This is a genomic window from Blautia sp. OF03-13, assembly GCF_003460685.1.
In the GTDB taxonomy this organism is placed as follows: domain Bacteria; phylum Bacillota; class Clostridia; order Lachnospirales; family Lachnospiraceae; genus Fusicatenibacter; species Fusicatenibacter saccharivorans.
The window spans coordinates 57,672-173,014 of sequence record NZ_QTVR01000006.1 but is presented as its reverse complement, the minus strand read 5'-3'; the positions used below and the strand labels follow the sequence as shown (position 1 = coordinate 173,014).

The window sequence follows — 115,343 nt, the reverse complement described above, 5'->3', positions numbered from 1 at the left end:
GGACTGTGCCCCAGGGCACAGTCCAAGGCGGCGCAGGTGCACTTCCGGGTGTCCGTTTTTTAAACAACCGCAACCCCCGCCATCCCCAGTACCGCCGCAATCGCAAACAGCACCAGCAGATGCACCGGATAAAACGCATAAAACGGATACTTCAGATTCAATCCTCGTTTTCCGTTATAAAAATGCACCGGGATCATCGCCAGAAAACAGGTGATTTCATTCAGGCTCAGCAGCGTAAGTACGGCGCAGCCAATTCCAATACAATACATCTTATTGTTACGCAGGTTATACATCAGAACAATCGTCAGAATTCCCATCGCACTGTAATCGGTTTTCAGCAGTGTAGCAACAGTGCATGCCGCTACGATCACCAGCAGTTTTCCAATGGAAACTTTCCAGTTGGCTCCCCGCCAGTTTGTACCGTCCTGATGCGTTTTTTCATCAATCTTCTGCAGGAAAATCATCATCACAAGGCCGATAAACAGAGTGAAAAATACATTCTGATAATTCAGATAAAACGGTTTTCCCGCAAATGCAAGGTCAAACGGAACTTCTGAAACCAGTGCGAAAATACCAAGATTCAGAGCATACTTTTTCACATCATGTGTATGTAGAAATCCCTCAATTAACAGAAAACAGAAAATTGGAAAACTGATTCGTCCGATGGCACGCATAATCATGTCTGCGTAATAAATCACAGCTGTGTTTCCTGTAGAGAGAAATGATGCGCCTCCGTCCGAAGCGTTCACCGCATTCAGAAGACCGCGGGAAATCAGGATTCGGTCGAAAAGTACAGCTGCAGTGTGGTCGATCAGCATACAGACCATCGCAATGATTTTCAAGGTACTGCCGGGAATTTTACCGGCGCTTTTTACGGGTTTCGCAGTAGTAGCTGCCATATAAAACATCCTTTCTGGAACGCAAACGAAAGGCAGACTGTGCAAGCCGTCTGCGGATCAGGTTCCTGTAACGACAAACAGCAGAAAATCCTGCTGTTTTGCCAGAGTTGTAATACTATGATTATACGTTCTGAGGAGGTTAATGTCAAAGAAAAAACAGTTCTGAAATAACGCAGAGTATGGCAGAATCTGCCAGTCGGGTAAATGAAAATAGAAAGCGTCTCCGGGCTCATCCCAAAACGAACGGGGCAGCGTACCAATTCGTAAACCAGAATTGGTACGCTGCCCCGTATTTTAAAATACATCCAGGTCTTTTCCGTTCACGACATATCCGTCATACCCTGCATCCCGGATTTCATCCAGTATCGCAGTATCGCGCCATGCCATCTCGGCGGCAAGGTTTTTGTGGTTATCCTGTACATTCATATGGTAAATCCGGTGATACGTAACGAGCAGTTTCGGATTTGCCTTTTTTGCAACACCGGCAAGATCCGTGCTTAACGTATGCACTTCCCGGTGGTATTTCTGCCATTTTGGTTCGCGGCAGGAGATTCCGGCGGCGTATTCCACTTCGTGCAGCAGGATATCACAGCCTTTCGCTTTTTCTGCCACGAGATCCAGCGGAGCGGTATCGCCGGTGATGACGATCGTGCGGTCCGGTGTGGTGAATTTATAGCCGTAGCATTCCAGTGTTCCGTGGCTGACCGGAAAAGCCTCCACCGTAACCAGGTCATCCCGGTAGATAATGCCGGATTCAATTTCTGTTACCTCAACGCGGTAGCCGGATTCGTTTGCTTTTTCGAAACCGTGAATTCGGAAATCAATGTCGGTTTCATAGGCCTGTAAGATATGATCGGTCATGTGCTGTAAGCCCTTTGGCCCGAAAACTTTCAATGGAACCGGGCGCTCCAGCACCCACGGAGTAAAAATCAGATCCGGGTATCCTGCGGTATGGTCTGTGTGAAGGTGCGTACAGAAGGCAACGGTCAGAAGATCCGGCCGCAGGGCATCTACGCCGTTAAAATAGGCGGCTGAGGCCTGGCGGACAACGCCAGGGCCAAAATCTACCAGATAAGCACGGTCACCGACCACGACAGCGGAGGAAGGTCCGTTGGCATTCGGACACGCATTTGGTGTGCCGGTTCCGAGAAGAACAAGTTTTGTCTGCATTCTTTCTCTTTTCCTTTTCTTTTTTTGTTTCTGTTTCTGTTTATGATTTTCTGTTACGATTTCTGCTTTTGCCTTATTTCTCTTCTTTTGATTCATTGTTTTGGGTTTCCGGAAGATGCTTAATGGAAATTCCGGTAAATCCATAGAAAATACTGAAAACCGGGGTCAGGTAAAGCAGGAATAAGTACGGGAAAAATGCCGACCATGCAACACCAAGTGTGCCGGCCATGTATACGCCGTAGCCATGCCATGGAATCATAGGACCAGCCATAGTTCCGGAGTCTTCGAGGCAGCGGGAAAGAATTTCCGGTGCAACCTTGCGCTCTTGAAAGACAGGTGCCATCAGACGGCCGGTCAGAACGTGTGCCATCGGCTGGGAGCAGCTGATGAGGCTGGTCACGTAACCGACAATCATCGTTGCCAGGATCATACTTCCATCGCTGTTGATTCTCTTTACAATCGCCTGAAGAATGTGATCCAGTACACCGAGTTTTTCCAGCATGCCGCCCATGCCGACAGCAAAGCAGATAATGGCTACGTACTGGAGCATGCTTCCCATGCCGCCGCGGTTTAAGATGGATTGTAATACCGGTTCTTCGATTGTGGTTGTGTAACCGTTGTAAGCTGTGCGGATGATGCCCTGCAGAGTATCGTGCTGCACAAAATAGGAAACAAATCCGGCAGCGAAGCTGGAAAGACCAAGTGCAGAGATCGCATTTACTTTGCAGAGGAGCAATACAATAATCAGGATGGCAGGGATCATGGTAATCCATCCGAGCTGGAATTCACCGTTTAAAGCATCGATGTAAACGGTAATGCTTCCCTCGGTATAGCTTCCGCTGGTCTGCTGGAAACCGAGAATAGTAAAAAGAATTAAGGTAATTACATACGTTGGAAGGGTGGTCCAGAGCATCGAGCGGATATGATCGCCAAGTTTGGCATCTGCAACGGCCGGAGCAAGGTTTGTGGTATCGGAAAGAGGACTTAATTTGTCACCGAACATGGCACCGCAGATGACAGCACCGGCTACCATGCCAGGATGGATACCCATGGCGTTTCCGATCGCCATCATGGCAACACCTGCGCTTCCGACGGAACCATAGGAAGTACCGGTTACAATACTCAAAATGGAGCAGAACAGCAGCGTCAGAGGCAGCAGCCAGGACGGGTTAATCATTTTTAAGCCCCAGGAAATGATGGTGGCAATGGTGCCACTCTGCAGCCAGGTGCCGATCATGACACCGATGGCCATCAGAAGGCAGAGCGTCGGGACGACCATACGGATGGCATCGTATGCGCCGGCAACAATGTTGGCGTAAGAAATACCGAAAATCTTACAAAACAGATAGATAAAAATCCAGCTTGCAAACAGGCCGATCATAGGACCGCCGGTTTTCAGGCGGATACAGACTGCGACGGATACGATGATCAGCAGCAGCAAAAGCAGTGACTGTGGCAGATTGAGTTTTTTTTCTTTCGTTCCACTCATAAAAAAATCCCCCATTCATAGGTAAAATGATTTGCCCATTCAACGCGTTAAAGTAGAAAAGACATGTAATATATTATAATGGTGAAATGCAGAAAAAGCAAGGGAAATTCTCTTGATTTTTTGTTCTATGGTTGCTATAATAAGCGTGAGTGTGGGGCGGAGGATAAACTTCGGCCCTTTTGCAGCTAACTATAAACGGAATCAACAAGATAAAGAGGTTAAATCAATGACAAGAATAGACATTATTTCAGGTTTCCTGGGCGCAGGAAAAACAACCCTGATCAAAAAACTCCTCGGAGACGCACTGAAAGGCCAGCAGGTTGTCCTGATCGAGAACGAATTCGGTGAAATCGGAATCGACGGAGGCTTCTTAAAAGATGCCGGTATCGAAATCCGTGAAATGAACTCCGGCTGCATCTGCTGCTCTCTTGTGGGAGACTTCGGCGCAGCATTAAAAGATGTTATCACCAAATATCACCCGGACCGCATCATCATCGAGCCGTCCGGCGTAGGTAAACTCTCCGACGTCATCAAGGCTGTAGACGGTGTAGAAAAAGAAGCAGGCGTAGCCCTGAATTCCGCAACAACCGTAGTCGACGTTATGAAATGCAAAATGTATCTCAGAAACTTCGGCGAATTCTTCGAGAATCAGGTAAAGAGCGCAGGAACCATCATCCTGAGCCGTACCGATAAAGCCGATACGGAAAAAGTAGAGGCAGCAGTAAAGATGCTCCGCGAACTGAATCCGGAAGCACACATTATTACCACACCGGTTGAAGTACTGGGTGGTAAGAAAGTACTCGATACGATGGAAGGTGCCATCATCAACCTTGCGCAGGTAGAAGAGGAAGAGCATCATCACCATCATCATGACCACGACGAGTGCTGCTGCGGCCATGACCACGATGAGGAGCATGAGCACCATCATCACGATCATGATGAGGACGAACATGAACATCATCACCACGACCATGACGGCGAGTGCTGCTGCGGCCACGATCACGACGAGGAGCATGAGCATCATCACCACGACCATGATGACGAGTGCTGTTGCGGCCATGATCACGACCATGAGCATCATCATCACCACGATGACGAGTGCGGCTGCGGTCATGATCATCATCACCATCATCACGCAGACGAAGTTTTCACAAGCTGGGGTCAGGAGACTGTGAAGACCTTCACCAAAGAGCAGATTGAAGGCATCTTAAAGAAACTTTCCGAGGATACCGCTTATGGTATGGTTCTTCGGGCCAAAGGTATGGTAGCAGGCGCCGATGGACAGTGGATCTATTTCGATATGGTTCCGGAAGAGTACGAAGTACGTGACGGAGCACCGGAATTCACCGGAAGAATCTGTGTCATCGGTTCCAAATTAGCAGAAGATAAGCTGGCAGAGCTGTTCGGACTGTAAAAATACAAAGTAGCTGCGAAAATTACGGTCCGCAGGGTACCTGTGAACTGTAGTGAAGCTGCCGCATCAGAAACAAAATCCGATGTGGCAGCTTTTTTCTTGATTTAGAGACAAAGCAAAAGGCACGTCCGGAATCTCAGCCGCAAAAGCAAGTGCAGAAAGATTCCGGGAGTACGTCAAAGACAACGGAGGTACAAAATGTACGAAGAAGACGAAGTAGAAATTCCGATTTATCTCATAACAGGATTTCTGGAGAGTGGAAAAACCTCTTTTATCAATTTTACCGTAGCACAGGACTATTTCCAGATCGACGGACCGACCCTTCTGATCACAACCGAAGAAGGTGAAGTAGAGTACGACGAAAAAGAACTGCTCAAACACAACACCGTCCTGGAAATCGTAGAAGGACCAGAGCAGTTTACCCTGGATTACCTGAAAAAACTGAACCGCAAATACCGCCCGGAACGTATTATTCTGGAATACAATCCGCTCTGGAGTGTAAAAAAACTGGAAGAAATGGAGCTGCCGCGCGGCTGGGGCATTGTACAGGAGATTGTGACGGTCGATGCAAGCTGCTTCCAGATTTATATGCAGAATATGAAATCTGTTTTCATGGAGATGGCAAAAAATGCGGATATGGTTATGTTCAACCGCTGTCGTCCGGAAGATCCACTTCCGGCATTCCGCCGCAGCATCAAAGTAGTCAATCAGGCATGCGACGTTCTGTTTGAGAATGAAGAAGGCGAAATTGACAACATTTTTGAGGATCAGATGCCGTTTGATACCGATGCCGATGTGATCGAGATCGACGATGCCGATTACGGAATCTGGTATGTCGATATGGGCGACAACCCGGAGCGTTACGAGGGCAAGACTGTTCATTTCCGCGGTATGGTATTAAAGAGCAAGGATGTCGGAGCCGATTTCTTTGTTCCGGGTCGTATGGCAATGACCTGCTGTGCAGATGATACTTCTTTTATCGGCTATGTCTGCAAATGCGCAAGCGCCAAATCTCTCGTAATGGGTTCCTGGGTTGACGTGACTGCAACGGTAAAATGGGGCTATATGAAGGTTTACGATGGCGAAGGCCCGGTTCTGTATGCAAAAGAAATCAAACCGGCCAAGAAACCGGAGAGCGAACTGGTATATTTTAACTAAAGAAAAGGAACAATCATACATCAGACAACAGAGGGCAGGGAAAGTTTTTTCTGCTCTCTGTTGTCTGCATTGCAGGAGGAAGTATGTTTATTATAGTAGGTTTGGGAAATCCGACGCGCCAGTATGAGGGCACGAAGCACAACGTCGGATTCGACACCATCGATTACCTGATCGACGAATATCAGATCCCGTCTTCCGGTGCAGGCCACAAGGCACTGTTCGGAAAGGGCATGATCGCAGGCCAGAAAGTCATTGTCGCAAAGCCGATGACATATATGAACCTGAGCGGCGAGTCCGTTCGGGAGCTGGTGAACTATTACAAAGTGGATCCGGAGAGCGAGCTGATCGTGGTTTACGATGATATCAGCCTGGCGCCGGGACAGATCCGTATCCGCAAAAAAGGAAGCGCGGGCGGCCACAATGGCATCAAAAACATCATCGCCAATCTTGGCACCGACCATTTTATGCGTGTGAAGGTCGGCGTCGGTGAGAAACCGAAAAACTGGGATCTGGCGGACTACGTGTTAAGTCCGTTTACGAAAGACGAACGTCCCCTTGTAAATCTGGCGATCGAGCATGCGGCAAAAGCAATTGAGCAGATGCTGAACGGGGATGTGGACGCAGCTATGAATGAGTATAACCGCAAATCTGCAAACCCGGCAGAGTAAGGAAAATGAAAGCGTTATTAGAACCGATCAAAGAAATTGCCCGTTTTGACGAGCTGTTCCGTGATCTGAAAAAAGGAACCGCAGGTGTGACGGTGATCTCGGGCTGTCTGGAAAGCCAGAAAGCCCACATGATTGCAGGTCTCTCCGAGGATGCCCCGGTGCGGCTTCTGATCGCGGAAAATGAATTAAAAGCAAAAGAATTATATGAGGATTACCGGCTGTACGATGCGGAGACGCTGTATTATCCGGCGAAGGACCTGATTTTCTATCAGGCAGACATTCACGGAAATCTACTGATCCGGCAGCGGCTTCAGGTGATCCAGGCACTTCTTGAGCGGAAGGAAGTTACCATCATCACCAGTGTAGGGGGATGTATGGACTTTCTTCTGCCTCTTGGCGTGTTCGAAAAACATTGCATCCATCTGCGCAATGACAGCGAACTCGATCTGGATAAAATAAGAAAAGAGCTGGTGCAGCTCGGCTATGAGAGTACCTTTCAGGTGGAGTCGACCGGCGAGTTTTCCGTCCGCGGCGGCATTCTCGATATTTATCCGCTGACGGAACAGAACCCGATCCGGATTGAGCTCTGGGGCGATGAGATAGATTCCATCCGAAGCTTCGATGCGGAGAGCCAGCGGTCGATTGAAAACCTCGAGGAAATCATAATCTATCCGGCATCGGAGCTGATTTTAACAGAGGATACGATTGCGCGCGGCGTAAAAGCTATAAAAAAAGAGGCGAAAGCGCAAAGCACAAAATTCCGCGACAAAATGATGACAGAGGAAGCGGCAAGGATCCGCCGTGCAGCAGAGGAAATCTGCGACCGGATCGGAGAAGGCGAAATTCTGCAGGGAGCGGAGCAGTATCTTCATTATTTTTATCCGGAGACCGTCTCGTTTCTTGAGTATCTGCCGGAGAACAGCCGCATTTTCCTCGATGAGCCGAACCGCATCATCGAGTGTGCCGATGCGCTGGAAGCAGAATTTCAGGAGAGCGTGAGCCACCGTCTTGAAAAGGGATACCTCCTGCCGGGACAGGCGAAGCTGATGTGCAGTACGGCGGAGCTTGTGGCAAAACTGAACCGCCGCGGCTGTGTTGCCGTATCGCTGATGGAGCCGCAGAAGGGCGAGTGGAACATCCGCGATGAGTTCAGTGTGACGGTGAAATCGGTCAATTCGTATAACAATCAGTTCCCGCTTCTGGTAAAAGATCTGAAATCCTGGAAAAAAGCGGGTTACCGTATTGTACTGGCGAGTCCGTCGCGGACGAGGGCGCAGCATCTGGCAGAGGACCTGCAGAATGAGGAGATTCCGGCCTTCTACAGCGAGAATGAGGAGCGTGTTCTGAAACCGGGCGAGGTCATGCTGATCCACGGCGCGGCCCGCAGAGGCTTTGAATATCCGATGCAGAAATTTGTGCTGATCACAGAGACGGATATTTTTGGAAAAGAGAAGAAGAAAAACCGGAAGAAATCGGAGTATTCCGGTCAGAAAATCCAGAATTTTGCAGATCTATCGATCGGTGACTATGTCGTGCATGAGAGCCACGGTCTTGGTATTTACCGCGGTATCGAAAAAATTGAGATGGACCGCGTAACGCGTGATTACATGAAAATCGAGTATGCGGGCGGATCGAACCTCTATGTGCTGGCCACCCAGCTCGATACGCTGCAGAAGTATGCGTCCGGCGAAGCTGCAAAGGTGCCGAAGCTGAATAAAATCGGCGGTCAGGAATGGAATAAGACGAAAACACGGGTTCGCCATGCGGTAAAAAATATCGCACAGGATCTCGTGAAGCTGTATGCCGAGCGGCAGGCGTCATCCGGCTATCAGTTCGGAAAGGATACGATCTGGCAGAAGGAATTTGAGGAACTGTTTCCGTTTGAGGAGACGGACGATCAGCTTGCGGCGATCGAGGCGACAAAGGCGGACATGGAGAGCAAAAAGATCATGGACCGCCTGATCTGCGGCGATGTCGGATACGGCAAAACCGAGGTTGCAATCCGTGCAGCGTTCAAGGCAGTACAGGAGAGCAAACAGGTCGTCTACCTCGTTCCGACCACCATTCTGGCACAGCAGCATTACAATACGTTCGTTGAGCGCATGAAGGACTTTCCGGTGCGCGTTGATCTTCTGTGCCGGTTCCGCACGCCGGCAGAGCAGAAAAAAACGCTGGAGGATCTGAAAAAAGGACTCGTGGATATTGTCATCGGAACACACCGCGTTCTGTCGAAGGACGTAAAGTTCAAAGATCTTGGCCTTCTGATTGTCGATGAGGAGCAGCGGTTCGGCGTGACGCATAAAGAAAAAATCAAACAGCTGCAAAAAAATGTGGATGTTCTGACACTGACGGCGACGCCGATTCCACGTACCATGCACATGAGCCTGATCGGCATCCGGGATATGAGTGTGCTCGAGGAAGCACCGCAGGATCGACAGCCGATCCAGACCTTTGTCTGTGAATACAATGAAGAAATGGTTCGCGAGGCGATTAACCGTGAACTTGCGCGGGGCGGGCAGGTTTACTATGTCTATAACCGTGTCCAGTCGATTGCGGATATGGCGAACACGATCCAGAAGCTCGTGCCGGATGCAAATGTGGGCTTTGCGCACGGGCAGATGAAGGAGCGCGAGCTCGAGAAGATCATGTACGGATTTATCAACGGAGAGATCGATGTGCTCGTGTCAACAACGATCATTGAGACAGGACTCGATATTTCGAATGTCAATACCATGATTATCCATGATTCTGACCAGATGGGACTGTCACAGCTCTATCAGTCGCGCCGCGTCGGACGGTCGAACCGGACTTCCTACGCATTTCTGATGTACCGCAGAAACAAGATGTTGAAGGAAGTGGCGGAGAAGCGTCTCCATGCGATCCGTGAATTTACGGAGATGGGAAGCGGCTTTAAAATTGCAATGCGTGATCTTGAGATCCGAGGCGCCGGAAATCTGCTGGGCGCAGAGCAGTCGGGCCATATGGAATCGGTTGGATACGATCTCTATTGTAAAATGCTCGCAGAGGCTGTCCAGGAGGCGAAGGGCATCGCACCGGCAGAAGCGTTCGAGACAACGATTGATCTGAATGTCAGTGCCTATATTCCGGACAGCTACATCAGCAACGAGTCTCTGAAGCTTGACACCTATAAGCGAATTGCGGCGATTGAAAATAAGGAAGAGTATGAGGACATGACGGAGGAGCTGACCGACCGCTTCGGGGAACCGCCGAAAAATGTACAGAATCTTCTGGCTGTTGCAGAACTGAAAGCGCTGGCGCACTGTGCGTATGTGACGGAGCTGAAACAGATGGGCGATTCGGTACGAGTCACCTTACAGCAGCATGCAAAAATCGATGTGGCGCGGATTCCGGAGCTGCTGCAGAAATACCGAGACGAACTGAAATTCCAGATGGAGTCGCTGGCGTTTGTCTACACGCCGCGGCGGAGAAATTCAAAGGAAAAGATCGATCTGCTGGAGAAGAGCCATGCACTGGTGGAAGATCTGCTGCAGATCACACAGGAGTGAAATACTCGCATAACCACAAAATCGTGTGAAAAAGGCGTGAACAGGGAAGAAAAAAGTTGCCCTGTATCAACAAAAAGGGTATAATAGGAAAAGCGTTTATAAAAATCGATGCAGGACCGGAAATTCGAACGTGTAAAAAGAAAAACTCTTTTTGAGCATACATTTCGCCCTGCATGAGGAGGAAGTAATGAAAAATTTAAAAGCAAAAGCAGTCTGCGTTATGCTGAGTGCTTCGATGGCAGCGATGGGACTGACTGGCTGCGGTTCCGACAATGTGGACGGAACAAAAACGGCAATTACTGTAAATGACGAGTCGATTACACTCGGACAGGCAAATTTCATGCTGAGATATCAGCAGGCAACCATGTACAATTATTATTCCAAGATGTACTCGATGTACGGAATGCAGATGCCGTCTGAGATGTACGACAAGGAAGGCGACGATGGAAAGACTACCGGGGAAACGTTCAAGGAGCAGTCTCTTGATACGATCGAAAAAGAGCTTCTGATGCGGCAGCACGCAGAGGAATACGGAATTTCCCTGACAGACGAGGAAAAACAGCAGGCGAAAGAGGCTGCACAGGCATTCGCAGATAAGAACGGTGACGATGTGATGAAAAAGTTGCACGCAACCGTTGAGGACATCCAGGATGCACTGGAGCTGTATGTTATTCAAACCAAAATTTATGATCCGATCATCGCAGATGTAGATACCGAGGTATCCGATGAAGAGGCAAAGCAGACCTCCATCAGCTACATCACGGTATCCACAGCAGGAACCGAGAAGGATGACGATGGAAAAACGATTGATTTGACGGACGAGGAAAAAGCGGCAAAGAAAGAAATCGCACAGAGATTCCTGGATCTCTTAAAAGAGTCTGAGGATCCTGCAGCCGCATCGTTTACCGATCTGCGCAAGGAGCTGAACGATCAGTTAAATGCGGAGAATACCGCAGATTCCACCGATTCTGCCGACAGCTCCGATGAGAGCAGCTCTTCTTCCGATGCTTCCGACACAAGCGCATCCGACGCTTCAAGCGCGAGCACATCGAGCAGTTCCGCCAGCGATTCCTCCTCTGAGGTTTCTTATCTGACCTCTTCCGAGACATCCTTTGGAACCGGATCGGAGAAAGACGATGACGATACCTGTTCTCTTGGAGATAAAGTAGCGGAAGAAGCAGCAAAGCTGAAGGATGGCGAGTATTATGACGGTGTCATCGAAGGCGACGATGCATATTATGTGATCCGTGTAGATAAAGCATTCGACGAGGACAAAACCGAGTCCAGAAGACAGACCATCATTTCCAACCGCAAATCGGATAAGTACAACGATACACTGGATGGATGGGTAAAGGAGAGCGATATCAAGGTCGCATCCAACTGGAAAAAACTTGAAGTAACCGACGCAGATCTGTATACGATGACAGTTGACAGCGCTTCTACAGATTCCACAGATGGAACCACAACCGACAGCACAACAACGGACAGTACCGCAACGGACAGTACAACGTCTGACAGCACGACATCAGGCAGTACCGAAACGACATCGACAAGCAGCACAGGCACTGCTTCAACGTCTTCAAGCACTGCAGAATAAAAGCATACGATACAGGACAAACGGCAGCCGGATCCGGGAGAGGGGTCCGGCTGCTTCGCGATTTTTCTTCCATTTCGCATGGCTCTGAATCGTTACAAAAAAAGAAAATAATAGGGAATTTGTAGAGTAAATTGACAATAGTAAGAAGTTCATTTAAAATGAAATTACAACCAGAGTGTATCTCGCAAATTGCGGAAATAATTTTTCAGACACGCTCTAATGTTCAGGCGAAAACGATGTACCAGGAAAGAAGGTGGAGAAATGAAGAAGGCAGTAATTTCCGTACTTGTCGGTACAGCAGTATTGGCTTTCGTTGCGTGTGGAAAAAATGCTGCAACGGAAAACAGTTCCGATTCGGGTGTTTCAACGGTATCGGCATCCTCGCAGGTGGAAAATGGACAGAAAGCAACCCGTGTGAACCAGGGAACAAATTTGTCTCCGGGGTCACCGAAAAATACCACATCCGGTGGAGGGAACAGCTCGGGCAGGACACATCATTCGGAGACGCATCATTCGGAGACACATCATTCAGACGCGCATCATGATTGAGAATGTCGGGGTTTGCTGAACATTCGTGAACAGAAACAGACGAAGGGGTATCCAAAACGGATACCTCTTTTCTACTTGTCGGGAAAACAATACAATGCTATACTGAACATGAATTTGACGCGAAAAGCGCGGCAGGTTCAGAAAAAAACAGCCGGGATTTGTCAGTATACGCGGACATGTGCTGCAGGGAACTCGGGCAGAATGGAGAAAAGAAAATGACAAGAGAAGAATTTGAACAGCTTGCCGGAGCAGGTGTCATTTTATTGGATGGCGCAACCGGATCAAATCTGACAAAAGCGGGAATGCCAAAAGGAGTCAGTACAGAACTTTGGGTTCTGGAGCATCCTGATATTCTGGCAAATTTACAGAAGGCTTACGTGGAGGCGGGAAGCCAGATTGTCTATGCGCCGACCTTTGGTGCAAACAGATTGAAATTAGCGGATTATGGAAGAGAAAACGAGGTGGAGGAGCTGAATGCACGCCTGGTGGACATTTCGAAAAAAGCGCTTGCCGGAACAGGTGCGCTGATTGCGGGAGATTTTTCCACACCGGGAAGAATGCTGCAGCCAAAAGGCGATCTCTCTTATGAAGAGCTGCTGGAATCCTACACAGAGCAGGTAACAGCGGTAGCAAATGCGGGCGTTGATCTTCTGGTAGCGGAGACGATGCTGAGCGTAGACGAAACGTGTGTCTTTATGGATGCTGCACTTTCTGTCTGCGATCTGCCGATTATGTGTTCTCTGACGCTGGAAGCAGACGGTTCTGCCCTGTTCGGCGGAAACGCTGTGGAAGCAGTTGAGACACTGCAGGAAATGGGAGCATCCGCCGTAGGACTGAACTGCTCGGTCGGACCGGATCAGCTTGAGGCAGTCGTAAATTCCATGAAAAAAGTGGCAAGAGTACCGGTTATCGTAAAACCGAATGCCGGCCTGCCGAAAATTACGCCGACCGGTGAGGCAATCTACAGCATGGATGCGCCGACGTTTGCAAGATATATGAACATTCTGGTAGACGCGGGTGCAGGCATTGTCGGCGGCTGCTGCGGAACAACACCGGAGTATATTCGTCTGGTGAAAGAAATGCTGGATGCGAGAAAGTAAATCAAAGATTACAATTCGCAGGAAACTGTGAGATGTAATGAATTCCCCTGTTGCGGACAAAATCTGTACGGGGGAATTTTTTTACGTTACCGGAAACTTCGTTGAATTTTCCGATAAAGTAAAAAGCCCTCCGGGCAGGATTCTTTCTTACAGAGAGCAAGACAAAACAGGTTTCAACGATCTGGTTTGATGGACAGTCTGGGTGGAGAAAAAAAGATAGGAAGTCTGGAAAAAAGACATGGAATTGTGGAGAAAAGTCTGGTAGAATACGTGTCGTGTGGAAAACTTTCCGTAAGAAAGGATGATGAAGGATGTATCAGAATTATATTTTTGATTTATATGGAACTCTGGTAGATATACATACGAATGAAAAGAAAGCGTATCTCTGGAAAAAAATGAGCCTGTTCTTCGGCATGAAAGGGGCCGCCTATGAGCCGAAAGAACTCCGGATGGCGTATGAGACAAAAATCAAAGAGCAGGAAGCTGCGCTTAAAATGGAATGCCGCGGCAGCCATGTACCGGAAATCGACATTGCGGATGTGTTCCGGCAACTGTTTGAGGATCAAGCTGTTTCGGTAACGGAAAAAGAAATTGCAGATCTGGCGAAAATGTTCCGTGCGATTTCGATAGAAGAACTGAAACTGTTCCCCGGCGTGCCGGAAATGCTGCAGCGTTTAAAAGACGCAGGAAAGAAGGTTTTTCTGCTGTCCAACGCACAGGCGCTTTTCACCGCGCCGGAAATTTCCCTGCTCGGCCTTACGAAATACTTTGATGGAATCCTGCTCTCATCGGATGCCGGTGTGAAAAAACCGGATCCGGCGTTTTATGAGATGCTGCTGAAGCAGTATCACCTCGATCCGGCAGAATGCCTGATGACAGGAAATGACGATATCGCTGACTGCCACGGTGCAGCCTCTGCCGGAATTGCAAGCCGTTACGTGGCAACGCGCCAGTCACCGAAAATAAACGACCCGCTGCCGGAAAACTGTGAGAAGATCGCGGCGATTGCGGAGTTATTTTAACTGAAGAGCATTCAGCAGCACTCCTGAAAAAATAATGCGAAAAAAGGGGCTGTCGCACTACGTTCATTTTCTTAGTGCAACAGCCCCTTTTGCTTATGTCAGGAAAGGAATCCTTCAGTTTTTCCGCATTCCTTTATCCCACCGGAATTTCCGATAGCAGGCATAAATCAGAACACTGCATACCAGCCATCCCGCCGGATAACCAAGTGCAATCGGAATGATGGAATCAAATATATGAGACATCGCAAACAGGTAAATCTGGCGGAACACGACGAAGCTTCCGAGCATTACGATCATTGGTGTTCTGGTGTCTCCTGCGCCACGCAGGACGTTGGAATAAACCTGGTTGACGCAGCAGAGAATGTAGAACGGGGAGAGCAGATACAGGAACAGGGTTCCGAAACGAATCACAGCTGCCTCCTGGTTAAACAGATAGACCATTTGCGGAGCGAAAATCAGCAGAGGAATCATCATCACAATGGTTACAAGCTCAGCAAGCAGGAATGCGGTTGTAGCACCCTTCTTTGCACGGTCAATGTAGCTGGCACCGACGTTCTGTCCGGTGAAGGTGGTCGAAGCAAGACCAACACTCATCATCGGCAGCATCATAAACTGGTCGATTTTCATGCAGGCACTCCAGCCCGCCATAACATCCGAGCCGAATACATTGATATAGGACTGCACGAAAACGTTGGAAACGGAAGTCACCATCTGCTGGATCGCTGCCGGCAGTCCGACGCAGACGATGCGGTACAGCAAAGACCAGTCCATGCAGAGCTTTTTCCAACAGATGCGGTATGGGCCGTCTGTTGTGGTCAGCACATACAGCGTCAGAACCGCCGAAAGGCACTGTGCAATAACGGTTGCAAGCGCCACACCCTCGATTCCCATGCCGAAGGAAACGACAAACAAAAGATCGAGCACGGTATTGACAACAGCGGAAAAAATCAGGAAATACAGCGGATGGCGGGAATCGCCGACAGCGCGGAGAACGCCGGAGCCCATGTTGTAGAACATCAGACCGGCAACACCGCCAAAGTAAATTTTAAGATACGTTGCCGACTCACGGATGACATCGTCCGGTGTGCTCATCATGCGGAGCATGTACGGCGTGATGAGAATGCCGAGAATGGTAAAGACAATGGAGAGAATAAACGTCATCACCAGTGTCGTGCTGACGGTGCGGCTGACCTTTTCATCCGCCTTTGCGCCATAATACTGAGAGATAATGACACCGGCACCGGTGGAAAGTCCCATGAAAAAGCCGATCAGAGAATTGATGATCGGACCGACGGAGCCGACGGCGGCGAGTGCTTCCTTGCCGACAAAGTTGCCGACAACGATGCTGTCAACGGTGTTGTAAAGCTGCTGGAAGAGATTTCCGGCCATCAGCGGAAGCGAGAAGAGAAGAAGCTGTTTCCAGATAGAGCCCTGGGTCATATCGCGGGCTTTGCTCTTTTGTACTGTTTTCGTCATAGTAGTCCCCTTTTTTACGTTGATTTTACCTTCTTTTTTATTGTAGCACTTTGAAGTTGTGATGGAAATATCCATTTTTGACGTGATTTTCGGACTTTGTTGATATAAACAGCCGAAAACGGAAGTGAAAAGAATTGTTTCCGAATAAATTGTCTGGTATAATAAGAAACAGATGCGTAAATGCAAAAACGACAGTTGTTTCGAAGCCTGATGAAACGGAAGGATCGTGAAGATTTTGCAGCAGTTTTTGAAAACTGCGCATCACAGAATAGGATTGGGCAGAAAGAGGGTAGCTGAAATATGGGAGATTATTTTGTATGTAGTAAAACAGATCCGGTAGTGGAGACAAAGGCGGGAAAGGTACGCGGCTTCCGCCTGAATACGACGTATGCGTTTCATGGAATCCATTACGCTGAGGCGGACCGTTTCCAGATGCCACAGCCGGTGAAACCATGGAAAGGAATCAAAAATGCGCTGGCGTACGGCTATGTATGTCCGCTTTTAAAGCAGGATGAGCCGAACATGGAGGTGCTGGTACCACATCGTTACTGGCCGCAGGACGAGCATTGCCAGAACCTGAATGTCTGGACACAGAGTCTTGATCCGGGTGCGAAAAAGCCGGTCATGGTATGGCTCCACGGCGGCGGCTTCAGCGCCGGCTCTGCGATTGAGCATGTGGCATATGAGGGGGATCACTTAAGCGAGTTCGGTGATGTCGTTGTTGTTTCCGTGAACCATCGGCTGAATATCCTCGGTTATCTCGATCTCTCGCCGTTTGGCGAAAAATACAAAAATTCTGCGAATGCAGGAAACGCAGATATGGTAGCTGCATTGCAGTGGGTACATGACAATATCGCGGCATTCGGCGGAGACCCGGAGAATGTTACGATTTTCGGTCAGTCCGGCGGCGGTATGAAGGTAGCAACGCTGATGAATACGCCGGCAGCAGACGGCCTGTTCCAGAAGGGTATCATCGAGAGCGGTGTTTATGAGGCAAAGGTTTATCAGAAAGAGGACGGAGACGGCACCGCGATTGTGAAGGCTCTGTTAAAAGAACTGAATCTGGACGAGTCCGAGGTGGAGAAGCTTGAGACGATCCCGTATTATGAGCTGTCAAATGCGTACAATAAAGTTGAGGCAGAGGTTGCTGCGAAAGGCTGCTATATCGGACAGGGACCGATGGAGAATGGCTGGTTCCGCGGAAATCCGATCAAGTGCGGATTTACGGATCACGCTAAAACGATTCCTGTGCTGGCAGGAACCAACATCGGTGAGTTTGATTTTGGACCGGTTGTGCCGGGAAAACATGAGATGAACCGTGAGGAACAGATTGCGTTCCTGACGAGAAAATATGGTGATGCAACGCCGGAGCTGATTTCTCTTTTTGAAAAAGCATATCCGGACAAAACAATTGTGGATCTGTGGTCTGTGGATACGTTCTTCCGTCCGGACACGATCGAATTCATTCGTCAGAAATCGGAGTTTACAGAAGCGCCGACCTATTCCTACCAGTTTACCTATGAATTCCCGATCGATGGCGGAAAAGCCGCATGGCATTGTGCCGAGATTCCGTTCGTATTCCATAACATCGACCGCATCGCCGTATGCAATGTCCCGGGCGAAACAGACCGTCTGCAGGAGCGTATGGCCACCGCCTGGATCAACTTTGCCCGCTACGGAAGTCCGGAAACCCCATCCCTCCCGAACTGGCCGGCATGCACCCCAGGGGATGAAGCAACCATGATTTTCGACAGAACCTGTGAAATCCGCCGCAACTTCGATCACGAGCTGGTGAAAAAATTGGTGGAAACCGAGTATAACCCGATGACACCGGTTGTGGAAGACGAGGAAGAGGACGCGTTCTTTATTCATTAATTAATTGACTCATAGCAATCCCAGAAAAAACAGCCAGAATGTTTTGCCTCAGTTAAAAACATTCTGGCATTTTTCAACTTATGCTAAATTGAACTTAAGGCAAGAATATCGTATGATAGAGGTAGAAAGAGAAAGGCGCAGGTGGAATATGGGAGTTTATCTGAATCCGGGAAATGAAAAATTTGCAAAAGCGGTTCAGTCCGAAATTTATGTGGATAAAACAGGGCTGATCGAGTATACCAATCAGGTGATTAATACTGTGCAGAGATATGTCTGTGTCAGCCGTCCGCGGCGCTTTGGAAAATCTATGACGGCGGATATGCTGACGGCTTATTATGGGAAGGAATGCGATTCCAGAGAACTTTTTTCTGGATTGAAAATTTCTCAAAATGCTGTATTTGCACAGCACTTAAATCAATATCCTACGATTTTTTTGAATATGCAGGAATTTCTGAGCCGGAGCAAGGAAATTGGCCAGGTGATTGACCGTGTTCGAAGAATGCTGCTGCGGGAACTGAAAAACAGTTATCCGGACGTGGACTACTTTGACGATACGGATCTGGTAGAATCGCTGCAGGATATTTATGCGGCAACAAAACAGTCGTTTGTCATTATCATTGATGAATGGGACTGTGTTTTCCGGGAATATCAGCAGGATAAAAAAGCACAGGAAGAGTATCTTGATTTCCTGCGGGATTTTCTGAAAGATAAGGTTTACGTAGCACTTGCCTATCTGACGGGTATTCTGCCGATCAAAAAATATGGAACCCATTCTGCACTGAATATGTTTGATGAATTTACAATGCTTGATCCAGGGCCGCTCGCAGAATATGTAGGATTTACGGAGCAGGAAGTAGAAGAACTCTGCGGCCGGTATCAGATGGATCTGGCAGAAATTAAAAACTGGTATGACGGCTATTCGTTCCCGGGAGAAAGTTCGGTTTACAGCCCGCGTTCGGTTGTCAATGCCATGCGATTCCGGAAAATCGGCAATTACTGGAATCAGACAGAAACATTTGAAGCACTACAGTGGTATATTGATCTGAATTTTGACGGCCTGCGGGATGACGTACTGCAGATGATGGCAGGGAAAAAGATTCCGGTGAACACGGGCAGTTTTACGAATGATATGACAACTTTCCGGACAGAGGATGATGTGCTGACACTGCTGATTCATCTTGGATATCTTGGTTATGAGGAACAGAATAAATATGTTTTTATTCCGAATGCCGAGGTACAGTCAGAATATGCCAGTGCGGTAACCGTTTCCCAATGGGGAGATATTTCAAAGGCACTGAAAAATTCCGCAGATCTTCTGCAGGCTGTGTGGGAAAAACAGGAAACACAGGTAGCAGAGGGAATTCGGCTGGCACATTTTGAAACGTCACAGCTTCAGTACAATGATGAAAATGCGTTGAGCTATACGATTTCACTGGCGCTGTATGCAGCACGGAATTTTTACACGGTTTACCGTGAACTGCCTGGGGGAAAAGGGTTTGCGGATCTTGTTTTCGTACCAAGAAAAAGATACCAGGACAAACCGGCGCTGGTTGTAGAACTGAAATGGGACAAAACAGCAGAGGGTGCGCTTGCGCAGATTAAGGACAAAGAATATTGCAGAAGTCTGGAAGAATATCAGGGAAACTTGCTTCTGGTAGGAATTAATTATAATAAAAAGACAAAAGAACATGTTTGCAGAATTGAGGAATATCAGAAGTAAAAGGGAGAGGAGGTATTATGAATATTGAAAATCGTAATATTCGTTTTACTTCAACGGTAATTTGCAGGATCTTTTTGGGGATTTACTTGAAGATTTGCTGGTGGGAGAGAATCAGATTCTTGAGGGAAAGACGACAAGGTGGGAAGATGAGCAGAAAAACAGTCTGATCCTGTCTTTCCCGGACACGGATACATCGGAAGAGCGCGTTATTTTTCTGGGCTTATACAGGACGAAGGCCTGATTCGGGACAGGATGAGTGGTGTCCTGAAATCATGTAATAGAAAAACCAGAGTCGGATGAGAATGTTTTCACCGGCTCTGGTTTTGCGTTTCCGGTAACGGTTTTGAGCGGTAAATGCTATGCAATTCTGCCGCGGGAATGGTATAATAAAACCAGTATGCGCCGCTTTAGGCAGGCTGCTTAGAAAGAGGATCGATGCATGTACACATATCTGATTGTAGATGATGAAATGATAGAGCGAAAGGGCATTCGGATGCTGCTTTCGCGGATGAATATCCGGGAGAATATTCTGGAGGCCTCCAATGGAGAGGAAGCGCTGGAGGTGTTTGAAAAAGAGAAAATTGACGTACTGCTGACCGACATCAATATGCCGTTCATGGATGGAATTGAGCTTCTTTCCCGGATTCATGAGGCGTATCCGGGGACGGAAACGGTGATTTTCAGCGGGTATGATGAGTTTTCCTACGCAAAAAAGGCAATTTCCTACGGTGTTTTCGCCTATATTTTAAAACCGGTCAACCCGGAAGAATTTGAAAAGGTGGTTGGTGAAATCACGGAAAAGCTTGCAAAGAGTGAGCGTGAGGAAAAACGGAAGGACGAAAGTATGGAGTTTCTGCGGGAGCATCTGCTGTATCTGATGGTCAATGGTCAGAGCCGCAGCGCAATGCAGGAGAAAACACAGACGCTTCTCGATATGAGCTTTGTCCGGGATTTTTGCCGTATGGTACTGTTGGAGTGTGCCAACAACTATTTTGAACAGGTAAACAGCGAACAGATTGAAAAGATGCAGAGCGATTTGCAGATGCCGTTTCACTATCTGAACCTGAACCCACAGCAGTCCATCCTGTTTTTTAGCGAGGAGCCGGATGGCGGCTGGGAAGCGTTCGGACGGAAGCTGTACCATTATATTCGTGAAATGTGGGACCAGGAATGCTTTCTGGCCGTGTCGGGCGAGATCACGCCGGACGGTGAGCTTTACGATGCATTTGCACAGACGGAGCAGCTCATGGAGCGGCGCTTTTATCACACGGGAAACCATGTTTTTCTTCCTTTTCAGGAGGAGCAGTCCGAGGTGCTGGTGCAGATTGATGCTGAAATCCTGATCCGCCAGATCCAGCAGGATATCCGCATGAAGGATCTGGAGAGCCTGCGTGAACACTTTGACCAGTTCTGCGAAAAGTATGAGCACCAGACGATTTTTTCTCAGATTTACATCAAATTTATGTTTTCCAACTTATTGAAAGAGATTTACGACAATCTCGAGAGAAAAGATGAGCGGGAGCTGGACCGTGAGATCGACGCCCTGTATCACAGCAGCAACATGGCCGGTGTGATTCAGGCGGTCCGTATGGGTATTGACCGGCTCGAAACGGTCTTCCGCGCAGACGGTGGTGTTGCGAAACGCAGAGAAGTCGAGCAGATTAAACAGTATATCTGTGAGAACTATTCTGACAGTGGCATGGGTGTTGACCAGCTTGCGCGCGAGGTTGGCATGACACCGAATTATCTGAGCAGCATTTTCAAGAAAAGTACAGGAGAAAACCTGAGCCGCTACTTAAAAGGTTTCCGTATGGAGCGCGCACGGGAAATGCTCGAAAATACAAACGAAAAAATCGGCGTAATCTGTGAAAAATGCGGTTTTGTGAATGTGTCCTATTTCTGTCAGAGCTTCCGCGAATATTTTGGAATCAGCCGCAGAAATACCGGGATCAGGGGGAGTAAGATGACATCATTTGCCGGCAGAATAAAAAAAGCATTTTCAGATATGAAGGTACACCGGAAGCTTATCGTGGCTTACGTTCTCACAGGCCTTTTCCCAATGTGCCTGATGTTCACACTGTTTTACACCCAGATGCGTCGTGTACTTGTCGAGCGTGAGATCAAAAATCTGCAAACCACCTTTGATCAGGCAGTGGACGATGTGAATACGGAGCTTGCGCTGCACCAGAGCATGTCGGACTATCTGGCATTCGACCAGACGATTGTTCAGATTGTAAAGGCAGAAGACAAAAACAGCTTCGAAGCATACGAGCGCATGGTGAAAGAGTTTGATCCGATGATGGATTCCTTAAGTTATTTTTACCCGGAAATCCGACAGTCTACGGTCTATGTGCGTGATTCCGTCATTCCGCACGGCATGTATCTGCGTCCGGCGCAGGAAATTGAAAATGATGAATGGACAGCACCGGCGGACAATGATGTTCACTGGTATGCCGATATGGATCAGGGAACGGTGACGCTGGTGCGCTCGATGCCGCTGATTGATGACGGAAAAGGCGGTTTTTTATACATTTCCATGGACTACAGTAAGATTTTTGGCTCCATGGAGCTTGCAGTCAATGAGGATTACGGTGTTTTCGTCTACAATGAGGGCAAAGAAGTGCTGTATGAAAATCAGAAGATGACCAGGAATGCAAAATACCAGATGGAATTTTCAGACTTTCAGAAGATACAAAAAAAAGAGAAGCAGAATACAGCGAACTACATTCTCCTGGAAAAGGAGATTGAGCAGAATGGATGGCATGCCGCGTGCTATCTGCCGAAAAAAGGCATCATCAGTCCGATGCAGCCGATTCTTCTGATGGTTCTTTTGATGTGGGCAGGCTGCGTTATTTTCTCTGCGGTCGTGATTATGAAATTCTCCGGAAACATGGCGCACCGCCTTGAAAAGATAAAAATGACAATGTCCGAGGTAGAAGAAGGAAATCTGGAAGTGGAACTGGTTTCTACAGAAAGGGATGAAATCGGTGATCTGACGCGCGGCTTTAACCAGATGCTGTCGCGTATCCGTCAGCTGATTCAGGAAGTCTATGAGAGCCGCATCTGCCAGAAGCAGTATGAAATGACGGCGCTCCGTGCGCAGATTAACCCGCATTTTCTGTATAATTCGTTGTCGCTGATCAACTGGAAAGCATTGGAAATCGGTTCGGATGATATCAGCAAGGCTACGCTGGCGCTTTCGCGGTACTACCGGACTTCTCTGAACAAAGGCAAAAATACGATGTCCATCCGCGAGGAGATCGACAATGTGCGTTCGTATCTGCAGATTCAGGAAATGTTTCACGACTACAGTTTTACGGTCAAAATGGATGTGGCGGAGGATATTCTGGATTACCGTACACTGAACCTGATTCTGCAGCCGCTTGCCGAAAATGCGATTGCACATGGAATTGACCGGCGGCGCGGCAGTGAGCCAGGCGTGATCACAATCAGCGGACGGCGCGACGGAGACTGTGTGGTGCTTTCCGTGGCGGATAATGGCGTTGGCATGGAACAGGAAAAAGCACAGACCATTCTGACGGAGAAGAGCAGCGGCTACGGTGTGCGGAATGTCAATTCCAGGATTCAGCTCGAATACGGAGAAGCGTATGGTCTTTCGATTGAGAGTGAGCCGGGAAAGGGAACGAAAGTGACGGTACGGATTCCGGGTGTGGAAAGGGAGGTACAGGCATGATGCAAAAAAAAATTGCGGCAGGCCTCGCTGTATTGCTGGCAGCGGGAACGATTCTGGGTGGCTGCGGAGAAAGTGGCGCAGCAGGGAATGATTCTGTTTCCGATGCTGCCGGAAATGAGGCTGCGGCTCTTACGGAAGCGAAAACAACGCCGTACGGACGTTACCCGGAAACCATCACGTACACGCTGGCAAAAATGACGGGTGTGAATAATTCCAATCTCCCGGAGGGAGAAACCTATGAGGACAATGCCTATACACGCCTGATCCGCGAAATCATTAATGTACAGAACGAGGATGTTTATGAAAACTACGGTGATACCTATAACGTTGGCATTTCTACCATGATTGCAACAGGAAACATTGCCGATATCATGGTTGTGGATCAGAAAACGATGAATGCCATGCAGAAAAACGATCAGCTTGCCGATCTTACAGAGGTTTATGCAAATTGTGCCAGCGACCGTATCAAGGATATTTATGCAAGCTACGGTGAGGAGATTCTGCAGGGCTGTACCTTTGACGGAAAGCTGATGGCATTCCCGGAAACCAACATTTCGGACGGTCCGAATCTTCTATGGGTGCGGAAGGACTGGATGGAAAAACTGGGACTTTCCGTACCGGAAACGATCGATGATGTGAAACATATTGCGTTGACGTTTGCAGAGGAGAATCCGGCAAACCAGGAGATGGGTAACATCGGTCTTGCAGTCAGCACAACTCTGTACGGCGGCACGGGCATTTCTTCGGAATACGGCATGAATCTTATTTTTGCCTCATTTGGTGCATATCCGGGAAGATGGCTGACGGATGCGGAAGGAATGCCGGTTTATGGTTCCGTTCAGCCCAATGTAAAAGACGCACTTGGCATGTTAGCAGACTGGTACCAGGAGGGCGTCCTTGACCGGGACTTTTTGATCCGCACACAGGATGACATTGCCGATCTCATTGCCCAGGGACGCTGCGGCATTTTCTTCGCACCGTGGTGGGCACCGAACAACCCGCTCTGGCGCTGTCATGAGACGGATCCGGAGGCCGACTGGCAGCCGTTTCTGATTCGGACCGGGAAGGATGGAAGTGTGCGGTACTGCAACGAAAAGCTGACCGGAAATTATGTGGTAGTGCGAAAAGGGTATGAATATCCGGAGATTGTGCCGAAGATCCTGTCGGTGATGTTTGATTATATGCGCTATTCCTACGATGATCCAAGGGGAGAATTTCAGCAATATTATACGGGAAATATCGATCCGACGGCACGCCCCTTAGCAATCAATCTCGACTATAATCAGGCACTGACGATCTGTTACGAAAATCTGCAGGCGGCACTGAACGGGGAAAAATCGGAGGATGAGCTGGAGATTCTGGAAAGATCGTTCGAAAAGGTATGCCGCGCCTATCTGGAGAACCCGAAAACAGCGAGTGCGGAGGAGTGGAGCGCTTATTTATCCCGTATCAAAGCCTGCTCGCTTTTGAGCGACGAAAAGATTCAAAGAGTGAATACGATTTATCCGACCCGGACGAAGACCACAGAAGCATATCGTTACACCTTAAAAGAACTGGAGTCGGAGACCTTTTTAAAAATTATCCGGGGCGAGTCTGAGCTTTCTTCTTTTGATGATTTTGTAAAAGAGTGGCAGGAGGAAGGCGGAGATGAAATCATTCAGGAGATGATTCAGGAAAGGAAAAGCCTGAGTTCACAGGAAGATCAGAAGGCGGAAGAAAAAACAGAAGAAAAAACAGAATAAAAAACAGAAGAGGAGGCAGGACGCACCGGAAAAACGGTGCGCTGCCTCTTTTTCTGCTGCGGAAAAGAATTCTGCAGATTGCGGAAATGATTTTCCGGATACGCTCCGGTGTAGAAATGTAACGTAGAAATCCAACATAGATCATAGATTCTTGATATTTCAGAAAAATCCGCCAACTGCTATAATAAAATCAACAAGAACGAGAGATACCAAGCAGCAAATGCGATATGACAGCAGACGTTCCAGAAAGAAAAATCATATAAGGAGGATTTTCAATATGAAAAAGAAAGTAGTATCTATTATGATGACCGCAGCACTTGCAGTTGGCATGCTGGCAGGATGCGGAAACAGCGACAGCGGTTCTTCAAATGCCGCTTCCGGAAACGATTCCAAGAGCACATCCGAGGCAGGAAGCACAAGCGCATCTGCTTCCAACGCAGCAGAGGAAGAGGAAATTACCACAACCCTTACCGTATGGTCTCCGTCAGAGGATCAGGCAAGCGACAGCGGTGAGTGGCTGCAGACCATGTGCAATCAGTTTGCAGAGGAGCATCCATCCTGGCACATTACCTTTGATTACGGTGTATGCGCAGAGAGCGATGCAAAAGATACCGTAACACAGGACGTTGAAGGAGCAGCAGATGTTTACATGTTTGCAAACGACAACCTGACATCCCTGATCGCTGCAAACGGAATTTCAAAACTCGGCGGACAGACAGTTGAGGAGGTAAAAGAGAACAACTCTCAGGCAATTGTAGATTCCGTATCCGTTGACGGCGATATCTACGGTGTACCATTCACCACAAACACCTGGTTTATGTACTATGATAAATCTGCATTCACTGAGGATGAAGTGAAAAACCTGGATACCATGATCGCAAAAGACAAGATTTCCTTCCCGATTACAAACTCCTGGTACATTGCTTCCTTCTACGTAGCAAACGGCTGTACGCTGTTCGGTGAGGACGGAACAGACGAGGCAGCAGGCGTTGACTTCGAAGGCGACAAAGCAAAAGCAGTAACCGATTACCTGGTTGACCTGGTAAACAATCCGAACTTCGTATCTGATGCAGACGGATCCGGTCTTTCCGGTCTGCGTGACGGTTCTGTAAAAGCAATGTTCTCCGGTTCCTGGGATGCATCCGCAGTTAAAGAGGCACTCGGTGATAATTACGGTGTTGTACAGCTTCCGACCATCACCATCAACGGCGAGGAGAAACAGATGAAATCCTTCTCCGGCTCTAAAGCAATCGGTGTGAATCCGAACTGTGAATATCCGCAGGTTGCAGTTGCTCTTGCAAGATATCTCGGAAGCGCAGATGCTCAGAAAGCACACTATGAAATGAGAAACGTAGTTCCGTGTAACGAAGAGCTGCTTTCCCAGATCACAGACGATGCACTGGTAACTGCTCAGAACGATACCTTCAACAATACTTCTATCATCCAGCCGTTCGTTAAGAATATGAGCAACTACTGGACTCCGGCAGAGAATTTTGGTAAATCTCTGGTCAACGGTGAAGTTACCCATGATAACGCTGCAGAAATGACAGAGAAACTGAACACAAGCATGAATACTTCTGCAGTCGAGTAAGTAAAACCGGCTCTGAAGCGTTCGAAAATCAACAGGATTGAAACCGCAGGCATTGTCAGACACCAGGATTGACAATGCCTGTCTTTCGGAAAGGATAGATTATGGCATCATTGAAAAAACGCGCCAAAGAGTTTGAGACTCCCTATCCGGTGACAAAAGCCATCACAAAGGGCGATGCGGTCACGAAACTTTCCATGCTTGTCATGGGACTGGGAAATCTGGCTCACAAACAGATCGTAAAGGGTATTTTATTTCTGGCAGTAGAAATTGCGTATCTCCTGTTTATGATCGAGGGCGGTATCAACAATCTCTATCATCTCATCACCCTGGGCGGCCGTGCGCAGGAAGAGGTGTGGAACGAGGCCAAGGGTATTTATGAATATACCGGCGGCGATATGACAATTCTGTTCCTGCTCTACGGAGTGGCAACGATTTTTATTACGGTTCTCTTCTTTATGATCTGGCGTGTCAATATGAAGAGCGCTTACGAGGTAGAGTGCCGTGCAAAGGAAGGGAAACATATCAACACCATCAAAGAGGATCTGGAAGCACTCGTTGACAAGAGACTGCACTGGACCCTGCTGACACTTCCGATTCTTGGTATTGTGATTTTCACAATCCTTCCACTGGTCTTTATGATCTGTATGGCTTTCACCAGCTACAGTAAAGTCGGCGATCATCTGACGATTTTCCACTGGGTTGGACTGAAAAATTTCAGTACGGTTCTTGGCATGGGCAACTCGATCGGCAAGACATTCTGGTCTGTTCTTGGATGGACACTGATCTGGGCTGTGCTCGCTACCTTCCTGAACTATATTTTTGGTATGATTCTTGCGATTGTCATCAACCGTAAAACGACCCGCATCAAGGGATTCTGGAGATTCTGCTTTATGCTCTCCGCTGCAATTCCGCAGTTCGTTTCTCTTCTTCTGATGCGTACGATGTTAAAGGACAACGGCCTGGTCAACAATCTTTTGATTCAGGCCGGGCTGATCAGCAGTCCGCTTCCGTTCCTGACAAATGCGACCTGGGCGAGAGCGACGGTTGTTATCATCAACCTCTGGGTTGGTATTCCGTTTACCATGATGCAGGTTACCGGTATCTTACAGAACATTCCGGGTGAGCTTTACGAGGCAGCCCGTGTGGACGGCGCAGGCCCTGTGACAATTTTCTTTAAAATTACGCTGCCGTATATGCTGTTTGTCACGACTCCGTATCTGATTACAACGTTTACGGGTAATATCAACAACTTCAACGTTATTTATCTGCTGACTGCAGGAGCACCGGTTCCGGTCGGAGCAACCGCCGGAAAGACGGACCTTCTGGTTACCTGGCTGTACAAGCTGACGGTTGACTTACAGTACTTTAACGTTGGTGCGGTTGTCGGTATTCTTACCTTTGTCATTCTGGCTGTGGTTTCACTGATCACGTACCGGAATACTGGTTCTTACAAGAACGAGGAGGGATTCCAATAATGAATAACAAAGAGAAAAAAACACACTCCATGAAAGCGCGCGGAATGATTTCCGATGTGGTTGTACATGTGGTTCTGGCACTGCTTGCGATTGTGTGGGTGATTCCGGTTCTGTGGATTGCACTCTTAAGCTTCAGTACACAGAAAGGATCTTATGTTACCAGCTTTTTCCCAAAGGGATATACGCTTCATAATTATGTGCGTCTGTTTACAGATACGCAGGTGTTAGACTTTCCGCAGATGTTTAAGAACACATTTATCATTGCGGTGTTCAGTTGTCTGATTTCTACAATATTTGTGCTTTCGGTTTCTTACTGCATGTCGAGAATGCGGTTTAAAATCCGTAAGACTTACATGAACATCGCGATGATCTTAGGTCTGTTCCCGGCATTTATGTCGATGGTTGCTGTCTACTATATTTTAAAGGCAGTTGGCCTTTCGGAGGGATCGATGATCCGTGTGGCATTGATTCTGGTGTACTCGGGCGGTTCCGGAGCGGGATTCCTGCTTGCAAAGGGATTTTTTGATACGGTTCCGAAGGCACTGGATGAGGCGGCTTATCTGGATGGAGCAACGAGATTCCAGGTATTTACGAAGGTGACAATTCCACTGAGTAAGCCGATTATTGTGTACACGACTTTGAGTGCATTTCTGGGACCGTGGCTGGACTTTATTTTCGCAAAGGTTATCTGCAGAGCGAATGCGAAGTATTATACGGTTGCACTGGGTCTGTGGAAGATGCTGGAGAAGGAGTATATCGACAGCTGGTATACTTGCTTTGCGGCGGGAGCGGTTTGCATTTCGGTGCCGATTGCGATTTTGTTTGTTGTAATGCAGAGATATTATACAGATGGGCTTTCAGGAGCCGTCAAAGGATGATGTGTGGAGTAGCCGATGAGGGGTCGGCTGCTCTATTTGTGTGTGGGGGGGAGGGACGGATCTGGCTCCGGCGCCGTGGCACCTGCCGCACAGACGGGCGCGGTGGCATCGGCGGGCGGATGATGCCAATGCGCCCGTCTGCGCGGCAGGTGCCACGACGCCGGAGCCAGATCCGTGGGGTTGGAGGACGGGAGGAGGGGCTGGATCTGCCCGGAGGCAGATCGGCGTGAAATTGTTGTGTGTGGAAGGGGAGAGTGTGTTGGAGGACGGGAGGATAGGCTGGATCTGTCCGGAGGGCAGATCGGCGTGAGTTTATTGACTGGTGCGAAGTTTGGAGATAGAATGAAAAAAATATTTCCGGAGTTTTTTGTGATTGATTTATGAGAACAGAAAAGTTCCGGGAACATATTGTGTAAAATTTGGAGGTTTTGCGGTATGGATAGGATTCGACTGAATGCTTCGGAGTGGATGGATTTCCGGAGTGGAGAAAAGAAGTGTTTTTTGCTGACGAACGGACTGGGAGGTTATTGTTCGCTGACGGTGATGGGGAATGCGGCGAGGAATGATCAGGCGCTGTTGATGGGGGCGCTGAAGGCGCCTACGGTGCGGGAGCATCTGATTTCGAATGTCTGGGAGACGTTGGAGGTGGATGGTGAGGAGACGGAGCTGTTTTCACAGGAGTTTGTGAATCGGACGCAGAATGTGGAGGGGTTTCGGTTTCTGGAAGGATTTGAGATGGGGAGTCTGCCGGTATGGTTTTACCGGGTGAAGGGGGTTGAGATTGAGAAGACGATTGGGATGGTTCAGGGGGAGAATACGGTTCTTGTCCGGTATCGGGTGAGAAGTGGGAAGAAGGGGAGTTTTTCGGTTCGGCCGGTGATGCGGTTTGCGGCGAAGGGGGAGCAGCTGCAGGAGGGGCAGGATTTTGCGGTGGATCGGAAGTGCATTGCGAGCAATGGTGTGATTCTTTCTTATGGGACAAATGGGGAGCTTCAGATGGAGAAGGAGAGGATCTGGAGGGATTTGTTTTTTGAGCAGGATGCACGGGATGGAAGAGATGGCATCGGAAGTGCTGTCGTGAATCACCGGATTCGGTTTGAGATGACGGGAGACGGCAGGGAGCAGGTCTTTTTTGTTGTGTATAGTCTCGCGGATGATGTGGATAAGTGGGATGAGGAAAGGATTGCGCTGTGGATAGAAGAGGAAGAAAAGCGGCAGGAGGCGATTGCGGAAAAGTCCGGGATTTCTGATCCGGTGGGAAAGCGGCTGGCGGTGAGTGCGAGTCAGTATATTACGGAACGGGCATCGACAGGCGGGAAGAGTATTATGGCTGGCTTTCCTTATTTTGCGGACTGGGGGCGGGATACGATGATTTCGCTTCCGGGATGCACGCTGGCAATTGGGGAGTATGAGGAGTGTAAGAGCATTCTTCGGACTTTTATGGCATATACAAAAGAAGGACTGATGCCGAACCTGTTTCCGGAGGGGGATGCGCTTCCGATGTATAATACGGTGGATGCGGCACTTTTGTTTCTGGATGTGGTGTATGAGTATTACCTTGAGACAGGAGATGTGGAGTTTGTACGTGAGGCGTTTCCGGTGATGGAGGATATTGTGTTCTGGTATCAGAAGGGAACGGATTTCCATATTAAAATGGACAGTGACGGGCTGATTATGGCCGGGGGCGGTCTGGAGCAGGTGACGTGGATGGATGTGCGGATTGACAAGGAGCTGCCGACACCGCGTCACGGGAAGCCGGTGGAGATTAATGCGTACTGGTATAATGGTCTGAGGATTCTGGAAGAGCTGGCGCCATTTGTCGGAAAGGATGGATCGGCGTATGGGAAGCTTGCGGAGCAGGTGAAGAAGAGTTTCCTCGAAAAGTTCTGGATGGAAGAGGAAGGATATCTGAAGGATGTGCTGAACGGCACGTATGAAGAGAAGCAGTTTCGATGCAATCAGGTCTTTGTGCTGGCGCTTCCGTTTCAGATGGTGAGTCAGAAGCAGGGGCAGCGGATCTTACAGGAGGTCAAAGAAAAGCTGTATACGACAGCAGGACTGCGGTCATTGGAGATGGAGGATCCGGCGTTTCATCCATGGATCGGCGGAAGTCAGCCGGAGCGTGACAGGGCATATCATCAGGGGACAGTCTGGGGATTTCCACTTGGGGCGTATTTCCGCGCGGTGCTGAACTATTTCCCGAAGGAGGGAAAACAGGAAGTGCATCGCGGACTGGAGCGTCTTGCGAGCTGGATGCAGGAAGGATGCCTGTTTCATCTGGCGGAGATTTATGATGGTGCGGCGCCGGTGATGTCGAAGGGCTGCTATGCGCAGGCGTGGAGTGTCGGAGAGATTCTGCGAGTTTACAAAGAAATAGAGGGAAAGAAGATGAATGCGGTGGTGAAAAGAACGCCGGCGGAGTGGAAAAGCTTTTTTGAATCGGAAGAATTTGTGGAAAACTTTACGTATGAAGGGGATGACCTCGGTGTCTCGGTGAAGAAGAGCAGGGAATGTGATGGAAACTGGCAGATGCCGAAAAAGGATGAACAGTTTGTGACAGAGTGGAAGCTCTGGGCGCCGACAGCAATGGAGGTTTCGCTGGAGCTGTTTTCACGTGGCAGCAGCCGGGAGCACGGGGACCGAAAAATAGCCTCGATTGCGATGACGCGCGGTGAAAAGGGTGTCTGGAGTTGTGCATTGCAGGGAGCGCGGTATGGAACGTATTATACGTATCACATTCTGCACTCAGATGGCGTTTTTGATACGGTCGATCCGTACGGCGTGGCTTCCGGTGTTGATTCGGAGCGGAGTATGGTAGTAAATCTTGCAGAGACGGACCCGGTGGGCTGGGAGCAGGATAAAAGACCGGAAATCCGGCCGGAGGACCGCTGTGTGTATGAGCTTCATGTGAAGGATTTTTCAAGCGATCCGAATTCCGGTGTTTCGGATAAGCACCGTGGAAAGTTTCTGGCATTTACGGAAGAAGGCACAACGCTGAATGGAGACGGAATTCATGCGACAGGGCTCGATTATCTGAAGTCGCTTGGCATTTCTCATGTGCATCTGCTTCCTGTTTTCGATTTCGGAAGTGTGCCGGAAGACGATGCGGAAGCGTTCAACTGGGGCTACGACCCGGTGCAGTACAATGTGCCGGAGGGATCCTATGCAACCGATCCTTTCCACGGAGAGGTACGTATCCGGGAAATGAAGGAAATGGTTCAGGCACTGCATAAAGCCGGCATCGGCGTGATTATGGATGTGGTATACAATCATACGTATAATCTCGATTCGCCGCTTCAGAAAACAGTTCCTTATTATTATTACCGTGAATGGGAGGATGGCACGATTTCCAATGGCTCCGACTGTGGAAACGAGACGGCAAGTGAGCGGGAGATGTTCCGCCGCTTTATGGTTCACTCGGTTTGTTACTGGGCGAAGGAATATCATATCGACGGTTTCCGCTTCGATCTGATGGCACTGCATGACACGGAGACCATGAATGCGATCCGCACAGCTCTGAACCGGATGCCGCGCGGCGAGGAGATTCTGGTTTACGGTGAACCGTGGAAAGCAGCGGCAAGCGCAATGCAGGAGGGATATTTTCCGTCGGATAAACAGAATATCGGAAAGCTGATGGATGGCATTTCCATGTTCTGTGACGATACGAGAGATTCCATCAAGGGAAGTGTTTTCATTGCCGCAGAGGGGGGCTATGTCAATGGAAAAGAGCGTCTTTCAGCAGGAATACTTTCCGCGACAGACGGCTGGCTGGACGGAAAAGGAGCCTATGAGCCGCGCAATGCGAGCCAGCTGATTCCGTATGTGTCGGCACATGATAATTATACACTGTGGGATAAATTAAAACTGTCCGATCCGAAGCGGAAGGAGGATGCGGAGCCGGATTTTGACAAGATGGATGAGCGGACGCTTTCGATGAACCGTCTGGCGGCGGGCATTGTGATGACCTGCAAGGGAATGCCGTTTTTCCAGGCGGGTGAGGAATTTGCGCGCACGAAGCATGGCGAAGAAAACAGCTTCAAATCGTCGTGGCAGCTCAACAAAATTGACTGGACACGCGCCTTAGAGCAGGAAGAGCTGGTGGACTATTACCGTGGTCTTCTCGCTCTGCGCCGAAAATTTCAGGCATACGGAACGTGCGAGCCGGACTGTAAAAAGACATTTTTCCGTGAAAACCAGATCGCAGGTTACGAACTGGAATACCCGGATGGCCGCGCAGTCTGCGTCTTCTACAATCCATGGGAAAAAGAAGCTTTTCAGAAACTCCCGGAAGGAAACTGGAAACTGCTCTGCGATGGAAAACGCTGTGCAGAGGATGGAGCAGAGATGAAAGAAAGCATGATGCTTCCAGCAAAATCGATGGTTCTGCTGGCGTGGGAGTAAAATTGTAAATTTTGTCCCTTTTTGTCGGAATGCCGTCTGTGGAAACGGGCATCGATCATTCTGCCAGGCAGCGAGCGGGAATCAATTGTTTTTCGTTTAAGATAAAAATGCACTGTGAAATTGTCCGACGACGTTCCACAGTGCATTTTTATGTTTATGTGAGCAATGAGTCAGGATCTGTGCTTACACGAGATCCTGGCGATATCTAAGAGTTCGGATCATTATTCGTCCACAACTTCCAGTACATCCATCGGACAGGCTTTTGCGCAGATACCGCAGGCAATACATTTGGAAGCCGGATTGCCCTCGGTTTTTACGATCAGGCCAAATGGACAGGCCTTCGCACAGGCTCCGCATCCCGTACATTTTTTCTTGTTGATCATGTAAACGCCCTTCGGGTTCTGGGTAATGGCGCCTTCCGGACAGGCCTCGGCACATTTACCGCACTGCGGACAGGCGATCGGGCGGACAGCCTTTTTCTCTACGATCTGCAGACATGCCTTGTCCGGATCAAATACCTTATAAAATGCCTCAGAACATGCTCCCACACAGGCAAGACAAGCCATACAGGTGCTGCCTTTTTTTACTTTCAGTTTTTTCATTTTGTTTTATCCTCCGCTTAAAGATGTTGTTTTTCCTATTTTACCATTTTTGAACTTTTTTCTCAATGATATTTCCGGAATTTGCCATCTTTTTCCTGCTTGCGGTTTTGCTTCCGTTTCGCATGGCTTTGCACAGATACAAAAAATCTTAAGAAAGCAGACGGAAAAAAAGCAGTTTTTCTTCGGAAAATATACAAAAAGAAAAATCGGAAATTTGTTATGATGAAAAGGAAGAATGTACTCTCAATCATCTCACAAAATCAGGCACAGAAAGATTTTGGGAGTACACCATAAGATCGGGAGGGGGATTTTTCATGATCCGTGAAAACAATACACTGGAATGGCAAGAGATAGCAGAACAAAAAAGAATGACACAAAGAAGGATAATACAAAGAAGAGAAAGAGCACGGAGACGAAAAAGAAAGGTATGGCGGATCCGCGGGCTGCTATTGCTGTTCGGCTGTCTTCTGTTTTTGGGCGGTGTGCGGCGCTTCCGGCAGAATCCGATCCAGCGGTATGCGAAAGCAAACGGCATTTCAATGGATCAGTACCCGGAGGAGCTGTTGTCGCTTTACGAGAGAAATAAAGAGACGGAGACGTTCGTCGAAGAATATCCGTTGAAAAAGGATGAGGAGCCGGAGATTGACCTGAGCGATCTGTCATCCGCATCGGAGGTTCCGCTTCTCTTGCAGTGGGATCAGAGATGGGGTTATCACCGGTATGCCGGTGAAATGATGGGTTTAAGCGGCTGCGGCCCGACAGCGCTTTCCATGGTTGCCATTTTCATGACCAGTGACATCACAAAAAATCCGCGCTGGGTCGCCGACTTTGCCTCACAGAACGGCTACGCCGTAGACGGCAGCGGAACAGCCTGGTCTCTGATGCTGGAAGGAGCCAGGCAGATCGGCCTTTCCAGCAAAGAAATCCCTGTGGAACGGGAACGGGTGGAAAACAACCTGCAGGCCGGAAACCCCATCATTGCCCTGATGGGACCCGGGGAGTTTACCAGCAACGGTCATTTTATCGTTCTTACCGGATTGCAGAATGGCAGACTGAAAATCAACGACCCAAACAGCAGAAAAAATTCCGAAAAAACCTGGGATATCGATCAGGTGCTGGAACAGACGAAAGCGGTATGGGTGTATTATAAATGAAATAGAAGACATACCTGTCATAGCCTCCGAATACACTGTAAAAACAGCGTCTTCGGAGGTTTTTTGTGAGGGACTATATCGAAGAGCGTGCTGTGGAGACAGCAATTTACATGATTGAGACGAAAGCGACCGTACGGCAGACGGCGAAAAAATTCGGAGTGAGCAAAAGTACCGTGCATAAGGATCTGACATCACGTCTGGTACAAGTGAATCCGGGTCTGGCGGCAGAGGCAAGGAAAATTCTGGATGTGAACAAGTCTGAACGCCACATTCGCGGCGGCATGGCAACGAGAGAAAAATATCTGCATCAGAAGCAGAAGTGAACGAAAGTGAACCAAAGAAGCTCTTTCCTAATTGCCTCAAATAGGGTATGATAGAGAAAGAAAATTACGAAAACAGAGGGAATTTTATGAACGATTATATCCTGGAAGTCTGTGTGGACTCGGCGGAGTCGGCGCTTGCGGCGGCAAAAGGCGGGGCAAGCCGGCTGGAGCTGTGTCAGAATCTGGTGATCGGCGGAACAACGCCGGGTTCGAAGCTGTTTGAGGTGATCCGCAGACAGACAACCATTCCGATTCATGCATTGATCCGCCCGCGGTTCGGGGATTTCTGCTACACCCCATATGAATTAGAAGAAATCCGCGAGGAAGTCGCGATGTACCGCGAACTTGGTGCAGAGGGCGTTGTGGTCGGTGTGCTGAAAGAGGATGGAACGATGAATATGGCGGCAATGGAACAGCTGATGGAGGCAGCCGACGGCATGTCCGTGACGCTGCACCGCGCGTTTGATGTCTGCCGCGATCCCAAAGAAGCGCTTGAGCAGGCGGTATCGCTTGGTATGAACACCATTCTTACCTCCGGTCAGCAGAACAGTGCGGTAAAAGGAGCAGAGCTTCTCGCCGAACTGCAGCGCCAGGCGGCGGGACGCATCCGTATTCAGGCGGGCGGCGGTATCTGCGCGGATGCGATCCGCGAGCTGTATCCGAAAACCGGCGTGACCGCCTACCATATGTCCGGAAAAATCGAACTGGCGAGCCCGATGCAGTACCGGAAAGAAAATGTGAACATGGGACTTCCATCCTTAAGCGAATACACCCTCTACCGCACGGACGTCAAAGCCGTACGCAGCGCGAGAGTGGTACTGGAAGAACTTTAAGAAAATAAAAAAAGAAAAGAAAAGGACATAACATTATTATGAAAGCAAATACCATCAGCGGCCAGCGGCAGTATGCGTTCGTCAGCCAGTTTAACTACATCCGCGAAGCCGGAACGGAAGGCGAAGAAAAAGCAGCCTGCCGGATCGAAAAAGAACTTTCTGAAATCGCAGAAAAATGGGGGCAGGGCGAATTGCAGATCCGCCGCGAGCCGTTCGAGATTGAGACATGGCAGGTTGACGAAGCTGTCTTTACGGTCACAGAGCCATATGAGAAAACATACACCGTCCGCGGCTGCTTCGCGGCAGCCAATACCGCTCCGGAAGGCGTGGAGGCACCATTCCTCTACGTAGAAAACGGCGACCCGGTCAGCCTTTCCCATGCAGAGGGGAAAATCGTCCTGATCAACGGCGGTGCCAATGCAGAAAACTATGAAAAACTGGAAAAAGCAGGAGCCGTCGGATTTCTGATCCTGACCGGAACGCCACTGGACAAAGATGAGGACCGTCTGCCGGACTACCGCACCCTGCGCGGCGTAAAAAATCCGAAACTGCCGTGCGCCGTCATTCATTATCTTGATGCGATGGAACTGGTAGAACGGGGAACGAGCCGTGCACGCCTCGTTTTACAGCAGAAAAAAATCAGGAGAACGTCGAAAAATATCATCCTGCGCATCCCGGGAACCGAGCAGCCAGAGGAAATCCTGACGCTGACGGCTCATTACGATTCCGTTCCGCAGGGACCTGGTGCATACGACAACATGGCGGGCGCAGCGATCATCATGGAGCTGGCACACTACTTCGCCGAAAACCGCCCGAAACGGACACTGGAATGCATCTGGTTCGGCGCGGAGGAGCTGGGTCTCTGCGGAAGCCGGGCGTATGTGAAAGCGCATGAAGCCGAGCTGGCGCAGCACCGCTTCAACATGAACGTCGACCTCGCCGGACAGGCCATCGGCGGAACCGTGCTTGGCGTGGCAGCAACGAAAGAGGCATGCGACGTGATCATGGAGCACTTAAAACAGGCGGACAAAGGCGTATCGCTCATCAACAACATCTGGAGCAGCGATTCCAACACCTTCGCATGGAAGGGCATCCCGGCGATGACGCTGAACCGCGATGGTTTCGGCATGCATACCTGCCACGATACGATCGACTGGATCTCCGCCTGGTCACTGAACCGGAGCGCCGGTGTCCTGGGCGAAATCGCCGAGTATCTGGCGGATGCAGAACCATTTCCATTTGAAAGAGAAATCCCGGCAGACTTTGCGGAGAGATTAAAAGTTTATTTTGGAGAATAAAAAGGAGAGAACATCATGAGCAAAAAACCAGTATTAGTCATCATGGCAGCAGGAATGGGAAGCCGTTACGGCGGATTAAAACAGATTGATCCGGTTGACCCGTACGGAAATATGATTATCGACTTTTCCATTTATGATGCAAAACAGGCAGGCTTTGAGAAAGTCATCTTTATCATCAAAAAAGCCATCGACGAGGCATTCCGCGAGGGCATCGGCAAGCGAATTGAGAAATACATGGATGTAGAGTATGTTTACCAGGAACTCGACGTTCTCCCGAAAGGCTACGAAGTGCCGGAAGGCCGCGTCAAACCGTGGGGAACCGGTCATGCGATTCTCTGTGCGGCAGAAGCCATCGACGGCGCACCGTTCGCCGTCATCAATTCCGATGATTATTATGGAAGAACGGCATTCGAGGAGATCTACCGCCAGCTGACAACCGAGCAGGACGGCGCGACCTATCAGTACGCGATGGTTGCCTACGACCTGTACAAAACCCTGACCGACAATGGCCACGTAGCCCGTGGCATCTGCACCGCAGACGACCAGAACCACCTTGTCGGCATTCATGAGCGCACAAGAATCGAGAACCACGGCGGACAGGCCGAATACACCGAGGATGACGGCGCAACCTGGACCGGACTGCCGCAGGGAACCATCGTTTCCATGAACCTCTGGGGCTTCACACCGAGCATTCTGATCGAGCTGAAACGCCGCTTCCTGCCGTTCCTCGAGAATGTATACAAAACCAACCCGTTAAAAGGCGAATACTTCCTGCCGTTCGTTGTCGATGAACTGCTGCAGGAGAAAAAAGCGGAAGTCACCGTACTCCGCTCCTATGATAACTGGTACGGCGTAACGTACAAAGAAGACAAAGAAAATGTCATGGCAGCACTGCAGAAATTAAAAGACGAGGGCCGTTATCCGCAGAAACTGTGGGAAGAATAACAAACGAACGGTACTGGGAAATTTTCTCCATGAGTGCATCTTTCGCAATGAAAAGAAATCCTGTATAATGGATGGAAGGAAATGCAAGGAGAATACCAATGGATACCTTATATATTGTAATACCAGCCTATAATGAGTCGGAAAATATCAAAAGAACGATCGAGGAATGGTGTCCCGTCGTGGAGAAGCATAACGGCGGCGGTGCGTCCCGTCTTGTGATCATCAACGACGGAAGCCGCGACGATACGTATGAAATTGCTTCAGCAGAGTGCGAAACCCACCCGTTGCTCACCGTGCTGACGAAGCCAAACGGCGGCCACGGTTCCACCGTTCTGTACGGCTACCGCTATGCACTTGAAAACGGTGCGGACTATATCTTCCAGACCGATTCCGACGGTCAGACCGATCCGGAGGAGTTCGAAAAGTTCTGGCAGATCCGCGAGGCTACGACGCCATTTTCGGAAACCGCACAAGCCGCGGCGACGGCTTTTCCCGCGCTGTCGTGGAAAAAGTGCTGTGCGCGGTGCTCTGGACCTATTTCCACGTATCCGTGCCGGATGCAAATGCCCCGTTCCGTCTGATGAAAACAGACTACGTGGCCGAGTATCTGCCGCTGATGCCGGAAAACTACAATCTGCCGAACGCACTGCTGACTGCCTTCGGAGCGTATTTTCACCGGAAAATCCGTTTCATCCCGATCAGCTTCAAGCCGCGTCAGGGAGGAACAAATTCCATCAACATCCGTAAAATTGTAAAAATCGGCCGTCAGGCGCTGCACGATTTCTGTGAGATTCAGAAAGCGGCTGCGAAAAAAAGAGGATAAAAAATAATATAAGAGAAGGAACGTATCCCATGTTTCATGAGATACGTTCCTTCTTTTTGTATGCTTATTTTTTATTATGGACCTTATTTTTAATAGAAGCGATGCGATCTTTTCTGATTCATGGAATCCTTTAGTGCCAGAAGTGATTCGATCAGGATCAGAAGCAGGATCACAGCGATCATGACTGCGAGGATCTGATTTGTTCGCTGATGGAACCAGGAGCCGATTCCTGTGTGTGCAGTCTGTGTATTCTCGGTCTGTGCGGCATTTTCAAGAGCTGCAGTTTCCGAAGTAATAATCTGTGCATCCGGGTCTGTTGTTCTGACAGATGGTACAATCTGCGTTGCGGCTGGAAGCTGGCTGGAAGAAGTAACAGCGGATGCGGTAACTTCCGGGTGATGGTGGAAAGATCAACTTCTTCGTCTTCTGTAACAACTGCGCTGGCAATCGGTTCTGCTGCGATCGGTTCGGATGCAGGAACCTGTTCCGGTGCGGTTTTGGATGCAGGAGCTGCGGTTTCCGGAAGAATATTTTCCTGTGCCGGCTGTTCCGAAGCAGATGGCTGTACCACGGTTGGGGTTTCTGCCGGTGCGGATGGCTGTTCCGGAACGGATGGTTCTGGAGCGGCCGGTTCTTCCGGAACTTCCGGTGCAGATGGCTCTTCTGGAAGAGATGGCTCCGGGTCAGTTGCCGGTGTTTCCGGGATTGCGGTACAGTAAACAAGAGAAGTCATCGCCGCCGAAGAATCCGTAATCACAACGGAACCGCCATTGGAAACGGCCTGTCCATTAACATAGAAGGAAATCTGATCCATATCCAGTGTGTAGCCAGGTTCCGTAACCATCGATACGGAGAACGTTCCGTTTACTTCCTCGACCGGTTCGCTGTTCTGATACAGGACATAGGAACCATCATCGGAAAGATATGACATGGTGACCGGCGCATCCATTGTGGAATCCTGAAATGTCAGGGCAGCATCGGTAAAAGCAAGGGCCGCCTGATCGGTGTTCAGATAGAATTCCAGGTCCTGTGCATCGTAATGGGTGAAGTGAATGGTAATTTCACCGGCGTCTGTATTTTCTGCACTTGGAACTGTCTCGGCTGCTGCCGAATACGGAGCGGAAAAAAATAATCCGGCCGCCAGGAGGCCTGCCATTCCGAATCTCAGAATCAAATTTCCTGTGTGTTTTTTCGTTGTCTGTGTGCTGTGTAACATATGACATCCTCCTTTCACCTGATCGGTTTCTAATGTCGGTCTGTTTTATTTTCCTGCGGTAAGTTTCACGTATAAATTGAAAGAAAAATAATTGATAAAATATAAATTTTCTTTCTTTTTAAAGATTATACCATATGTAGAAAGAAATATCATGTAAAAATAAAAAGTTAAAAGAAAATTTGAAAATGCGTCAAAAGTGGAAAAGGTTTGTAATGCATGTCGAAAAATAGAAAAAGAACTGTCACAATTTCTTAAAAAATATTTGCGGAAAAAGAGGGCAGAAAGGGCAGAATGTGAAACAAAAGCAAAATAAAAAGAAGGAAACAAGACACGGAAAAGTATTCCAGGCAGGCCGCATGCAGAAGAAAAAGTGGGAATAAAAACCGATCCAATTCGTCAAAAAAGCGGAAAAGTGGTGAAAAATTGTGGGTTCTATGAAAAAAACGATGGGAAAAGACAGGAATGTTGTCGAAATATTCTAGTTGACAAAAAGATGTAACACTGGTAGAATCGGTTTGTAACAAGATGTAACAAAAACGTAATAATTATTCAGGAGGTAAGTATGACATTCAAAAAAAGTTATGTGCCGGGCATCCTGGGGAGCGTGCTCACACTGACTGTCATCATGGCTGCACCCGTAAAAGCAGAGACAAAGGAAGAAACCATTTTAAATAAAACAGACTGGAGCACAATGGCTGCAGCAAACGTAGAAGGATATGTCAACATCCGCAGCGAGGCAAACGCAGATTCCGAGATCGTCGGAGTCTGATGCCGGGCTATGCGGTTACTGTAACAGAAAAAGGAGACGAGTGGAGCAAGATCTCTTCCAATGGTGTAGAAGGCTACATAAAGAATGAATATCTGGTATTTGGGGAAGAGGCAAAAGCACATTACCGCAATATGTGCGGTATCACCGGAGTTGTTCAGGCGGACAGCCTTCGTGTCCGTGAGGCAGCATCCACAGATTCCGCGCAGGTTGGAACACTGACACAGAATGGTGAAGTCAGCATATTCGGCGAAGAGGCTGACTGGTATCAGATCCAGTACAGCGGAAGCAGCGCATACGTTCATGGAGACTATGTGACACTTTCAGAGGAGTTAAAAGGTGCTGTTTCCATGGAGGAATACCAGGCATCACAGGCCTGTGCGGCAAGCAGCGCAGCAGCAGCCTCCACAGCAGGCAGTGCATCGGTAATTTCCGCAGACAGCAATGATGTGGCAATGCTTGCAGCACTGATCGAGTGCGAGGCAGGCGGCGAGAGCTACACAGGAATGGTGGCAGTCGGAGCGGTTGTAGTAAACCGTGTCAACAGCGGTTCCTTCCCGAACAGCATTTCCGGCGTTATTTATCAGAGTGGACAGTTTACACCGGTTGCGACCGGAACTTTCCAGAGTGTGCTCGCACGCGGAGCGAGAAGTGACTGTTACGCAGCTGCACAGGCTGCACTTGCAGGTGAGAGCCCGGTTGGCGGATGCCTGTATTTCAACAGCGGCTACGGCAGCGGAATTCAGATCGGATATCAGCATTTTTATTAAAAACAGGCGTGGAACCTTTGCAAGGGGATAGGCAGAGGGAAGACGCATTCCCATAGATTGACAGAACAGAAAAACGAGTAAGTGAACAGGGGAGACGTTCGCTTACTCGTTTTTCGTTTTATTGCAAATCGTTGTTGTCGAAGATTTTTAACAGCTTGGTCTTCCGGTTATCGGCCCGGAAGTCTGCCAGCGTCTGCCGCAGTGTCGTGTGGCGGATACGGTAGGTGTTGGACAGGAAACAGAAAAATGTGATGACCCAGAGAACCGGCCAGAGAAGTACGCATTTATGAAGCTTTGGGAACCGCAGCTTCATCTGAATATGGCCTTCGTGGAACCAGGCATGGATACCGGTGTGCTGGTAGGAACCGCTGCTGACAATTTTTCTCTGTGTATCACTGCCGAAATCGCCGTCTGCGAGAATTTTTTCCAGAAAAATGGCACAGTCAGAGGCAGAGCAGTGAACCTGCGGATCAATGGAGGCAGAAAGACCGAAATAAATACGGCAGGATTCCAGAATCAGCTCATACAGATGAAAAATTTTCGATTCCCGGCACCAGAAGTGGATTTTTTCAAAATTAACCTCGGAGGCATAACGTTCCAGATACAGAGTGAAATCGCAGAGCAGACGGCTGCCAAAACCGCTGTAGAGGTAATGCTTGAGCATGTGATGCAGCATGTAAAACACATTTTCCGTTGGCGGCAGTACCGGATAGGTCTGACCGTAGAGTTCCACGAAAGATGGTTTCAGATGACTGGCGGAAAAAATTTCGTCCACCAGTTCATTGGCCCGGGAAAACTGATAAATACCGACGATGCGGTAATGGAGTTCCAGCGTAAAGGAGCGGCCAGTCTCGGGAAAAGTGAAGCGGTAGGTGACATGGTGATCGCTCTCCTCCGGCTCCTCCGTGTAGCCATGAGCGTTAAGAATCCGGCAGGCACGGGAAAAAGCATCTTTTTCGGGAATATAAAGATCCAGATCTCCCAGCTTCCGATATTCGGGAATGGGATAATTGGCGGCGAGACTGATGCCCTTTAAGAGAAAGCAGGGAATCTTCTCCGCAAGGAGGAGCGAAAAAGTAAGGCGTGTAAAATGTTCCAGCTGATAATAGGAGAGCAGCATCTGCTTCGTCTGCTGTTTGAGAGCAGAAAACTGCGGCTGCTGTTCAAAATATGGCAGAAGAAACGGAAGCGAACAGTGTTTTTCGGCCAGACGGTATAAGGCGGACGGATCCACACCATCAAGCGGGACCGGTTCGGACAAATCCGTGCATAAATTTTTTAAAATCTGTAAATAAACGGCATCAAGCGGCTGCATAAGATACTCCTTTGGGGAAAAGATTTTTCAAATATGTTTTAGTATATCACAAAATGGAAAAAGAAAGTGCAGAGAAATAAAACTTTATTACAGATATCAATAAAAAGCAAAATAAAGTTTACAATGCAATTGGGTAGGGCTATAATAGAACTATTAGTATCCTTGTTTTTCTCTGAGGTAAGAAAGAAAAGCAAGACGCAGAAGAATGGAGATAAAAATGACCAGAAAAGGTGATTTTGTACTCAGACAGATTGCAGACGAATATGTTCTGATTCCATATGGGGCGACGGCGGAAAAGATGAATCAGGTACTCACACTGAGTGAAACAGCAGCTTTTATTTACGAGCAGACCGGCGATGCCGTATCTGCAAAAGAGATTGCAAAACGGCTCGGAAAAGCTTACGATATGCCGGCGGAGGAAGTGCAGGAGGACGTAAACGCAGTGCTGGAAACATTCCGAAACTATGGTATCCTGGAGCGTGTTTGAAAAATCTACGAAAACGGCGAGGTAGCGTATGATAGTATTTTTAGTCGGCGGCGAGAGCAGACTGATGGATGCTCTGATCACCAAAATGGAAAAAGACGGACATAAGACATATCTGCTGACCGGAAAGCGGGATGGAAGAGGAAAGTACCGCCGCGTCTTCGAACGGTATAATTTCCCCTACGACAGCGAGAGCGTGCGGGAAATTTTTACCAATGTAAACCCGGATCTTGTTATTTTTCTCGGAGCTTACGATACCAACTATGACTGGAGTGATGCCAGAAGAGAGTCGGTCCGTTACACCGCAGATCTGACGAACCTTCTTTCGGCGTATGCATTTAAACAAAATGGTCGTTTTGTGTACCTGTCTTCCGAAGTTGTTTATGGCCGGTCTTACAGCAGCGATATCCACGAAACGGAACCGGCATCGTCCAAAAGCTTTCAGGCAATGGCGATTTTGCAGGGAGAAAATATCTGCAAAAGCTATCGTGACACCAGAGAGATGGACACGCGGGTTCTGCGCTTCGATCATATGTATGATATTCCACGGAAAGGAAAGGCCGACAATAACCCATGTTTCCAGATGATGCTGGAAATGCTGAAAACCAATCAGATTGCAGCAAACAGCCGAAATGTTTTTTCCATGATTTATCAGAGCGATGCGGTGGAGTTTGCGTACCGCGTGATGATGGCAGAGCATCCGAAATATCCGCTGTATCACATTTCTTCCGGCGAGGTCATCAGTCAGATGAAACTGGCAGAGCTGATTCAGCAGAATGCGGGAGACGGAACGACGATTCGGGATGATACCGTCGGAGAGGGCTATCGCCTGGTGCTGGATGGCAGACGGTACAGGAAAGAATTTGACGGAAAAATTTTTGTCCCATACGAAGAAGGCGTAAAAGCTGTTGTAGAGTATATGAAGAAATACAGCAGTTCCTTTTTACAGAGAGAAGATACGGGCGCCGGATGGGGCAACCGGGTCTGGAGACTGCTGGTGCGGATTTTCCGCATGCTGGCTCCGTATCTGGAAAACCTGATCTGTTTTATCCCGTTCTTTATGATTCATAACCGTGCGGTCGGCAGCCAGTATTTTGCAAAGCTGGATGCGTATCTTTTGTATGTGCTTTTGTTTGCGATTGTGTATGGACAGCAGCAGGCGATCTTCTCAGCGCTTCTGGCGACGGCTGGCTACTGTTTCCGCCAGATGTATAACCAGAGCGGTCTGGAAGTGCTGATGGATTACAGTACGTATATCTGGATGGCGCAGCTTTTTATCCTGGGCATGGTAGTCGGTTACATGCGTGACCAGATTCATCATATCAAAAAGGACGATCAGGAGGAGATCAGCTATCTGCACGGACAGCTTGGCGATATGACTGAGATCAACGACAGCAATGTGCGGATGAAACAGATTTTTGAACTGCAGCTTGTCAACCAGAAGGACAGTCTTGGAAAAATTTATGAAATTACATCGTCACTGGATCAATACGGTGCCTATGAGGTGCTTTTCTATGCAGCACAGACGATTTCCAAGCTGATGAATACGGAGGATGTGGCGGTTTACACCGTTGCCAACCAGTCGTATGCGCGTCTCTTTTCCTTTACTTCGCCGACGGCCAGAAAGCTGGGAAATTCCATCCGCTACCCGGAGATGGAAGCGATGTATACGGATCTGAAAGAACGCCGCGTATTCATCAACAAGACGATGGATGAGCGCTATCCGCTGATGGCGCAGGCCATTTATGCGGAGGATGAAATGCAGATCATTCTGATGCTGTGGGGACTTCCGTGGGACCGCATGAACCTGGCCGAGTCCAATCGTCTGACGGTCATCAGCTATCTGATTCAGAATGCGGTTGTCCGTGCAAACCGTTATCTGGAAGCACTCCGGGAGCACCGTTATCTGGGCAACAGCAGCATTTTGGAAAAAGAGGCATTTACACAGCTGGTAAGTGCGTTTTTTGAGGCAAAGCGGAATGGACTGACAGAATGTTCCCTGGTAAAGATTACCTGCGGAGAAGAAAAATATCTGGAAGCAGCAGAGGTGCTCGGAAAGAAACTGCGACAGACCGATTACGTCGGAATGCTGGATGGCGGCCTGTATGTATTGCTTTCGGATACAGAGGAAAAGAATGCGCTGGGTGTTATTACTCGTTTTGCAGAAGCTGGATATGAGAGTACAATTGCAAATGGGGAGGTGGCCGCATGAGCATAAACGGAACACTGGCGTTTGTGATCCTGTGGATCGTGAATGCTCTGATTGCGCTTGTGTATCTGCTGGTTGGAATTTTCCTTTATGTTCCGGCGTGTGATCTGAAAAGAGAGCAGGGGGAGGAGATTCAGTACGACAATCGGAGAGCATTTTTTATTCGTTTTATCGTCATGGTTCTCTGCCCGGTCGTCGGTCCGGCATTTTTTCTGTGCAGTTATCTGATTTACAAGACGGTATTCCGCCAGGCGGTCGATCTGGAAGATGTTATTTTCAGCAAGGAACGTGTGCAGACACATCTGAAAGCGGACGAGGAGCGGGAGCGCAACATGGCGCCGCTGGAAGAATCGCTTGCCGTCAGTGACAAGCGGAATATGCGTATGCTGATGCTGAATGTGATCCGCGGAGATATGCAAAAATCCCTGGAATCCATTACCATGGCACTGAACAGCGAAGATTCTGAGACATCCCATTATGCGGCCTCGGTATTGCGGGATGAGCTGAACGATTTCCGGTCCAATGTGCAGAAAATGTACACGCAGATGCAGCAGGAAACAGAGACGGAAACAGAATGTGAAGAAATGCTGATCGATTATATGAATCGAATTTTAAGTCAGAAAATTTTTACAACAATGGAGCAGACCAAGTATGTCAATATGCTGGAAGAAGCGGCCGAATCGCTGTACCAGAAAAACGGTGCACGAATTACGGCAGACCGGTACGAGGGACTGTGCCTGAAACTTCTGGATTTAAAAAAAATTCCGGAAACCGAAAAGTGGTGTATGCGTCTGGCACGGCAGCACGGAAATGCGCTGGCAGCGTATACCTGCCGGTTAAAACTGTATTTCACAATGGGGGAAAAAGAGAAATTCTTCGAAGTTTTGCAGGAACTGAAAGAGTCTGATATTATTATTGATAATGAGACGCTGGAGCTGATCCGGATTTTCAGTTAAGCAGGAAGAAAAAGAAAAGCAGAAAGGAGGAACAGAGATTATGACAATGAAATGGCTTACAATTTTACAGTTTCTGGAAATTGTCGCGGCATATGGCATTGTAACTTTGTTCCTCCCATGGCTGGTACTCCGGAAGCGGTTCCGCCGTTTTTCTGCTGCGGAACAGCTGACCGGATATTTTTTTGCGGGAAATTTTTATATCATCTATCTGGTATATCTGCTGCAGTTTCTTCATATCAGCAATCGTGTGACACTGACGGCAGGCACCGTGGGGCCGTTTCTTCTGGTGTGGATCTGGAAAAGAAGAAGTAAGATTCCAGGTGTGATCGAGTGGGTTCTGGAGAATGTAGAGCGTCTGCTGAGTGGAGAACGTGGAAAGAAAACTTCGCTTGTGCAGCTGCGAGGGACCATTTACAGGCGGTTTTTCCGTGGAAAAAGAAAGCAATGGCTGAATGTGCTGCTGGAGCTTGCTGTGATGGGGGCCGCGATTGCGGCAATTACGTATGTCTATGGGCCGAATATGATCGAAGCTTACGGTTATAAAGCCAGTGATATCCCGGTACACAACTACTGGATCAATGAGCTGGATCGGAACAACATCTGGGTTGCAGGTGTGTACCCGTATGGATTTCACATCGTGATTTATTATCTGCATATGGTGTTTGGGATCAAAACGTATGTCTTGCTGCGGATCTTTGGCGTAGTGCAGACATATTTTGTATATCTGGCAATGGTTGTGGCGCTGAAAATGGTGTGCAAGGGAAGATTTACTCCATATCTTGGCGTGCTGTTCTATGTGATGGATATTTTTAACCGGAATACGTATGCAAGATTTGAAGGTGCGCTGCCGCAGGAATTCAGTATGATCTTTATTCTGACGTCTGTCTGCATGGCGATCCGTTTTTTTCAGGAATTTGCAAAAGAGCAGAAGGCAGAAGAGAATGAAAAAAAAGAACTGGATCAAAACTGCCGTTGGTATCTGATCCAGTTTGCCATTGGATTTTCGCTTACGCTGACGATCCACTTTTACAGCACGATGATCGCCGGGCTGTTTTGCATTGGCGTTGCAGTCGGCTTTTGTTTCCGGTTTGCCCGGTGGAAGTATTTCCGCAGAATTATGGCAACGGGAATCCTGAGTGTGCTGCTTTCTGTACTGCCCATGGCGGCGGGTGTTGCGATGGGAAAAGGACTGCAGGGATCCCTGTACTGGGGATTAAGTGTTATCAATGGAGGAAAGGATGATGAAACGGAAGCGACAGATTCTCTGGTGGAAAATACAGAGCTGAGCACCATTTCGGAAAGTGAGGGGACAGAAAACAGGGATGGCGGCTCAACAGTCAGTGCATCACAGGTCGAGGCGCTGAAAAAAGCGGCTGAAGAGAAACTGGCAGAACAAGCGAAGGAGCAGCAGAAGCCATTAAAGGAACGTTTAAAAGAAAAATTTGCAGCAGTTCGAAGCAGCATTCGCGTAAATGTGATGAATGTAAAACCATATATTGTGGAAATTACCCTGGGAAGTATTGTGCTTTTGGCTGCGCTTGGAAGTTTGATGGTGCTTTTACGGGAGATTGATTTTGCGGGAGTGATTTTTTCCACTGCCTTTTATCTGCTCTGTATGTGCTGTCTGCAATGTGCATCCCTGCTGCATTTGCCGGCATTGATGGATCCAAACCGCTGCAGCATTTTCCTTTGCTATTCGGTTTGTTTTTCATGGACGCTGGGAGCAGATGCCATCGTACATCTCCTGATACGATGGTGGAAGAAAAGATGGGTCAGCAATGTTGCATCTATCCTTACTTTAGTCATAGCGGTTTCTGCTGTGATATCAAATGGTCTTCTGAGAAAGCCGATTGTTGTAGACGCTCTGGAAGATAATGGAGCGATTGCCTGCGTTACCAATATTTTAAAAGAAAACAGGAATTTCACCTGGACCATCTGCTCTGCCGATGATGAACTTCGAATGACGGAGTTTTACGGCTACCATTATGAGACCATTACTTTTCTGCGTGAACTGCAGGATCTGGAAAAAAATCCGGAGATCATTATGCCGACACAGAATGTATATTTTTTTGTGGAAAAAATTCCAATTGATTATGCGGGAAGTACCAACCACAAAGAAGTAACCGTGGAGGGAGCAGAAGCATCCCTTCCGTCAGCAGGCGGAATTGAACCGTATTTTGCAGAAAACCGGTGGTATACGATGTGCCATATTTATTACTGGACACAGAAATTTAAAGAACTTTATCCAGACGAGATGGAAGTCTATTATGAAACAGACAGTTTTATTTGTTATCGTGTACAGCAGAACGTAAACAGTCCGTACAATTTTGCAATTGATTACGGATATAACAATCCAACGCCAAAGGCAGGAAGCGAGGAAGAATAGAGATGGTTTCGCGTAGAAATTTTGTAGCAATTACAATCATTATGGCGATCGTTCTTTTCTTATTCCAGGGATTGAATGTGGCAAGAGAAAAGCTGAACTATTACGATACAAATGCATATGCGAAGGATAAAGAAACGTTAGCGGATGGAAGCGGAGCATTTGGAGCAGTGGATGCTTCCGATCAGATTAACATAGAGGGCAGCAGGGGAACCATTGTTTATATCGGAGCAGAAAAGAGCGACTCTATCGGTACCGTTGTTCAGGAATGGTGCCGGTATATGAAATATGAGTCAGCAGTCTATTCATCGATAACAAAATATGAGAAAGCAATGGAGAAAAAAGATACCAGGCTGCCGGAAATGGTGATTGTGAATTCGGAAAATATAGACTGGACAACCGTAAAGGATACCGTGGAACTGCAAAAATGTACAGAACAGGGGATTCATCTTGTATTTGCAAATCTGCCTGATGTTTCTGTGATAAAAAAGAATCAGAAATTCATGGAATTGCTTGGCATCAAAAAAATTACAGCAGATCAGGTAACGGTGAAGGGAATGGATTTGTATGCGAATCTGATGCTTGGCGGAGAAAACATTTATGAGGCGAAGAAACAGGAAGAGAAAAAGATGCAGGATCTTGAACTGACTTTTCCGTGGTTTAAACTGGCAGGTGGTACGAAAGCTTATATGAAAGGTATTCCGGAAGACAGTACCTTAAAAGTGCAGGAACATCCCGTTGCAATCTGGCGAAAAAGTACGGGAAATGCCTATGTTTTTGCAGTAAACGGAGATTATATGGAGGATGAAACGGGACTTGGAATCCTGACCGGAATGCTTTACGAGACAAGAGATTATCTGATTTACCCGGTCGTAAATGCACAGAATCTGATTGCTGCTAATTTTCCGGTTCTGACAGAGGAAAATACAGCACAGATGCAGGAGATTTACGGCAACACAGCAACAGCTGTTAACCGTGATATCATCTGGCCCTCTTTTGCTTCTGTTTATGAAAAGAATCATCTCGGACTGACCTGTATGCTGGCGCCGAAGCTTGATTACAGCAGTACAACAAAACCAGATGGCAGTATGCTGAACTATTATGTGAAACTGATTAATGAGCAAAAAGGGGAAACAGGGCTTTCCGGTACTTGTGAGTCAGAAACGGATGTGATACAGAAACTGCAGGAAGATCAGGAGTTCATGCAAAAAAAATTGAATACGTTTGCTTTTTCTTCTTTTTACGCTGGAGAACAGACGGATGAAGAAATGGAAAAAGCATTGCAGCAGCCTGTTCTTGAACAGATTCGTACGGTTGTAAAAGCCAAGGATACCGAGGGGGATATTGTAAGATATCAGAACGATCAGGTTACAAGCCAGAAAGTGATATCGGAAGAAGAGGAGCAATTTACATACCGTTCCTGGATGAAAGTAAAGAGTGTGGAATCTGCACTTGGATATACCAGTGTTCTGCTGGATTTGGATGCTATTCTTTATCCGAAAACAGAAGAGGATCGCTGGGAAAATATCGGCAAGGAATTTGCGGCGAATCTTTCTACGTACTGGAAGCTATTCTCCGGTTTTGACGGCACGACCGTATCGGAATGTGACACCAGAATCCGGACATTTCTGAATTCCCGTTATGAAGATGACAGAGAAGACAATGCCATCACATTAAGGACAACAGGAACCGATGAAACAGCGTATTATGTTCTTCGCACGCACAATGAAGATGTCAGAAAAGTTACAGGCGGAACAGCAGAAAAACTTGAAGATTCCGCGTGGCTGATTCGCGCAGAGCAAAGTGAGGTAAGGATTACGCTTGGAGCATCGGATCAACGGTATTACTATGAGAAAGGGGCGAAAAACGAATGAGAGTCTGCATTGTTGCGGAAGGATGCTACCCTTTCGTCGTAGGAGGTGTTTCAAGCTGGGTACACAGCCTGATCCAGCTGTTTCCGGAAACGGAATTTGTGATTCTTGCAATTGCGGCAAATCGTTCCCAGCGGGGAAAATATGCCTATGAATTGCCGAAAAATGTGTCTGCGGTCTATGAACTTTATCTTGACGATGTGGACTGGAGCGGCAGCAAGAAACTGCACAGAAAACGGCTGAAAAAAGAACAGTATCAGGCACTGCGCAGTCTGATTCTGGATCAGGACATCGAGTGGGATGTTTTGTTTGACCTTTTCCAGAAAGAAAATGTTTCCCTGAATGCGCTACTGATGGGGGAGGATTTTCTGAATGCGGTCAGAGACTGCTATAATCTGAAATACAGTCAGATTGTCTTTTCTGATTTCCTGTGGACGATGCGTTCGATTTATCTGCCGCTGTTTCTCACCATGCAGACGGAAATACCGCGTGCCGATTTGTACCACTGTGTTGCAACCGGTTATGCGGGGGTTCTTGGTGCCATGGCAAAACACTTCTACGGCAGCCGTCTCCTGATTTCTGAGCACGGAATTTACACCAGAGAGCGGGAAGAAGAACTGATCAAAGCCAAATGGTAGAAGGAATCTATAAAAATATCTGGATCGATCAGTTTCGAAAAATGTCAAAGCTGGCGTACAACGAAGGGACGCTCATTACATCACTGTTTGAACATGCACGGGAACTGCAGATCGAACTTGGCTGCCCGATCGAAAAAACCATGGTCACGCCAAACGGAATCCGTGTGGAAAATCTGCAGAATATTCCGGGGAAAACGGAAGAAGATGAAGGAAAAATCAACATCGGTGCGGTACTGCGTGTGACCCCGATTAAAGATGTCAAAACGATGATTCAGGCATTTGGTTTTGCGAAAGAAAAAGATGACCGTCTGAAACTCTGGATTATGGGACCATGGGAAGAAGACCGGGAATATGCCGAGGAGTGTTTCCAGCTTGTCTCGGATATGGAAATCCCGGATGTTGTTTTTACCGGAAGAATCAATATCCGCGATTATCTTGGAAGAATGGATGTGACCATTCTGACCAGCATAAGTGAGGGACAGCCGCTGACCATTCTGGAAAGCTATGCGGCGCATAAGCCGGTGATTGCAACGGATGTCGGAAACTGCTATGGACTGATTTACGGGGAAAGTGATGATTTCGGTGCGGCCGGAATTGTCACGCATATCATGAATATTGAAGAAATCGCGCAGGCGATGCTGGATATGGCGGCAAATGAAAAAATGCGCCTGGAAATGGGAGAGACCGGCTATCGCCGTGTGATGGAGAAATATAGAGTAGAATATATGCAGAAAACATACTGGGAGATTTACCGGGATTTCGCAGAACAGATGGGGCTGGAGTGGAAGGAAGAATCGGTAAAACTGCCGGATAAGGAAAAGTAAAACCGGAGCAGGCACAAAAAAGGAGGAAGAGGATATGGCAGGAATCGGAGTTCGGCTGAATCGGATTTTTGAAAAAAATACACTTACGACAAATCTGGTTGGATTTTTCTACAGCACCGTAGTGACGGTTGCGCCCATGTTTGTCATCATTATCAATCTGATTTTAATGGAATATCTGCTGGATTTTGCCAGTGTGGGATATGTGACAAGAGAGCTGTTTTCCTGCACGATTCTTTATACCTTTATCTTTTCTCTTCTGACGGCGTCCCCGTTTAATGCGGTGCTGTCCCGCTATATGTCTGATGTGATCTACGAAGAGCGGTATCAGGATATTTTACCCTGCTATCATATTGGTATGCTTCTGAACATTGGTCTCAGCTGTCTGTTGGGGATTCCGTTCTGTCTCTGGGAACATTTTGTGGGAAAGGTACCAACCGCATATGTATTCTGTGGCTTTTGCGGTTATATCAGTCTGGTGCTTGTTTTTTACTCGATGATTTATCTTTCTATTTGCAAAGATTATCAACGGATTTCACAGTATTTTTTCTTCGGCATGCTGGTGGCATTTGTCCTTGCCCTGATTTTACACTTTATTCTGAAGTGGGAGACAACATGGAGTATGCTGTTTTCTCTGACGATCGGATTTTTTGTGACGGCAACGCTGGAAAATGCGCTGATCCGCCGGTATTTTGTGCGAAATAGCAATCATTACCGGCCGGTACTGCAGTATTTTAGGAAATATTGGAAATTGATTTTTACAAACTTTTTGTATATCCTTGGGTTATACATTCACAATTTTGTGTTCTGGACAACGGATATGCGGATGGAGATTGCAAAAAGTTTCGTATGTAACCAGCCATACGATATGGCATCCTGTCTCGCCATGTTTACCAACATTTCCGCAACGATCATCTTTATTGCGCGTGTGGAGATGAACTTTCACGAAAAATATAAACTGTACTCGGAGGCAGTCATCGGCGGAAAAGGCGCCGATATTGACAATGCGAAGAAACGGATGTTCCGTCAGCTTTCCAGTGAACTGATGACACTGGCGCGGTTACAGTTTATCATTTCTGTTGTGGTTTATCTGATCTGTGTTATTCTGCTACCAGGGGAGGGATTTTCCGGTATGACACTGAAAATTTATCCGTCACTTGCGGTTGGATATTTTATTCTGTTTCTGATGTATGCGGAAATTATCTTCCTGTATTATTTTGACGATCTGACAGGGGCAATCTGGACAGCGATCGTGTTTTGCCTGGTGACATGGATTGGCAGTCTGATTGCAACACATTTACCGGTGATCTGGTATGGCGCCGGGGTCATAGCAGGAGCATTTGCAGGATGGAGTGTGGCATATGCGAGACTGCGATGGGTAGAAAAAAACATGGACAGACATGTCTTTTGCCGTGGAAATCTGATTCCTCAGGGAAAGGGGAAACGGCCATCCGGTATGGTTTATGAAAGAAAAGCAGAGCAAGAGCAGAAGGAGGAAGCGTAAATGAGCACAGCAGCAATTGTAAAAGCTTGCGTTATTTTGATGGGAATTGGAATTATGATCGTTACCTTCGTGCTTCATGCGAAAAAGAAGCTGACCGTAAACCTGGCAGTTACCTGGGAACTGCTTGGAATTGCAGCAATCTTAAGCGGAGCGGTTCCGAGATTTTCCGGATGGAGCAGCCGGATCGGGCTTGGGAGCCTCGTTGTTCTTCTGATCACAGCGCTTCTGGTTCTGTGGGGCGTTTACCAGATGACAATTCAGATCTCTTCCCTGTTAATGAAAAACCAGGAACTGGCGATTCTGGTTTCTCTTTTGAACCAGGAGAATGAAAGAATTCTGAGAGAACTGGAAAAACTGACGGGCAAAAATGCAAGAGAGTTATAAGGGAATAGAAGAAGGAAGAACGAATGAAGAAAATTTTGTTTGTGATCAACACCCTTGGCCGGGCGGGAGCGGAAACAGCGCTGCTGGAACTTTTGCGCCGCCTGGATGCGGAGGAATATGAAATTTCACTTTACGTACTTTTGGGGCAGGGTGAAATGATTTCCCAGGTACCGCAGAGGGTACATGTGAAAAATAAGAAAATCTGTACCGCTTCTGTGCTGTCCGGTGCGGGGCGGAGAAAACTGATACAGACATCTTTTCTGGCGTTTTTCCGCCATGGTCGCACCATAAAGAAAATGCAATATGTGATACAAAATTTTTTCCGAATGAAAAAAACTGGAAACATTCAGCCGGACAAGCTGCTCTGGCGTGTAATTTCGGATGGAGCAGACCGATTTTCGGAAACCTTCGATCTGGCGGTTGCTTACCTGGAAGGCGGTTCTGCTTATTACGTTGCCGATCATGTGAATGCTAAGAAAAAAGCTGCCTTTGTCCATATTGCATACGGCAATTCCGGTTATACAAGGGAAATGGATCGGGACTGCTACGAAAAGATGGATCAGATCTTTACCGTTTCGCAGGAGACGCGCCGTCATTTTCTGGAATTTTATCCGGAATATGAGAAGAAAGTGCAGGTTTTTCACAATATTCTCGATACAGACCGGATTGCGCGTGAGGCGCAGCTGCCGGGCGGTTTTTCAGATTCCTATACAGGAATTCGAATCTTAACTGTCGGAAGACTGGCCTATCAGAAAGCATATGACATCGCAATTCCGGCCATGAAAAAGATCCGCGAAGATGGCTATGAGGCGCGATGGTATGTACTGGGAGAGGGATCCGAGAGAAATGCGCTCGAAAAGCAGATTGCAGAGCTTGGCCTGCAGGAAGATTTCCAGCTGCCGGGTGCAAAAGAGAATCTGTTTCCTTATTATGCACAGTGTGATCTCTACGTTCATGCAACACGGTTTGAAGGAAAAAGCATCGCCATCCAGGAAGCGCAGACACTTGGCTGTGCTGTGATTGCATCGGACTGTGCGGGAAACAGAGAGCAGATTGTGGACGGGGAAGATGGTCTTCTCTGTACGCTGACACCGGAAGGCATTGCCGAAAAAGTAGAAGAACTGCTGGATGATCCGAAGAAACGGGAACGGCTTGCAGCAGCGGCAAAACAGAAAATGAACGGTCAGACAGAGGAAATCTGGAAACTGCTGAATCTAATGAAATGAGGCGGACATACATATGAGACAAAAAGAGGTACTGCTGATTATTCCGGCATACAACGAGGAAAAAAATATAGAAAAGGTCATGAAACAGCTGGCGCAGCCGGAGATAGCAGATATTGTTGATGTGCTGGTCATGAACGATGCTTCTTCTGACAATACCAACTGGCTGGCGAAGGAATATGGCTGTGCGGTGGTTACTCATGTTTTTAATCTGGGATATGGCAGTGGGCTGCAGCTTGGATATAAATATGCAATCCGAAGGGGCTATTTTTATGTTATTCAGATGGATGCGGATGGGCAGCACGATGTGTGCAATATCCCGAAAATTTACCAGAGATTAAAGGAAAAAGATGATGATGGAAGAACGCCGGACATTGTGCTTGGATCCCGTTTCATGAAGGGGAGTACAGAGTTTGAAGTTTCCTTTGCAAAAAAATGGCATTTGTCCTGTTTCGAAAAATGCTGTATTTGGCAACTGGACGGAAAATTGCGGATCCGACAACCGGACTGCAGGGTTTAAGCCGGAAAGCTGTTTTATACTATTCCAAATATAATCATTTCGATGATAAATATCCGGATACTAATATGATTACTCAGATGCTGCTTCTTGATTTTAAAGTTGTGGAGATTCCAGCTGTTATGCATGCTCGGACTTCGGGGAAAAGCATGCATTCTGGTTTGAAGCCAATCTGGTATATGATGCGGATGTTTTACAGTGTCCTGGCTGTGATTTTCCGGTGTAAGGTATTGAAAATGGATGCAGGAGCAGGACGGATTGATGTGGAGAGAGAAGATAAAAAGTATCCTGAGCTGGCAGAAGGGAAGAGAAGCTAAAGGCAGGGCAGAAAAGAAAGAATTTCCAGAACTGCGGGGAAAACAGGATAAAAAAGAGCTTTTCCAGAAAGCGATACTTCAGGAAAGCAGGAAAGCGATACAGAATCCCGGGTGTGGCTGGTATCATTTATATACTTTCAACGCGGCGCAAACCGGGGAACCGCTCTACATCGCCTGTGAAGAGGAAGAACTTGTCCTTCTCAGAATTGATATCGGAGCATTCCGGGACAAGCCGATTTCAGAACCGTCTCTGGAATGGATTCGAAGGATTCTGGCATTTTTTCGGGAGAAAAGAAAAGGAATGATCCTGCGGTTTTCCTATGATCTTGAGGGAAAAGGACTGGAGAAAGAGCCGGGCAGTATCCGTCTGGTGGAAGAACATATGCAGCAGATCGGAGAAGTCATTCGGGAATATGCGGACGATATTTTTGCAGTACAGGGAATTCTGATCGGGAACTGGGGCGAAATGCACGGTTCCCGTTATCTGACCCCGGATGCCTTTCGAACCCTGACCGATACCATGATAAAAGCAGTGGACGGCGCCTGCCCGGTTGCAGTGCGGAAACCGGCGCAGTGGCGGGAACTGACTTTGGGATGGACGGAGCAGGAAAAGAAAAAACTGACTCTGTTTAACGATGGGATATTCGGATCGGAAACGGATCTTGGAACGTATGGCACACTGTCACCGGAAACACCGGGACAGAAAATCTGCAGCCGGGAAGAAGAACTGGAATGGCAGAAAAACGAAATGTGCGGAAAATTTTGCGGCGGAGAGGCCATATGGGGAAGTGGGGCAGAACCGGCTCCTTTCGTCTCGGCCCCAAAAGCAATGGCGGATCTCGAAAGAATGCATATTTCCTATCTGAACAGTACGTATGATTTACGACGGCTGGAACAATGGAAAGCAGAAACGGTCGAGGACGAAAGCGGCCTGGAGGCAATTGGAAAACGTCTCGGCTATCGGTTTGTTGTGGAAGGTGTGGAGTTTGTTTCGGAAAGGGAAGAACTTCAGATTACACTGGAAAACAAAGGATTTGCAGAACTGACCGAAGAGGCAGACTGTTATCTGGAGCTGGAAAGAAACGGAACGCTTCAGAAAAAAATACAGATTGCAACAGATGCGAGACTCTGGAAGAGCGGAGAAAAAACCACTCTTTGCCAGAAAATAAAACTGCCTGCGGAATTAGCAGAACCAGAAGAACAGAAACTGTATCTGGCGCTGTACCGCAGGCGGGATGGAAGAACTATTTCATTTGCCAATCAGGGAGAAAAACAGGGACGCCCCTTTTTGGGAATTTTCAAAATTGACCCGATTGTTTTAATATAATTTGCTGATTTCGAGCGTACCAATCGAAAATCCATGCGTATCATGAGAAAATGTGTTTGCGGGCAAAATTTCCCTTTGCAGAACAGGATCCGTCATCTGGAAATATACCGTATAACTGCCTTTGGTGAGTCTCGCAAGCGGGAGAGAAATAGAGAGCTCTGCAGTAGTCCCCGGTATCCAGAATCTGGAATCCGAAGAGATGGGAAATGAGAAAACCTCACCATCGGAAGAAACCAGGGTGAGCTGTAAATCCAGTTTTCGATAGCAGACAGAAAAACCAACATTTTCCAGCCGTATCTGAAAATCAGACGAATCCAAAGCAGTGTCCTGGATGACATAGCGGTATCCCAGATGACGCTCGATATAATCATAGCCGGACAATCCGTTAAAAACGGAAGCTTTGTCTTTGTAAGCAGCTGCTTTCCATTTATCCAGAACCGCGGGATCGTGTTCCGAATTCAGATAGGAGACATGCATGCGCGATAAATCCTGAATGGCATGTGCGAGATCATTCAATGGGTTATCCAGAGTGACCTCGCCGCCGTTTGGGACGAAATTGCAGAGTTCATTCTGGAAGGAAAGCTCATCCTCACGAACCCAGGCGGAACGGTAAGTGTCTGCGGAGGCAGCGGTATCACCATAAGTGCCGGTATCGTTGGCCGTTCCGAGCATACCATCGTTAAACAGTCCAAGCCGGGAGGAAAGCGAACCATCAAAAGCTGTTTCCTTTGTCGGCCGTTCGGAGGAATCCAGAATTTTCCGCCTCTGTACCGGTGTGCGGACAGACAGAAAAACCGAAGGATCCGTTACCTCTGCCAGATGGTGCATCAGGGTAGTACAGTCCTCATCGGACATGTAGTGAGAATTGTTCATTTCCCCGCAGTTTCCGACAAAAATGCCCTGCATCAGAAAAACACAGTCCGTGTAGCGATTTACAACTTCAGCTGTCTGGTCCATGTGACGCAGAATTTGCTCCAGACTTTGCGGCTCTGTTTCCATTGCTTTTCCATCCCAGTCGTAGAGAAAACGTAAGATCACCTGACTGCCATGTCTCTGCCAGGCAGAGAGAATGGTATCAAGCTGGGAAAGAGCTGAATCGGAGAGATCTTCGTTTGAAAAATTCTGCAGATTCACTTCCAGCATGACAATTCCCTGCCTGTTTTTGGCGTCGGAATCAGAGGCGGCAGGAAGATTCGAGAGCGAATCGCTTCCAAGAACATAGCCATACATGTGATAAAATCCAATGTATGGATTGGATAACTCGTCTGCGGATTCTGTGCATGGTTCCGGCATGTAATTCGCACGATAAAAAGAACGGATACCAAGAAATGCGAACAGTGCAAGGAATACCAGAAGCAGAAGAAAAAACAGAAGATAAGAAAATGATTTTTTTCTATTTGTTTTCATAAAGGAAAGCCTTTCCAAAAGGGATACTGCCATTCACAGGTATCTGGAAACGGCAGCAACGATAGCAGGTATTAGATATATGATACCATTTTAATGTTACAAAATCCATGAAAACAGTGGAAAATAAGAGTGATGTAAAATTACGGAACTGTTTACCCGCGTAGCATGTTATAAAAACGAGAAGAAGGAGGAACTTATGCGCATTAAAAATTTATTCCGAAACAGTTTTTTCAGTATGCTTTCACAGTTTGCGCTTCTGATCCTCGGCTTTTTCAGCCAGCGTGCCATGAACCTGTACATGGGCGCGGAGCTGGTTGGAATGAATGGTGTTATTTCCAATGTCATCAATATCCTTTCCGTGACGGAGCTTGGCATATCCACGGCAATCGTTTACCATTTGTATGGCGCGCTTGCAAGAAAGGATGAGGCAGAGATTGCATCGCTGATGAATCTTTACCGAAAGGCATATCACGTCTTTGCTGTTCTTGTATTTGCGGCGGGAATGGCGGTTCTGCCGTTCATCCACCTTTTTATGAAAAATAACAGTTATTCGTTATCCTATATCCGCGTTCTGTATGCGATGTGGCTGGTTCGAACCGTTCTTTCTTATCTTTTAACGTACCGGAAGTCGTTGCTGATTGCGGATCAGAAAGAATACATTGCAAGCATCACCGGACTGATTTTAAATGTGGTCAGCTATCTGGCGATTATTCTGCTGGTTACATGGGAACAGAATTATCTGCTGGCGCTTGGTATTGGAACCGTAACGGAAGTCGTGCTGAATATCTGGATCAGCTGGTATGTGGAGCAGAAATATCCGTTTTTGCGCCAGCGGAGAAAAGAAAAGAGCACATCGTCTCTGACGAAAAGAATTGTAAGAGATCTGAAAAGCCTGTTTATTTCCAGAATTTCAGAAAAAATGCTGTATTGCACGGACAACCTGATTATTTCCGGTTTTATCGGGGTCGGTACGGTAGGACGATATGCAAATTACTGTATGATTACGCAGGCGATCAGCAATATTCTCACGATCCTTGCGAATACGATCCAGCCGACGGTCGGAGATTATTTTACAGAAAAAAATCGTCAGAGAAATTATGAGATTCTGCGGCAATTGACCTTTGGCTTTTTCTGCATTGCGTCGGTTGTATCGGTTGGCCTGTTTTCTCTGATTACACCATTTGTCCGTGATATCTGGCTTGGTCCTTCCTACGAACTTGGCTGGGGAATTACTGTTTTTTGTATTGTAGTATTGCTGGTTCGAATTATGGGATTGCCGCTCAGCCTTGTGATGGGCGTGACGGGACTGTTTGAAAAAGAGAAAAATGTCGGAGCATCCTCCGCACTTCTTAATCTGATCGTGTCACTGGCACTTGTAAAACCGTATGGGATGGCAGGCGTTCTGCTTGGAACCTTACTGTCTTATCTGCTGCAGATCTTGTATCGGTATATCATTTATTTCCGGGATTTCCTCGAGATGCCGGGAGAGGCGCTGCGGTATGCGCAGGATATCGGAGAGTATCTGGCAGTCATAGCGGGCGAAGTTCTGCTGATGCAGAAAATCGTACCACTGATATACGGAGCAGGCGGTATGCTTCTGTTCTGCGTCTGCTTTCTCCTGTGTATTGCGATTCCGCTGCTGCTGGATCTGGTGATCTTTGGAAGAGGCTGGAGACTTCAGAGCATTGTAACCATGGTGAAGGGAATGCGAAAAGCCTGATGCAATAGAAATTTCTCTGTGCATTTTGAAAAAAATTCGGAGAGGACAATGAAAAAATCAGTGCTTCTGAAAAAACCTGCGGAAAAAAGCCGTTACCGACCAGAAAAACGGGCGGACAGGGCGTAAAAAGAGCCAGATGGAAGAAAGCATCCGATAAATTGGATACGAAACAGAAAACGATTTTCCATTGCGTACGACACCAGTCAGTTTTCCATGAATCTGCTCCGGGGAAAGAGGTCCTTCCACTTCGGTCTGATTGTCCCCGACCAGATAGAAGCCATCCCTGGTAATTCGGCAGATGCGGTGCAGAACAAGGATTCCCTGCACACGGCGATACAGAATTACATCGCCGCGATGAAGTTCGGAAGGAACACAGTGTTCAATGACAGCTTCGTCCCGGCCCGGAAGAAAAAGAGGATACATACTGTAGCCCTGCGGTTTCAGTTTGACGGCAGAACCGTTTTTTAAAAGTTGTTCAATATCGTAAGTGTACATAAAAAACTCCATTTGGCGGATACGCCGAACCGACGAAATGCGTGGCATTTTGACGAGTGGCTCTGAATAGTTACCTGAATTTTATTATAACAGCTTACCCTGAAAATAAAAAGGATGATGAGCAGAAAAAGCATAACTTTACATACAAAACGAAAGACAGCAAATATAAGAAAACAAACACAGGAAGGGAAATCAGATTATGAGAATCAGAAGGCAGGAAGGATATTTACTACAGAAAATCGGGAACACACATTATCTTCTGCCTTATGGGCAGAAAATAGCAGACCAGCAGCGAGGAATGGAGCTGAATGAGACCGCACGGATTCTCTGGGAAGCGCTGGAAACACCAAAAACAATGGAAGAACTTCAGCAGAAAATGATTCGCTGTTATGAAGTGCCGGAAGAAGAGCAGGAGGAACTGAAAAAAGATATTCAGGCTTTTGTGAAGGAGCTTCTTGCCTTTGGTGCGGTACGACGGGAACTTGGTTCTCCGGATGGAACTTGCGCCGGAGAATTGAAGATCGCAGGAATTTCCATTGCTGTTTATGGAAAAGAGGGCTGCATTCCAAAACAGTTTGCTTCTTTTGAGAAGAAAAGAGGAGAGGAAGAAGCAACAGAGAAAACAGAAGGAGAGGCAGCGAAAAAAACAGGAGAAAAAGAAGTGGAAGAAACGGTGATAAAAACAGAAAATAGGCAGGATGCGGCGGATCTCACGTTAGAATTGATCGAGCATGTACCGGAAAGCCACCAGAATGGAAACATTCTGATCCGGAATAAAGATCTGACAGTCTGCGCGTGGGAAGAAGGCTATGTCCTCTGGTTCCCGGCTCTTAAAAATATCTATGAAATCTGGATGAAAGCGGATGGAAGCTTCGCCTGTATTTATTACCGTCTGCCTATGACAGAAGAAGAGCAGGATTCCCTCTTTCTGGCGATCCGGCCGGTATTTCTGTTCCTGGCACAGAAAAAAGGCATGTTTGTGCTGCATTCCGCATCTCTTCTTTATCTGGAAAAAGCATGGCTGTTTTCCGGTCCGTCGGGAATGGGAAAATCGACTCATACGGCACTTTGGAAAAAACTGTTTGACACGCCGTTTCTGAACGGAGATCTGAACCTCATAGGAAAAGAGGGCGATCAGTTTGTAGTATACGGAATCCCGTGGTGCGGCACATCAGAAATTTTCACAGTCGAAAAGAAAGAGCTGGGAGGGATTGTGCTGCTGGAAAAAGCGCCGGAGGATAAAATCGTTTCCCTGACGAAAGAGCAGAAAACACTCCGTGTGATGCAGCGGATGATCTCGCCGCCCTGGACGGCAGGCTGATGAAAAAGAATCTTGCTTTTGCGGAAGAAATTGCAAATGAAAAGCCGGTTTACTTCCTGCGCTGTACGAAAAATGATACAGCGGCAGAAGTGATGCATCACAGAATCACGGAGGATGAACTTGCGCAGGAGGCTTTAAAATGAGAAACTTGTGGACAAAAATAAAAAAATGCCTCCAGGCGGAAATGCTTCAGAAGATGTGGAAAGAATTTCTGTGGATTGCACAGTATGCCAGACGATACTGGAAAGCCATGATTTTCTATACCGCACTTGGTGTTTTCGGAACCGGTGTTTCTCTTGCGTCCAGTGTGATATCGAAAGATCTGGTTGATATTATCACCGGGCACCAGACAGGAAAACTTTTGCAGACCTTCGCACTGATGATCGGCTTTTCTTTTGGAAATACCCTGATTTCGCAGGCATCTGCGTATGCATCTACGATGATTAACCTGAAGGTAGACCGCGAAATCCAGAATGATATTTTTGCCAAGATTCTGGTCACGGACTGGGAATCGCTGACAGCGTATCATACCGGAGATCTGGTAACACGGTGGAGTTCTGATGCTTCAAATATTTCCAGTGGTATCCTGAACTGGCTGCCGAATCTTGTGATCTATACTGTGAAATTTATCAGTGCATTGGCGATTGTGGTACATTATGATCCCACCTTTGCCATTTTTGCATTGCTTGGCATCCCGTTCAGTGCGCTTCTGTCCCGCCCGCTGCTGCGCCGGATGACGAACAATAACCAGCGGAGCGCACAGATGAGTGCGAAACTTTACGGATTTAATCAGGAAGCATTTTCCAATATTCAGACAATCAAGGCATTCGATATGATCCGCTTTTATGTCGATCGCCTGAAAAATCTGCAGCAGGAATACATCAAAATGCGCCTGGATTTCCAGAAAATGTCGATTGCAACCTCGCTTCTGATGACGTTAATCAGCTATCTTGTATCTTACAGCTGCTACGGATGGGGAATTTACCGTGTCTGGAGCGGGGCAATTTCTTACGGAACCATGACCATGTTTCTGTCTCTGTCCGGTACACTGACGGGTTCCGTCAATTCGCTGGTCAGCCTTGTGCCATCGGCGATTTCTCTTGGCATCTCAGCCGGCCGTCTGATGGATATTGTGGAGATGCCGCAGGAGGACTACAGTGCGGATCGGGAAGTGGAGCAGTTTGCAGAAAAATACCGGGCAAGCGGCATCGGGCTTGCTATGGAGGACTTGAGCTATACCTACCATACGGGAACAGAAGTGTTTTCGAAAGCATCACTGGAAGCGTGGCCGCATGAAATTATTGCACTCGTCGGCCCGTCCGGCGAGGGAAAGACAACGATGCTGCGGCTGATCTTATCCTTGCTGCGTGCCCAGGGGGGAGAAGCATGGATTGGTGCAGGGGAAGACAGAGAACAACGGATTGCACTGTCGCCGTCCACAAGGAAATTGTTTTCTTATGTGCCACAGGGGAATACGATGTTTTCAGGAACAATTGCAGAAAATATGCGAAATGTGAAACCGGAAGCCACAGATGAAGAGATCGTGGAGGCGTTGAAACTGGCATGTGCATGGGAATTTGTGGAGAAACTGCCGGATGGTATTGAAAGTATGGTGAAAGAACGCGGCGGCGGATTCTCAGAAGGACAGGCACAGCGGCTTTCGATTGCGCGTGCACTGCTTCGAAAATCTCCGATTTTGCTGCTGGATGAAGCAACTTCGGCGCTCGATGTGGCGACGGAACGGAAAGTGCTGAAAAATATTATGACAGATACGTATCCGCGAACCTGCATTGTAACGACACACCGGCCGACGGTGCTTGGATCTGTACGAGAGTGTATGCGATTCGAGGAAAGAAGTGTGAGGAGCTGGGCGAGAAAGAAATTTTGGAGATGGAGAAGGATTTCTAAAATTGAAGAAAGTTGCAGAATTGAAAGTACCTGCAAAATTTGGAGCCGAATTTGTAAAAACAGGTTACAAGCGAATAAAAAATGGAATGCCAAAAGGCATTCCATTTTTTAGAATACGGGAAGTGATCCATTAATCGGTAATGCTTACTCCAGTAATTGCAAGACCTGCATCGGAAGTAACAACCAAGTCACCGAAACCGATATTATCGGTTGGATTCTGATGATAAGCCAGTTTTACTTTCAGTGTAGTGGTTTCGTTACCGGAAATAAGTCCTGCGCCGCCAGAAACATAAGTAACATTCTGGTTGAAACTGATAGTCAGAACCTGGGCTTCCTTGGTATGATCAGCATTATGCTTTCCATTTACCTGAATACGGTAATCGCCACGTCCGTTTTCTGGAGTCTGGTGAATATATGCAGATGCAGTATAACATCCACTTGCCGCATAAACACCTTCAGCCATTCCTTCATCCAGAGAAATTACAGGTTTTACATATTTACTCATTTTCTGCACCCCTTCCGCGGCCATTCTGGCTGCTTTTTCTGTGAACCATATCTTTTCAAACGAAGCGAAAAGATATGGTTCACATACATGGTTCATTTTTTAGTTCACTGAGTAGTCAAATCCAGTGAGCTGCAGATCGTCGATGCTGGTTCCATGGTTCAGATGAATACCAATGGTCAGCGGATTGGTTGCTGTGCTTGCAAAAGTGAGGGTGGCAGTTTTTCCAGACCAGGATTTCTGTACGGAGGCATCATCTGTCTCGATTGAATCAACAGTATCATTGAAATTAATATTCAATGTGATGGTTCCATCCAGATCAGACCAGCTTGCCTGTGCAAGTCCTTTACCACCATTTGTGCCCCAACGATCCCATACGCCATAATAAGTAACGTTCAGAGTTCCTTTTGTTGCACCACTTGCCGCATAAACACCTTCTGCCATACCAGAATCAATTGTAACGATTGGTTTTGTGTAATTTTTAGTCATATATATTCACGTCCTTTTCTTGCAAAATCATCCTTGGTTACAATTCTTATTATAGGAGGAAAATCCCGCAAATGTCAATAGATTTGGGGTAAAAATGTTACTATTTCGATTAAAAAACAAGAACGTTCCGATAACGTAATGCCAAAATAGATGCAGATAAATTTCCGCCTCTGAATATGGAACAAAATTTACTTTTCAAACTGTGATTTCTGCGGAAAAAGTTTGGAAAAGGCATCGTTCAGTTCCCGTTTTACATGTTCATATGGGATTTCAAAATTGCTGTCATTGATGCAGATGCACTTTGCAGTCTGCTTTGTGATTGTCTTTACCAGTTCCGGGTTTTCCGGTTTTAAATTGAAGTATTTACAGAACTTGTGCGTGTTTCTTGGAACGAAATCACCACTCAGTTTCTGATATTCCCGCAGAACATATTGGCTCACATCATCTTTATGACGAAATGGGTGGCTGCAGACACCGTCTAACAATTCTTCTTCCTTTTCCCAGAAGAAACGATAAGTCTCCTTTTTCAAAGGAGACGGGCCATGAACGGTGTAAAAACCGGTAAATCGTGGAAATGCCATTTCCAGAAGATTATATCCAAAGTACATGGGAGGATATCCGATGTGAAAATAGGCACCTGGCTGCTTTTTCATGTTTTCCCGTTTGTCAAAGTACTTGGCAAGCAGCATAGTATTGTTCAGATAGATATATGGCATAATGGTATCTTCTACGTTTGCAACATCGGGCTGCAGGGCAAGCATATCAACGGGTTTTCCGTTTTCAAAAAAATCGGTTGGCTTTATTGGATGCAGCAAAAACATATCATCATTAAAATAAACAAAGTGTTCCGACAGATTTTTTATCCGGTGGAAATTCCACTCAATGGAATGCGAGTTAAAGGTGGGGAGATATTTTTCGGGAATAAAATCTTTGTGTGAAACAATCTGCAATTTTGGACATTCTGTATTGAGCCACGCCGGCAGATGACCGCATGTTACAAAATATACGTTATTTACCCATGGAGCAAAGTTTTCTATCGAACGAAATAGATACTTTAGAATTTCCCAGTCGCGATAGCGTTCAATACGGTCGTCGATATCAACAGAAACTCCTTGCTTTTTTTTGGCGTTCTGTTTTTGGCGAAACCATAAGGGGTCTGATCCGTCCACCCATGTGATGACAAAATCAATGATCTGTTTTTTCATTTGTAACGATCCTTTCGTATATTGTACCAAAAAAAACAGTATACTTTCGATAACGAAACAGTACAAAAAATCAGTTTACATTGTCAAAGTTGTTCAATTTTCTTTGTAGAAGTTGATATATTTTTTTCTTTACTTTAATAGTGAGAACGATTTATTTAGTGTTTAAGGAATTTTTTGATATAATGTATAAATGTTGTTGGTATACAATTCAGTATAATCTTTTTCCAGATATGTTTGTACAATTTGGTTTTGAATCTGCACATTGCGCCCTGTTACTATGTACATAGGCTCTCTGTGCTCGAATAAATTTTGAATATGCTGAAAAATTTCATTTGAAAGCATCGAAAAATGGTCTGCTGTAATACAGTATTTGTCATAAGGTTCAAGTCCAGACAGCAGCCATTGGGAACTTGTCTCATAATTATATACACTGGACCGCTCATTTTCTGGTATTTTATTTAAGATAGCATCTGGTAATAATGGATATATCCATTTCCAAGATTCATGATTAACAACATGACAAAAGCATCCAGACAGATAAAACGTATTTTTTTATGATCTGTTCGCCAAAGCCATATATTGATGCAACTGCTAAGTAGGAATACTGCCAGTAATGTCCAACGTGCAGAATATATCCGAAAAATGTTTTCAGGAAAAATAGGAATGGGTGTGCAAATGTTTGACCCTTTTATAACTTTAGCACAACATATACTGTGGTGTAAAGAGTGGATGAGAAATAGCTTGTTTTATAGAATAATGGAGGAATCAATACGCTGAGACATTTGTAAATGAAAACAAAAAGAAAGCAAAGTTCAGTTGACGTTTCTTTAAAAATCCGCTATATTTTGGGTACAAAGAATAGGAGAAGAGGAAAGAAAAAAGATGTTTTATCCACTGGTAAGTGTGATTATTCCGGTCTATCAGGCGGAAAAATTTCTGACGGAGTGTGTTGAGAGCGTACGAAAACAGGACTATTCAGAGTTGGAGATTGTTTTGGTGAATGACGGTTCAACAGATCGTTCCAATCAAATGTGTGAGGAACTTGCTGCAGCAGATCCAAGAATCCGTGTGATTCATCAGAATAATAAAGGCAGTGGAGCAGCCAGAAATGCAGGGATAAAAGAAGCAACAGGAAAATATCTTCTCTTCCTGGATGCAGACGACAAGCTGGACGATTCATCTGCCATACGTTCCCTTGCCGCACGGGCAGAAAGAGAGCAGGCAGATATTGTGATCGGAACATATCGCAGATGGAGGGCGAATGGCGAAAAAGTGAAATGCTGCAGTAATCTGGAAAAAGAAAACCCGGACAGCGCAGAGTTCCGGTTTCATGGATTTTTTCAAAAAGGAACGCTTTCTTACGACTGGGGAAAACTCTACCGCAAATCTTTTCTGGAGTCTCACGATTTGTGGATTCCCCCATACAGTTACGCCGAAGACAAGGCACATAATTTTAGATGCTGTGCATGCCATCCGAAATATGCTTTTGTCCCACAGAGCATCGTTCTTTACCGTGAAAATCTCCAGTCCCTGACATATCAACCGAAAAAGAATCTGATGAGAAACTGGATTTTGATTGCATCTGATTTTGAACAGTTTCTGAAAGAAAAGCATCTTTCCAGAGAATATGGAGATCTGATTTTCTTTCATCTGCTCATTGGTGCAATGTATCTTGCCAAAGAAGAAATGACATATCAAGGGAAAAAAATTCGTGTCGCGGCGAAGATATTAAAGCAATACAGCAGAAACCCGTTTGTAGAACAAAAACTGACACTAAAAGAGTGCATTCGTTATACAAGGCAGATTAAATCGCTGTTTTGGAAATTATTAGCATTTACCTTGGTACTTTTTATACAGATGCATATGTATTTTGTTGTGGCAGCTGTTTTTGTATGGATGTCAAGCCTTGGAATTGATAGTTTATAAATAAAAAATCAGTCTTTATATTTCCTTTCTTTATTTCCTTCTTGAAAGAGCTGTTTTCCAGTTTTTCATTTTTATAGCCATTCCTTTCACTTCACACAGGTGCAAAACGTTATGAAAATGTAATCTGCTTTTTCGAACGCTTTAAACATTACAAATTTCTTCGTTTCTATAACTGCATCACAACAGATAGGAGTGTGTAAAGAATGGTTGTAGCCGTTTTAAAATGAAAAGATGTGATGGAAGAATAAGAAGATCGGGTTTTCTGCGCTGTCTCTGTGCGACCAGTTCTTAAAATCCTGTCTTTTTTCTGAATATTCCACCTCTCCGCTTGCTATTTTCATTCTCATATAGTATCATGAATCCAACAGCCAAGAAATCGGAAAGGAGAGAGGAGCATGGAATATGCAGTGTACTGGCTGATTGCGCTTGTGGTTTTGCTGGTGATTGAGGCGGCAACGTTAGGTCTGGCAACCATCTGGTTTGCGGGCGGCGCCCTGATTGCTCTGATCGCAGCTATGTGCGGAGCCGGATTTGTAATTCAGATGGTCTGCTTTCTTGTTGTATCGCTGATACTTCTGATTTTTACACGTCCTGTAGCCGTCCGTTTCCTGAATAAGGATACCTTAAAAACAAATGTAGACCGCGTGATTGGAATGGAAGGGATCGTCGCAGAAGAGATTTCCAACCTGGCAGGCACCGGAAAGGTATCGCTGGGCGGAAACACCTGGACTGCGAGAACGGAAAGCGAAGGAGGCATTATCCCGAAAGAGACCGTGGTGGAAGTGCTCCGTGTGGAAGGCGTCAAGCTGATTGTAAAGGTCAAAGAAAAAGAAGGAGGAAATGAAACATGAGTGGTGGAGGAATTGCAGGAATTTTAATGATTTTTCTTCTTGTGATTGTACTGTTTATTGCAGCATCGTGTGTGAAGATCGTGCCGCAGGCAGTGCTTACGTTGTTGAGAGTCTTGGAAAATACAAAGGCACCTGGGCAACCGGTCTTCATTTTAAGGTTCCGTTTATCGAGCGCGTGGCAATCCGCGTGAACTTAAAAGAGCAGGTGGTGGATTTCCCGCCGCAGCCGGTCATTACAAAAGATAACGTTACGATGCAGATTGATACGGTCGTATTTTTCCAGATTACCGATCCGAAGCTGTTCGCATACGGTGTTGTAAATCCGCTGATGGCCATTGAAAACCTGACCGCAACGACACTTCGAAACATCATCGGAGATCTGGAGCTGGACGAAACACTGACATCCCGTGAGATTATCAACACGAAGATGCAGGCAGCTCTCGATATCGCAACCGACCCGTGGGGCATTAAAGTCAACCGTGTTGAGCTGAAAAACATCATGCCTCCGGCAGCCATTCAGGAAGCCATGGAGAAACAGATGAAAGCAGAGCGTGAACGCCGTGAAGCAATCCTGATTGCAGAAGGTGAGAAAAAATCGACCATCCTGGTTGCCGAAGGTAAAAAACAGTCTGCGATCCTGGATGCAGAGGCAGAGAAGCAGGCAGCGATTCTTCGTGCTGAGGCAGAAAAAGAGAAACGAATCCGCGAGGCAGAAGGCCAGGCGGAGGCGATCCTCAAAGTACAGCAGGCAAATGCCGATGGTATCCGTGCCATCAAAGAGGCAGGTGCTGACGATGCGGTTCTTACCTTAAAGAGTCTCGAGGCACTTGGTGTTCTGGCGAATGGAAAAGCAACGAAGATTGTTGTTCCGTCCGATCTGCAGGGACTGGCAAGTCTGGCTACCACATTCAAGGGAATCGTGGAAGAGCAGAAAGGCCCGGCAGGGAAAGAAGGACAGAAATAAAAAAGCAGGATTCTCCCGTGAAACGCATCATGCCGGACACGGGAGAATTTTTTATTGCTCTGCATCCGGAGGGAGCTGCCACTGGCAGATTCTGTAGTTGCCGGTAAGAATAACAGAATAAAAATGTATAAAAATACATATATTATGAATAATACAAGTAAAATACGTAAAAATATACATTTCACCCCTTGACAGATGCGCCGGCCTGTTTCATAATAGAAACCATCTTAAGCGATAAAAATACATTACATACCGATATATTTAAGGAGGAACACACCATGGATTTAAAAGGACGCGATTTTCTGACATTAAAGGATTTCACCCCGGAAGAGATTTCCTATCTGCTGGATCTGTCCGCAGAGCTGAAGGATAAGAAAAAGAAAGGCATTCCGGTGGACACCCTGCGCGGTAAAAACGTTGCGCTGATCTTCGAGAAAACCAGCACCAGAACCCGCTGTTCCTTCGAAGTAGCCGCACATGATCTCGGCATGGGAACCACCTATCTTGACCCGACCGGTTCCCAGATCGGTAAAAAAGAGAGCATCAAAGATACGGCCCGCGTTCTTGCAGGAATGTATGAGGGAATTGAGTACCGTGGATTCGGCCAGGAGATCGTAGAGGAGCTGGCAAAATATTCCAAAGTCCCGGTATGGAACGGACTGACCAACGAGTACCACCCGACCCAGATGCTCGCCGATATGCTGACAATCCAGGAAGAGTTCGGCCACTTAAAAGGCATCAAACTCGTTTACATGGGCGACGCCCGCTACAACATGGGAAATTCCCTGATGATTGCATCTGCAAAAATGGGTATGGATTTTGTAGCCTGCGCACCGAAGAAATACTTCCCGAACGCGGAACTCGTTGCACAGTGTGAAGAGTATGCAAAGGAGAGCGGCGCAACCATCACCCTCACCGAGGATGTAAAAGAGGGAACGAAAGACGCCGATGTTATCTATACGGATGTCTGGGTATCCATGGGTGAGCCGGACAGCGTATGGGAGGAGAGAATCCACGATCTGACTCCGTACCGCGTGACAAAAGAAGCAATGGCAAATGCCAAGGATACCGCGGTATTCCTGCACTGCCTGCCGTCGTTCCACGATCTGAAAACAAAGATTGGAAAAGAGATCCACGACCGTTACGGACTGGATGAGATGGAAGTTACCGATGAGGTATTTGAGTCCGCACAGTCGAGAGTCTTCGAGGAAGCAGAGAACCGCATGCACACGATCAAAGCTGTGATGGCAGCAACGCTTGGTGCATAAACTTTCTGGTGGAAAAACCGGAACAGACTGTGTATAATAGAAGAATGGCAAGACACGTACAGCAGCGCTGCGGAGCACGTCTTTCGCAGCGCTGCTGTTGGTTTATGTGAGGAGTGTGAAGATATCATATGCTGGAAAATAAAAGAGCTGAGACACTGCGCCTTCTGCGAGAATCAGGAGAAAATGTTTCGGGTCAGGATTTGTGTGAACATTTTGGAATTTCCCGTACTGCAGTGTGGAAGATCATGAATCAGTTAAAAGAGGAAGGATACGAGATCGAGGCGGTACAGAATAAAGGTTACCGTCTGCTGAACGAGCCGGATCTGATGACGAAGGACGAGCTGGAAAGCCGCACGCATACGAAATATGTTGGACAGACGGTCTATTACAGCCATGAAGTAGATTCGACAAATACGTGGGCGAAGCGCCTGGCGGAAGAAGGAGCGCCGAACGGTACACTGACAACGGCCGAGACGCAGACCGCTGGAAAAGGCCGCCGCGGAAGAGTCTGGAAATCGCCGGAGGGAACTTCCGTTTCGATGTCCCTCCTGCTGTACCCGGATCTCGAGCCGGCCAAAGCGCCGATGCTGACGATTGTGATGGGACTTGCTGTTGTGCAGGGGGTACAGAGAGCGCTCGGCGTCGACACGAGAATTAAGTGGCCGAACGATGCGGTGCTGAACGGGAAAAAGCTCTGCGGAATCTTAACCGAGATGAGTGCACAGATCGATTACATCAATTATGTCGTCATTGGAACGGGAATCAATGTGAACCAGACGGAGTTTCCGGAAGAAATTGCTGAGATCGCGACGTCACTGGCGATCGAAATGGGGCATCCGGTCAATCGGGCGAAAATAGTCGCAGCGGTGCTGGAGGCGTTCGAGGAGAATTACGAAAAATTCCTGGAGGCGGGAGATCTCTCGGCGCTGCAGGAAGCCTATGAGGCTGTACTTGCAAATAAGGATCAGCCGGTGCGTGTGCTGGATCCGAAAGAGCCGTTCGAGGGTGTGGCGCTCGGCATCACGTCGACGGGTGAGCTGCGTGTGAGAAAAGAGGATGGAACGATCGCGGAAGTGCATTCCGGCGAGGTTTCAGTGCGCGGCCTGTACAGTTATGTATAAAAAACTTGGATCAGGAAAGGAAAATATATGTATTCAGATGATGAAAAAGTAGTGCTCTGCGGAGCGAGTGCGTATGAGCAGAAATATTATTTTAACCAGGATTTTGCATCCCTGCCGCAGTCCGTGCAGGATGAGCTTCATATCATGTGCGTTATGTTCACCGTGGAAATCGGCGGCATTTTCACCATGTGGTTTGACAGTGACGGCAGTCTGCAGTTCGAAACAGAGGCTGTAGATGCGGATGCGATGTACGATGAGATCGGCGGTGCGCTGCGGATCAAGCAGTATCAGGAGGAGAAAAAGGATCTGCTGGAATCTCTGGAGCTGTATTACCGCGTTTTCTTCCTCGGCGAGGAAGTGCCGGAGGAAGCGTTCGCAGAAGAAGACGGAGAGAAGCCGGATGGAAAGTAAGAAACGTACGCTCCAGACGATGTCTCCGCTGAAAATCGGAAATGTGGAAATGCAAAATCCGCTCGTGCTCGCACCGATGGCAGGTGTGACGGATCTGCCGTTCCGCGTTCTCTGCAAGGAGCAGGGAGCAGGCCTGATCTGTATGGAGATGGTCAGCGCGAAGGCGATTCTGTATAAGAACAAAAATACCGAGGATCTGATGACGATTCATCCGGGTGAACATCCTGTATCGCTCCAGCTTTTTGGCAGTGATCCGGAAATTCTGGCGCAGATTGCCGCACAGATCGAGGAGCGGCCGTTTGACATTCTGGATTTTAACATGGGCTGCCCGGTGCCGAAGGTCGTCAACAACGGCGAGGGCTCCGCGCTGATGAAGGATCCTGCGCTGGTGCGGAAGATTGTGACCGGTATGGTAAAGGCAGTGAAAAAGCCGGTGACAGTTAAAATTCGAAAGGGCTTTAACGAAGAATCGGCGAATGCTGTGGAAATTGCGAAGATCCTCGAGGACTGCGGAGTGGCTGCAATTGCGGTTCATGGAAGAACGAGAGCGCAGTTTTATTCCGGAAAAGCAGACTGGGATATTATCCGCCGGGTAAAAGAGGCAGTATCGATTCCGGTTATCGGAAACGGCGATGTGACAGATGCGGCAAGTGCCGAGGCACTGGTGGAGCAGACCGGCTGTGACGGAATCATGATCGGACGCGGCGCGGAAGGAAATCCGTGGATTTTTAAACAGATTCTTCATTATATGGAAACAGGCGAAACGCTTGCAAGGCCGACCCAGCATGAGGTAAAAGAAATGATGCTCCGCCATGCACGGATGCAGGTGGAATACAAAGGCGGCGCGATCGGCATCCGCGAGATGCGCAAGCATGTTGCATGGTATACGGCAGGCTTTCCGCATTCGGCAAAGCTGCGCGCGGCGATCAATCAGGTGGAGAGCCTGCAGGCGCTGGAACAGATGCTGAATGAGTGGGAACGAGGATAAAAACAAGTCAAAAAAGTACCTATGATATGCCAATATTGATATATCATGGGTGCTTTTTCTGTGCTATACTGATAAACAGAGGTATTGGGACAAAAAACACAAAAGAGGGAGTGTAGTGTATGACTATGAAGGAACTTTTCGCACCGTCCGACATGACGGTGGGAAAGCCGTGGGAAAAGATTGTAGCTTTTACAATCCCTATGCTGATCGGCAACATTGCCCAGCAGCTCTACAACACGGTTGACAGTATTGTAATCGGAAAATATGTCGGGGACAACGCGCTTGCGGCAGTTGGAAGCGCCAGCCCGATCTTAAACCTGCTTCTGGTTCTGTTCGTCGGAATTTCCGTCGGCGCCGGCGTCATGGTGTCGCAGTATTTTGGAGCAAAACAAAGAAAAGAGCTTTCGATGACGATCGGAAACTGCGTCACGCTGACAGCAATTTCCTCCATCATTATTATGATTCTGGGAGCCGTCCTCTCAAGGCCGCTGCTGGAAATGCTGAAAACACCGGATTCTATCATCGACTGGTGTACCTCGTATCTGGTGATCCTGATGGTGGGCTGTGCCGGCAGTGCGTACTATAACATTCTATGTGGTATCCTTCGCGGACTCGGCGATTCGATTTCGGCGCTGATTTATCTGCTGGTGGCAACGGTCATCAATATTGTATTGGATATTGTATTCGTTTCCCAGTTCCACATGGGCGTTGCCGGAGTTGCATACGCGACCGTGATTGCGCAGGCAATTTCTGCAGTACTCTGCATGTGGCGTCTGATGCGTATGACCGACATTTTTGATTTCAGACCCAAATATCTGAAAATGAAAAAACAGTATTCGATGGAAATTATCCGCCTTGGTCTGCCGTCCGGTATTACCCAGGCGATCTTCTCCATGGCGATGGTTATCGTACAGTCGCTGACCAACAGCTTCGGTGAAATGGTTATCGCCGCGAATGTTATCATCATGCGTGTCGATGGCTTTGCAATGATGCCGAACTTTTCGTTTGGTACCGCGATGACAACGTATGCCGGTCAGAATGTCGGTGCACGCCGTATGGACCGCGTAGAGCAGGGCGCAAAACAGGGAACACTGATTGCAGTCGGAACCTCAACGACCATTACCCTTTTAATTGTTATTTTCGGCCATCATCTGATGGGAATCTTTACGAATACCACAGAGCTCGTAACATTAAGTGCCAATATGATGAAGATCCTTGCGGTCGGCTATATTGCCATGGCAATAACACAGTCGCTTTCCGGCGTCATGCGTGGAGCAGGCGATACGATGACCCCGATGTGGATTTCGATGGTTGTTACCGTTGTAATCCGTGTGCCGCTGGCATACGGTCTGGCCTTTCTGACCAGAACGCCGGAGCTGCCAAACGGACGATATCAGGTACTCTGGATTTCCATGCTGGTAAGCTGGTGCATGGGTGCGCTTCTGACGCTGATTTTCTATAAAAAAGGAAATTGGAAAAAGAAAGCACTGACAGGAAGCTCATCCGAAAAATAAAGGAAAAATAAGAGAAAGATGCAGGAAGGATTTGTGAAAAAGAAAATCTTTCCTGCGTTTCTTTTTTTCTTGACATTCCGTGGGCAATCCTTTATACTACTTTAATTGTTAGGATAGGCGGAGTCTATCCTTATTTCAACCGGGAATACTGAAAATACAGCGCATTTCCGGAGAGTTTACAGAATAAAATCAGATATGACTGGATACAGAAACGATAGAAAGGGTGTATAAAATGGAACAGAAAAAAACGATTCTTACCTATGCCGGCCTGAAAAAACTGGAGGACGAGCTTCATGACCTCAAAGTAAACAAACGTAGAGAAATTGCCGGTAAAATCAAAGAAGCAAGAGAGCAGGGAGACCTTTCCGAGAACGCCGAGTACGATGCAGCAAAAGATGAGCAGCGTGACATCGAGGCAAGAATTGAAGAGATCGAAAAAATCCTGAAAAACGCAGAGGTTGTTGTTGAGGACGAAGTAGATTCCGATAAGATCAATATCGGATGTAAAGTAGACGTACTGGATCTGGAGTATGACGAAGAAATCGAGTTCCAGATCGTTGGTTCCACCGAGGCAAACAGCCTGGAAGGAAAAATTTCCAATGAGTCTCCGGTAGGAAAAGCTCTGATCGGCGCGCACAAGGATGATATTGTCGATGTAGAAACACCGGCCGGAATTATGCAGTACAAAGTACTTTCTATCCAGAGAAATATCTAATAAAATACAAAGAAAAGGGAGTGAAGAGATTGGCACAGCAGACACAGGAACAGGATATTAACCACTTACTGAAGGTTCGCCGCGAGAAACTCGCAGAGCTGCAGCAGAACGGAAGAGACCCGTTCCAGATTACAAAGTTCGATCAGACACATCATTCGCTTGAGGTGAAAGGTCTTTACGAGGCACATGAGACTGAGCTGTTAAAAGACCGCCAGGAGCCGAACGTAGAGGGAATGGATGAGGAGCAGGCGAAAGAAGCTCTTAAAAAGGATTACGAAGAGAGAAGAAATATCATGGACGCAAGCCCGATCCATGTGGCAATTGCAGGACGTATGATGTTTAAGAGAGTCATGGGCAAGGCATCTTTCTGCAATATCCAGGATTTACAGGGAAACATCCAGGTATACGTTGCAAGAGATGCGATCGGAACAGAGTCTTACGCTGATTTTAAAAAATCTGATATCGGTGATATCTTCGGAGTGGAAGGATTTGCTTTCAGAACAAGAACAGGTGAGATTTCTATCCATGCAGAGAAGGTGACACTCCTCTCCAAGAGCTTACAGATCCTCCCGGAGAAGTTCCACGGTCTGACAGATGTAGATACCCGTTACCGTCAGAGATATGTAGACCTGATCATGAACACAGAGTCTAAAGATACCTTTATCAAGCGTTCCAAGATTCTCAGTGCGATCCGCAAGTACTTAAGCGGAGAAGGATTCATGGAAGTTGAGACTCCAATGCTTGTACAGAACGCAGGTGGAGCAGCAGCAAGACCGTTCGAGACACATTTCAATGCCTTGAACGAAGATCTGAAGCTTCGTATTTCCCTGGAGCTGTACCTGAAGAGACTGATCGTCGGAGGACTCGAGAAGGTATATGAGATCGGACGTGTATTCCGTAATGAGGGTCTTGATACAAGACATAACCCGGAGTTCACTCTGATGGAGCTTTACCAGGCATTTACAGATTACCACGGCATGATGGATCTGACAGAGAACCTGTATCGTTTTGTCGCACAGGAAGTGCTCGGAACGACACAGATCGTATACAAAGGAATCCCGATGGATCTCGGTAAGCCGTTCGAGCGTATCACGATGGTTGACGCAGTGAAGAAATACGCAGGCGTTGACTGGAATGAAGTTGAGACTCTGGAGCAGGCAAGAGAACTTGCAAAAGAGCATCATATTGAGTTTGAAGAGAGACATAAAAAAGGTGATATCCTGAATCTCTTCTTTGAGGAGTTTGTAGAGGAGCATCTGCTTCAGCCGACGTTCGTTATGGACCACCCGGTTGAGATCTCGCCGCTGACGAAGAAAAAGCCAGAAAATCCGGAATATGTAGAGCGTTTCGAGTTCTTCATGAATGGATGGGAGATGGCAAATGCTTACTCTGAGCTGAACGACCCGATCGACCAGAGAGAACGTTTTAAAGCCCAGGAAGAACTGCTTGCCCAGGGCGATGATGAAGCCAATACAACAGATGAAGACTTCATGAACGCATTGGAGATCGGTATGCCGCCGACCGGTGGTATTGGATTCGGCATTGACCGTATGTGTATGCTTCTGACAGGAGCGGAGGCAATCAGAGACGTGCTGCTCTTCCCGACAATGAAGTCGTTAGAAAAGTAAGAACCCAGTAAAACCAAGGGTTTCAGCACTTGGATGTACTAAAATATATAGTTGGTCAAGGGGTTTTGACAAGATTTGACCAATTTTTGGCATAGTCAAAAAAAGATTAGTACAGGTTAGTACAGATTGCTTAGTCTGAAAAATTAAAGATTGTATTACTTAGAGGACATTTTCTAAAGAAATTTAGAAGATGTCCTTTTTTGCGTTATAGGAACAATTGAAATACCGAAAGGAGAATAGCATGGAACACACAAAGGCATATCAGGAATTTAAGAAGAATGGTAATACAAAGTTTGTAAGATATAGCGAAGGAGCAGAAATGTATCATATGGGCGTATCAAAGTTTATGCAAATGGCTAAGGATGCCAAAGCAATCTATAAGTTAGGTCAGTTAGTGCTTGTGAATTTAAAAATATTTGATGAGTACATTGAGACATTCCATATAGTTGATGATGAATTTTATAAGTAGGTGAAAAGGATGGTAACACAATTACAGCCGGATGTTAGGGCTTATCTTCATGGTGGGGAGGTAATAAAAAGATACATAAGGGTCGAAGAGGTGGCTCATGAATATGGATTAAGTGTTGAAGAAACTGAATATATTGCTAAGGCGGCAGGTTCTTTATACAAGCTTACCCATATTCATTTAGTAAAAAAGGAAAGGTTTGATGAGTTTATGAAACACATATACAAAGTGCCTGGAACAAATAAACAGATAATTAAAAAGTTTGCGAGAATTGGAGAAGCTTCAATTATATACAGTATTGGCAGACATAGATTTATCGAGTTGGCTAGAGCAGCAGGTGCAACATATAAAATAAATGAGGGAACAGGGGGGACTGTGTTAATCAATTTGGAAATATTTGATAATTATATGGAGCAATTCAGACAACCTGCAAGACCTTTGAAAGAGCCGTTATATGGGCAGGAAGAAGGTGAATTGAATGAGTAACTCATATAAGTTCTATTCAGATACAAAAGACATTATGAAAAAATATGTAAATGCTACTGAGGGTGCCATTATTTATGGCATAAGTAAATCAAGGATTATGGTTTTGGCTTCTGAAGCAGGGGCAGTGTATAAGGTTGGAAATTCAGCGTTGATTAACACTGATATCTTTGAGATGTATTTGGAAAAATTTAAGGAACCAACAAGACCATTGCCCAAGCATATTTGGAATAAATTGTTAGGTGAAGAAAAAAGACCGCAATAGTACCTGTTTTGATAAAAAAGACCCGTGATTGTCACTTTCGGCATTATAGAAACTAATGTAATATATGGACATTCCAAGAAAAACTTGGGATGAACAATTTAATAATCAGTTACAGATTTGCAAAGTAGTTTGCACTGCAGAGTATCTGTAGGTAGTAAATTTACGGGGCATGTACCTGGAGGATGAAAGTCACAGCTATCATATTAGTAGCCTGATGGATCGAAAGATGAAGGGTGAGAAGTTGGATGGAAATCTGGAAAAAGGATTCGGCATGTTGCGTAAGGATAATCAACCACAGAGGGCGAGAAGTTTGTCCTTATCCTCAAAAGGCTAAAAGAGGAGATAGTGCTTCTGATAATTCAGAAGGGCGTCGTGAAACACATTTTGTGGCTCGTCTGTAACTCCCGGAGGTGAGAACACCTCTTTGTACACGGGGCGATATAGGAGTCTAGAAGACTGGCGTGTACCTACATGCTTAGCATTAAGCATAGCCATGTAGACTATATCACTTCCAAATTCAAATTTTGTCTATATGGCAACTAATTTGAAGGAGGATAAAGTGATGATGGGATTTAGCATAGCATTTATAATTATTGTTCTTATTGTATTGTATTCATTAGCAAGGACAGCAGGTGAGTCGGACAGGATATTGGAAAATATAAGAGAGCAATCACTCCTTGGAAGGGAGGAGAGCTCTGGTGGGAACAGTTGAAAAAAGAGATAAGCATAAGAAACGCAGGTTTGTATCTCCAGAAGAAAAGCTTGAAAGAGAATTAAAAGATTGTATGCATTGTAGATTCTTCTGGGGACATAACAACAGATGTGCCAATGGAACATGTTGTAAACCATCTAAGAAAAAAGAACAGAAGCTTCCAGCGGAATGTGTCGGATGTCCATATTATCAAGGGAATGGTTATTGTTTTCCTTGTATGCGAAAGCTGATAGGAAAGTAGGTGGTTAAGATGTTCAAGTGGCTATTTAAGGAGAAAGGATGTGCAAAACATATGAATAACAAGTTAGAAGTAATCGGCATTGATCATGGTTGGTCAATGATGAAAACAATCTCTCAGGTATTTGTCACAGGAGTTAAGGAGATTACAACAACTCCGGCACTTTTCGGCGATGTACTTGAGTATGAAGGAAAGTTCTATAAGGTTGGAACTGTGAGGCAGGAAGTAAAGGATACAAAGGTCGAAGATGACAGCTTTTATCTTCTCACTCTTGCAGCAGTTGCTAAGGAACTTAAAAGAAGAGGTCTTGCAGAGGCAAAGGTATTCCTTGCCGTAGGACTACCACTTACAAGGTTTGGAGCAGAGAAGAATGATTTTATCAAGTACCTGACAAAGAATAAGCGTGTAAGCTTCAAATATGAGAATGAGCCGTATTATATTGAAATGGATGATGTGGCAGTATTCCCTCAGTGTTATGCAGCAGTAGTGGACAAGATTCCTACAATGGCAAAGAAAACGCTGATAGTAGATATCGGTAGCTGGACAATCGACATTATGCCGGTAATCAACAAGTCACCGGATGAATCAAAGTGTGTGACGATACCAAAAGGTCTTATTACCTGTATGCGTTCTATCAATGAACAGTGTGTAAGACAACTTAACGGAGAGGTAGACGAGTCAGAGATACAGAATATCATGCGATATGGCAGGTCAGATATTGATGATGAATACTTTGCCATTATCAAGGCAGAGATAGAGGATTTTGTTGATAAGGTATATAACTCAATCCGTGAGTTTGGGTATAACTTAAAGACTACACCGATTGTATTTGTCGGTGGCGGGGCAGTTGTGATGAAGAATTTTGGTAGTCATGATGCTAAGAACATTTCCTATAACCTTGATGTAAAGGCAAATGCAAGAGGATATGAGCAGTTTGCCACAATGGGACTTAAAAGCACTAAGCGATTATCATAAGGAGGCAGATGATGGGAAGAAGACTTGAATATGAAGTAAAAACTTCTGTCCGCCTCAACATGAGCAATCCTCAGCATGTGAAAATCAATGATGTGATTCAGAACCTTGATCCGAAGATTTTCAAATCTAAGAACCAGTTCATTATAGATGCGATTCAGTTCTACATTGATAATTATGGAAAAGAAACTTTTGTTATCAAGAAGAAGGAAAAAGAGAGGGCTGAATATATCCGGTCAGAAGATATTGATGACATTAAGGAAGAGGTCATTGAAGCAGCAACCAATGAGGCTAGAAAAGAGGTAATAAAGCTGTTAGGCGGAGTGATATCCGGGATGAATGTTGGTCAGCCGGTAATAATGCAGGCAGCCAATAGTGAAGCACAAGAACCTACAGAAGATGTTATGGACGATGCAGATGTTGCAGGACTTGCAATGGGATGGATGTCGAAAGGAGACTGATTATTATGAGAAGAGTTATGGGAGCCGTAGGAACAGTAATTTTAGAGATACTCAAGTGGATATTGAGGATAATTCTTGGAGCGTTGAAGCTGGTCTTAGGACTTGCCAGAATAATTCTTCTTCTATTCGCTATGGTGGCAAGGATATTTCTTTCATTCGTAAGAATGGGCACATTCTGAGAGGAGGTGAGCGTATGCAGGTAAAGGGTTTATTCTTAAATTACAAGAAAAACAGAAGACTTATGCAGTATTTCTTTAAAATAAGAGAGCTGGTATAATGAAAGGAGTTTAAGATGCACAGAATACGGGACAGTCCTATGTGTCCCGTGCATTACAGATAAATAGTTCACCGCAAGGGTGGATGGCACGGAACACAAAGCCCGTCCCTCTTGCGGAGAAGGGATGGGTGATTACTATGAAGAAGATAAGTATTATCTTATTATCCGCAGTACTGGTCTTTTCAATGGCTGCCTGTAATGGTGGTAAGGAAAAGGCTGATAATCAGACAGAGAAACAGATGGAAAGCGTAAAACCAACTGAAGAAGTAGCAATGGCAACGGAAGCTGTTACAGAGGTCACAACCGAAGCTGGAAGTGAAGAGACAGAGAAAGATATTGCCGAGGTTAAGGATTCAGAAGAGAAGACTGATAAGGAAGATAACCAGTCTGCTGATAATGAAACTGCTTCAAAGCAGAAAGAAAAGTCAGAGCAGGATGACGAGCCGGAACAGAAAGCTCCTGCAAGTGGTAATAAGGAAGCTGGTGGAAATCAGAGTAATGCAGGTAATGGTGGTCAGACTACAGACAGTCCGAAAGACAATGTGAGCAATCCACAGCCTGCATCCGTGGCGTACAGTCCACAGAATGTTGTGTCACTTGCAACAGCAAAGTGTCAGGCAGGAGGGATGATTACCACACAGCAGAATTTACAGAATCATTTGAATGACGGCAGTATCACGCAGGAAGAGTACAATGAGTACTATCCTTACGATGGTATGGAAGGCTCTTATTATAGTGTGTTTGTAGAGACAGACCTCAACAAAGCAAGTACCATTGATGGACAGCGGTTATCATCTGAGGATGCAATCGCAGAATATATTGCAAGTATGTTACTTTTGGAAACAGATCCGGTATTCTACATCAGTTATGATGGAGTTTACACGACAGGCGGCACAGACTATTACGAGTTTCGATGTCACAGATAAATAAAAACGAATAGAAGCAGAAGGAAGAAAGATGTAAGCCATAAACTTATGTCTTTCTTTTTTTATGCGTAAATTAAGGAGGAAAGAGCACATGAAACAGAAACTAAAGCGTTTTATGGCAGGATTTATGGCAATGCTCACACTGGTTGGAACACTCTTTACGAATGGAACAACAGCATTTGCAGCCAGTCCGCAGGCAAATATTGCGTTCTGGAATGCGTCAGTCAAAAATTCCGGAGAAGTAAGTGAGCTGAAGCCCGGATATAATCATGGCAAGATTCTGTATTCAATTCTTGACGGAAATTCTGCATATTGTATGAATTTCGGATTAAGAGCAGATGGCGGTCAGCTTATGAACAGCTACGATGATGCGAGCACATCAATGTCAGCACAGCAGAGAAAGCTTTTAAGTTACTGCCTTTATTATGGGTTTAACAGTACACAAAAGGCGGCACCAAGCAACAGTCAGTGCGATGAGTATATCGCAACTCAGGCAATGGTATGGGTTATTGTAGCAGATATCTTTGGAACCGGAAGTGGTGATTCGGCAGCGAGAAAGCTCTGCAACACAGCACCAAGTCCTGATTCTTCATACAGCTATTATGAGAGACTCAGGGACAATATCAGCAGCTCCTACAATGCAACACTTCCAAGTTTTGCATCACGCAGAACCAGTGAGGCACCAACTTATGAATTAAAGTGGAATGATGGAAGTCAGAGATTTGAAACAACATTATCTGACAGCAATGGTGTTTTATCGGATTTTGATTTTGGCATCAGCGGATATTCTGTTGATAAGAATGGCAACAGTATTACAATCTCTTCAACGAGCGTGAATACTACAGCTACAACAGGAACATTCACATCCAATGCTGGCAAGGTTGAGACCACATCAAGCTGTGTATTCTGGCTTACAGGAAAGAGCGGATATCAGGAGTTTATTTCTGAAAGACCGACAGCAGATCCTATCAAAGCATATATCAAGGTCAAGACAGAGAATATCGGATATGGTGAGCTTACAAAGACAGATGAGTCAAGCGGAGTGAAGCTTTCCGGTGCAGTCTATGGAATCTATTCTGACAGCGGATGCACAAACAGAGTACAGACCATGACAACAGATGGAAACGGATATGCAAAGTCAGCTGCACTTGTTGCAGGCACTTATTATGTAAAAGAGATTACCGCACCAAAGGGATATGTCCTTTCCGGTAAGGTTCATACACTTACTGTAAAAGCAGGACAGACAACGGGAATCTCTGCAACAGATAAAGAGCAGCTTGGAGCAATCACAATTTATAAAGAGGGTGAGGTGCTTAGTTCATGGAATGGAAGCAATTTCACTTATGAGAAAAAGAAGCTTTCCGGAGCAGCATTCAAGGTAACTGCTGGAGCAGATATCTACAAGGCAGATGGTACTAAGGTTTACAATGCTGGCGATGTAGTGGCAGAAAGCCTTATAACAGGAACTGACGGACAGGTGGTATTATCTGACCTTCATCTTGGAACTTATGTGGTTACAGAGATTAAGAGCATTGAGGGATATACAATCAATACCACACCTCAGACAGTAGCAGTTGAGTATAAGGACCAGACTGTGACAGTACAGTATGAATCAACTACGATTGAGAATACAAGACAGAAAGCGGATGTATCTGTCGTAAAGAAGGACTCTGACACAGAGAATCCTCTTGATGGCGGCAAGTACACACTTTATGCCGGAAATGACATCAAAAATTATGCCGGACAGGTTATCGTAACAAAGGGCACAGCTCTTGAGACAGTAACTACAGGTGAGGACGGAAAGGCAAGCTACAGCGTGGATCTGCCAATCTCTAACGGATATTATATCCAAGAGACACAGGCACCATATGCGTATATCAGAAACAGTAAAGATGTTTACAGCTTCAATTTCAATGTATTACCTGAAACACAGGCAAAGGCATCATTCAGTCACACATTTGTAAATGACAGAACCACAGCAAAGATTCATATCTACAAGGTAGACAAGGAATCAGGCAAGGCAGTAGCCCAGGGAGATGCAAGCCTTAAAGGTGCAGTTTATGGTCTTTATGCGAGAAACGATATCGTGCATCCGGACGGAGCAACAGGAGTTGTATTCAAAGCAGGAGACCTTGTAGCAACACTTACAACAGATAAGAATGGCGAAGCAGAGGTCAATAACCTTTACCTTGGAAACTATTATGTGAAAGAAATCACTCCATCAGAGGGGTATCTCTTAGACGAAGAGGAGCACGATGTAGTATGCGACTATGAGGGAGACCTTGTAGCAGAGGTATCAAGAAGCACAACATCAGCAGAGCAGGTCATCAAGCAGCCATTCCAGCTTATCAAGGTATCTGACAATGGCGATGATACTGAAGCAGTCTTGTTGGCAGGTGCAGAGTTCACAGCATACTTAAAATCTTCTTTATCCGTAAAGGCAGATGGAAGTTATGACTTTGATAAGGCTACTCCTGTGGTAATCGGGGAAAACGGAGCAACAATAATCACATCCGATGACAAGGGACATGCAGTTTCCATTGCAATTCCTTATGGAACTTATGTGGTAGTAGAGTCAAAGACTCCACATAACATGAAGACAATCAAGCCATTTGAGGTGAAAATCAGCGAGAACCATCCTGACAAGCCTCAGACATGGAGAGTATTCCTTGACAGGGAGTTTACTGCAAAGCTTCGTGTAATCAAGAAGGATTCCGATACAAAGCAGACAGTACTTGTACCAAACGCAGAGTTTAAGATCTTCAATATTGATAAGAACGAATATGTAACCCAGTACACGACTTATCCGTCAAAGGTAGAGCATACTTCATTCTTTACTGATGAGGACGGAGATTTAATCTTACCGGAAGCACTCAAAATCGGAAACTACCGCATTGAAGAGGTAAAAGCACCATTCGGATATGTGGTGAATGATAACTATATCAACATTTCAGTTGATACAGATACAGCATTTGAGACAGATGGAGATACCAATGATGCCATCATCACAGTGGAATATTCTGATGCCCCTGCAGTCGGAGAGCTGACTGTAGAAAAGAAGGGAGAGGTACTTGACGGATTTAAGGGTGGACTTCTTGCAAGCTTATATGAGAAAGAGTTTGTTTATAAGGAAGGCTCACTTGCCGGAGCAAAATTCGAAGTTTATGCTGCCGAGGATATTTACACAGCAGACAACCAGAAGGATGCAGACGGAAACCGCATTAAGTATTACAGCAAGGGAGACCTTGTGACAACTCTTACTACTGGCAAGGATGGAAAGGCAACAGCTAAGAATCTTCCTCTTGGACAGTACAGAGTTGTGGAAGCATCTGCTCCATACGGATATGTATTAAATCCGAATGAGCAGAAAGTGACATTCACATATGTGGATGATAAGACACCTGTTATCAAGGAAAGTCTTACTTTCTCTGATGACAGACAGAAGCTTGATATGTCAGTGACTAAGCTTGATGCAGAAGATAACACACCGATTGCAGGTGCAGTATTTGGTCTTTATGCAGATGAGGATATCAAGAATGCTGATGGCAGGGTTATTATCGAGAAAGGTACACTTCTTGAGAAGGCAACATCTGATGAGAATGGAAAGATTGTTTTTGTTAAGGATTATCCATTTGCAAAATATGTTGCAAGGGAGCTTGTAAAGCCTGCCGGATATGTGACAAATGAGGAAGTAGTAACATTTGATGCAAAGTATCAGGGACAGGATGTGAAAACCGCTGTTTATAACAGTGAGTATAAGAACACACCGACTACTTTTGAGTTTACAAAGACTGATATTACAAGCGGTGCAGAGCTTACAGGTGCAACACTTACAGTTCTTGATCAGGATGGAAATGTGATTGACACATGGACATCTGACGCCAAGGAAGCACATGTAATTAAGAAGCTTGTAGTTGGCGAGACTTACACACTTCGTGAGGAGTTTGCTCCATACGGATACCTGAAAGCAACTGATATCCAGTTTACTGTAGAGGATACAGGCGATGTGCAGCATGTCGAGATGAAGGACGAGGTTCCGACAGGTTCTATCGTAATCAACAAGGATGGTGAATTTGTAACAGATACCACTCTTATGAAGGGACACTGGTACGATTTCATTTTCAATTACTTCAAGGACAGTCTTGCAGGAGTAACCTTTGATGTATATGCAAAAGAGGATATCGTGAGTGCAGACGGACTTGGAAGCATTTACCATAAAGCTGGGGAAAAGGTAGCAACTATCGTAACAAACGATAAGGGCATTGCCAGAATTGATGACCTTCCTCTTGGCAAGTATTATCTTGTAGAGACAAAGACATTAGATGGATTTGTACTTGATGATACACCGATTGACGCAGACCTTTCCTATATCGACCAGAATACAAAGGTTGTATTTGCAGGAATGGATGTGACAAATGAGCGTCAGAAAGTGCAGATTACTGTTACAAAGACTGATTCAGAGACAAAGAAAGAGCTTGAAGGTGCTGTATTTGGTTTGTTTGCGAAAGAAGATATCGTAAATAAGGATGGAAAGGTTATTGTCAAAGCAGATACACAGATTGAGAGAGGTGTTACTGGAAAGGATGGCAAAGTAACATTTACTTCTGACCTTCCACTTGGACAGTATTATGTCAAAGAACTTGAGGCACCAAAGGGCTATGTGAAGTCAGATAAGACATTTGATGTGGATGCTTCATATCAGGGAGATAAGGTAAAGGTTATCGAGTTTAAGGCAGCATTTGAAAATGCACCGATCAAGGTAGAGATTTCAAAGACTGATATCACAGGCGAGAAAGAATTACCTGGAGCAAAGCTTTCAGTTATTGATGCTGATGGAAAGCTTGTTGAGAGCTGGACATCAGAGGCAGGAAAGACTCATATGATTGATAGACTTCCTGTCGGAAAGTACACACTCAGAGAGGAATCTGCACCATATGGATATAAGGTGGCAAGTGATGTAACCTTTGAAGTAAAGGAGACAGCAGAAATCCAGAAGGTATCCATGAAGGATGAGCAGGCAGTCGGTAAGATTGTCATTGAGAAAACTGACAAAGTAACCGGAAAGCCAATCGAAGGAGTTGTATTTGAAATAAGGGATAAGGATGGAAAGGTAGTTGATACACTCACTACTGACAAGAATGGTCATGCAGAGAGCAAGGAGCTTCCTATCTGTACTTACAATGAGGATGGTTCATTCAAGGAAGATATCCATTATACAGTAGTTGAGACAAAGGCAGCTGACAGATATATCCTTGATGAAACAGCTCACGATGTAACACTTCGATATGATGACAATGCACCAGATGTTGTAGTAACAACTCTTAAGCTTGTCAATGTACCGACAGAACCAAAGCTTCCACAGACAGGCGACAATGCTAATCCACTCCTTTATCTTGGAATCGGTGCACTTGCACTTATTACAGGTGTTGGAGTAGGACTTCGTGGAAGAAAGAAAAAGAATAAACAGTAACAATTAACCTTGCGGGGAATGTAAGCCAGTGACTTATGTTCTCCGCTTTTTTGATTTGGAGGACAAACAGTGGTAGGAGAAAGAATCAGATATTACAGAAAACGACAAAAAATGACACTCAGGGAACTGGGCGAGAAAAGTGGTTTTGAAAATAGAGGTGATGTAAGAATTGCCCAATACGAAAATGGTTCAAGAGTTCCAAAGACGGGAACGTTGAACAGGATTGCAAAGGCACTTGGTATTCCGCCGGAAGAATTATTCTGTGAGAACTGTAGAAAGTGCATGTTTCTCAAGAATTATTACAGAAAGAAAAGAAAATCTCATACCACTTTTGATATGGGAATCGAAGAAGACAACAGTTACAGAGAACACAATAATCCCGATGATGAAGGAATTTTATATGACAATTTAGATTAAGGAGGAACCGTAATATGATGAATTACGAGATTTTTAAGGAAGTAGTAAAAGAAAAGTTTATGGATTATATGCCTGAGAAGTTCAAAGGAATGGAGCTTGTGGCAGAACCCGTGGAAAAGGTGAATGTGACTCTTGATGGCATCATCTTAAGAGAAGAAGGCAGGAACATTTCGCCTACGATTTATATCAATGACATGTATAAGAAGTATCAGGACTGTGGTGATCTTGAGGAAACACTTATGGCTGCATGTGACTTTATGGAAAGGGCATATGAGCAGGCTCCGGTTGTTGATGTGGACAGCATTATGAGAGATGCTAACGAGAAGATTGTATTCCAGCTCATCAATACAGAGCAGAATAAGACCTTTTTGGAACAGGTACCTCACAGGGAGTTCCAGGATCTTTCTATTGTGTACAAGGTAATTATCAGTGCCGATAAGGATGCGGTGCAGAGTTCAAAAATTACAAATGAATTTGCAAAAAGACTTGGGATGAGCGAGGAACAGCTCTTTAAGTGTGCTGCTGAAAACACAAGAAGGCTCTTTCCACCTGTAGTACGAAGCATGAATGACATTATGAAAGAAATGTTCGCAAGGGATGGGATGCCACAGGAGATTGCAGATATGATGATAGCCGAGATTCCACCGGAACAGACAATGTGGGTGATTTCCAATGAAAAGGGTATCAATGGCGCAGCATCCATGCTTTATGAGAATGAGCTTCATGAGCTGGCAGAGAGTTTAGAGAGTGACCTTTATATTCTCCCTTCGAGCGTGCATGAGGTTATTGCTGTATCTTCAGATATGGGAAGCCCTGAGATGCTTGCACAGATGGTAGTTGAGGTAAATATGCAGGAGGTGTCTTTGGACGAGAGACTTTCCAATCAGGTATATCACTATGATAAGGATTTAAGAAAACTTACCCTTGCAACTGATACACCGAACAAGAGACTTGATGGTATCGTTGCAGAACCTCCCCTTGTATATGATGCGAAGGAAAAGTCCAGATAGGAGGCAGTTATGGAGCAGGAACTTACAATGGAAGAACTCATTGCTCTCATAAACAGCCAGAAAGGTGACTTTGTTATCCGTGTCGAGTCTGGAGAGGAGGCGGTGTCTGATGCCAAAGAAGAATGACTTCAAGCTTGATGTGGTTTCGGTAAGACTTGTAAAGGATGCTCCGATTTATTCGGAGCACACCTTTAACAATCCGGCGGATATAGCTGCTGTCATGGGAGACTGTATGTGCCAGTTTGACAGGGAAGTAGTGTGTGTGGTCAATCTAAGGTCAGATTTAAAACCTATCAATGTGCATTTTGCAAGTGTTGGCTCTTTAAATGAGGCAATGGCACATCCGAGAGAACTGTTTAAATCAAGTATCTTAAGCAATGCTGCAAGCATGATGTTAATCCATTGTCATCCATCCGGGAACGTATTCCCAAGCAAGGCAGACACGATGATGACGGATCGCATGAACAAGCTGTGTGAGCTGATGGGAATACCTCTCATTGACCATATCATAGTCGGTGGAGACAATCGTGAATTTTTCAGTTTCAGGGAAAAAGGCATGATTGATAATCCTAAGATTACCCTGAGCACAGATTACCGGACACTTGATATCAAGTCACCGCTTGTAGCAGAGCAGGGAAAGGCAAGGTGAAAGCATGGATGGAAGATTTACGGATGAAGAGCTTGCCATAGCAAAGAGTGTTGACCTGTGTGCAGTTGCTGAAAGCCTTGGGTATACAGTAAAGAGGATTGGCAAATACCACACTTTAAAGGAGATGGATTCCATCCGTATCTATAACAGAAGCCATTGGTACAGATGGTCAAGGCAGTTTGACAAAGGCAACAATGGCGGCTCACAGATAGATTTCTTACGGGTATTTTGTGGAATGAGTGTAAAAGAGGCTGTGTTCTGGCTTTTAGATTTCGCAGGATACAAAAGAATTGAGAAGCCTGTAAAGCAGCCTCTTGTTCATCAGGTATCGCAGAAGCAGGCAGAGGAGAGAAAGCCATTTGTCCTACCGGAACCGGCAGGAGATAATTCCTATATTATTTCCTATCTGAATCAGGAGAGAGGAATCAGCAGAGCAGTCATAGATCTGTTTTTAAAAGAAGGACTGATTTATGAGAGCAGGCATTACCACAATGTTGTTTTCAAAGGAAATGATAAAAATGGAGTGACAAGATTTGCAAGTATGCGGGGAGTGTTTGATAAGCAGGGCAAGCCATTCAAGTGTGATGTCACAGGAAATGATAAGAACTATGGATTTAATGTGGTAAATGTTAACAGTACAGAGCTTGTAGTATTTGAGGCTGCAATCGACCTTATGAGTTATGTCGATATCTTCGCGGATTATGAATCAAATAAGCTGGCACTTGGGATGCTTGCAGATGCACCACTTGAGACTTTTCTTCGGGAACATCCGCAGATTACTTCCATCCGGTTCTGCCTTGATGGAGATGAGCCGGGGAGAAAAGCAGCAGCTGAACTTATGAGAAAGTATTATGAGCTTGGATATGAGGTAGAAGACTGTCCGCCACCTGCCGGATATAAGGATTACAACGAGTGGCTTGTAGCGGCAAAGCTTAATCTGAACAGGATGAATAAGCGAGCAGATGAACCAGTCAGGGCATGAGAAAACGGATTTTGATGTGTGGGGGCAGAAAGCGCCCCCAAAACAGCAAAGTGGGGGCAGAAAGCGCCCCCAAAATGTCAAAGTGGGGGCAGAAAGTGCCCCCACAATTTGGACACGACAAAATCCGGACTGAAGTAAAAATAAAAGTGGGGGCGGAAAGCGCCCCCAAAATAACAAAGTGGGGGCAGAAAGCGCCCCCAAAATAGCAAAGTGGGGGCAAAAAGCGCCCCCACTTTCATAAACAGAGGGTTTTAGGGAGATTTTCTCCCTAACTAGATGGCATTAGGACAGAGATGTCTCTAATGCGTATCTAGCCGTAAACCTAAGAGATTCAGACAGGCGTGTGGGTGGAAGAGATATACAAAACACGGATAAGGGAGGTGCAGGAAAGCAATGGATAAAGAACTTACAATAATCACAGAACCAGAGGAACTTATTGCCTGGGCAGACACATTTGATATCTTACTAAACCCTTCGATAGAAGATGCTGCAATTCTGCTTAACTATATGGAAGGACATGATTATGCCATTGGCATAGATTCAGATGGGAAGATGTACAGGCAGGATATTGCTGAAGAGAATGGCGAGATAGAACCATATTTGATTGATGATGTTATAGATATTGTCTGTGAATGGAACTATGAACTGATACTTGATGCGGAAGCACACAGGAGTGATCCAAAGGATTTTAACGACTATAACGAGTATCAGAGCAAGTATGAAAGTCTGAAAGCAGATGAAAAGAGACTGGACAGATTGTTTGATAAAACCAGTTATGGTAAGGAACTTATAGAAGTTGCCACAGAGCTTGCAGACAGGGTTATTGCCCAGCTGGGTAATAAAGAACTGGAAAAAGCTGCTGTAACAGTAGCAGAAGGAGTAAGAGAATACAGTACGGGTAAGAGAGGAAGGTGATTTTATGGCTGATAAAGTTCATTGTATAAGGAAAACACTAAGACTTATGCCACAGGAAGCGAAGGTACTTTCTGATAAGGCAAAGGCAAATGGAATGAATGAAGCCGAATATATCAGGCTTCTAATCAGTCAGAAACCAAATGATTATCCGGAAGTAAGGAAACTTCTTAAAGAGCTTATCAATGAGATAAACCGAATCGGCATTAACATCAATCAGATTGTATTTAACAGCAATGCACAGCTGTATTCCAAGAAAGATAAGGAACAGCTTGTGTCATATATGAAAAAGCTGAATCAGTCTGTCAGCGAGGCGGTGGTAAAGATTGGCAATCAGTAAGATACTTCACATGAAGGACAGCGGGAATTCTTTTCATGCAAGGCATTTAAAGCGGGCACTGGATTATGTAATGAATCCTGAGAAAACGCAGGGAGGAAGACTTGTGGGAGCCATAAACTGCCAGGCAGATATGGCTTTTGAACAGATGATGGATACAAAGAAACAGTTTGGAAAAACAGACAAGCGACAGGGGTATCACATCATTCTTTCCTTCAAAGAGGATGAGGTGGAACCGGACAGGGCTTTTGAGATAACACAGAAGTTTGTAGCAGAATATCTTGGTGATGCCTATGAAGCGGTATTTGTGGTTCATGATAATACAGACCATGTTCATTCACACATTGTATTTAACAGTGTAAGCTTTGTGGATGGGAAAAAGTATCGCTACGAGAAAGGTGACTGGGCAAAGTATATCCAGCCGATTACCAATAAGCTGTGTCAGGAGTATGGTCTTTCCATTATAGATGTGGAGGATGGCAGCAAAGAGAAAAAGCATGAGAATTATAAGGATTGGAGCGAATATCGTGAAGGCAGCTTTGTGTGGGCAGATATGATAAAAAGAGATCTTGATGCCTGCATTTTACAGGCAAATGATTTCAGTGGATTTCTGGAGCTGCTGTCGGAAAAAGGATATGAGGTCAAGCAGGGAAAGTATCTGGCAGTCAGACCACAGGGGATGACAAGATTCAGAAGATGTAAGACTCTTGGCGAGAATTATTCACAGGAAGCTATTGTGGAGCGTATTGCTAAGGAAGATTTATCTTTTTACCAGTCACAGAATGAGGAAAAACAGGCAGCGATAGTAAAGTGCTATGTCAAAAGATACCACAGGGCGAAGATGTCAGGCTTGCAGAAAAGATATTATGCAAAGCTTTACCGGATTGGAAAGCTGAAAAAGAAGCCATACAGTCAGGTATGGAAGTATAGGGATGATATCCGAAAGATGCATAAGCTGCAGGAGCAGTATCTATTTCTGGTAAGGCATAAGATTGAGAGTGCGGAAGAACTTGTATCGGTACTTGATAATCTGACGGATAAGAAAAAAGAAGCATCAAAGGAAAAGAGTAAGACCTATAAGGCTAAGGAAAGATTCAAAGATATTTTTGACAAGGCTGAACAGATCCGGGGGCTTGATGATGCGGAATCGTGTTATCAGAGTGGGGATACCTTCTTTGAAGATGAGCACAATGCATGGGAAAGGCTTAACACTGAGCTTCTGGCACAGGGATACAGTGTGGAAGAGGTCGAGAGTCTTAGAAAAAAATATGAGAGCAAGTATGCACAGGACTGTAAGGCAGAACGGGCGGTATCAAAGGAACTTAATCTTGGAAGATCAATATGGAAGGAACTTACGGTATCAGCTTCGGCAGAAGAGAAGCAGTATGACAAAGAAACAATAAGAGACAGAAAAGAACAGCCGGTACGTTAGGCTGTTTTTTTAGTGGTTAGGAGGCATATATGGAAGAAAAAAGAGAGCCATTAAGTGAAATGGCGATTGAGAGAAAGATACAGATTCTTCGTAATAAGCATATGGACAGTGAGGTTATTGCTCTTGTCAAAAGCGATTATGAATATGGACTGACTGATGATGAAATCGGTCTGTATCTTAACAAAAGTTATGACATTGAGCAGATGAAGGTGTTATCAAAATGTCTGCATAAGGGTGTATCAGAAGAGTTGTTAACGCTGCTGAAAGATAGCAGGATGGCAGCACCTAAGATGCAGACAGCATTGGATTACTATGAAAAAGGTGTGCCGATTGATGCAATCAGAGAGGTAGTCCAAAAAGATGATACAGCAGTAAACATGCGCAGGATGTTTGATGTGGTATTAGAAAAGCTTAATAAAGCCAAAGAGCAGATGCCACAGGATTTAGAGTATGTGAAAAGTCTTGTAGCTCAGATGGATGAAGTGGTTGCAAAGATCAATCATCAGAATGAAAGGTATGATGCCCTGAATAAGAAGCTTTCTGAAATAGAAACTTCCAAAGATGACGAGGAAGTCAGGGAGCGTCTGGTCAAGGAGAACCAGGATAAGGACGCTCTTATCAACAGTCAGCAGAATGAACTGAATAAGGCAAGCAGTACGATTGCAAGACTCAGGGATGATATTGAGAAAAAGGATAAGGAGATGAAGCGTATGGGAGACAGAATAGAGTCATTGGAAGATAAGATCATAAGTGTTGCCACAGAGAATAAGAAAGAGGCAGAAAGTAAGGCAGAGCCGCAGGAAAGCCAGTCCGTATCACAGGCAGATAAAAAGATGGTTGATACAGTTGCAGTTCCTCAGAATATGCAGGCTGTGGCAAACGGGATTCCGGTCTATTATCAGATTCCGGTAGTTGATGGTACTGGAAATGTGGTGCAGAGACTTCCGATTGAGCGAAGTGTGAGAAAGAGCAGCAACAGCGGAGTGGCAAGTCTTTTTGCAAGACTGTCATTTAAGAAAAAGTCAAGAGCAGACATTGTAAAGCTGGTTGCATCGGGAGACCTTGTTCCGGCGCAGCTTGTGCAGATTAAGAGTGCAATAGAAAAGGGACTTACTGAGTCACAGCTTGTAGAGCTTATAAACAACAACATTTCAGCGGAAAAGATGAAGGAGATCATTGAGATTGCTGTGCTTGAAAACAGCATGGCAGATTAGGAGGAACTTATGAATTTAGCAGTAGTAAATGAAGCAGTAACAGAAATGAATGGTGTGGAGCATCAGTTTACAGAGGAAGAGAAAAACTTTGTTGTCCAGTTCGCATTCAGAAGTGGCAGCAAGGAAGACACGATTTCTCTTATTGAAGCTTTGGCACATTCAGCGGATAAGGCTGAGTCGGACGAGATTATGGTCACATACAGGTCTAAATATGATATGAAGCCTGCATGGGTGGAACAGGTGGAAAACCTGCTTGTGGCACTTGAAATGTATCGTATCGAGGAGGAGAAAGCAATCAATCATCTGGCAGATATTTTGACTGCTTATGGTATTGATGTATCAGCCGAGGAAATCCGTACTACAGAGACAGAAACACTTAAAACAACAGTCAGAGAGAAAGTGGAGGTGCGATAATGGCAGAAGAGATTCAGGAAGCGGTGCAGATCATCCGTGTAGCTTATGATGGCATTGAGATTGCCATGAAGGTAGGAAGCGGCGGCATTGCTGCCATGCAGAAGGCAATAGATTTCTTAAAAGGGATGCTTGATTATGAAAAGTCACTTGGCAAGACATCCATGAGAAAGCTGATCTTAAAAGGTGGCGATTTACAGGTGTTGCAGTTTAATACCGAAGATATGAAAAAGGTTGAAAAGATGGCAAAGAAGTATGGAATCCTGTATTCGGTACTTCCAGACTGTAACAGGAAAGATGGACTGAGTGAGGTTATCTTCCATACTGAGGCAGTTCCCCGTGTGAATATGATGATACAGAAGCTCAAGTTTGGTAAGATTGCCACATTTGACGATTATCTGAAGAATGGAGATGAAAAATCCCTTGGCAAGCTGATGGATTTTTTGAAGAAACAGCAGGGAAACGAGAAAAGCCACACGATAGAAGGGGATAGGGTTAATACCGCTATTGACGGACTGATCGAAAAGGTCGGAATGTTTGCAATGGAAAAGAAAGCTATCAGTGTGGATCAGGTCAAGGAGAATTTCAGTATCAATGGTGAGCAGGCTGAAAGTGTTATCAAACAGCTTGAGACAATCGGTGTGCTTGGCAGCAAGAATGAGGATGGCACCCATACAGTCATGATGGACAAGGATGCATTTATCAACCGTGTCAGAGGCTATCAGGACCTTGCTGAGAGAATGAGGGCAGTTGCAGCATCAAAAAATGCGAACCTGTCAGATGTGACAATCAGCAAGAAGCTGATTATCGAAGAAAATGACCATGCTGTTAAGACCAGAGTTCCCGGCACATGGGGAGAAGAGGCAAGATATGTATGGCTCCGTAAGGAAAACATCATGGAGATTCATGGTGGAAAGACAATGCTTACCTTCCTTGATTCAACCAAGGATTATAAGCTCTACGATGAGCAGAATCGTGTGGTGACAACCCAGAAAGGAACCGAGCTTTATACTCACTACGACAAGGTGGAGTCATCTGTCAGGGAGCGTTACGAGAAAGTGCAGAAGCAGCAGAAAAAGACCACACAGAAGAAAACTGTTACCACAAAGAAAGCGAGGTAGCAGCCTATGCAGACAACAAAGAAAATGCCGTCACTGATATTCATCCTTGTGGGTGCAGTGTTAGCAGGGTATCTTGGTTATCTGATAAATGGTGCGTGGACGGAAGGGATTGCCTTTAATGAATTTATGGACAGATTCAATGAGGTATGTGCTGTTCCTTTTGCCAATTATTACAATTCCAATACAGTAAAAGCAGTAGCCATTGCATTAGGTATCTATGCGATGGCTATTGTCATGTATTACACCAGTCAGAGAAACTATATGCCTGGCAAAGAATTTGGTACGGCAAGATTTGAAAATCCGAAGCAGGTCAACAAGATACTTGCAGATAAGGATGAAAATTTCAACCGGATACTCAGCCAGAATGTGAAGATGTCGCTGGATTTCAGGAGACTCAAGCTCAATGGAAATATCCTTATCTGTGGTGGTTCCGGAGCAGGAAAAACATTTTATGAAGTAAAGCCGAATCTGATGCAGATGCCGCATAACTGTTCCTTTATCTGTACCGATCCAAAGGGAGAAATCCTTAGAAGCTGCGGGCAGATGTTAAAAAATAACGGATATAACCTGAAAGTCATTAATCTGTTAGAGATGGATAAATCAGACTGTTACAATCCATTTTCCTATATCAGAGAGGAAACAGATGTGGTCAAGCTGATTACAAACCTTATCAGCAATACGACACCAAAGGGAGCGACACCAAGTGATCCGTTCTGGGAAAAAGCGGAAGGATTGTTCTTACAGGCTATCTTTTATTATGTGTGGCTGGAGGTACAGCCGGCAAAGAGAAACTTTGAGACAGTACTTAAACTTCTTGGAGAGGCAGAGGTTACAGAGCAGGGGAAGGCATCAAAGCTGGATGTGCGTATGAAGTTTTTAGAGGAAAGTTCCCCACTCGGAGCCAATCATCCGGCAGTCAAGCAGTACAACAAATGTATGAGAGGTGCAGGAGATACCGTCCGTTCCATTATCATCAGTGCCAACTCAAGACTTGCATTTCTTGAAAATAAGCAGGTTTTACGATTACTCTCCAAAGATGAGCTTAATCTGTCCGATATCGGTATTGGTGTAAACGGAGATGGGGAGACAAAGACAGCACTCTTTTGTGTAATCCCGGATAGTGACAAATCCTATAACTTTATTATCGGTATGTTATACACGCAGATATTTCAGGAATTGTACTATCAGGCAGACTTTAATTGTGGTGGAAGGCTGCCAATCCATGTGACATTTATGTTAGATGAATTTGCGAATGTCGCATTGCCAGATGACTTCTGTTCACTGTTATCGACAATGCGAAGCCGTGAGATTTCAAGTATTATCATTATTCAGAACTTTGCCCAGTTAAAAGCACTTTTTAAAGATACCTGGGAGACAATTCCCGGCAACTGCGATACGTTCATCTATCTCGGTGGAAACGAGCAGAGTACGCATAAGTATGTGTCAGAGCTGCTTGGAAAAGGTACGATTGATAAGAAGTCAAGTGGAGAAACAAAGGGCAGACAGGGAAGCTCTTCAAGAAACTATGATGTATTAGGCAGAGAATTGTTTACACCCGATGAAGTCAGAAAGCTGGATAATAAGAAATGTATTATCTTTATCCGTGGTTTTGATCCTATCATGGACAATAAGTTCATACCGTTCAATCATTCGATGTTTAACCAGACAGCAGATGGCAAGGGAGAGCCTTATGTTCATCAGATAAGAGGAGCAGATAATCTTATCGGTCCGCCATTTGAGATTCTTTCAGACAAGGCAGTTAAGTATTATGAAAAGCTGAGGGATAAGGGCGAGAATGTGTATATAGATTCTCTTACCTATGAGCAGTTTATGATGCTTGGTGATGCGGAGTTAAGCAGAAGATTCTCCATGCAGGATGAGGCAGAGCAGAAAGCAAAGATTGACAGGGAGCAGGCAAATGAGCTTGAGTATGTCGATGAGTCACAGAAGTCTGATACTACAGAATGTGCTAACTCTTCTAATGGAAGTGCTGGTACTAAGCCTGTAAGGAATCCTGAGAGGGAAAAGCCTAAGTGGGAGGATACAATCACAAACCGAATGCTGCACTGGTCATATACACCGGAGCAGAAAGAGGAAGTGAAGAAGGCACTTGCGGCAGGAGTTCCGAAGGCAACGATTCTTACTTACTTTTATCCGGAGGTTACTGTGGAGAAGATGAGTTCATATCGAAAGAAGCAGTAATGTTTTTAGATATATTACAGAGTATATGATATAATTTGCTCACATGGTATGCTTCAGCTTATTGGACTACTAACATGTGAGCAGTTACAAAAGACAGAAATTATTTTATATTGGAGGTACAGGATGAATACGGAAAAGACTTTTGCAGATAGATTAAAAGAGTTGCGTAATATACGAAACTATACACAGGAAGAGCTGGGTAAGATAACAAATATATCTGTTCAGAGTATACGACGTTATGAACAAGGTAGACTCAATGAAGAGCCAAGTGCGTATAATCTTTTACAACTAGCAAAGGCACTAGATGTAACACCTGAATACTTATTGATAGGAGATAATAATATGACAAGTTACACGGAGGCAATTAAGAGAGAATTGAAGCAACTTAATGACTATGGACAAATATCTGAAATTAAAGAAACCGAGTTGAATTCCACGATTTTATCACATCTTGAGATGAGTAATGATTTAGTAGATGCTGTAAAGACGGATTGGAATGAAAAAGGCATATTTAAGAGGATAGAGAAAGAGGAAGATAAACAGATTGTGGTAGACAGTTATTGTACAAGACCTTATGTACAGGATGTCATATTACGATATTGCCAGAATAGATCTATATTTAAGACAAAGTTTGCAATAATTGATGGAATGCTTTTAGAATAAAGCAAATTTGAGAGTAAATTAGCACTTTAGCCATATGGTTAAGGTGCTTTTTTTCATACCTTGAAAGGAGATGGTCACAGCAAAAACGCATCGGGGAAAGCCCGATTAACCAGTACAACAGGCATTGCCTGATTATCATAGAGTAACTATCAACAGGACAGAAAGGAATGCATATATTCCGTTCGGAAAGCTAGCCGGATTGGAATATGTGTATTCCTTTCTGGCTTTTTCCGCTTCTGTCACTTCAAAAAAGGAGATTAAACAACATGAGAAAAGAACAGGTTATTTCAACAACAAACAACAATCAGATGGAGGAGAAAGGCATGAAGAGTAGATTCATTCACTTAAAAAAGAGATTCGTTCCGGCAGTATCCGGAGCACTTATGGGAGTAATGCTTATGAGCACTACTTGTTTTGCAGCAGGTACAGGTACTTCCGCAGTAACACAGCCACTTGAGAACTTAAAGACACTTATTATTGCAGTCATTGGTGCTGTTGGTGTCATTATTCTTGCAAAGAATGTCATGGAGTTCGCACAAGCATATCAGCAGCAGGATTCATCTACCATGAACTCCGCTCTGAAAGGGATTGTGGCAGGTGTCATGATGGCTGGTATTTCAACAGTTCTGACATTCTTAGGCTTCTAAGATTGGGGAAATGTATTTCCCCTTTTAGTAAAAGGAAAGAGGTGAATAACAAGTATGGATATTTTTAAGCTTGGAGACAAGATCCTTGCACTTCTTGAGGCGGTGTTTGGGTTTTGGAACAATCAGATATCCCTGGTCTTTGCAATGCTTGGACAGTCACCGGTCAGTTTCAAGGGCGGAGGTCCCTGGGCAGTCATTGAGGGTATTGAGCCGGTCTTTGTAGCGGTCGGCTCTTCCCTTGTTGTGCTGTTCTTTGTTATCGGTTTCTGCTCGGAAAGCATAGACGTAAAAGATGAGATGAGGTTTGAATCAATCCTGCGTATGCTTATCCGACTGGGACTTGCAGAATGGTTTGTTGCAAATAATGTCACGATTATGAAAGCATTTTTTACTTCCATAGGAAATCTGGTGGGACTTATATCTGCCGGGACAACGATGCAGCTTGCCATTGACAGTACACAGGCAGACATCATTAAGGGACTCGGATTTGGTGAAAGTCTGGTAATGCTGATACTTACAGCTTTGCTTGCAATCATCATTATTATCTGTGGATTTTTTATCATCTACACAGTGTATTTCAGGTTCTTAAAGATTCTGATTATTGTGCCGCTTGGTGCGATTGCCTGCTCCACGATGGCAGGAAACAGAATGGTCAGTCATACAATGGCTACCTACTGTAAATATTTCTTGTCATGTGTGTTTGAGGCAGTAACGATGGCACTTGCGATTGTGGTATGTAATGCATTTATCAATGCAGGACTTCCGGCATTTACAGGAAGTTATGCTGACTGGGCACAGACACTTATATATCTGTGTGAAATGACATTTACGATAGCAATGACTGTTGGAAGCGTGAAGGGTGCACAGACACTTACAAGCAAGGCATTTGGATTATAGAAGGAGGCAGAAATGGATAATGAAAAGAAACAGGTTACTTATAATTCAAGTATAACCGGAGAAACGCAGGTGACATTTGATATCCAGCAGTATATGAATAACAGGGCAATGTTTATTGGTCTTATGTGTAATGAAGATGGATATGAGGAGCCTTTTGGGGATGTGACAGTGAATTTATCTGTTGCAGCACCAAATTACTGCGGATATCTGAATGTGAATGACATGCCGGATATTGAAAAGTTTATTACAGACAATGACATTGGAGAGTTTACAGGATTCACGCAAAGGAGCGGTTTCTGCGAATATCCGCTTTATCTGTTCAATGTAGATAAGCTTAGAGAACTGTGTCCGGATGGAATGGATAAGTATGAGGCAAATATCGGAATGACAAGAAAGCCGGAGACAAAGGATTTATCAAGATAGGAGGCAGGGACAATGGTAATCGAAGTAAACAAGGATATTGACCGCTATCAGGAATCGGTTGCAATGGGACTTACTGCAAGGCAGCTTATATTTTCCATTGCAAGCGTAGTGGTTGGTGGCGGTATCGTCCTTCTTCTTTACAAGTATATCGGTCTTACGGGTTCTGCTTATGTGGCAATTCCCTGTGTGGCACCGATTGCTCTTGGCGGATTCTATTCCTTTAATGGGATGAATTTTTACGAGTATATGGGAAAGAAACTGCATTTTATGTTTGGCAACAGGGCACTTACCTATGTATCAACAGAGGGAGAGCCTGCAATAAAGAAGTTAGAAGCAGAACAGAATGAACAGGTAAAGAAGAAAGGCAGAAAGGCTGAACCGGAGACTGTAACAGCTGATTCAGCTGTAAAGAAGCAGGAGGAGTTTGAAGCAATGAAGAAAAAGACGAGAAACATGCTGCTTGGACTTGTCGCAGTCATTGTGGCGGCAGCAGCTGGTATTGCAGCATATAAGGCAATGCATTAGAAATAAATAGTATCTGACCGCAAGGTCGGGAACACAGCCCGCAGGGTGAAGTTCCCGGCGGGCTTTCATTATAAGAAAGCGAGGTTAGAGACATGGGTTTATTTACAGACGGATTTAAGTTATTAAAGAAGGCGAGTGAGCCTTTGTATAAGACACCTAAATCCATTCAGGAAACCATAGAGATTATGGCGGTGGCTGAAAACGGCATTTTTGAAGTAAGCAAAAATAAGTATTCCAAATGCTACCGCTTTCAGGACATCAATTACACGACAGCAACCGAGGATGAGCAGATCGGTATTTTCGAGAGATACTGCAAGTTCTTAAATTCGCTGGACTGTAATTATAAGATTACGATCAACAATAAGAACAAAAACATGGATGAACTCCGTGACAAGGTTCTGATTGCTGAGAAAAATGATGGTTTCAATAATTACAGAAGAATTTACAATGACATCATTGAAGAGAAGATTATTGAGGGCAGACAGGGGATTGAGCAGGAGAGATACCTGACGATCACGATTGAGAGAAAGAACTTTGAGGAGGCGAAGGCACAGTTTGCAACCCTTGAGGCAACGATACACAAGGCTTTCATTGAGCTTGGTGCGGAGATTGTGCCTCTTAATGGAAATGAGAGGCTGAAAGTGCTTTATGACTATTATCATCTTGGAGATGAGGGCAGCTTTGATTTTGATATCAAAAAGGCAAAGAAGGTCGGGGCAGATTTTAGAAATGATCTGTGCAATGGGATGGTGAAATATTTCCCAGACCATTTTGAGGATGAGAGTAAATTCTGCAAGGCACTTTTTATTAAAAAGTATCCGAGCAGTTTGTCAGACAGATTCATCAATGAGATTACTTCCCTTCCGGTTCATTCCATTACGAGCATTGATGTGGTGCCTGTGCCAAAGGATCTGACCACAAAGGTGCTTCAGAAGAAATACCTTGGTATTGAGTCGGATATCATTAAGCAGCAGAGAGTCCGTAATAAGAATAACGATTTTTCTACGGAAATCTCATATGCCAAGAGAACGGAGAAAAAGGAGATTGAGGAAATCATGGATGATGTCCGTGAGAATGACCAGTGCCTTTTCTTCGTGGGAGTTACCATTATTCTTATGGCAGAAAGCAAGAAGGAGCTTGAGAGTGTATGTGAGACAGTGGAAACTATCGGAAAGCGTAACAGCTGTACGATTGACACACACTACTTAAAGCAGAGAGAGGCACTCAACACTGCACTTCCGATTGGAGTAAGACAGGTGGAGACAATGCGTACTCTTCTTACCCAGTCACTTGCGGTGCTTATGCCATTTAATGTGCAGGAGCTTAATGACAGCACAGGCAACTATTATGGCATCAATCAGATCAGCAAAAATGTGAACATCGGAAACAGAAAGAAGCTCATCAATGGAAATGGATTCGTTTTCGGAGTGCCGGGTTCCGGTAAATCCTTCTTCTGCAAGATGGAAATGGGCAGCGTATTCTTGTCGGGAGATGATGAGATAATCGTCATAGATCCAATGAACGAATACTTTGATATTGCCGAGACTTATGGCGGAACTGTAGTAAATATGTCTACCTACACGGATAACTATGTGAATCCGCTGGAGATGGATGTATGGAGCCTTGATCCGAATGATTCAAAGGGAATGGTAAGAGAAAAGGGCGAGTTTATGCTTGGACTTTGTGAGCAGTGCATCGGTGACAGTTTAAATTCAAGACAGAAGTCAATCATCGACCGCTGTGTGAGAAAGCTCTATATCGACATTGCAAGGAGTAAAGAGAAGTATATCCCTGTAATGAGTGATTTCTACGATATCCTTATGGCGCAGCCGGAGGATGAGGCAAAGGACATTGCATTGTCACTAGAGCTTTTCGTAAATGGTTCACTTAACATCTTCAATCACCAGACAAATGTGGATGTGGATAACAGATTTACAGTATATGGCATCAGGGACTTGGGTACAGAACTTAGTCCTATCACAATGCTTGTTATGATGGAATCCATTCAGAACAGGATTGTTGAGAATGGTAAGCGAGGCAAGGCAACATGGCTCTATATTGATGAATTCCACGTCCTGCTTAATTCGGAGTATTCTGCAAAATATTTGCAGCAGCTTTGGAAGAAAGTAAGAAAGCAGGGAGGTCTTTGTACCGGTATCACGCAGAATGTCGTCGATCTGTTGCAGAATTACACAGCAACCACAATGCTTGCAAACTCAGAGTTTGTGGCACTTTTAAAGCAGGCGAATACAGACAGTTCCAAGATGGCAGAGGTTATCGGAGTATCAGAGGCACAGCTTAGATTTGTAACCAATACTGCATCGGGAATGGGACTTATCAAGTGTGGCTCGGTGGTGATTCCGTTTGATAATCAGATTAGTAAGGATACAGATTTGTACAGGCTGTATAATACCAACATTCATGAGAAGATTGCGGAACAGAAGAAAAAAGAAGCAATGCTGCAGTGATAACAGATGAATTTTTATAGAATCTATAGTATAATCAAGAGGTCGGATGAATATCCGACCTTGATGATAATAAATTAGATATTCCCTATTTTAAAGAAAAAAGCATATAAGATTCGATATGAAAAATAAATAAGGAAGCAGTTCTAAAATGTATCATTTGTACCGGAGAACATGTGGCTGGATTTTAAGATATGCATATCGTACACTTTGACGAGAATATGTTGATTGGGGATGCAGCGGACCTGGATGCATTTATGGAAATGTATGGTGTGGAAGTAATTTCCAAGGAATATTTGTAATTATTAGGGAAAAGAAAATTTGAATTTTTGAGAGAAATTTTAAAACCGTCTCATTGCATGAGTATATTTATTGAGATATGATTGGCTTGGAGGTGATACTTATGGCAAATGAAGATAAAAAAGATTTTAATGCTATGCTTATGGATAGCAAGGATATGCCTAAAGTTCAAATAATAACAGATGAAAAAAGCATTGAAAAATATGGTGGAGATAAAATGTACTTTGCTCCACCTATTGACTATGACAAAGTAATGCGACTTGTGCCTTGTGGTAAATTGCTTACTGTAGGTACAATAAGAGATTACTTTGCTAAACAAAGCGGTGCTGATTTTACAGAGCCAATCACAGCCGGAATTTTTGTTTCAATAGTTGCATGGGCGAGTTATCAACGTGCAGAGGATAAAACCCCTTATTGGAGAACATTAAAAGCAAATGGAGAATTAAATGCAAAGTATCCCGGAGGAATTGAGGCACAAAAGGAAATGCTTGAAAATGAGGGACATACTGTAGTACAAAAAGGAAGAACTAATATTAAGTATTATGTTAAGGACTACGAAAAAGCATTATTTACATTGTAATAGATAATGTCAAACTTTCAGTTACATGTTGTTTTTAATAATTGAATATTGAATGATTTTACATAGCCGTTAAGGAGTAATTTTTGCTCCCTAGCGGCTTATTTTATTTTTCAAAGTAGGAGGTGAGAAAATTGAAAATTAGAAAGGTTGATGACAAGCCAATGGTCATTCACACCAAGGAGAAAGCCAAGATTCATGCCCACGAGCCAAAGGGTGCCAAGATTAAAGGCAGCAACATCTATACAGTAGAGAGAGGTCCTAAAACTATCGGTGCAAAGGTATCTGATGATAAAAAGAAGTCCTATCGCAAGAGCACCATTCATCAGTCAGAGCCGAAGAATAAGGGATTATCAAGATTCAAGCGAAACCTTAAAGAATCAAACATTTCCATCAAGACCAAGAACACCAATCTTCACATTGCAGGAAGAACAGGAGCACTTGCAGCTGGGGCAGTAACGGAGCAGGTGGAGGGTGGGCAGGAGGTATCGCAGGCAGCATATCTTGCATATGAATCAAGCCGACCTGTTACCGGAACTGCTTCTAAGGGTGCAGCACTTTTCAGGAAAAAGGCGGCAGCCGAGGCAAAGAAGCGTATCAAGAAGGTAGAGGCAGGAAAGAAGCTGGCAAAAAAGACAGCAAAGAAAGCTGCCAAAGATACAGCCAAGACGGTAGCTAAAGAGACGGCAAAAGAAACAGCCAAGACTACTGCCAAGGTTGCAACGAAAACTGCTACAAAGGCAGCTGCTACAGCGGCAGGAACAGCGGTTGCACCGGGAGTAGGAACTGCAATCGGCATGGTAGCCGGATATGCTGCAGGTGTGTCCATAGAGGTCAAGGATGAAAAGATGACCAACCGGAGCAGGAAGATAAAATTCTTTCTGGATAAGATGAAAGCACAGGAGAATCAGACAGACAGCGTGGCAAAGCTGGTAAAGGATCTGATTGTGCGAAAAGCGATTACCTGGGTAAAGGCAGCGGCACCGATTGTCGGACTGGTGCTGTTGTTACTTGTTCTTGTAGTTGCCACGATTGCTGTTCCGGTTATTGCGGCGATAGCAATCCTTTACAATTCTCCATTTGCTTTATTCCTGCCACCACTTGAATCAGGAGATACCGTGCAGACAGTAACGAGTGCTTATGTGCAGGAGTTTAACCGGGATGTGAACACGAAAGTGAATGAGCATACCGGATATGACCTTGGAGAGCTTGTATATGTGGATTATGAAGGTATGGAAGAAAACCCAAGCAATTACTATGACATCATGGCAGTCTATATGGTCAAGCATGGTGTCGGAGATACTGCAACAGTCATGAATGATACTTCTAAAGGCTGGCTGCAGGCAGTTGTAAATGATATGTGTTCATACACCACAAGCACAGGAACAAAAGATGTGGAAGAAACAGATGCAGACGGTAATGTAACTACTGTCACGAAGTCGGTTCTGTATGTGAATGTCACACTAAAATCGTACAGGGATATGATTTCGGTCTATGGATTTAATTCTGATCAGGTGGAAATGCTTGAGCAGATCATGAGTCCTGAGTTTATGGGACAGCTTGGATATGCCGGAAGCGGAAGTGGAGGTGGAGGCGGCAGTCCGGGAGTAAGCTCCATGACTGAGGATGAAATCAATGCCATCCTAAACGAAATTACAGACAGCAGGCAGAAAACAGTCTGCTCCTATGCACTACACAGAGTTGGTTTTCCTTATAGTCAGGATTTAAGAGACAGCGGTAACTATTATGACTGCAGTTCCTTAGCCTATTATTCATGGAAAGATGCAGGCGTGGATATTAGTTATGGCGGTGCAACCACAGCGGCAGCGGAGGCACAGGGACTTGATGAAGCCGGAAAGACTGTCTCCTTTGATGAGTTACAGCCGGGAGACCTTATCTTTTACAGTTTTACAAGCAATGGAAGATATAAGAACATCAGCCATGTGGCAGTATATGTCGGAAATGGCAAGGTGGTAGAGGCACTTAATGAAAGTCTTGGTGTGGTCTACAGGGATGTGGCAAGCACAGGAAAGATTGTTGTGATAGGAAGACCATAACAGGAAATTTTGCAGAGAGGGCATAGTCCCTCTCTGAGACTGGAGGTAAGAATGGATTTAAAAGATATGATACTGGTAACAGAAAACGACAGGGGAACAGAGACAAATATGCTGATGACTCTGGATGATTATAAGAGTTTTATAGCAATTGATGATATGTCAGAGCTTGCAGAAAATTTGTTGCAGCTTGGAAGGACACTTGGTGAAGCAGATAACTTCACAGAGTATTACAGGGCAGCAAATGTAACTGTATCTGCGAGATTCTGTCTGGATGATATTCAGCTCGGACATTTTCTTCAGGGATTTTATAACGATTCCAAAGAATTCCGGTTTGATAAAGAAGCCAGTTCTTCTGAATGTGTTGCAAAGCTTAAGGAGATTGGAATGACCGATAAGGGCTGGGTGGATGATTTTAACCTGCATTATGAAATGGAGAACCGCTCATTTGAAAGGGGACAGACATTTCATAACTTCAATGACCATGATTACATGGTGCTTGAAGCATTATCACCAAGGAATCTTGTGGTGATGGATATGAAGTCAGGTTCCCTTACAATCGCCCTTGGTGCGACAGAGTATAAGCGTTATCCGAAGGATGAGAAGCCTACAAAGGACAATACCACAATCGGGGTATCGTGGGAGCATGGCATTTATCTAGGTTCCACACTTTCAACTACAAATTTCAAGGCATACAAGAGGGAGTATGGCACACCGGAAAAGATAGAGGATATCTATGATTACAGGGCAAAGCTAAAGCAGAAGTTCTATTTTTATCAGGATATGTCAAAGGATGATGATGTACCAAAGAAGCTGCAGAATGACTTCCTTCACCAGATGTATGAGGATTTTGGAACGATTGAAGAGGACTGTTTTTACGACAGGCTGGAAGATGGAAAGTACGATGAAGGCTTTAAGGAAAGACAGGTAAAGGAAGAAAAGAGCCGGTGATGAGATTTTTACAGGAGGCGATATCATATGGAACAGGAATTTGATGTTGAGATAAAAGAAGTGCTTTCACGAGTACAGAAAGTAAAGGCAGAGTCGCTTGACGATGCCATCAATAAGGCAATGGATATGTATTATGCAGAGCAGATAGTCCTTGGAGCAGAGGACATGAAGGGAGTTGATTTTGCACCTATCAGCGAAAGTCAGCTCCCTTCTTCATTAAAAGAAAACGGAGGAAGAGCAAGATGAAAAGTGATTCAACAACAGTAATTAAGAACATGGAGTTTTTAGTAAAGGAACTTCATAAGGAGTGGGACAGATCGGGTGCTTCTAAGGCATCCGTTATTATTTCCCTTGAGGAAGTAGATGGTATCAATGATAAGTTAAAAGAGATTATCTATCAGACACAGAAGTCAGTCGATGAGGATGAGCTGACCTTTAAACAGAGCATTGCAAAGTCCAAGGAGTGCTATGTGCTTCTTCGTGTGGTGCGTAAGATTGCAAAGGAAAAGGATAAATGCGAAAAACAGGCAATCGACAATGAATTTGCAATCGAGCTGGATAAGGATGAGTTAAAGCTCTTTAAGGGATTGTTTGCAGAGATGTTTAAGTAGAGGAGGACAAAGGTATGGGCGTTGATATGAAGGTCAAAGCGATATACGATTCTGAAATTGGTAACATCACCAGAACAGATAAGAACTGGAAAGATGTTTTAAAGGTTGCAGGTCAGTTGTACCGCTATGAATTTGACAATATCGTTATGGTAACAGCTCAGAGACCTCCGGAAAAAAGCACACTCATGGCAGATTATGATACCTGGAAAAAGGTGGGAAGATATGTAAAGCGTGGTGCGAAAGGCTGCGCCATCTTCCCGTCAAGGGCACTGAATCCATGCATGAGGTATATCTTTGATATCAGTGATACCGGAGGGAAGAATGTCAAACTGACATGGGACCTTGAGGGAGAAAATCTTAAGGATTATGTGGATTTTCTTGTGTCAGAAGGTCAGATTGAGCAGTACGATAACAGCGACAGGGAGTCTCTAAAAAATATATTAAAACAGTTTACAGGAACAAATGTTTGGCTTATAATAAAAGAAGAGTTCGGAGACCGAATGACCGAGCTTATGCAGCTATCAGGTAGTGTGATAAAGGAAGAAAGTAAGAAACGCAATGGCTTACAGCAGGAAATGGACATGGAGCAGCTTGTATATGCAAGTGTCATGTATGCTGTAGGGACGAGATGCGGATTTGACTTATCTGTGCAAGAACAGGATTTTAGTCAGATCGTAAATATCAAAGACGAAGAGATTATTTACCGTCTTGGTTCCATTGTATGCGATGTCTCCTGTAGTGTTCTTAGAGAATTTAGTCGTAACTTAAAGGCAATCGAGAGCGAAAGGAGAATTGGATATGTTAGAAGAAATGACTTACAAGGAAGTGGACGGACTGCTTTATCCGCAGATAGAGATGCCGGACGAGACGGAGGATCTCACGAAGCTGGGCAAATACGGAAGGATGGCGATGAACTATCTAAAGGAGAACGAGCCGGCAAGATACAAGACGCTGATGAGATTCGGGAAGATGTACGAGAAGATGTCAGCGGTAGAGGAGGAAGCGAACCAGCTGTACGACCAGCTGGAGATGCAGTATCTGGCGAAGCACAAGCCACAGAATCCGTCATCGACAATGGAGATGTGGAAGATAAGAGAGCAGGCGAAGATGCAGGCAGAGGAAGTGTACTGAATCAGATAGTGATGCGATTCCACTAGAATCTGATGATACAGAACTGAATAGGGAACTTGATGAAATCAATTCATTGGGTGTTAGTAAGGAAGCCGAATATACACAGGCTTCCTTTTTTTTCGACCAGAACGGGCAGGCAAGCATTGGCACCATTCATACTGAGGATGAAAACAATAATCAGTTTATGCGTCAGTTCGAGCAGGACAGAAAAGCTGCATTAGCAGGTAAATACAATTACCTGAATCCCAAAAAGTCTGCAACAGTACCAGGTGAGTATATCAAACAGGTGCTTATGAGAGGTACAGGTTTTATCGGTGGTAAGGGCAGGGTATGCAAGATTTTTGAAACAGAGATTGATGCAGGAACCAGAGCAAAGCGTATCAAAGCAGAATATGGTCAGGGAGGTGCAGGCTGGCCGGTTGACGGACTGGGACTGCACGGATATGACACATTTCATGGGAACGGACTGCGTTTTCAGTGGCGAGATGAGGATGGAGAGGTTGAAGGATATGTTTCATGGAAAGATATCGAAAAAGAGCTTGGTGTCCTTATTCTTACAGGGGAATACCAGCCTGAGACACCTCGTATTGATGAGCTTGCGATGGACGGACTCCGTGAGGATGATGAGGTTATTGATGCCGAATATCGGGAAGTGGAACCGGAAGAGGCAGAATCAGAGATTGATGATTATGCAATACCGGATGAGCCGGAGAGCTATGCTTCTAACAGAGATTATGTAAGTGCAAAAGGCATGACACCACAGGAAGCTGCCGATGAAGACCGCATGGTAACACAGGCAGAATATGGTGCAGAGATAGAAGCTGAAACAACTGAAAAAGATCCATCAGAGCTTCAGTATATTACACCGATTGATTATGCCAAGCGTATTGCAGAGCTTGATGAAGACCTGCGTGATGCGGCGGAGATTCTTGTAACAGATTGCAGCTGCTACACTCCGTTTAGGGCATTCCTTATGGATGTGGTGCAGTCTGATTTTGCATTTATGCCCAATAAACTTGACCTTATCAGGGATATTGCATTAGGGACAGATAATGCAGAAAGAAAGGCATATTCCAACAATAAGTATGGTCTTGTGGAGTACTCAATCAGAAGTGGATATGTGAAGATCAGCTATAAGAACAGGAATGGTGTGCGTAAGGAAGGTGCTCTCGACTGGCGTGAGTTATATGAGATTTTATCCTATATGGTAAAACAGCCATTTTACTGCGGAGAAGACCAGAAAAAGTATTATCAAGAGATAAAGCAGAAGGCTGACAGGGATAAGATGAATCCGGTCTATAAGAGATTCTTTGACATCGAGGATAGTGTAAAAGCTAATCGTCTTGAAACCAGGGAAAGAGCAATAGCGAATGGATGGGAAACCAAGATTGATGAGAATGGACATGTAGTTTCAGATGATGTGGTATCAGTATCTGTGGATGATATTCAGGCTGATACAGAATCACAGGAAACTGTAGATTTTACACCAAAGCAGGAACCAGTACAGCAAGTAGAAAGTCTTGAAAATGAGAAGAATGTTGCCGGGCAGACGAAGCACAACTTCCATTACAATCTCTGGGAAATGGAAAAAGGCGGTGCCAAGACCAGATATCAGTGGAATATGGATGCAATTCGTACTTTAAAGCAGATTGAATCAGAAAACAGGCTTGCAACACCGGAGGAACAGAAAACCTTGTCGAAGTTTGTCGGATGGGGCGGACTGTCACAGGCATTTGACGAGGAAAACGCAGGCTGGAGCAAAGAGTACAAAGAACTCAAAGAGATGTTATCGGATGAAGAGTATGCTGCAGCTAGGGCAACAGTAAACAATGCCTTTTATACTTCACCGGAGATTGCCATGTGCATGAACTCGGCACTTGTCCAGTTTGGTTTCAGAGGCGGCAATGTATTAGAACCATCTATGGGTATCGGTAACTTCTTTGGGAGTATGCCGGCACCTATGCAGAGAAGTAAGCTGTATGGGGTGGAGCTTGACAGCATTTCGGGAAGAATTGCAAAGCAGCTTTATCAGAATGCCAATATCAGTATCACAGGATTTGAGAATACCACATATCCGGATAACTTCTTTGATGTAGTTGTCGGAAATGTGCCATTTGGTGATTATAAGGTTTTTGATCCGAAGTACAACAAGTATAACTTCCGTATCCACGATTATTTTCTGGCAAAAGCACTTGATCAGGTAAGACCGGGAGGCATGGTTGCGGTGATTACCACAAAGGGAACACTTGATAAGGCAAATCCTACTATCCGAAAGTATCTGGCTGAAAGAGCAGAGCTTGTGGGAGCGATAAGACTTCCGAATACTGCATTTAAAGATAATGCAGGAACCGAAGTGACAGCAGATATCCTGTTTTTGCAGAAAAGGGAGAGAAAGATTGATATTGAGCCGGACTGGGTACACCTTGGTGTAACTGAGAATGGCATTGCAGTCAACTCTTATTTTGCAGAGCATCCGGAAATGATGCTTGGATCTATGGAATATGACACAAGGATTTACGGACAGGACAGCAGATACACAGTCTGCGTGAATGATGATGAGAACTTCAATATTTATGAAGCATTAAACAAAGCTATCGGTAATATCAAAGCCCAGATGACAGATTTTGAGAGAGTGGCAGATGAGGCGGAGCAGACGGAGGAAGTTATCCCGGCTGATCCGGATGTGAGAAACTACACTTACACATTTTTTGAAGGAAAACTCTATTACAGGGAAAATTCCGAGATGGTAAGAAAAGAAGTATCACAGACTGCCGAGGAGCGAATCAGAAGCCTTGATGAAATCAGACAGATAACAAGAGATCTGATTGATATCCAGATGGATGGCTGCAGCGAGGAGGAGCTTTCTGATAAGCAGAGACTTCTTAATGTAAAATATGATGCCTTCGTAAAGCAGTATGGAGCCATTACTTCAAAAGCAAACAGAATAGCTTTCAGAGATGACAGCGATTACCCACTTCTTTGCAGTCTTGAAGAAGTAAATGAAGACGGGGAGGTGAAAAAAGCGGATATGTTTTATAAGCAGACGATTAAGGCAAAGACTGTCATAGACAGGGTTGAGACTGCTGTGGAAGCATTGAATGTATCCGTCAATGAATTTGGATATGTAAATCTTGCCTATATGCTCTCTATCTATGAGCCGGATATTACTAATGTAAAGGAAGAACTTGCAGAAAAGTCCGGGCAGACAGCTGATGAGATAACATTTAGTGATGATGCTTTGGCAGAGCTTAGAAGGGCAGTTCTTGTGGAAGAGCTGGATGGATTGATTTTCCTAAATCCCGACCGCTACAACGAGAACAATCCCGACATCGGCTGGGAGACGGCAGACGAGTATCTTTCCGGCAATGTGAGAGACAAGCTTCGTGTAGCAAAGGCTATGGCAGCGGATACAGGCAATCCGCAGGCAGAAAAATTTGCAGGCAATGTGGCAGCACTTGAAAAGGTACAGCCGGAGTGGATTGAAGCCTCGGATATTGATGTAAAGATTGGCACGACATGGATTGAGCCGCTTGATTATGAGCAGTTTATCTATGAGCTTCTCAATACACCAAGACGGGCAAGGGCAGTCAGAAGCCAGTTTTACAATACAGGCATTCAGGTACACTTAAATAAGATGAGCATGGAATGGTTCATCGAGAATAAAAGCATGGATAAGCATTCAGTGGCGGCTACTAAGACCTATGGTACAAGCCGCATGGATGCTTATTCTATTTTTGAGGATACGCTGAATCTAAAGACAGTAACAGTCAGGGACAGGATTGATGACGGTGATGGCAGGTATCATTACGAAGTCAATAAGAATGAGACAATGCTTGCAAGGGAAAAGCAGAACATGATCAAGGAGAAGTTCAAGGAGTGGCTGTTTGCAGAGCCGGAGCGAAGACAGAAATATGTGGAGTATTACAACGAGACATTTAATAACATCCGCCTGCGTGAGTATGACGGAAGTCACTTACAGTTTCCGGGAATGAATCCGGCGATTGAGTTAAAGCCACACCAGAAAAATGCGGTGGCAAGAATTCTTCTTGGGGGAAATACTCTGCTGGCACACTGTGTCGGTGCCGGAAAGTCATTTGAGATGATGGCTGCCTGCATGGAGCAGAAGAGACTTGGACTTGCCAATAAGACAATCATGGTTGTACCAAAGCCGCTTATCGGTCAGACGGCATCAGAGTTTTTAAGGCTTTATCCGTCAGCAAATATCTTAGTTGCCACGGAGCGTGATTTTGAAAAAAGCCGCAGAAAGCAGTTCGTATCAAGGATTGCAACTGGTGACTATGACTGTATCATCATGTCACACTCACAGTTTGAGAAAATCCCAATCTCCGCAGAGAGAAAGGAGCGAATGCTTAACGAGCAGATTGATGAAATCAGCTATGCGATTGATGAGATGAAGGAGCGTAACGGAGAGCGATGGACTGTAAAGCAGATGGAAAGCCAGAAGAAAAAACTGGAGGAACAGCTGAAATCCTTGTCAGATGAGAGCAGGAAGGATGACCTTATTACCTTTGAGGAACTGGGTGTAGATTCTATTATGGTAGACGAAGCACATAATTTTAAGAAC

Annotated in this window: 95 protein-coding genes and 2 pseudogenes (1 of these 97 only partly in view); 85 read left to right on the top strand and 12 right to left on the bottom strand. The window is 45.6% G+C overall.

The window, feature by feature from the left end; genetic code table 11:
- Nucleotides 1–59: 59 nt before the first annotated feature.
- From DXA55_RS06585 to nhaC, 3 genes are all read right to left on the bottom strand, one after another.
- Entirely contained in the window at nucleotides 60–899 is an 840-nt protein-coding gene (locus DXA55_RS06585; protein WP_117813418.1) for a TraX family protein, read from the bottom strand.
- 294 nt (nucleotides 900–1,193) lie between these two features.
- Nucleotides 1,194–2,069: an MBL fold metallo-hydrolase gene (locus DXA55_RS06580; RefSeq protein WP_117813454.1), complete on the bottom strand. Its 876-nt coding sequence runs from the start codon at nucleotides 2,067–2,069 to the stop codon at nucleotides 1,194–1,196.
- 73 nt (nucleotides 2,070–2,142) lie between these two features.
- Nucleotides 2,143–3,558: a Na+/H+ antiporter NhaC gene (nhaC, locus tag DXA55_RS06575; protein WP_117813417.1), complete on the bottom strand. Its 1,416-nt coding sequence runs from the start codon at nucleotides 3,556–3,558 to the stop codon at nucleotides 2,143–2,145.
- Nucleotides 3,559–3,784: 226 nt separating this feature from the next.
- On the opposite strand from nhaC, the gene DXA55_RS06570 reads away from it, so the two are divergent.
- From DXA55_RS06570 to DXA55_RS06535, 8 genes are all read left to right on the top strand, one after another.
- The gene (locus DXA55_RS06570; protein WP_055225755.1) at nucleotides 3,785–4,972 is read left to right on the top strand and encodes a GTP-binding protein; all 1,188 of its coding nucleotides are present in this window, start codon (nucleotides 3,785–3,787) and stop codon (nucleotides 4,970–4,972) included.
- A gap of 198 nt (nucleotides 4,973–5,170) precedes the next feature.
- Nucleotides 5,171–6,130, top strand: a complete 960-nt coding sequence (locus DXA55_RS06565; RefSeq protein WP_055225753.1) for a TIGR03943 family putative permease subunit — start codon at nucleotides 5,171–5,173, stop codon at nucleotides 6,128–6,130.
- Nucleotides 6,131–6,213: 83 nt separating this feature from the next.
- Complete coding sequence (pth, locus tag DXA55_RS06560) at nucleotides 6,214–6,798, top strand: aminoacyl-tRNA hydrolase (protein ID WP_055220923.1); 585 nt, start codon at nucleotides 6,214–6,216, stop codon at nucleotides 6,796–6,798.
- Nucleotides 6,799–6,803: 5 nt separating this feature from the next.
- On the top strand, nucleotides 6,804–10,325 hold the full coding sequence (gene mfd, locus DXA55_RS06555) for a transcription-repair coupling factor (protein WP_117813415.1): 3,522 nt from the start codon (nucleotides 6,804–6,806) through the stop codon (nucleotides 10,323–10,325).
- Nucleotides 10,326–10,512: 187 nt separating this feature from the next.
- The gene (locus tag DXA55_RS06550; protein ID WP_117801645.1) at nucleotides 10,513–11,922 is read left to right on the top strand and encodes a SurA N-terminal domain-containing protein; all 1,410 of its coding nucleotides are present in this window, start codon (nucleotides 10,513–10,515) and stop codon (nucleotides 11,920–11,922) included.
- A gap of 261 nt (nucleotides 11,923–12,183) precedes the next feature.
- Nucleotides 12,184–12,471, top strand: coding sequence for a hypothetical protein (locus DXA55_RS06545; RefSeq protein ID WP_117801644.1), 288 nt, complete (start codon nucleotides 12,184–12,186; stop codon nucleotides 12,469–12,471).
- Between the two features lie 215 nt (nucleotides 12,472–12,686).
- Entirely contained in the window at nucleotides 12,687–13,571 is an 885-nt protein-coding gene (locus DXA55_RS06540) for a homocysteine S-methyltransferase family protein (RefSeq protein WP_117813413.1), read from the top strand.
- Nucleotides 13,572–13,882: 311 nt separating this feature from the next.
- On the top strand, nucleotides 13,883–14,593 hold the full coding sequence (locus tag DXA55_RS06535) for an HAD family hydrolase (protein ID WP_117801642.1): 711 nt from the start codon (nucleotides 13,883–13,885) through the stop codon (nucleotides 14,591–14,593).
- A gap of 114 nt (nucleotides 14,594–14,707) precedes the next feature.
- Here DXA55_RS06535 and DXA55_RS06530 read toward each other — a convergent pair whose 3' ends face one another.
- Complete coding sequence (locus DXA55_RS06530; RefSeq protein WP_117813411.1) at nucleotides 14,708–16,069, bottom strand: MATE family efflux transporter; 1,362 nt, start codon at nucleotides 16,067–16,069, stop codon at nucleotides 14,708–14,710.
- Nucleotides 16,070–16,369: 300 nt separating this feature from the next.
- Between DXA55_RS06530 and DXA55_RS06525 the strand changes: the two genes are divergently transcribed.
- The 9 genes from DXA55_RS06525 (at nucleotide 16,370) to pulA (ending at nucleotide 33,445) form a co-directional block, all read left to right on the top strand.
- On the top strand, nucleotides 16,370–17,944 hold the full coding sequence (locus tag DXA55_RS06525) for a carboxylesterase/lipase family protein (protein ID WP_117805276.1): 1,575 nt from the start codon (nucleotides 16,370–16,372) through the stop codon (nucleotides 17,942–17,944).
- Between the two features lie 148 nt (nucleotides 17,945–18,092).
- Complete coding sequence (locus DXA55_RS06520) at nucleotides 18,093–19,664, top strand: AAA family ATPase (RefSeq protein ID WP_117761311.1); 1,572 nt, start codon at nucleotides 18,093–18,095, stop codon at nucleotides 19,662–19,664.
- Between the two features lie 100 nt (nucleotides 19,665–19,764).
- Nucleotides 19,765–19,905, top strand: a complete 141-nt coding sequence (locus DXA55_RS17055; RefSeq protein WP_158565047.1) for a hypothetical protein — start codon at nucleotides 19,765–19,767, stop codon at nucleotides 19,903–19,905.
- A 198-nt stretch (nucleotides 19,906–20,103) separates the two neighbouring features.
- Complete coding sequence (locus DXA55_RS18090; RefSeq protein WP_117813409.1) at nucleotides 20,104–23,358, top strand: response regulator; 3,255 nt, start codon at nucleotides 20,104–20,106, stop codon at nucleotides 23,356–23,358.
- Nucleotides 23,355–25,100, top strand: coding sequence for an extracellular solute-binding protein (locus DXA55_RS06510; RefSeq protein WP_117813407.1), 1,746 nt, complete (start codon nucleotides 23,355–23,357; stop codon nucleotides 25,098–25,100). Before DXA55_RS18090 ends, DXA55_RS06510 begins: the two co-directional genes overlap by 4 nt.
- Nucleotides 25,101–25,377: 277 nt before the next feature.
- Nucleotides 25,378–26,691: an extracellular solute-binding protein gene (locus DXA55_RS06500; RefSeq protein WP_117510163.1), complete on the top strand. Its 1,314-nt coding sequence runs from the start codon at nucleotides 25,378–25,380 to the stop codon at nucleotides 26,689–26,691.
- A gap of 101 nt (nucleotides 26,692–26,792) precedes the next feature.
- Nucleotides 26,793–28,166, top strand: coding sequence for a carbohydrate ABC transporter permease (locus DXA55_RS06495; protein WP_117510162.1), 1,374 nt, complete (start codon nucleotides 26,793–26,795; stop codon nucleotides 28,164–28,166).
- Nucleotides 28,166–29,044 carry a sugar ABC transporter permease gene (locus DXA55_RS06490; RefSeq protein ID WP_226906336.1) on the top strand — a complete coding sequence of 293 codons (879 nt, stop codon included), beginning with the start codon at nucleotides 28,166–28,168 and terminating at the stop codon, nucleotides 29,042–29,044. The genes DXA55_RS06495 and DXA55_RS06490 overlap by 1 nt, the downstream gene beginning before the upstream one ends.
- A 435-nt stretch (nucleotides 29,045–29,479) precedes the next feature.
- Nucleotides 29,480–33,445 carry a type I pullulanase gene (pulA, locus tag DXA55_RS06480; RefSeq protein ID WP_117813401.1) on the top strand — a complete coding sequence of 1,322 codons (3,966 nt, stop codon included), beginning with the start codon at nucleotides 29,480–29,482 and terminating at the stop codon, nucleotides 33,443–33,445.
- Nucleotides 33,446–33,666: 221 nt separating this feature from the next.
- Here the strand turns inward: pulA and DXA55_RS06475 are convergent, their stop codons facing one another.
- Nucleotides 33,667–34,047, bottom strand: a complete 381-nt coding sequence (locus tag DXA55_RS06475) for a 4Fe-4S binding protein (protein WP_022463049.1) — start codon at nucleotides 34,045–34,047, stop codon at nucleotides 33,667–33,669.
- Nucleotides 34,048–34,361: 314 nt separating this feature from the next.
- Between DXA55_RS06475 and DXA55_RS06465 the strand changes: the two genes are divergently transcribed.
- From DXA55_RS06465 to DXA55_RS18525, 7 genes are all read left to right on the top strand, one after another.
- Nucleotides 34,362–35,201, top strand: coding sequence for a C39 family peptidase (locus DXA55_RS06465; RefSeq protein WP_117813398.1), 840 nt, complete (start codon nucleotides 34,362–34,364; stop codon nucleotides 35,199–35,201).
- 65 nt (nucleotides 35,202–35,266) lie between these two features.
- Nucleotides 35,267–35,524 carry a sporulation transcriptional regulator SpoIIID gene (spoIIID, locus tag DXA55_RS06460; RefSeq protein ID WP_055220903.1) on the top strand — a complete coding sequence of 86 codons (258 nt, stop codon included), beginning with the start codon at nucleotides 35,267–35,269 and terminating at the stop codon, nucleotides 35,522–35,524.
- 86 nt (nucleotides 35,525–35,610) lie between these two features.
- On the top strand, nucleotides 35,611–36,357 hold the full coding sequence (locus tag DXA55_RS06455; RefSeq protein ID WP_117813453.1) for a copper homeostasis protein CutC: 747 nt from the start codon (nucleotides 35,611–35,613) through the stop codon (nucleotides 36,355–36,357).
- 38 nt (nucleotides 36,358–36,395) lie between these two features.
- On the top strand, nucleotides 36,396–37,655 hold the full coding sequence (locus tag DXA55_RS06450) for a M20/M25/M40 family metallo-hydrolase (RefSeq protein WP_117813396.1): 1,260 nt from the start codon (nucleotides 36,396–36,398) through the stop codon (nucleotides 37,653–37,655).
- Nucleotides 37,656–37,670: 15 nt separating this feature from the next.
- On the top strand, nucleotides 37,671–38,600 hold the full coding sequence (locus DXA55_RS06445; protein WP_055220899.1) for a nucleotidyltransferase family protein: 930 nt from the start codon (nucleotides 37,671–37,673) through the stop codon (nucleotides 38,598–38,600).
- A 98-nt stretch (nucleotides 38,601–38,698) separates the two neighbouring features.
- Nucleotides 38,699–39,181, top strand: coding sequence for a glycosyltransferase family 2 protein (locus tag DXA55_RS06440; protein WP_330415141.1), 483 nt, complete (start codon nucleotides 38,699–38,701; stop codon nucleotides 39,179–39,181).
- Nucleotides 39,124–39,423: a hypothetical protein gene (locus tag DXA55_RS18525; protein WP_330415140.1), complete on the top strand. Its 300-nt coding sequence runs from the start codon at nucleotides 39,124–39,126 to the stop codon at nucleotides 39,421–39,423. The genes DXA55_RS06440 and DXA55_RS18525 overlap by 58 nt, the downstream gene beginning before the upstream one ends.
- 178 nt (nucleotides 39,424–39,601) lie before the next feature.
- On the opposite strand, the gene DXA55_RS06435 is transcribed toward DXA55_RS18525, so the two are convergent.
- On the bottom strand, nucleotides 39,602–40,639 hold the full coding sequence (locus tag DXA55_RS06435; RefSeq protein ID WP_117813394.1) for a hypothetical protein: 1,038 nt from the start codon (nucleotides 40,637–40,639) through the stop codon (nucleotides 39,602–39,604).
- Nucleotides 40,640–41,201: 562 nt separating this feature from the next.
- Between DXA55_RS06435 and DXA55_RS06430 the strand changes: the two genes are divergently transcribed.
- Entirely contained in the window at nucleotides 41,202–41,408 is a 207-nt protein-coding gene (locus DXA55_RS06430) for a hypothetical protein (protein WP_117813392.1), read from the top strand.
- The gene (locus DXA55_RS06425) at nucleotides 41,408–42,175 is read left to right on the top strand and encodes a cell wall hydrolase (RefSeq protein ID WP_117813390.1); all 768 of its coding nucleotides are present in this window, start codon (nucleotides 41,408–41,410) and stop codon (nucleotides 42,173–42,175) included. The genes DXA55_RS06430 and DXA55_RS06425 overlap by 1 nt, the downstream gene beginning before the upstream one ends.
- A 118-nt stretch (nucleotides 42,176–42,293) precedes the next feature.
- On the opposite strand, the gene DXA55_RS06420 is transcribed toward DXA55_RS06425, so the two are convergent.
- On the bottom strand, nucleotides 42,294–43,490 hold the full coding sequence (locus DXA55_RS06420; RefSeq protein WP_022461109.1) for a nucleotidyltransferase domain-containing protein: 1,197 nt from the start codon (nucleotides 43,488–43,490) through the stop codon (nucleotides 42,294–42,296).
- 217 nt (nucleotides 43,491–43,707) lie between these two features.
- Here DXA55_RS06420 and DXA55_RS06415 point away from each other — a divergent pair, with 217 nt between their 5' ends.
- The 11 genes and pseudogenes from DXA55_RS06415 to DXA55_RS06365 all read left to right on the top strand — a co-directional run bounded on the left by DXA55_RS06415 (nucleotide 43,708) and on the right by DXA55_RS06365 (nucleotide 58,124).
- Entirely contained in the window at nucleotides 43,708–43,977 is a 270-nt protein-coding gene (locus tag DXA55_RS06415) for a PqqD family protein (RefSeq protein WP_022461108.1), read from the top strand.
- Between the two features lie 28 nt (nucleotides 43,978–44,005).
- Nucleotides 44,006–46,186, top strand: a complete 2,181-nt coding sequence (locus DXA55_RS06410) for an NAD-dependent epimerase/dehydratase family protein (protein WP_117813388.1) — start codon at nucleotides 44,006–44,008, stop codon at nucleotides 46,184–46,186.
- Complete coding sequence (locus DXA55_RS06405; RefSeq protein ID WP_022461106.1) at nucleotides 46,183–47,139, top strand: hypothetical protein; 957 nt, start codon at nucleotides 46,183–46,185, stop codon at nucleotides 47,137–47,139. Before DXA55_RS06410 ends, DXA55_RS06405 begins: the two co-directional genes overlap by 4 nt.
- A gap of 40 nt (nucleotides 47,140–47,179) precedes the next feature.
- Nucleotides 47,180–49,525, top strand: coding sequence for a hypothetical protein (locus DXA55_RS06400; protein ID WP_117813386.1), 2,346 nt, complete (start codon nucleotides 47,180–47,182; stop codon nucleotides 49,523–49,525).
- 2 nt (nucleotides 49,526–49,527) lie between these two features.
- On the top strand, nucleotides 49,528–51,396 hold the full coding sequence (locus tag DXA55_RS06395; RefSeq protein ID WP_055220894.1) for a DUF2194 domain-containing protein: 1,869 nt from the start codon (nucleotides 49,528–49,530) through the stop codon (nucleotides 51,394–51,396).
- Nucleotides 51,393–52,855 (top strand): annotated as a pseudogene (gene pelF, locus DXA55_RS06390) (GT4 family glycosyltransferase PelF). The gene DXA55_RS06395 and the pseudogene pelF overlap by 4 nt, the downstream one beginning before the upstream one ends.
- Nucleotides 52,856–52,889: 34 nt before the next feature.
- Nucleotides 52,890–54,356 (top strand): exopolysaccharide Pel transporter PelG, encoded by a 1,467-nt coding sequence (gene pelG, locus DXA55_RS06385; protein ID WP_022461102.1) that lies wholly within the window; start codon nucleotides 52,890–52,892, stop codon nucleotides 54,354–54,356.
- The gene (locus tag DXA55_RS06380; protein ID WP_055220892.1) at nucleotides 54,357–54,740 is read left to right on the top strand and encodes a DUF2304 domain-containing protein; all 384 of its coding nucleotides are present in this window, start codon (nucleotides 54,357–54,359) and stop codon (nucleotides 54,738–54,740) included.
- 23 nt (nucleotides 54,741–54,763) lie between these two features.
- Nucleotides 54,764–55,966: a glycosyltransferase gene (locus DXA55_RS06375; protein WP_022461100.1), complete on the top strand. Its 1,203-nt coding sequence runs from the start codon at nucleotides 54,764–54,766 to the stop codon at nucleotides 55,964–55,966.
- A 13-nt stretch (nucleotides 55,967–55,979) separates the two neighbouring features.
- Complete coding sequence (locus tag DXA55_RS18520) at nucleotides 55,980–56,483, top strand: glycosyltransferase family 2 protein (RefSeq protein ID WP_330415139.1); 504 nt, start codon at nucleotides 55,980–55,982, stop codon at nucleotides 56,481–56,483.
- A gap of 258 nt (nucleotides 56,484–56,741) precedes the next feature.
- Nucleotides 56,742–58,124 carry a DUF4832 domain-containing protein gene (locus tag DXA55_RS06365; RefSeq protein WP_055220888.1) on the top strand — a complete coding sequence of 461 codons (1,383 nt, stop codon included), beginning with the start codon at nucleotides 56,742–56,744 and terminating at the stop codon, nucleotides 58,122–58,124.
- Here the strand turns inward: DXA55_RS06365 and DXA55_RS06360 are convergent.
- Nucleotides 58,116–59,531 carry a DUF4832 domain-containing protein gene (locus tag DXA55_RS06360; protein WP_158565045.1) on the bottom strand — a complete coding sequence of 472 codons (1,416 nt, stop codon included), beginning with the start codon at nucleotides 59,529–59,531 and terminating at the stop codon, nucleotides 58,116–58,118. The genes DXA55_RS06365 and DXA55_RS06360 overlap by 9 nt on opposite strands.
- Before the next feature lie 196 nt (nucleotides 59,532–59,727).
- On the opposite strand from DXA55_RS06360, the gene DXA55_RS06355 reads away from it, so the two are divergent.
- Nucleotides 59,728–61,251: a lipopolysaccharide biosynthesis protein gene (locus DXA55_RS06355; protein WP_055220885.1), complete on the top strand. Its 1,524-nt coding sequence runs from the start codon at nucleotides 59,728–59,730 to the stop codon at nucleotides 61,249–61,251.
- Nucleotides 61,252–61,308: 57 nt separating this feature from the next.
- On the opposite strand, the gene DXA55_RS06350 is transcribed toward DXA55_RS06355, so the two are convergent.
- Entirely contained in the window at nucleotides 61,309–61,746 is a 438-nt protein-coding gene (locus DXA55_RS06350; RefSeq protein ID WP_117813382.1) for a S24/S26 family peptidase, read from the bottom strand.
- 199 nt (nucleotides 61,747–61,945) lie between these two features.
- On the opposite strand from DXA55_RS06350, the gene DXA55_RS06345 reads away from it, so the two are divergent.
- From DXA55_RS06345 to DXA55_RS06340, 3 genes are read left to right on the top strand one after another with little or no spacing between them, the layout of a single operon-like run.
- Nucleotides 61,946–63,067: a PqqD family protein gene (locus tag DXA55_RS06345; protein WP_117813380.1), complete on the top strand. Its 1,122-nt coding sequence runs from the start codon at nucleotides 61,946–61,948 to the stop codon at nucleotides 63,065–63,067.
- The gene (locus DXA55_RS17050) at nucleotides 63,067–63,210 is read left to right on the top strand and encodes a hypothetical protein (RefSeq protein ID WP_158565044.1); all 144 of its coding nucleotides are present in this window, start codon (nucleotides 63,067–63,069) and stop codon (nucleotides 63,208–63,210) included. The genes DXA55_RS06345 and DXA55_RS17050 overlap by 1 nt, the downstream gene beginning before the upstream one ends.
- Nucleotides 63,207–65,087, top strand: a complete 1,881-nt coding sequence (locus DXA55_RS06340; protein ID WP_242998381.1) for an ABC transporter ATP-binding protein — start codon at nucleotides 63,207–63,209, stop codon at nucleotides 65,085–65,087. Before DXA55_RS17050 ends, DXA55_RS06340 begins: the two co-directional genes overlap by 4 nt.
- An 18-nt stretch (nucleotides 65,088–65,105) precedes the next feature.
- Here the strand turns inward: DXA55_RS06340 and DXA55_RS06335 are convergent, their stop codons facing one another.
- The 3 genes from DXA55_RS06335 to DXA55_RS18085 all read right to left on the bottom strand — a co-directional run bounded on the left by DXA55_RS06335 (nucleotide 65,106) and on the right by DXA55_RS18085 (nucleotide 67,171).
- Entirely contained in the window at nucleotides 65,106–65,480 is a 375-nt protein-coding gene (locus tag DXA55_RS06335; RefSeq protein ID WP_117813451.1) for a hypothetical protein, read from the bottom strand.
- A gap of 99 nt (nucleotides 65,481–65,579) precedes the next feature.
- Nucleotides 65,580–65,966 carry a hypothetical protein gene (locus DXA55_RS06330; protein WP_117813378.1) on the bottom strand — a complete coding sequence of 129 codons (387 nt, stop codon included), beginning with the start codon at nucleotides 65,964–65,966 and terminating at the stop codon, nucleotides 65,580–65,582.
- A gap of 188 nt (nucleotides 65,967–66,154) precedes the next feature.
- Complete coding sequence (locus tag DXA55_RS18085) at nucleotides 66,155–67,171, bottom strand: Stealth CR1 domain-containing protein (RefSeq protein WP_117813376.1); 1,017 nt, start codon at nucleotides 67,169–67,171, stop codon at nucleotides 66,155–66,157.
- 882 nt (nucleotides 67,172–68,053) lie between these two features.
- Between DXA55_RS18085 and DXA55_RS06315 the strand changes: the two genes are divergently transcribed.
- The 44 genes and pseudogenes from DXA55_RS06315 to DXA55_RS06100 form a co-directional block, all read left to right on the top strand.
- The gene (locus tag DXA55_RS06315) at nucleotides 68,054–69,097 is read left to right on the top strand and encodes a glycosyltransferase family 2 protein (protein ID WP_055220873.1); all 1,044 of its coding nucleotides are present in this window, start codon (nucleotides 68,054–68,056) and stop codon (nucleotides 69,095–69,097) included.
- A gap of 395 nt (nucleotides 69,098–69,492) precedes the next feature.
- Nucleotides 69,493–69,948, top strand: a complete 456-nt coding sequence (locus DXA55_RS06310) for an NfeD family protein (protein ID WP_055220871.1) — start codon at nucleotides 69,493–69,495, stop codon at nucleotides 69,946–69,948.
- A 26-nt stretch (nucleotides 69,949–69,974) separates the two neighbouring features.
- A pseudogene (locus DXA55_RS06305) lies at nucleotides 69,975–70,912 on the top strand (SPFH domain-containing protein).
- 278 nt (nucleotides 70,913–71,190) lie between these two features.
- On the top strand, nucleotides 71,191–72,180 hold the full coding sequence (gene argF / locus DXA55_RS06300; RefSeq protein WP_055220869.1) for an ornithine carbamoyltransferase: 990 nt from the start codon (nucleotides 71,191–71,193) through the stop codon (nucleotides 72,178–72,180).
- Nucleotides 72,181–72,308: 128 nt separating this feature from the next.
- Complete coding sequence (locus DXA55_RS06295; protein ID WP_055220867.1) at nucleotides 72,309–73,301, top strand: biotin--[acetyl-CoA-carboxylase] ligase; 993 nt, start codon at nucleotides 72,309–72,311, stop codon at nucleotides 73,299–73,301.
- A gap of 27 nt (nucleotides 73,302–73,328) precedes the next feature.
- The gene (locus DXA55_RS06290) at nucleotides 73,329–73,712 is read left to right on the top strand and encodes a DUF6145 family protein (RefSeq protein ID WP_022461083.1); all 384 of its coding nucleotides are present in this window, start codon (nucleotides 73,329–73,331) and stop codon (nucleotides 73,710–73,712) included.
- Nucleotides 73,702–74,700 (top strand): tRNA dihydrouridine synthase DusB, encoded by a 999-nt coding sequence (gene dusB / locus DXA55_RS06285; protein ID WP_022461082.1) that lies wholly within the window; start codon nucleotides 73,702–73,704, stop codon nucleotides 74,698–74,700. The genes DXA55_RS06290 and dusB overlap by 11 nt, the downstream gene beginning before the upstream one ends.
- 119 nt (nucleotides 74,701–74,819) lie before the next feature.
- A complete protein-coding gene (locus DXA55_RS06280) occupies nucleotides 74,820–76,214 on the top strand; it encodes an MATE family efflux transporter (RefSeq protein ID WP_117805257.1) in 1,395 nt (464 codons plus the stop codon).
- 232 nt (nucleotides 76,215–76,446) lie between these two features.
- Nucleotides 76,447–76,929, top strand: a complete 483-nt coding sequence (gene greA / locus DXA55_RS06275) for a transcription elongation factor GreA (RefSeq protein ID WP_022461080.1) — start codon at nucleotides 76,447–76,449, stop codon at nucleotides 76,927–76,929.
- A gap of 29 nt (nucleotides 76,930–76,958) precedes the next feature.
- On the top strand, nucleotides 76,959–78,557 hold the full coding sequence (gene lysS, locus DXA55_RS06270; protein ID WP_117813374.1) for a lysine--tRNA ligase: 1,599 nt from the start codon (nucleotides 76,959–76,961) through the stop codon (nucleotides 78,555–78,557).
- A 241-nt stretch (nucleotides 78,558–78,798) separates the two neighbouring features.
- Complete coding sequence (locus DXA55_RS06265) at nucleotides 78,799–79,026, top strand: DUF6462 family protein (RefSeq protein ID WP_117813372.1); 228 nt, start codon at nucleotides 78,799–78,801, stop codon at nucleotides 79,024–79,026.
- A 9-nt stretch (nucleotides 79,027–79,035) separates the two neighbouring features.
- Nucleotides 79,036–79,509 carry a DUF6462 family protein gene (locus DXA55_RS06260; RefSeq protein ID WP_117813370.1) on the top strand — a complete coding sequence of 158 codons (474 nt, stop codon included), beginning with the start codon at nucleotides 79,036–79,038 and terminating at the stop codon, nucleotides 79,507–79,509.
- Nucleotides 79,502–79,771 (top strand): DUF6462 family protein, encoded by a 270-nt coding sequence (locus DXA55_RS06255; RefSeq protein ID WP_173863481.1) that lies wholly within the window; start codon nucleotides 79,502–79,504, stop codon nucleotides 79,769–79,771. Before DXA55_RS06260 ends, DXA55_RS06255 begins: the two co-directional genes overlap by 8 nt.
- Before the next feature lie 562 nt (nucleotides 79,772–80,333).
- Nucleotides 80,334–80,483, top strand: coding sequence for a hypothetical protein (locus DXA55_RS06250; protein WP_015567903.1), 150 nt, complete (start codon nucleotides 80,334–80,336; stop codon nucleotides 80,481–80,483).
- A complete protein-coding gene (locus tag DXA55_RS06245; protein ID WP_055062764.1) occupies nucleotides 80,470–80,724 on the top strand; it encodes a hypothetical protein in 255 nt (84 codons plus the stop codon). Before DXA55_RS06250 ends, DXA55_RS06245 begins: the two co-directional genes overlap by 14 nt.
- Before the next feature lie 51 nt (nucleotides 80,725–80,775).
- Nucleotides 80,776–81,696, top strand: a complete 921-nt coding sequence (locus DXA55_RS06240; protein WP_117813445.1) for a ParM/StbA family protein — start codon at nucleotides 80,776–80,778, stop codon at nucleotides 81,694–81,696.
- Nucleotides 81,697–81,707: 11 nt separating this feature from the next.
- Nucleotides 81,708–82,154, top strand: coding sequence for an ATP-binding protein (locus DXA55_RS06235; protein WP_227733088.1), 447 nt, complete (start codon nucleotides 81,708–81,710; stop codon nucleotides 82,152–82,154).
- 5 nt (nucleotides 82,155–82,159) lie between these two features.
- Entirely contained in the window at nucleotides 82,160–82,333 is a 174-nt protein-coding gene (locus tag DXA55_RS06230) for a hypothetical protein (protein ID WP_015516967.1), read from the top strand.
- A gap of 181 nt (nucleotides 82,334–82,514) precedes the next feature.
- On the top strand, nucleotides 82,515–83,357 hold the full coding sequence (locus DXA55_RS06225; protein WP_117568816.1) for a hypothetical protein: 843 nt from the start codon (nucleotides 82,515–82,517) through the stop codon (nucleotides 83,355–83,357).
- Between the two features lie 91 nt (nucleotides 83,358–83,448).
- Nucleotides 83,449–88,827 (top strand): SpaA isopeptide-forming pilin-related protein, encoded by a 5,379-nt coding sequence (locus DXA55_RS06220; RefSeq protein WP_199605751.1) that lies wholly within the window; start codon nucleotides 83,449–83,451, stop codon nucleotides 88,825–88,827.
- A gap of 69 nt (nucleotides 88,828–88,896) precedes the next feature.
- Complete coding sequence (locus tag DXA55_RS06215; protein WP_021894481.1) at nucleotides 88,897–89,244, top strand: helix-turn-helix domain-containing protein; 348 nt, start codon at nucleotides 88,897–88,899, stop codon at nucleotides 89,242–89,244.
- A 14-nt stretch (nucleotides 89,245–89,258) separates the two neighbouring features.
- Nucleotides 89,259–90,254, top strand: coding sequence for a DUF5688 family protein (locus DXA55_RS06210; protein WP_117813362.1), 996 nt, complete (start codon nucleotides 89,259–89,261; stop codon nucleotides 90,252–90,254).
- 109 nt (nucleotides 90,255–90,363) lie between these two features.
- On the top strand, nucleotides 90,364–90,903 hold the full coding sequence (locus DXA55_RS06205) for a JAB domain-containing protein (RefSeq protein WP_004611525.1): 540 nt from the start codon (nucleotides 90,364–90,366) through the stop codon (nucleotides 90,901–90,903).
- A gap of 4 nt (nucleotides 90,904–90,907) precedes the next feature.
- The gene (locus tag DXA55_RS06200) at nucleotides 90,908–91,885 is read left to right on the top strand and encodes a DUF3991 and TOPRIM domain-containing protein (protein WP_117813360.1); all 978 of its coding nucleotides are present in this window, start codon (nucleotides 90,908–90,910) and stop codon (nucleotides 91,883–91,885) included.
- A gap of 393 nt (nucleotides 91,886–92,278) precedes the next feature.
- Entirely contained in the window at nucleotides 92,279–92,800 is a 522-nt protein-coding gene (locus tag DXA55_RS06190; protein ID WP_106765270.1) for a multidrug transporter, read from the top strand.
- A 4-nt stretch (nucleotides 92,801–92,804) separates the two neighbouring features.
- Complete coding sequence (locus DXA55_RS06185; RefSeq protein WP_117813356.1) at nucleotides 92,805–93,137, top strand: plasmid mobilization protein; 333 nt, start codon at nucleotides 92,805–92,807, stop codon at nucleotides 93,135–93,137.
- Nucleotides 93,138–93,147: 10 nt separating this feature from the next.
- Nucleotides 93,148–94,566 carry a relaxase/mobilization nuclease domain-containing protein gene (locus DXA55_RS06180; RefSeq protein WP_117813354.1) on the top strand — a complete coding sequence of 473 codons (1,419 nt, stop codon included), beginning with the start codon at nucleotides 93,148–93,150 and terminating at the stop codon, nucleotides 94,564–94,566.
- Between the two features lie 29 nt (nucleotides 94,567–94,595).
- Entirely contained in the window at nucleotides 94,596–95,780 is a 1,185-nt protein-coding gene (locus tag DXA55_RS06175) for a hypothetical protein (protein ID WP_077326144.1), read from the top strand.
- A gap of 9 nt (nucleotides 95,781–95,789) precedes the next feature.
- A complete protein-coding gene (locus tag DXA55_RS06170; RefSeq protein WP_006858865.1) occupies nucleotides 95,790–96,194 on the top strand; it encodes a hypothetical protein in 405 nt (134 codons plus the stop codon).
- A complete protein-coding gene (locus tag DXA55_RS06165; RefSeq protein ID WP_117606308.1) occupies nucleotides 96,194–97,312 on the top strand; it encodes a PcfB family protein in 1,119 nt (372 codons plus the stop codon). Before DXA55_RS06170 ends, DXA55_RS06165 begins: the two co-directional genes overlap by 1 nt.
- Before the next feature lie 6 nt (nucleotides 97,313–97,318).
- The gene (locus DXA55_RS06160) at nucleotides 97,319–99,514 is read left to right on the top strand and encodes a VirD4-like conjugal transfer protein, CD1115 family (RefSeq protein ID WP_117606309.1); all 2,196 of its coding nucleotides are present in this window, start codon (nucleotides 97,319–97,321) and stop codon (nucleotides 99,512–99,514) included.
- A gap of 123 nt (nucleotides 99,515–99,637) precedes the next feature.
- A complete protein-coding gene (locus DXA55_RS06155) occupies nucleotides 99,638–100,177 on the top strand; it encodes a helix-turn-helix domain-containing protein (RefSeq protein ID WP_242998380.1) in 540 nt (179 codons plus the stop codon).
- A 266-nt stretch (nucleotides 100,178–100,443) separates the two neighbouring features.
- Nucleotides 100,444–100,824: an electron transporter RnfA gene (locus DXA55_RS06150; RefSeq protein ID WP_117606311.1), complete on the top strand. Its 381-nt coding sequence runs from the start codon at nucleotides 100,444–100,446 to the stop codon at nucleotides 100,822–100,824.
- A gap of 54 nt (nucleotides 100,825–100,878) precedes the next feature.
- Nucleotides 100,879–101,721, top strand: coding sequence for a hypothetical protein (locus DXA55_RS06145; RefSeq protein WP_117606312.1), 843 nt, complete (start codon nucleotides 100,879–100,881; stop codon nucleotides 101,719–101,721).
- 12 nt (nucleotides 101,722–101,733) lie between these two features.
- The gene (locus tag DXA55_RS06140; protein WP_004611541.1) at nucleotides 101,734–102,144 is read left to right on the top strand and encodes a DUF4313 domain-containing protein; all 411 of its coding nucleotides are present in this window, start codon (nucleotides 101,734–101,736) and stop codon (nucleotides 102,142–102,144) included.
- A gap of 12 nt (nucleotides 102,145–102,156) precedes the next feature.
- Nucleotides 102,157–102,669, top strand: a complete 513-nt coding sequence (locus tag DXA55_RS06135) for a PrgI family protein (RefSeq protein ID WP_005340536.1) — start codon at nucleotides 102,157–102,159, stop codon at nucleotides 102,667–102,669.
- 92 nt (nucleotides 102,670–102,761) lie between these two features.
- A complete protein-coding gene (locus DXA55_RS06130; protein WP_117813352.1) occupies nucleotides 102,762–105,137 on the top strand; it encodes a VirB4-like conjugal transfer ATPase, CD1110 family in 2,376 nt (791 codons plus the stop codon).
- 400 nt (nucleotides 105,138–105,537) lie between these two features.
- Nucleotides 105,538–106,014 carry an MGMT family protein gene (locus DXA55_RS06125; protein WP_055160137.1) on the top strand — a complete coding sequence of 159 codons (477 nt, stop codon included), beginning with the start codon at nucleotides 105,538–105,540 and terminating at the stop codon, nucleotides 106,012–106,014.
- A gap of 161 nt (nucleotides 106,015–106,175) precedes the next feature.
- Entirely contained in the window at nucleotides 106,176–108,068 is a 1,893-nt protein-coding gene (locus DXA55_RS06120) for a C40 family peptidase (RefSeq protein ID WP_117813443.1), read from the top strand.
- Between the two features lie 51 nt (nucleotides 108,069–108,119).
- Nucleotides 108,120–109,016, top strand: coding sequence for a hypothetical protein (locus tag DXA55_RS06115; RefSeq protein WP_117568848.1), 897 nt, complete (start codon nucleotides 108,120–108,122; stop codon nucleotides 109,014–109,016).
- Nucleotides 109,017–109,043: 27 nt separating this feature from the next.
- Nucleotides 109,044–109,262, top strand: a complete 219-nt coding sequence (locus DXA55_RS06110) for a DpnD/PcfM family protein (RefSeq protein ID WP_015567852.1) — start codon at nucleotides 109,044–109,046, stop codon at nucleotides 109,260–109,262.
- Nucleotides 109,259–109,627, top strand: a complete 369-nt coding sequence (locus tag DXA55_RS06105; protein WP_106492169.1) for a hypothetical protein — start codon at nucleotides 109,259–109,261, stop codon at nucleotides 109,625–109,627. Before DXA55_RS06110 ends, DXA55_RS06105 begins: the two co-directional genes overlap by 4 nt.
- 14 nt (nucleotides 109,628–109,641) lie before the next feature.
- Entirely contained in the window at nucleotides 109,642–110,784 is a 1,143-nt protein-coding gene (locus DXA55_RS19545; RefSeq protein ID WP_330415136.1) for a hypothetical protein, read from the top strand.
- Between the two features lie 47 nt (nucleotides 110,785–110,831).
- Nucleotides 110,832–115,343, top strand: partial view of a helicase-related protein gene (locus tag DXA55_RS06100; RefSeq protein WP_242998379.1) — the 5' portion only. The gene runs 1,950 nt beyond the window's last position; only the first 4,512 of its 6,462 coding nucleotides appear in the window; it begins with the start codon at nucleotides 110,832–110,834; its stop codon lies beyond the right edge, outside the window.

Coding starts and splice junctions, on each gene's coding strand:
- DXA55_RS06585 (WP_117813418.1), bottom strand. CDS start 899: ATGGCAGCTACTACTGCGAAACCCGTAAAAAGCGCCGGTAAAATTCCC.
- DXA55_RS06580 (WP_117813454.1), bottom strand. CDS start 2,069: ATGCAGACAAAACTTGTTCTTCTCGGAACCGGCACACCAAATGCGTGT.
- nhaC (WP_117813417.1), bottom strand. CDS start 3,558: ATGAGTGGAACGAAAGAAAAAAAACTCAATCTGCCACAGTCACTGCTT.
- DXA55_RS06570 (WP_055225755.1), top strand. CDS start 3,785: ATGACAAGAATAGACATTATTTCAGGTTTCCTGGGCGCAGGAAAAACA.
- DXA55_RS06565 (WP_055225753.1), top strand. CDS start 5,171: ATGTACGAAGAAGACGAAGTAGAAATTCCGATTTATCTCATAACAGGA.
- pth (WP_055220923.1), top strand. CDS start 6,214: ATGTTTATTATAGTAGGTTTGGGAAATCCGACGCGCCAGTATGAGGGC.
- mfd (WP_117813415.1), top strand. CDS start 6,804: ATGAAAGCGTTATTAGAACCGATCAAAGAAATTGCCCGTTTTGACGAG.
- DXA55_RS06550 (WP_117801645.1), top strand. CDS start 10,513: ATGAAAAATTTAAAAGCAAAAGCAGTCTGCGTTATGCTGAGTGCTTCG.
- DXA55_RS06545 (WP_117801644.1), top strand. CDS start 12,184: ATGAAGAAGGCAGTAATTTCCGTACTTGTCGGTACAGCAGTATTGGCT.
- DXA55_RS06540 (WP_117813413.1), top strand. CDS start 12,687: ATGACAAGAGAAGAATTTGAACAGCTTGCCGGAGCAGGTGTCATTTTA.
- DXA55_RS06535 (WP_117801642.1), top strand. CDS start 13,883: ATGTATCAGAATTATATTTTTGATTTATATGGAACTCTGGTAGATATA.
- DXA55_RS06530 (WP_117813411.1), bottom strand. CDS start 16,069: ATGACGAAAACAGTACAAAAGAGCAAAGCCCGCGATATGACCCAGGGC.
- DXA55_RS06525 (WP_117805276.1), top strand. CDS start 16,370: ATGGGAGATTATTTTGTATGTAGTAAAACAGATCCGGTAGTGGAGACA.
- DXA55_RS06520 (WP_117761311.1), top strand. CDS start 18,093: ATGGGAGTTTATCTGAATCCGGGAAATGAAAAATTTGCAAAAGCGGTT.
- DXA55_RS18090 (WP_117813409.1), top strand. CDS start 20,104: ATGTACACATATCTGATTGTAGATGATGAAATGATAGAGCGAAAGGGC.
- DXA55_RS06510 (WP_117813407.1), top strand. CDS start 23,355: ATGATGCAAAAAAAAATTGCGGCAGGCCTCGCTGTATTGCTGGCAGCG.
- DXA55_RS06500 (WP_117510163.1), top strand. CDS start 25,378: ATGAAAAAGAAAGTAGTATCTATTATGATGACCGCAGCACTTGCAGTT.
- DXA55_RS06495 (WP_117510162.1), top strand. CDS start 26,793: ATGGCATCATTGAAAAAACGCGCCAAAGAGTTTGAGACTCCCTATCCG.
- DXA55_RS06490 (WP_226906336.1), top strand. CDS start 28,166: ATGAATAACAAAGAGAAAAAAACACACTCCATGAAAGCGCGCGGAATG.
- pulA (WP_117813401.1), top strand. CDS start 29,480: ATGGATAGGATTCGACTGAATGCTTCGGAGTGGATGGATTTCCGGAGT.
- DXA55_RS06475 (WP_022463049.1), bottom strand. CDS start 34,047: ATGAAAAAACTGAAAGTAAAAAAAGGCAGCACCTGTATGGCTTGTCTT.
- DXA55_RS06465 (WP_117813398.1), top strand. CDS start 34,362: ATGATCCGTGAAAACAATACACTGGAATGGCAAGAGATAGCAGAACAA.
- DXA55_RS06455 (WP_117813453.1), top strand. CDS start 35,611: ATGAACGATTATATCCTGGAAGTCTGTGTGGACTCGGCGGAGTCGGCG.
- DXA55_RS06450 (WP_117813396.1), top strand. CDS start 36,396: ATGAAAGCAAATACCATCAGCGGCCAGCGGCAGTATGCGTTCGTCAGC.
- DXA55_RS06445 (WP_055220899.1), top strand. CDS start 37,671: ATGAGCAAAAAACCAGTATTAGTCATCATGGCAGCAGGAATGGGAAGC.
- DXA55_RS06440 (WP_330415141.1), top strand. CDS start 38,699: ATGGATACCTTATATATTGTAATACCAGCCTATAATGAGTCGGAAAAT.
- DXA55_RS06435 (WP_117813394.1), bottom strand. CDS start 40,639: ATGTTACACAGCACACAGACAACGAAAAAACACACAGGAAATTTGATT.
- DXA55_RS06430 (WP_117813392.1), top strand. CDS start 41,202: ATGACATTCAAAAAAAGTTATGTGCCGGGCATCCTGGGGAGCGTGCTC.
- DXA55_RS06425 (WP_117813390.1), top strand. CDS start 41,408: ATGCCGGGCTATGCGGTTACTGTAACAGAAAAAGGAGACGAGTGGAGC.
- DXA55_RS06420 (WP_022461109.1), bottom strand. CDS start 43,490: ATGCAGCCGCTTGATGCCGTTTATTTACAGATTTTAAAAAATTTATGC.
- DXA55_RS06415 (WP_022461108.1), top strand. CDS start 43,708: ATGACCAGAAAAGGTGATTTTGTACTCAGACAGATTGCAGACGAATAT.
- DXA55_RS06410 (WP_117813388.1), top strand. CDS start 44,006: ATGATAGTATTTTTAGTCGGCGGCGAGAGCAGACTGATGGATGCTCTG.
- DXA55_RS06405 (WP_022461106.1), top strand. CDS start 46,183: ATGAGCATAAACGGAACACTGGCGTTTGTGATCCTGTGGATCGTGAAT.
- DXA55_RS06400 (WP_117813386.1), top strand. CDS start 47,180: ATGACAATGAAATGGCTTACAATTTTACAGTTTCTGGAAATTGTCGCG.
- DXA55_RS06395 (WP_055220894.1), top strand. CDS start 49,528: ATGGTTTCGCGTAGAAATTTTGTAGCAATTACAATCATTATGGCGATC.
- pelG (WP_022461102.1), top strand. CDS start 52,890: ATGGCAGGAATCGGAGTTCGGCTGAATCGGATTTTTGAAAAAAATACA.
- DXA55_RS06380 (WP_055220892.1), top strand. CDS start 54,357: ATGAGCACAGCAGCAATTGTAAAAGCTTGCGTTATTTTGATGGGAATT.
- DXA55_RS06375 (WP_022461100.1), top strand. CDS start 54,764: ATGAAGAAAATTTTGTTTGTGATCAACACCCTTGGCCGGGCGGGAGCG.
- DXA55_RS18520 (WP_330415139.1), top strand. CDS start 55,980: ATGAGACAAAAAGAGGTACTGCTGATTATTCCGGCATACAACGAGGAA.
- DXA55_RS06365 (WP_055220888.1), top strand. CDS start 56,742: ATGTGGAGAGAGAAGATAAAAAGTATCCTGAGCTGGCAGAAGGGAAGA.
- DXA55_RS06360 (WP_158565045.1), bottom strand. CDS start 59,531: ATGAAAACAAATAGAAAAAAATCATTTTCTTATCTTCTGTTTTTTCTT.
- DXA55_RS06355 (WP_055220885.1), top strand. CDS start 59,728: ATGCGCATTAAAAATTTATTCCGAAACAGTTTTTTCAGTATGCTTTCA.
- DXA55_RS06350 (WP_117813382.1), bottom strand. CDS start 61,746: ATGTACACTTACGATATTGAACAACTTTTAAAAAACGGTTCTGCCGTC.
- DXA55_RS06345 (WP_117813380.1), top strand. CDS start 61,946: ATGAGAATCAGAAGGCAGGAAGGATATTTACTACAGAAAATCGGGAAC.
- DXA55_RS17050 (WP_158565044.1), top strand. CDS start 63,067: ATGAAAAAGAATCTTGCTTTTGCGGAAGAAATTGCAAATGAAAAGCCG.
- DXA55_RS06340 (WP_242998381.1), top strand. CDS start 63,207: ATGAGAAACTTGTGGACAAAAATAAAAAAATGCCTCCAGGCGGAAATG.
- DXA55_RS06335 (WP_117813451.1), bottom strand. CDS start 65,480: ATGAGTAAATATGTAAAACCTGTAATTTCTCTGGATGAAGGAATGGCT.
- DXA55_RS06330 (WP_117813378.1), bottom strand. CDS start 65,966: ATGACTAAAAATTACACAAAACCAATCGTTACAATTGATTCTGGTATG.
- DXA55_RS18085 (WP_117813376.1), bottom strand. CDS start 67,171: ATGAAAAAACAGATCATTGATTTTGTCATCACATGGGTGGACGGATCA.
- DXA55_RS06315 (WP_055220873.1), top strand. CDS start 68,054: ATGTTTTATCCACTGGTAAGTGTGATTATTCCGGTCTATCAGGCGGAA.
- DXA55_RS06310 (WP_055220871.1), top strand. CDS start 69,493: ATGGAATATGCAGTGTACTGGCTGATTGCGCTTGTGGTTTTGCTGGTG.
- argF (WP_055220869.1), top strand. CDS start 71,191: ATGGATTTAAAAGGACGCGATTTTCTGACATTAAAGGATTTCACCCCG.
- DXA55_RS06295 (WP_055220867.1), top strand. CDS start 72,309: ATGCTGGAAAATAAAAGAGCTGAGACACTGCGCCTTCTGCGAGAATCA.
- DXA55_RS06290 (WP_022461083.1), top strand. CDS start 73,329: ATGTATTCAGATGATGAAAAAGTAGTGCTCTGCGGAGCGAGTGCGTAT.
- dusB (WP_022461082.1), top strand. CDS start 73,702: ATGGAAAGTAAGAAACGTACGCTCCAGACGATGTCTCCGCTGAAAATC.
- DXA55_RS06280 (WP_117805257.1), top strand. CDS start 74,820: ATGACTATGAAGGAACTTTTCGCACCGTCCGACATGACGGTGGGAAAG.
- greA (WP_022461080.1), top strand. CDS start 76,447: ATGGAACAGAAAAAAACGATTCTTACCTATGCCGGCCTGAAAAAACTG.
- DXA55_RS06265 (WP_117813372.1), top strand. CDS start 78,799: ATGGAACACACAAAGGCATATCAGGAATTTAAGAAGAATGGTAATACA.
- DXA55_RS06260 (WP_117813370.1), top strand. CDS start 79,036: ATGGTAACACAATTACAGCCGGATGTTAGGGCTTATCTTCATGGTGGG.
- DXA55_RS06255 (WP_173863481.1), top strand. CDS start 79,502: ATGAGTAACTCATATAAGTTCTATTCAGATACAAAAGACATTATGAAA.
- DXA55_RS06250 (WP_015567903.1), top strand. CDS start 80,334: ATGATGGGATTTAGCATAGCATTTATAATTATTGTTCTTATTGTATTG.
- DXA55_RS06240 (WP_117813445.1), top strand. CDS start 80,776: ATGAATAACAAGTTAGAAGTAATCGGCATTGATCATGGTTGGTCAATG.
- DXA55_RS06235 (WP_227733088.1), top strand. CDS start 81,708: ATGGGAAGAAGACTTGAATATGAAGTAAAAACTTCTGTCCGCCTCAAC.
- DXA55_RS06230 (WP_015516967.1), top strand. CDS start 82,160: ATGAGAAGAGTTATGGGAGCCGTAGGAACAGTAATTTTAGAGATACTC.
- DXA55_RS06225 (WP_117568816.1), top strand. CDS start 82,515: ATGGCACGGAACACAAAGCCCGTCCCTCTTGCGGAGAAGGGATGGGTG.
- DXA55_RS06220 (WP_199605751.1), top strand. CDS start 83,449: ATGAAACAGAAACTAAAGCGTTTTATGGCAGGATTTATGGCAATGCTC.
- DXA55_RS06210 (WP_117813362.1), top strand. CDS start 89,259: ATGATGAATTACGAGATTTTTAAGGAAGTAGTAAAAGAAAAGTTTATG.
- DXA55_RS06205 (WP_004611525.1), top strand. CDS start 90,364: ATGCCAAAGAAGAATGACTTCAAGCTTGATGTGGTTTCGGTAAGACTT.
- DXA55_RS06200 (WP_117813360.1), top strand. CDS start 90,908: ATGGATGGAAGATTTACGGATGAAGAGCTTGCCATAGCAAAGAGTGTT.
- DXA55_RS06190 (WP_106765270.1), top strand. CDS start 92,279: ATGGATAAAGAACTTACAATAATCACAGAACCAGAGGAACTTATTGCC.
- DXA55_RS06185 (WP_117813356.1), top strand. CDS start 92,805: ATGGCTGATAAAGTTCATTGTATAAGGAAAACACTAAGACTTATGCCA.
- DXA55_RS06180 (WP_117813354.1), top strand. CDS start 93,148: ATGAAGGACAGCGGGAATTCTTTTCATGCAAGGCATTTAAAGCGGGCA.
- DXA55_RS06175 (WP_077326144.1), top strand. CDS start 94,596: ATGGAAGAAAAAAGAGAGCCATTAAGTGAAATGGCGATTGAGAGAAAG.
- DXA55_RS06170 (WP_006858865.1), top strand. CDS start 95,790: ATGAATTTAGCAGTAGTAAATGAAGCAGTAACAGAAATGAATGGTGTG.
- DXA55_RS06165 (WP_117606308.1), top strand. CDS start 96,194: ATGGCAGAAGAGATTCAGGAAGCGGTGCAGATCATCCGTGTAGCTTAT.
- DXA55_RS06160 (WP_117606309.1), top strand. CDS start 97,319: ATGCAGACAACAAAGAAAATGCCGTCACTGATATTCATCCTTGTGGGT.
- DXA55_RS06155 (WP_242998380.1), top strand. CDS start 99,638: ATGAATACGGAAAAGACTTTTGCAGATAGATTAAAAGAGTTGCGTAAT.
- DXA55_RS06150 (WP_117606311.1), top strand. CDS start 100,444: ATGAGAAAAGAACAGGTTATTTCAACAACAAACAACAATCAGATGGAG.
- DXA55_RS06145 (WP_117606312.1), top strand. CDS start 100,879: ATGGATATTTTTAAGCTTGGAGACAAGATCCTTGCACTTCTTGAGGCG.
- DXA55_RS06140 (WP_004611541.1), top strand. CDS start 101,734: ATGGATAATGAAAAGAAACAGGTTACTTATAATTCAAGTATAACCGGA.
- DXA55_RS06135 (WP_005340536.1), top strand. CDS start 102,157: ATGGTAATCGAAGTAAACAAGGATATTGACCGCTATCAGGAATCGGTT.
- DXA55_RS06130 (WP_117813352.1), top strand. CDS start 102,762: ATGGGTTTATTTACAGACGGATTTAAGTTATTAAAGAAGGCGAGTGAG.
- DXA55_RS06125 (WP_055160137.1), top strand. CDS start 105,538: ATGGCAAATGAAGATAAAAAAGATTTTAATGCTATGCTTATGGATAGC.
- DXA55_RS06120 (WP_117813443.1), top strand. CDS start 106,176: ATGGTCATTCACACCAAGGAGAAAGCCAAGATTCATGCCCACGAGCCA.
- DXA55_RS06115 (WP_117568848.1), top strand. CDS start 108,120: ATGGATTTAAAAGATATGATACTGGTAACAGAAAACGACAGGGGAACA.
- DXA55_RS06110 (WP_015567852.1), top strand. CDS start 109,044: ATGGAACAGGAATTTGATGTTGAGATAAAAGAAGTGCTTTCACGAGTA.
- DXA55_RS06105 (WP_106492169.1), top strand. CDS start 109,259: ATGAAAAGTGATTCAACAACAGTAATTAAGAACATGGAGTTTTTAGTA.
- DXA55_RS19545 (WP_330415136.1), top strand. CDS start 109,642: ATGGGCGTTGATATGAAGGTCAAAGCGATATACGATTCTGAAATTGGT.